134 protein-coding genes (2 of these 134 cut by a window edge) are annotated in these 112,574 nt (G+C 40.1%); 83 read left to right on the top strand and 51 right to left on the bottom strand.

Translation table 11 applies throughout. The features are described from left to right. On the bottom strand, positions 1-374 hold the beginning of the coding sequence (locus GWK08_RS09490) for a DUF819 family protein (RefSeq protein ID WP_163606747.1). 784 nt of this gene lie to the left of the window's left edge; only the first 374 of its 1,158 coding nucleotides appear in the window; it begins with the start codon at positions 372-374; the stop codon falls past the left edge of the window. Positions 375-519: 145 nt separating this feature from the next. On the opposite strand from GWK08_RS09490, the gene GWK08_RS09485 reads away from it, so the two are divergent. The 4 genes from GWK08_RS09485 (at position 520) to GWK08_RS09470 (ending at position 2,731) form a co-directional block, all read left to right on the top strand. Then, positions 520-1,356 (top strand): helix-turn-helix domain-containing protein, encoded by an 837-nt coding sequence (locus GWK08_RS09485; RefSeq protein WP_239524896.1) that lies wholly within the window; start codon positions 520-522, stop codon positions 1,354-1,356. 73 nt (positions 1,357-1,429) lie between these two features. Next, positions 1,430-1,840, top strand: coding sequence for a DUF1761 domain-containing protein (locus tag GWK08_RS09480; RefSeq protein ID WP_163606746.1), 411 nt, complete (start codon positions 1,430-1,432; stop codon positions 1,838-1,840). Positions 1,841-1,864: 24 nt separating this feature from the next. Beyond that, the gene (locus tag GWK08_RS09475; protein WP_163606745.1) at positions 1,865-2,398 is read left to right on the top strand and encodes a DUF5655 domain-containing protein; all 534 of its coding nucleotides are present in this window, start codon (positions 1,865-1,867) and stop codon (positions 2,396-2,398) included. 84 nt (positions 2,399-2,482) lie between these two features. Then, the gene (locus GWK08_RS09470) at positions 2,483-2,731 is read left to right on the top strand and encodes a hexameric tyrosine-coordinated heme protein (RefSeq protein ID WP_163606744.1); all 249 of its coding nucleotides are present in this window, start codon (positions 2,483-2,485) and stop codon (positions 2,729-2,731) included. Between the two features lie 53 nt (positions 2,732-2,784). Here GWK08_RS09470 and GWK08_RS09465 read toward each other — a convergent pair whose 3' ends face one another. Both GWK08_RS09465 and GWK08_RS09460 read right to left on the bottom strand, forming a co-directional pair. Then, positions 2,785-3,216, bottom strand: a complete 432-nt coding sequence (locus GWK08_RS09465) for a hypothetical protein (protein ID WP_163606743.1) — start codon at positions 3,214-3,216, stop codon at positions 2,785-2,787. Between the two features lie 132 nt (positions 3,217-3,348). Then, positions 3,349-3,684 (bottom strand): DUF4377 domain-containing protein, encoded by a 336-nt coding sequence (locus GWK08_RS09460; protein WP_163606741.1) that lies wholly within the window; start codon positions 3,682-3,684, stop codon positions 3,349-3,351. A gap of 136 nt (positions 3,685-3,820) precedes the next feature. Here GWK08_RS09460 and GWK08_RS09455 point away from each other — a divergent pair, with 136 nt between their 5' ends. From GWK08_RS09455 to GWK08_RS09435, 5 genes are all read left to right on the top strand, one after another. Further along, positions 3,821-4,138 (top strand): cupin domain-containing protein, encoded by a 318-nt coding sequence (locus tag GWK08_RS09455; protein WP_163606740.1) that lies wholly within the window; start codon positions 3,821-3,823, stop codon positions 4,136-4,138. Then, positions 4,138-4,923, top strand: a complete 786-nt coding sequence (locus GWK08_RS09450; RefSeq protein WP_163606739.1) for an SDR family oxidoreductase — start codon at positions 4,138-4,140, stop codon at positions 4,921-4,923. The genes GWK08_RS09455 and GWK08_RS09450 overlap by 1 nt, the downstream gene beginning before the upstream one ends. Positions 4,924-5,143: 220 nt before the next feature. Next, positions 5,144-5,593: a peptide-methionine (R)-S-oxide reductase MsrB gene (gene msrB, locus GWK08_RS09445; RefSeq protein ID WP_163606737.1), complete on the top strand. Its 450-nt coding sequence runs from the start codon at positions 5,144-5,146 to the stop codon at positions 5,591-5,593. Next, a complete protein-coding gene (msrA, locus tag GWK08_RS09440; protein ID WP_163606736.1) occupies positions 5,586-6,137 on the top strand; it encodes a peptide-methionine (S)-S-oxide reductase MsrA in 552 nt (183 codons plus the stop codon). Before msrB ends, msrA begins: the two co-directional genes overlap by 8 nt. Positions 6,138-6,142: 5 nt before the next feature. Continuing rightward, positions 6,143-6,400: a peptide methionine sulfoxide reductase gene (locus tag GWK08_RS09435; RefSeq protein ID WP_163606734.1), complete on the top strand. Its 258-nt coding sequence runs from the start codon at positions 6,143-6,145 to the stop codon at positions 6,398-6,400. Between the two features lie 566 nt (positions 6,401-6,966). Here GWK08_RS09435 and dsrP read toward each other — a convergent pair. From dsrP to GWK08_RS09390, 9 genes are all read right to left on the bottom strand, one after another. Continuing rightward, positions 6,967-8,190: a sulfate reduction electron transfer complex DsrMKJOP subunit DsrP gene (gene dsrP, locus GWK08_RS09430; protein WP_163606732.1), complete on the bottom strand. Its 1,224-nt coding sequence runs from the start codon at positions 8,188-8,190 to the stop codon at positions 6,967-6,969. Between the two features lie 24 nt (positions 8,191-8,214). After that, positions 8,215-9,279, bottom strand: coding sequence for a 4Fe-4S dicluster domain-containing protein (locus GWK08_RS09425; RefSeq protein ID WP_163606731.1), 1,065 nt, complete (start codon positions 9,277-9,279; stop codon positions 8,215-8,217). 21 nt (positions 9,280-9,300) lie between these two features. Then, complete coding sequence (locus GWK08_RS09420) at positions 9,301-9,939, bottom strand: multiheme c-type cytochrome (protein ID WP_163606730.1); 639 nt, start codon at positions 9,937-9,939, stop codon at positions 9,301-9,303. After that, complete coding sequence (locus tag GWK08_RS09415) at positions 9,926-10,612, bottom strand: nitrate reductase cytochrome c-type subunit (RefSeq protein WP_163606729.1); 687 nt, start codon at positions 10,610-10,612, stop codon at positions 9,926-9,928. Before GWK08_RS09415 ends, GWK08_RS09420 begins: the two co-directional genes overlap by 14 nt. 4 nt (positions 10,613-10,616) lie before the next feature. After that, positions 10,617-12,941, bottom strand: a complete 2,325-nt coding sequence (locus tag GWK08_RS09410) for a molybdopterin-dependent oxidoreductase (RefSeq protein WP_163606728.1) — start codon at positions 12,939-12,941, stop codon at positions 10,617-10,619. Positions 12,942-12,950: 9 nt separating this feature from the next. Beyond that, positions 12,951-13,184, bottom strand: a complete 234-nt coding sequence (locus GWK08_RS09405; protein WP_163606727.1) for a hypothetical protein — start codon at positions 13,182-13,184, stop codon at positions 12,951-12,953. Between the two features lie 227 nt (positions 13,185-13,411). After that, positions 13,412-14,131, bottom strand: coding sequence for an iron-sulfur cluster repair di-iron protein (gene ric / locus GWK08_RS09400; protein ID WP_163606726.1), 720 nt, complete (start codon positions 14,129-14,131; stop codon positions 13,412-13,414). A gap of 85 nt (positions 14,132-14,216) precedes the next feature. After that, positions 14,217-15,494, bottom strand: a complete 1,278-nt coding sequence (locus GWK08_RS09395; protein ID WP_163606725.1) for an acetyl-CoA hydrolase/transferase family protein — start codon at positions 15,492-15,494, stop codon at positions 14,217-14,219. Between the two features lie 14 nt (positions 15,495-15,508). Then, positions 15,509-16,768: an alginate export family protein gene (locus GWK08_RS09390; RefSeq protein WP_163606724.1), complete on the bottom strand. Its 1,260-nt coding sequence runs from the start codon at positions 16,766-16,768 to the stop codon at positions 15,509-15,511. 281 nt (positions 16,769-17,049) lie between these two features. Between GWK08_RS09390 and GWK08_RS09385 the strand changes: the two genes are divergently transcribed. From GWK08_RS09385 to GWK08_RS09355, 7 genes are all read left to right on the top strand, one after another. Then, positions 17,050-17,508 carry an MORN repeat-containing protein gene (locus GWK08_RS09385; RefSeq protein ID WP_163606723.1) on the top strand — a complete coding sequence of 153 codons (459 nt, stop codon included), beginning with the start codon at positions 17,050-17,052 and terminating at the stop codon, positions 17,506-17,508. Positions 17,509-17,691: 183 nt separating this feature from the next. Then, positions 17,692-19,008 (top strand): carboxypeptidase-like regulatory domain-containing protein, encoded by a 1,317-nt coding sequence (locus GWK08_RS09380; protein WP_163606721.1) that lies wholly within the window; start codon positions 17,692-17,694, stop codon positions 19,006-19,008. Between the two features lie 210 nt (positions 19,009-19,218). Continuing rightward, positions 19,219-19,563 (top strand): PadR family transcriptional regulator, encoded by a 345-nt coding sequence (locus GWK08_RS09375; RefSeq protein WP_163606719.1) that lies wholly within the window; start codon positions 19,219-19,221, stop codon positions 19,561-19,563. Continuing rightward, positions 19,560-20,282 (top strand): M23 family metallopeptidase, encoded by a 723-nt coding sequence (locus tag GWK08_RS09370; RefSeq protein WP_163606718.1) that lies wholly within the window; start codon positions 19,560-19,562, stop codon positions 20,280-20,282. Before GWK08_RS09375 ends, GWK08_RS09370 begins: the two co-directional genes overlap by 4 nt. Before the next feature lie 138 nt (positions 20,283-20,420). Continuing rightward, positions 20,421-21,245: a M23 family metallopeptidase gene (locus GWK08_RS09365; protein WP_239524895.1), complete on the top strand. Its 825-nt coding sequence runs from the start codon at positions 20,421-20,423 to the stop codon at positions 21,243-21,245. A gap of 141 nt (positions 21,246-21,386) precedes the next feature. Continuing rightward, positions 21,387-22,031 carry a hypothetical protein gene (locus GWK08_RS09360; RefSeq protein ID WP_163606716.1) on the top strand — a complete coding sequence of 215 codons (645 nt, stop codon included), beginning with the start codon at positions 21,387-21,389 and terminating at the stop codon, positions 22,029-22,031. Positions 22,032-22,252: 221 nt separating this feature from the next. Next, positions 22,253-22,837: an NAD(P)H-dependent oxidoreductase gene (locus tag GWK08_RS09355; protein WP_163606715.1), complete on the top strand. Its 585-nt coding sequence runs from the start codon at positions 22,253-22,255 to the stop codon at positions 22,835-22,837. A gap of 94 nt (positions 22,838-22,931) precedes the next feature. Here the strand turns inward: GWK08_RS09355 and GWK08_RS09350 are convergent, their stop codons facing one another. The 3 genes from GWK08_RS09350 to GWK08_RS09340 form a co-directional block, all read right to left on the bottom strand. Next, complete coding sequence (locus GWK08_RS09350; RefSeq protein WP_163606713.1) at positions 22,932-23,339, bottom strand: VOC family protein; 408 nt, start codon at positions 23,337-23,339, stop codon at positions 22,932-22,934. A gap of 70 nt (positions 23,340-23,409) precedes the next feature. Continuing rightward, the gene (locus GWK08_RS09345; RefSeq protein ID WP_163606712.1) at positions 23,410-23,826 is read right to left on the bottom strand and encodes a GNAT family N-acetyltransferase; all 417 of its coding nucleotides are present in this window, start codon (positions 23,824-23,826) and stop codon (positions 23,410-23,412) included. A gap of 26 nt (positions 23,827-23,852) precedes the next feature. Then, positions 23,853-24,674: a helix-turn-helix domain-containing protein gene (locus GWK08_RS09340; protein ID WP_163606710.1), complete on the bottom strand. Its 822-nt coding sequence runs from the start codon at positions 24,672-24,674 to the stop codon at positions 23,853-23,855. Positions 24,675-24,928: 254 nt separating this feature from the next. On the opposite strand from GWK08_RS09340, the gene GWK08_RS09335 reads away from it, so the two are divergent. Continuing rightward, a complete protein-coding gene (locus tag GWK08_RS09335) occupies positions 24,929-25,465 on the top strand; it encodes a phosphatase PAP2 family protein (protein WP_163606708.1) in 537 nt (178 codons plus the stop codon). 3 nt (positions 25,466-25,468) lie between these two features. Here the strand turns inward: GWK08_RS09335 and GWK08_RS09330 are convergent, their stop codons facing one another. Then, positions 25,469-26,857 carry an exonuclease domain-containing protein gene (locus tag GWK08_RS09330; protein ID WP_163606706.1) on the bottom strand — a complete coding sequence of 463 codons (1,389 nt, stop codon included), beginning with the start codon at positions 26,855-26,857 and terminating at the stop codon, positions 25,469-25,471. A gap of 193 nt (positions 26,858-27,050) precedes the next feature. On the opposite strand from GWK08_RS09330, the gene GWK08_RS09325 reads away from it, so the two are divergent. After that, complete coding sequence (locus GWK08_RS09325; RefSeq protein WP_163606705.1) at positions 27,051-27,929, top strand: DUF5694 domain-containing protein; 879 nt, start codon at positions 27,051-27,053, stop codon at positions 27,927-27,929. Between the two features lie 16 nt (positions 27,930-27,945). Here the strand turns inward: GWK08_RS09325 and GWK08_RS09320 are convergent, their stop codons facing one another. Further along, entirely contained in the window at positions 27,946-28,095 is a 150-nt protein-coding gene (locus GWK08_RS09320) for a helix-turn-helix domain-containing protein (RefSeq protein WP_317168153.1), read from the bottom strand. Positions 28,096-28,294: 199 nt separating this feature from the next. On the opposite strand from GWK08_RS09320, the gene GWK08_RS09315 reads away from it, so the two are divergent. The 3 genes from GWK08_RS09315 to GWK08_RS09305 are packed head-to-tail and all read left to right on the top strand — an operon-like array spanning position 28,295 to position 30,872. Next, positions 28,295-29,275: a TolB-like translocation protein gene (locus GWK08_RS09315; RefSeq protein ID WP_163606702.1), complete on the top strand. Its 981-nt coding sequence runs from the start codon at positions 28,295-28,297 to the stop codon at positions 29,273-29,275. Then, a complete protein-coding gene (gene cysE / locus GWK08_RS09310) occupies positions 29,265-30,008 on the top strand; it encodes a serine O-acetyltransferase (RefSeq protein WP_163606700.1) in 744 nt (247 codons plus the stop codon). The genes GWK08_RS09315 and cysE overlap by 11 nt, the downstream gene beginning before the upstream one ends. A 15-nt stretch (positions 30,009-30,023) precedes the next feature. Next, positions 30,024-30,872 carry a ChaN family lipoprotein gene (locus tag GWK08_RS09305; RefSeq protein ID WP_163606698.1) on the top strand — a complete coding sequence of 283 codons (849 nt, stop codon included), beginning with the start codon at positions 30,024-30,026 and terminating at the stop codon, positions 30,870-30,872. Here GWK08_RS09305 and GWK08_RS09300 read toward each other — a convergent pair. Both GWK08_RS09300 and GWK08_RS09295 read right to left on the bottom strand, forming a co-directional pair. Next, complete coding sequence (locus GWK08_RS09300) at positions 30,853-31,554, bottom strand: LytR/AlgR family response regulator transcription factor (RefSeq protein ID WP_163606697.1); 702 nt, start codon at positions 31,552-31,554, stop codon at positions 30,853-30,855. The two genes, GWK08_RS09305 and GWK08_RS09300, sit on opposite strands and share 20 nt — an antisense overlap. After that, a complete protein-coding gene (locus GWK08_RS09295) occupies positions 31,551-32,318 on the bottom strand; it encodes a sensor histidine kinase (protein ID WP_163606695.1) in 768 nt (255 codons plus the stop codon). The genes GWK08_RS09300 and GWK08_RS09295 overlap by 4 nt, the downstream gene beginning before the upstream one ends. Positions 32,319-32,527: 209 nt before the next feature. On the opposite strand from GWK08_RS09295, the gene GWK08_RS09290 reads away from it, so the two are divergent. From GWK08_RS09290 to GWK08_RS09255, 8 genes are all read left to right on the top strand, one after another. Beyond that, positions 32,528-34,102: a serine hydrolase domain-containing protein gene (locus GWK08_RS09290; protein ID WP_163606693.1), complete on the top strand. Its 1,575-nt coding sequence runs from the start codon at positions 32,528-32,530 to the stop codon at positions 34,100-34,102. A gap of 2 nt (positions 34,103-34,104) precedes the next feature. Beyond that, complete coding sequence (locus GWK08_RS09285; protein ID WP_163606691.1) at positions 34,105-34,974, top strand: alpha/beta hydrolase; 870 nt, start codon at positions 34,105-34,107, stop codon at positions 34,972-34,974. Between the two features lie 50 nt (positions 34,975-35,024). After that, on the top strand, positions 35,025-35,336 hold the full coding sequence (locus tag GWK08_RS09280; protein WP_317168146.1) for a DUF1272 domain-containing protein: 312 nt from the start codon (positions 35,025-35,027) through the stop codon (positions 35,334-35,336). 159 nt (positions 35,337-35,495) lie between these two features. Beyond that, on the top strand, positions 35,496-35,909 hold the full coding sequence (locus tag GWK08_RS09275) for an OsmC family protein (RefSeq protein WP_163606689.1): 414 nt from the start codon (positions 35,496-35,498) through the stop codon (positions 35,907-35,909). Positions 35,910-36,045: 136 nt separating this feature from the next. Next, positions 36,046-36,588: an RNA polymerase sigma factor gene (locus GWK08_RS09270; protein WP_163606687.1), complete on the top strand. Its 543-nt coding sequence runs from the start codon at positions 36,046-36,048 to the stop codon at positions 36,586-36,588. Further along, on the top strand, positions 36,576-37,139 hold the full coding sequence (locus GWK08_RS09265) for a YciI family protein (RefSeq protein ID WP_163606685.1): 564 nt from the start codon (positions 36,576-36,578) through the stop codon (positions 37,137-37,139). Before GWK08_RS09270 ends, GWK08_RS09265 begins: the two co-directional genes overlap by 13 nt. After that, positions 37,139-37,648 (top strand): DUF6265 family protein, encoded by a 510-nt coding sequence (locus GWK08_RS09260; protein ID WP_163606683.1) that lies wholly within the window; start codon positions 37,139-37,141, stop codon positions 37,646-37,648. The genes GWK08_RS09265 and GWK08_RS09260 overlap by 1 nt, the downstream gene beginning before the upstream one ends. 240 nt (positions 37,649-37,888) lie before the next feature. Further along, on the top strand, positions 37,889-38,332 hold the full coding sequence (locus tag GWK08_RS09255) for a cold-shock protein (protein ID WP_163606682.1): 444 nt from the start codon (positions 37,889-37,891) through the stop codon (positions 38,330-38,332). Here the strand turns inward: GWK08_RS09255 and GWK08_RS09250 are convergent, their stop codons facing one another. Both GWK08_RS09250 and GWK08_RS09245 read right to left on the bottom strand, forming a co-directional pair. Continuing rightward, the gene (locus tag GWK08_RS09250) at positions 38,333-39,028 is read right to left on the bottom strand and encodes a LytR/AlgR family response regulator transcription factor (RefSeq protein WP_163606680.1); all 696 of its coding nucleotides are present in this window, start codon (positions 39,026-39,028) and stop codon (positions 38,333-38,335) included. It lies immediately after the preceding gene. After that, positions 39,025-39,834, bottom strand: a complete 810-nt coding sequence (locus GWK08_RS09245; RefSeq protein WP_163606679.1) for a sensor histidine kinase — start codon at positions 39,832-39,834, stop codon at positions 39,025-39,027. The genes GWK08_RS09250 and GWK08_RS09245 overlap by 4 nt, the downstream gene beginning before the upstream one ends. A 213-nt stretch (positions 39,835-40,047) precedes the next feature. On the opposite strand from GWK08_RS09245, the gene GWK08_RS09240 reads away from it, so the two are divergent. From GWK08_RS09240 to GWK08_RS09230, 3 genes are read left to right on the top strand one after another with little or no spacing between them, the layout of a single operon-like run. Continuing rightward, positions 40,048-41,160: a serine hydrolase domain-containing protein gene (locus GWK08_RS09240; RefSeq protein ID WP_163606677.1), complete on the top strand. Its 1,113-nt coding sequence runs from the start codon at positions 40,048-40,050 to the stop codon at positions 41,158-41,160. Beyond that, complete coding sequence (locus GWK08_RS09235; RefSeq protein ID WP_163606675.1) at positions 41,161-42,069, top strand: M28 family metallopeptidase; 909 nt, start codon at positions 41,161-41,163, stop codon at positions 42,067-42,069. Next, complete coding sequence (locus GWK08_RS09230) at positions 42,053-42,415, top strand: hypothetical protein (protein WP_163606673.1); 363 nt, start codon at positions 42,053-42,055, stop codon at positions 42,413-42,415. Before GWK08_RS09235 ends, GWK08_RS09230 begins: the two co-directional genes overlap by 17 nt. Here the strand turns inward: GWK08_RS09230 and GWK08_RS09225 are convergent, their stop codons facing one another. Next, positions 42,416-43,555 carry a helix-turn-helix domain-containing protein gene (locus GWK08_RS09225; protein ID WP_163606672.1) on the bottom strand — a complete coding sequence of 380 codons (1,140 nt, stop codon included), beginning with the start codon at positions 43,553-43,555 and terminating at the stop codon, positions 42,416-42,418. A 101-nt stretch (positions 43,556-43,656) separates the two neighbouring features. Here GWK08_RS09225 and GWK08_RS09220 point away from each other — a divergent pair, with 101 nt between their 5' ends. Together GWK08_RS09220 and GWK08_RS09215 are read left to right on the top strand one after the other, a co-directional pair. Then, the gene (locus GWK08_RS09220; protein WP_163606670.1) at positions 43,657-44,016 is read left to right on the top strand and encodes a DoxX family protein; all 360 of its coding nucleotides are present in this window, start codon (positions 43,657-43,659) and stop codon (positions 44,014-44,016) included. Between the two features lie 55 nt (positions 44,017-44,071). Then, the gene (locus GWK08_RS09215) at positions 44,072-44,332 is read left to right on the top strand and encodes a DUF1456 family protein (RefSeq protein ID WP_163606669.1); all 261 of its coding nucleotides are present in this window, start codon (positions 44,072-44,074) and stop codon (positions 44,330-44,332) included. Between the two features lie 68 nt (positions 44,333-44,400). Here GWK08_RS09215 and GWK08_RS09210 read toward each other — a convergent pair whose 3' ends face one another. After that, complete coding sequence (locus GWK08_RS09210) at positions 44,401-46,140, bottom strand: M14 family metallopeptidase (protein ID WP_163606667.1); 1,740 nt, start codon at positions 46,138-46,140, stop codon at positions 44,401-44,403. Between the two features lie 10 nt (positions 46,141-46,150). After that, entirely contained in the window at positions 46,151-47,770 is a 1,620-nt protein-coding gene (locus GWK08_RS09205) for a M14 family metallopeptidase (protein WP_163606665.1), read from the bottom strand. A gap of 307 nt (positions 47,771-48,077) precedes the next feature. Between GWK08_RS09205 and GWK08_RS09200 the strand changes: the two genes are divergently transcribed. Genes GWK08_RS09200 through GWK08_RS09180 form a run of 5 tightly spaced genes read left to right on the top strand, consistent with a single transcriptional unit; the run spans position 48,078 to position 51,697 of the window. Beyond that, on the top strand, positions 48,078-48,608 hold the full coding sequence (locus tag GWK08_RS09200) for an RNA polymerase sigma factor (RefSeq protein WP_163606663.1): 531 nt from the start codon (positions 48,078-48,080) through the stop codon (positions 48,606-48,608). A 2-nt stretch (positions 48,609-48,610) separates the two neighbouring features. Next, a complete protein-coding gene (locus GWK08_RS09195; RefSeq protein WP_163607474.1) occupies positions 48,611-49,396 on the top strand; it encodes a HEAT repeat domain-containing protein in 786 nt (261 codons plus the stop codon). 28 nt (positions 49,397-49,424) lie between these two features. Continuing rightward, positions 49,425-50,207 carry a DUF4097 family beta strand repeat-containing protein gene (locus tag GWK08_RS09190; protein ID WP_163606661.1) on the top strand — a complete coding sequence of 261 codons (783 nt, stop codon included), beginning with the start codon at positions 49,425-49,427 and terminating at the stop codon, positions 50,205-50,207. Between the two features lie 18 nt (positions 50,208-50,225). Continuing rightward, positions 50,226-50,945 (top strand): DUF4097 family beta strand repeat-containing protein, encoded by a 720-nt coding sequence (locus GWK08_RS09185; RefSeq protein ID WP_163606659.1) that lies wholly within the window; start codon positions 50,226-50,228, stop codon positions 50,943-50,945. Further along, a complete protein-coding gene (locus GWK08_RS09180) occupies positions 50,942-51,697 on the top strand; it encodes a DUF2268 domain-containing putative Zn-dependent protease (RefSeq protein ID WP_163606658.1) in 756 nt (251 codons plus the stop codon). The genes GWK08_RS09185 and GWK08_RS09180 overlap by 4 nt, the downstream gene beginning before the upstream one ends. Before the next feature lie 64 nt (positions 51,698-51,761). Here the strand turns inward: GWK08_RS09180 and GWK08_RS09175 are convergent, their stop codons facing one another. Next, entirely contained in the window at positions 51,762-52,223 is a 462-nt protein-coding gene (locus tag GWK08_RS09175; RefSeq protein ID WP_163606657.1) for a nuclear transport factor 2 family protein, read from the bottom strand. Between the two features lie 300 nt (positions 52,224-52,523). On the opposite strand from GWK08_RS09175, the gene GWK08_RS09170 reads away from it, so the two are divergent. The 13 genes from GWK08_RS09170 to GWK08_RS19275 all read left to right on the top strand — a co-directional run bounded on the left by GWK08_RS09170 (position 52,524) and on the right by GWK08_RS19275 (position 62,143). Continuing rightward, the gene (locus GWK08_RS09170; RefSeq protein WP_163606656.1) at positions 52,524-53,177 is read left to right on the top strand and encodes a class I SAM-dependent methyltransferase; all 654 of its coding nucleotides are present in this window, start codon (positions 52,524-52,526) and stop codon (positions 53,175-53,177) included. Positions 53,178-53,229: 52 nt separating this feature from the next. Further along, positions 53,230-53,850: a dioxygenase family protein gene (locus GWK08_RS09165; protein WP_163606655.1), complete on the top strand. Its 621-nt coding sequence runs from the start codon at positions 53,230-53,232 to the stop codon at positions 53,848-53,850. 95 nt (positions 53,851-53,945) lie between these two features. Then, the gene (locus GWK08_RS09160) at positions 53,946-54,296 is read left to right on the top strand and encodes a hypothetical protein (protein WP_163606654.1); all 351 of its coding nucleotides are present in this window, start codon (positions 53,946-53,948) and stop codon (positions 54,294-54,296) included. Positions 54,297-54,369: 73 nt separating this feature from the next. Then, the gene (locus tag GWK08_RS09155; RefSeq protein WP_163606653.1) at positions 54,370-54,825 is read left to right on the top strand and encodes a hypothetical protein; all 456 of its coding nucleotides are present in this window, start codon (positions 54,370-54,372) and stop codon (positions 54,823-54,825) included. 140 nt (positions 54,826-54,965) lie between these two features. Next, complete coding sequence (locus GWK08_RS09150; protein ID WP_163606651.1) at positions 54,966-56,264, top strand: Zn-dependent hydrolase; 1,299 nt, start codon at positions 54,966-54,968, stop codon at positions 56,262-56,264. A 62-nt stretch (positions 56,265-56,326) separates the two neighbouring features. Next, positions 56,327-57,748 (top strand): pyridoxal phosphate-dependent decarboxylase family protein, encoded by a 1,422-nt coding sequence (locus GWK08_RS09145; RefSeq protein WP_163606650.1) that lies wholly within the window; start codon positions 56,327-56,329, stop codon positions 57,746-57,748. A 184-nt stretch (positions 57,749-57,932) separates the two neighbouring features. After that, a complete protein-coding gene (locus GWK08_RS09140; protein ID WP_163606648.1) occupies positions 57,933-58,460 on the top strand; it encodes a DUF4251 domain-containing protein in 528 nt (175 codons plus the stop codon). A gap of 96 nt (positions 58,461-58,556) precedes the next feature. Further along, positions 58,557-59,672 carry a serine hydrolase domain-containing protein gene (locus GWK08_RS09135; protein ID WP_163606646.1) on the top strand — a complete coding sequence of 372 codons (1,116 nt, stop codon included), beginning with the start codon at positions 58,557-58,559 and terminating at the stop codon, positions 59,670-59,672. 18 nt (positions 59,673-59,690) lie between these two features. Further along, entirely contained in the window at positions 59,691-60,017 is a 327-nt protein-coding gene (locus GWK08_RS09130) for a DUF6249 domain-containing protein (protein ID WP_163606645.1), read from the top strand. After that, the gene (locus GWK08_RS09125; protein WP_239524894.1) at positions 60,010-60,588 is read left to right on the top strand and encodes an RNA polymerase sigma factor; all 579 of its coding nucleotides are present in this window, start codon (positions 60,010-60,012) and stop codon (positions 60,586-60,588) included. Before GWK08_RS09130 ends, GWK08_RS09125 begins: the two co-directional genes overlap by 8 nt. Next, positions 60,585-60,920 (top strand): hypothetical protein, encoded by a 336-nt coding sequence (locus tag GWK08_RS09120; protein WP_163606643.1) that lies wholly within the window; start codon positions 60,585-60,587, stop codon positions 60,918-60,920. Before GWK08_RS09125 ends, GWK08_RS09120 begins: the two co-directional genes overlap by 4 nt. 84 nt (positions 60,921-61,004) lie before the next feature. After that, positions 61,005-61,853: a methylated-DNA--[protein]-cysteine S-methyltransferase gene (locus GWK08_RS09115; RefSeq protein ID WP_163606642.1), complete on the top strand. Its 849-nt coding sequence runs from the start codon at positions 61,005-61,007 to the stop codon at positions 61,851-61,853. Next, positions 61,787-62,143 carry an Ada metal-binding domain-containing protein gene (locus tag GWK08_RS19275; RefSeq protein WP_317168145.1) on the top strand — a complete coding sequence of 119 codons (357 nt, stop codon included), beginning with the start codon at positions 61,787-61,789 and terminating at the stop codon, positions 62,141-62,143. Before GWK08_RS09115 ends, GWK08_RS19275 begins: the two co-directional genes overlap by 67 nt. Here the strand turns inward: GWK08_RS19275 and GWK08_RS09105 are convergent. Beyond that, positions 62,082-62,513: a hypothetical protein gene (locus tag GWK08_RS09105; RefSeq protein WP_163606640.1), complete on the bottom strand. Its 432-nt coding sequence runs from the start codon at positions 62,511-62,513 to the stop codon at positions 62,082-62,084. The two genes, GWK08_RS19275 and GWK08_RS09105, sit on opposite strands and share 62 nt — an antisense overlap. Positions 62,514-62,627: 114 nt before the next feature. On the opposite strand from GWK08_RS09105, the gene GWK08_RS09100 reads away from it, so the two are divergent. From GWK08_RS09100 to GWK08_RS09090, 3 genes are read left to right on the top strand one after another with little or no spacing between them, the layout of a single operon-like run. Continuing rightward, the gene (locus GWK08_RS09100) at positions 62,628-63,704 is read left to right on the top strand and encodes a sensor histidine kinase (RefSeq protein WP_239524893.1); all 1,077 of its coding nucleotides are present in this window, start codon (positions 62,628-62,630) and stop codon (positions 63,702-63,704) included. Beyond that, positions 63,701-64,420 (top strand): LytR/AlgR family response regulator transcription factor, encoded by a 720-nt coding sequence (locus GWK08_RS09095; RefSeq protein WP_163606638.1) that lies wholly within the window; start codon positions 63,701-63,703, stop codon positions 64,418-64,420. The genes GWK08_RS09100 and GWK08_RS09095 overlap by 4 nt, the downstream gene beginning before the upstream one ends. A 26-nt stretch (positions 64,421-64,446) precedes the next feature. After that, on the top strand, positions 64,447-66,270 hold the full coding sequence (locus tag GWK08_RS09090) for a CocE/NonD family hydrolase (protein ID WP_239524892.1): 1,824 nt from the start codon (positions 64,447-64,449) through the stop codon (positions 66,268-66,270). 26 nt (positions 66,271-66,296) lie between these two features. On the opposite strand, the gene GWK08_RS09085 is transcribed toward GWK08_RS09090, so the two are convergent. Continuing rightward, entirely contained in the window at positions 66,297-67,559 is a 1,263-nt protein-coding gene (locus GWK08_RS09085) for a hypothetical protein (protein ID WP_163606636.1), read from the bottom strand. Positions 67,560-67,681: 122 nt separating this feature from the next. Between GWK08_RS09085 and GWK08_RS09080 the strand changes: the two genes are divergently transcribed. The 10 genes from GWK08_RS09080 (at position 67,682) to GWK08_RS09035 (ending at position 77,452) form a co-directional block, all read left to right on the top strand. Continuing rightward, positions 67,682-68,788, top strand: coding sequence for a hypothetical protein (locus GWK08_RS09080; protein WP_163606635.1), 1,107 nt, complete (start codon positions 67,682-67,684; stop codon positions 68,786-68,788). Positions 68,789-69,051: 263 nt separating this feature from the next. Next, entirely contained in the window at positions 69,052-69,423 is a 372-nt protein-coding gene (locus GWK08_RS09075) for a BlaI/MecI/CopY family transcriptional regulator (protein WP_163606633.1), read from the top strand. After that, positions 69,420-70,400 (top strand): M56 family metallopeptidase, encoded by a 981-nt coding sequence (locus GWK08_RS09070; protein ID WP_163606632.1) that lies wholly within the window; start codon positions 69,420-69,422, stop codon positions 70,398-70,400. Before GWK08_RS09075 ends, GWK08_RS09070 begins: the two co-directional genes overlap by 4 nt. A 46-nt stretch (positions 70,401-70,446) precedes the next feature. Beyond that, positions 70,447-70,974 carry a hypothetical protein gene (locus GWK08_RS09065; RefSeq protein WP_163606630.1) on the top strand — a complete coding sequence of 176 codons (528 nt, stop codon included), beginning with the start codon at positions 70,447-70,449 and terminating at the stop codon, positions 70,972-70,974. Between the two features lie 84 nt (positions 70,975-71,058). After that, positions 71,059-71,499, top strand: a complete 441-nt coding sequence (locus tag GWK08_RS09060) for an FxLYD domain-containing protein (protein WP_163606628.1) — start codon at positions 71,059-71,061, stop codon at positions 71,497-71,499. A gap of 192 nt (positions 71,500-71,691) precedes the next feature. Next, positions 71,692-72,513 (top strand): glycosyltransferase family 2 protein, encoded by an 822-nt coding sequence (locus GWK08_RS09055; RefSeq protein ID WP_163606626.1) that lies wholly within the window; start codon positions 71,692-71,694, stop codon positions 72,511-72,513. A gap of 81 nt (positions 72,514-72,594) precedes the next feature. Then, a complete protein-coding gene (locus GWK08_RS09050; protein ID WP_163606624.1) occupies positions 72,595-73,161 on the top strand; it encodes a hypothetical protein in 567 nt (188 codons plus the stop codon). 24 nt (positions 73,162-73,185) lie between these two features. Further along, the gene (locus GWK08_RS09045) at positions 73,186-74,298 is read left to right on the top strand and encodes a helix-turn-helix domain-containing protein (RefSeq protein WP_163606623.1); all 1,113 of its coding nucleotides are present in this window, start codon (positions 73,186-73,188) and stop codon (positions 74,296-74,298) included. A gap of 78 nt (positions 74,299-74,376) precedes the next feature. Further along, on the top strand, positions 74,377-75,444 hold the full coding sequence (locus GWK08_RS09040; RefSeq protein WP_163606621.1) for an alpha/beta hydrolase family protein: 1,068 nt from the start codon (positions 74,377-74,379) through the stop codon (positions 75,442-75,444). Positions 75,445-75,640: 196 nt separating this feature from the next. Next, positions 75,641-77,452 carry a hypothetical protein gene (locus GWK08_RS09035; protein ID WP_163606619.1) on the top strand — a complete coding sequence of 604 codons (1,812 nt, stop codon included), beginning with the start codon at positions 75,641-75,643 and terminating at the stop codon, positions 77,450-77,452. Between the two features lie 29 nt (positions 77,453-77,481). Here GWK08_RS09035 and GWK08_RS09030 read toward each other — a convergent pair whose 3' ends face one another. Beyond that, positions 77,482-77,760 carry a hypothetical protein gene (locus GWK08_RS09030; RefSeq protein WP_163606618.1) on the bottom strand — a complete coding sequence of 93 codons (279 nt, stop codon included), beginning with the start codon at positions 77,758-77,760 and terminating at the stop codon, positions 77,482-77,484. Between the two features lie 154 nt (positions 77,761-77,914). Between GWK08_RS09030 and GWK08_RS09025 the strand changes: the two genes are divergently transcribed. The 6 genes from GWK08_RS09025 to GWK08_RS09000 all read left to right on the top strand — a co-directional run bounded on the left by GWK08_RS09025 (position 77,915) and on the right by GWK08_RS09000 (position 83,855). Continuing rightward, positions 77,915-78,901, top strand: coding sequence for a bifunctional helix-turn-helix transcriptional regulator/GNAT family N-acetyltransferase (locus GWK08_RS09025; RefSeq protein WP_163606616.1), 987 nt, complete (start codon positions 77,915-77,917; stop codon positions 78,899-78,901). A 71-nt stretch (positions 78,902-78,972) separates the two neighbouring features. After that, the gene (locus GWK08_RS09020; protein WP_163606614.1) at positions 78,973-79,275 is read left to right on the top strand and encodes an ArsR/SmtB family transcription factor; all 303 of its coding nucleotides are present in this window, start codon (positions 78,973-78,975) and stop codon (positions 79,273-79,275) included. A 215-nt stretch (positions 79,276-79,490) separates the two neighbouring features. Then, positions 79,491-80,186 carry an aspartate/glutamate racemase family protein gene (locus GWK08_RS09015; protein ID WP_163606612.1) on the top strand — a complete coding sequence of 232 codons (696 nt, stop codon included), beginning with the start codon at positions 79,491-79,493 and terminating at the stop codon, positions 80,184-80,186. Between the two features lie 62 nt (positions 80,187-80,248). After that, on the top strand, positions 80,249-81,397 hold the full coding sequence (locus GWK08_RS09010; protein WP_239524891.1) for a D-TA family PLP-dependent enzyme: 1,149 nt from the start codon (positions 80,249-80,251) through the stop codon (positions 81,395-81,397). A gap of 494 nt (positions 81,398-81,891) precedes the next feature. Next, positions 81,892-82,242: a hypothetical protein gene (locus tag GWK08_RS09005; protein WP_163606611.1), complete on the top strand. Its 351-nt coding sequence runs from the start codon at positions 81,892-81,894 to the stop codon at positions 82,240-82,242. 11 nt (positions 82,243-82,253) lie between these two features. Beyond that, complete coding sequence (locus GWK08_RS09000) at positions 82,254-83,855, top strand: FAD-linked oxidase (protein ID WP_163606609.1); 1,602 nt, start codon at positions 82,254-82,256, stop codon at positions 83,853-83,855. A 163-nt stretch (positions 83,856-84,018) separates the two neighbouring features. Here GWK08_RS09000 and GWK08_RS08995 read toward each other — a convergent pair whose 3' ends face one another. Next, complete coding sequence (locus GWK08_RS08995; protein WP_163606607.1) at positions 84,019-84,318, bottom strand: GIY-YIG nuclease family protein; 300 nt, start codon at positions 84,316-84,318, stop codon at positions 84,019-84,021. Between the two features lie 700 nt (positions 84,319-85,018). Here GWK08_RS08995 and GWK08_RS08990 point away from each other — a divergent pair. The 4 genes from GWK08_RS08990 to GWK08_RS08975 all read left to right on the top strand — a co-directional run bounded on the left by GWK08_RS08990 (position 85,019) and on the right by GWK08_RS08975 (position 89,466). Beyond that, entirely contained in the window at positions 85,019-86,464 is a 1,446-nt protein-coding gene (locus GWK08_RS08990) for a hypothetical protein (RefSeq protein ID WP_163606606.1), read from the top strand. A 242-nt stretch (positions 86,465-86,706) separates the two neighbouring features. Beyond that, positions 86,707-87,705: a sensor histidine kinase gene (locus tag GWK08_RS19385; RefSeq protein WP_163606605.1), complete on the top strand. Its 999-nt coding sequence runs from the start codon at positions 86,707-86,709 to the stop codon at positions 87,703-87,705. Next, positions 87,702-88,733, top strand: a complete 1,032-nt coding sequence (locus GWK08_RS08980; protein WP_163606604.1) for a histidine kinase — start codon at positions 87,702-87,704, stop codon at positions 88,731-88,733. The genes GWK08_RS19385 and GWK08_RS08980 overlap by 4 nt, the downstream gene beginning before the upstream one ends. Next, on the top strand, positions 88,714-89,466 hold the full coding sequence (locus GWK08_RS08975; protein ID WP_163606603.1) for a LytR/AlgR family response regulator transcription factor: 753 nt from the start codon (positions 88,714-88,716) through the stop codon (positions 89,464-89,466). The genes GWK08_RS08980 and GWK08_RS08975 overlap by 20 nt, the downstream gene beginning before the upstream one ends. Here the strand turns inward: GWK08_RS08975 and GWK08_RS08970 are convergent. Together GWK08_RS08970 and GWK08_RS08965 are read right to left on the bottom strand one after the other, a co-directional pair. After that, positions 89,463-90,677 carry a multidrug effflux MFS transporter gene (locus GWK08_RS08970; RefSeq protein WP_163606602.1) on the bottom strand — a complete coding sequence of 405 codons (1,215 nt, stop codon included), beginning with the start codon at positions 90,675-90,677 and terminating at the stop codon, positions 89,463-89,465. The genes GWK08_RS08975 and GWK08_RS08970 overlap by 4 nt on opposite strands. A 35-nt stretch (positions 90,678-90,712) precedes the next feature. Continuing rightward, positions 90,713-90,901 carry a hypothetical protein gene (locus tag GWK08_RS08965; protein ID WP_163606601.1) on the bottom strand — a complete coding sequence of 63 codons (189 nt, stop codon included), beginning with the start codon at positions 90,899-90,901 and terminating at the stop codon, positions 90,713-90,715. A gap of 270 nt (positions 90,902-91,171) precedes the next feature. On the opposite strand from GWK08_RS08965, the gene GWK08_RS08960 reads away from it, so the two are divergent. After that, positions 91,172-91,564, top strand: coding sequence for a hypothetical protein (locus tag GWK08_RS08960; RefSeq protein ID WP_163606600.1), 393 nt, complete (start codon positions 91,172-91,174; stop codon positions 91,562-91,564). A 128-nt stretch (positions 91,565-91,692) separates the two neighbouring features. Then, positions 91,693-92,247 (top strand): LytR/AlgR family response regulator transcription factor, encoded by a 555-nt coding sequence (locus tag GWK08_RS08955; protein WP_163606599.1) that lies wholly within the window; start codon positions 91,693-91,695, stop codon positions 92,245-92,247. Positions 92,248-92,638: 391 nt separating this feature from the next. Here the strand turns inward: GWK08_RS08955 and GWK08_RS08950 are convergent, their stop codons facing one another. Next, positions 92,639-93,202, bottom strand: coding sequence for a hypothetical protein (locus tag GWK08_RS08950; RefSeq protein WP_163606598.1), 564 nt, complete (start codon positions 93,200-93,202; stop codon positions 92,639-92,641). A 718-nt stretch (positions 93,203-93,920) separates the two neighbouring features. Between GWK08_RS08950 and GWK08_RS08945 the strand changes: the two genes are divergently transcribed. The 4 genes from GWK08_RS08945 (at position 93,921) to GWK08_RS08930 (ending at position 95,889) form a co-directional block, all read left to right on the top strand. Further along, on the top strand, positions 93,921-94,196 hold the full coding sequence (locus GWK08_RS08945) for a hypothetical protein (protein ID WP_163606597.1): 276 nt from the start codon (positions 93,921-93,923) through the stop codon (positions 94,194-94,196). Next, complete coding sequence (locus GWK08_RS08940; protein WP_163606596.1) at positions 94,180-94,461, top strand: hypothetical protein; 282 nt, start codon at positions 94,180-94,182, stop codon at positions 94,459-94,461. Before GWK08_RS08945 ends, GWK08_RS08940 begins: the two co-directional genes overlap by 17 nt. Positions 94,462-94,595: 134 nt before the next feature. Then, entirely contained in the window at positions 94,596-94,811 is a 216-nt protein-coding gene (locus GWK08_RS08935; RefSeq protein ID WP_163606595.1) for a hypothetical protein, read from the top strand. Between the two features lie 634 nt (positions 94,812-95,445). Then, a complete protein-coding gene (locus GWK08_RS08930; RefSeq protein WP_163606594.1) occupies positions 95,446-95,889 on the top strand; it encodes a hypothetical protein in 444 nt (147 codons plus the stop codon). 149 nt (positions 95,890-96,038) lie between these two features. Here GWK08_RS08930 and GWK08_RS08925 read toward each other — a convergent pair whose 3' ends face one another. From GWK08_RS08925 to GWK08_RS08875, 11 genes are all read right to left on the bottom strand, one after another. Continuing rightward, positions 96,039-96,704, bottom strand: a complete 666-nt coding sequence (locus tag GWK08_RS08925; protein WP_163606593.1) for a hypothetical protein — start codon at positions 96,702-96,704, stop codon at positions 96,039-96,041. After that, complete coding sequence (locus GWK08_RS08920) at positions 96,704-97,114, bottom strand: 3TM-type holin (protein ID WP_163606592.1); 411 nt, start codon at positions 97,112-97,114, stop codon at positions 96,704-96,706. Before GWK08_RS08920 ends, GWK08_RS08925 begins: the two co-directional genes overlap by 1 nt. Positions 97,115-97,365: 251 nt before the next feature. Next, positions 97,366-97,881, bottom strand: coding sequence for a lysozyme (locus GWK08_RS08915; RefSeq protein ID WP_163606591.1), 516 nt, complete (start codon positions 97,879-97,881; stop codon positions 97,366-97,368). A gap of 297 nt (positions 97,882-98,178) precedes the next feature. Then, complete coding sequence (locus tag GWK08_RS08910; RefSeq protein WP_163606590.1) at positions 98,179-98,685, bottom strand: hypothetical protein; 507 nt, start codon at positions 98,683-98,685, stop codon at positions 98,179-98,181. Between the two features lie 349 nt (positions 98,686-99,034). Beyond that, the gene (locus GWK08_RS08905) at positions 99,035-99,331 is read right to left on the bottom strand and encodes a hypothetical protein (protein ID WP_163606589.1); all 297 of its coding nucleotides are present in this window, start codon (positions 99,329-99,331) and stop codon (positions 99,035-99,037) included. A 23-nt stretch (positions 99,332-99,354) separates the two neighbouring features. After that, on the bottom strand, positions 99,355-100,128 hold the full coding sequence (locus GWK08_RS08900; protein WP_163606588.1) for a hypothetical protein: 774 nt from the start codon (positions 100,126-100,128) through the stop codon (positions 99,355-99,357). A 27-nt stretch (positions 100,129-100,155) separates the two neighbouring features. Then, entirely contained in the window at positions 100,156-101,133 is a 978-nt protein-coding gene (locus GWK08_RS08895; RefSeq protein WP_163606587.1) for a hypothetical protein, read from the bottom strand. 383 nt (positions 101,134-101,516) lie between these two features. After that, entirely contained in the window at positions 101,517-103,466 is a 1,950-nt protein-coding gene (locus GWK08_RS08890) for a hypothetical protein (protein WP_163606586.1), read from the bottom strand. 198 nt (positions 103,467-103,664) lie between these two features. Then, positions 103,665-104,213, bottom strand: coding sequence for a hypothetical protein (locus GWK08_RS08885; protein ID WP_163606585.1), 549 nt, complete (start codon positions 104,211-104,213; stop codon positions 103,665-103,667). A gap of 307 nt (positions 104,214-104,520) precedes the next feature. Continuing rightward, complete coding sequence (locus tag GWK08_RS08880) at positions 104,521-105,288, bottom strand: hypothetical protein (RefSeq protein WP_163606584.1); 768 nt, start codon at positions 105,286-105,288, stop codon at positions 104,521-104,523. Between the two features lie 23 nt (positions 105,289-105,311). Continuing rightward, positions 105,312-105,818, bottom strand: coding sequence for a RusA family crossover junction endodeoxyribonuclease (locus GWK08_RS08875; RefSeq protein WP_163606583.1), 507 nt, complete (start codon positions 105,816-105,818; stop codon positions 105,312-105,314). A 264-nt stretch (positions 105,819-106,082) separates the two neighbouring features. On the opposite strand from GWK08_RS08875, the gene GWK08_RS08870 reads away from it, so the two are divergent. After that, positions 106,083-106,334, top strand: coding sequence for a hypothetical protein (locus GWK08_RS08870; RefSeq protein ID WP_163606582.1), 252 nt, complete (start codon positions 106,083-106,085; stop codon positions 106,332-106,334). Positions 106,335-106,376: 42 nt separating this feature from the next. Here the strand turns inward: GWK08_RS08870 and GWK08_RS08865 are convergent, their stop codons facing one another. Beyond that, positions 106,377-107,033 (bottom strand): hypothetical protein, encoded by a 657-nt coding sequence (locus GWK08_RS08865; RefSeq protein ID WP_163606581.1) that lies wholly within the window; start codon positions 107,031-107,033, stop codon positions 106,377-106,379. Then, positions 107,030-107,449 carry a hypothetical protein gene (locus tag GWK08_RS08860; RefSeq protein ID WP_163606580.1) on the bottom strand — a complete coding sequence of 140 codons (420 nt, stop codon included), beginning with the start codon at positions 107,447-107,449 and terminating at the stop codon, positions 107,030-107,032. Before GWK08_RS08860 ends, GWK08_RS08865 begins: the two co-directional genes overlap by 4 nt. 194 nt (positions 107,450-107,643) lie before the next feature. Between GWK08_RS08860 and GWK08_RS08855 the strand changes: the two genes are divergently transcribed. Further along, complete coding sequence (locus tag GWK08_RS08855) at positions 107,644-108,057, top strand: hypothetical protein (RefSeq protein ID WP_163606579.1); 414 nt, start codon at positions 107,644-107,646, stop codon at positions 108,055-108,057. Positions 108,058-108,541: 484 nt separating this feature from the next. Here GWK08_RS08855 and GWK08_RS08850 read toward each other — a convergent pair whose 3' ends face one another. From GWK08_RS08850 to GWK08_RS08825, 6 genes are all read right to left on the bottom strand, one after another. Continuing rightward, entirely contained in the window at positions 108,542-108,943 is a 402-nt protein-coding gene (locus GWK08_RS08850) for a hypothetical protein (protein WP_163606578.1), read from the bottom strand. Positions 108,944-108,948: 5 nt separating this feature from the next. Beyond that, entirely contained in the window at positions 108,949-109,389 is a 441-nt protein-coding gene (locus tag GWK08_RS08845; protein WP_163606577.1) for a M23 family metallopeptidase, read from the bottom strand. 300 nt (positions 109,390-109,689) lie between these two features. Further along, complete coding sequence (locus GWK08_RS08840; RefSeq protein ID WP_163606576.1) at positions 109,690-109,914, bottom strand: hypothetical protein; 225 nt, start codon at positions 109,912-109,914, stop codon at positions 109,690-109,692. A 163-nt stretch (positions 109,915-110,077) separates the two neighbouring features. Beyond that, a complete protein-coding gene (locus tag GWK08_RS08835) occupies positions 110,078-110,827 on the bottom strand; it encodes a hypothetical protein (protein WP_163606575.1) in 750 nt (249 codons plus the stop codon). A gap of 21 nt (positions 110,828-110,848) precedes the next feature. Further along, complete coding sequence (locus GWK08_RS08830; RefSeq protein ID WP_163606574.1) at positions 110,849-111,580, bottom strand: hypothetical protein; 732 nt, start codon at positions 111,578-111,580, stop codon at positions 110,849-110,851. Between the two features lie 42 nt (positions 111,581-111,622). Continuing rightward, positions 111,623-112,574: the 3' portion of a rolling circle replication-associated protein gene (locus tag GWK08_RS08825; RefSeq protein ID WP_163606573.1), read on the bottom strand. Its footprint extends 56 nt past the window's final position; the window shows 952 of its 1,008 coding nt (coding positions 57-1,008); the start codon falls outside the window, past its right edge; the stop codon is at positions 111,623-111,625.

Raw genomic sequence — 112,574 nt, 5'->3', positions numbered from 1 at the left:
GCATTATACACCCCGTCAAAATAACTGTTGTCCTTTACGATAAGTGTAGCTGCTAAAACACCCAGAACGGTCCCTAAACTCCCTAAGATAAAGGCAAAAAGGATAGGGAAGCCTACTTTTTTGAGCTGAGAAAGGTTGACATCCAGCAGCAGGAGGAAAAGTGCTCCTGGGGCTACATAACTGAATATACCATCGTATACAGGGTTAGAAGTAGTGGGGACCAGGCCTACATTGGCAAGGACCGCAGTTAAGATGATCACCATAAGGGCGATCCCGAACTTATTGAAAAAAGGTTTTTTTACTAACCACTCAGAAACAAAAAGGACAAAAGCGAGAACGGCAATCAGGTAAATTGCATTGGTAGTGAATTCCATAGAAATGAACGAGTTATTTTACTTAAGAGCTTTCAATTTAGCAATAAAATTGACAAGAGAGACTTCAGACCTGAACATTAACATAAGAGAAAAGACCTAAACTCCGGAAAAAATATTAGATTGCTGTAAATTAATTGATACCTGTATGATTTTCAGAATGCACAGTCCGGACAACTACCTGAAAGACTTTGTTGAGACCTTTATTTACTTTAAGGACTTCATGCCCGACCATTCTATAGAAAGAGTGATCCCTACCGGGCATATCTTTATTATTTTCGAGCTGGATGGCATGGAACGGAATACTTTCGACAATGATACCCTAAAACCTAACAATACATTCCGGAAGGTCTGGATCTCCGGGATGCACAAAAATTATATCTCCATTTCGGCCCATCAGAAATCGGAAATGTTCGTTATTCAGTTCAAGGCATCGGGAGCATATCCGTTTTTACACCTGCCTGTTCATGAGATCAATGAAAAGATCTTCCATGCAGAGGAATTATTAGGAGAAGAGATCCTGGAACTCAGGGAAGCCCTTGTCCGTTCCGAAAGCGAAGAGGAAAAATTTAGACTGGCTGAAGATTGGTTAAACAAACGCTTTGATAAGGAAAAAGAACCTCCCGGAGATATGCTTGATTTTATACATAAACTTCAGCAAAGATCTCAAACCGTATCCAACAATATAGCTGCCCTGATGGATGAGTATCCCTATACCAGAAAGCATCTGATAGACATGTTTAAACTATATGTGGGACTGACGCCTAAATACTATCACCGTATTTTAAGGTTTAATGAGATCCTGAAACAAATAGAAGAAAAGGAGAAGATCTCATGGGCACAGGTTTCGCTGGATTGTGGTTTTTCAGATCAGGCGCATTTTATTAAAGACTTCCGTCACTTTTCCGGTTTTAACCCCAAAGAGTTTATCGATGCGGGCTTTAACAATGAAGAAAAGAACTTTTTCCCCCTGGACAGGGAGTAGAGGTTAATTTTTTACAATACACGCTTTTGCCAATACGCTATTATTGTGCTATTAATCTTTAAAACGCACAATTATGGATCTAGCATCAGCATTTGAAAATATCAACTGGTTATCAGTTCTTGCAGCCGCCGTATCATCTTTTCTTTTGGGAGGTATCTGGTATGGCCCGCTTTTCGGAAGAGCCTGGATGAAGGAATTCGGATTTACCGAAGACGACCTTAAAAAAAGAAATATCCCTAAAACATTTGGCCTTTCTCTTATTCTGGCATTTATTGCGGCTTTTATCCTGGATATGTTCATAGGGTATGAAGCAGATCTAATGTTCGGAATGATGGCAGGTTTCTTTGCAGGCCTGGGTTGGGTTGCCACCTTTACCGGGATACAGTATTTATTTGAGATGAAATCTTTTAAAGCATTCTATATTAATGCGGGCTATAGTGTGATCTCCCTTATGTTGATGGGAATTATTCTCGGAGCCTGGTAATTACTTTATTTAAAATATCAAACGATGGAAAAAGGACTTTTAGAAAAAACTGGAAAATCCCTTGAGGAATGGATCAAGGTCGTTAAGGCCTCAAAAATTGAGAAACACGGCGAGATCGTTAAATTCCTGAAATCAGATCACGGTTTTACACATGGCTATGCAAATTTTGTTTCCTTAAAATCAAGAGAAGCAGATGCCGCTTCTTTTAATCCGGAAGACCTTGTAAATGCTCAATACACTAAAGGGAAAGAACATTTAAAAGCTGTATACGACCTGCTAATCGAAAAAATAAACACACTGGGCAGTGATATAGAGATCGTTCCTAAAAAAGCAAATGTGAGTGTCAGGAGAAAGCGGCAATTTGCCCTCATACAACCCAGTACAAAGGCCAGGATCGATCTCGGGTTAAAACTCAATGACAGTGAAACCGATGAGCGCCTTAAAGGTTCCGGAAGTTTTGGAAGTATGTGCTCCAACAAAATAGAGATCTTTGGAGCGGAAGAAGTAGATGATGAACTGTTGAAATACCTCCGGAGAGCCTATAATGATGCAGGCTGAATAAAATTTGGGGTGTGGTGACTTAAGTCACTGTTTATCAGTCGTAGGATGAATATTTTTGAGATAACAATTAAATAATCTGATATGTCTCAAGAATATAAACTCATTCCGAATAATTCCCTGATCACGGATACACCGGAGCAAGGGAGAGAATTAGCCATTAAAATGGCACGTCTGGTAGTAAAAGCAACGCAATCTGATGCTAAGATCAGGGAAAAATTAAGGCCCGTATATGCAGAAGATCCTTCTATGCTTCTGGATGTAGGCAAAGTAGTGGCTATTGAATTTCAAACCATCGCAGCAGCAAATAATTACTGGAATAAACCTTCATAACAAAAAAGCCCTGACAGAGATCGTCAGGGCTTTTAATTTGTTTATTATTCTTTTTAAGATAACCATCCTTTAGCTGTAGAACTCCTGGAAAAACGGATCAGGAAGATCCCGATAAGGATTACCAAGACAGGCATGATCAGACCTGTACCTCCAAATACTTCATAACCATTGGTCATGGCAAAATTATGAACGGTTTGTGCCAATGCGGCAATAAATGAAAGGATCAGCAGGGGAGTGGCCCACTTTTTCCTGATCAGCAATGCAATACAACCCAGCATACCTGCAAAGACAGCAATGGCAAAAGCTGCTGTTACCCAGGCAGGTGTATTGTTCATAAATTCTACTTGTTCCGGGGGTAGCAATTCAAGGGCTTCTTCGGTAATAAAAGCCTGGCCGATATAGGCCAGTACCCCCATCAGGTTCCACAGTAAACCAATGACACTGATGATCCAGAAAGACATTGGCGGTTTGTTAGTTTCAGACATAATTTTTACGGTTTAGGTTTGTACTAAAAGTTTAGATACTTCTTCAAAGCTAAAACAATGTAGTCAGAAACTCTTAAAAAAACAAATATCTGTGAACTAGCGAATTAGAAATCAGTTATCCTGTAACATGGTTTAAGGTGTCTCCTTAGAAATGATCCTGACCAGTTTGTATCTGGCCGAACTGGCATCCTGAGGAGGGTTATGGACTTCTGTTCTTTCCACGACTATCCTGTAGATAAAACCTTCTTCATACAGATTATCAAAACCCTCAATGGGGTCATAGAAAAAACTCCAGTCCGTACCCAGATTTTCGGTTTCCTGGATCTCATAGCACATTTGTTCTACAAAGCCCATACAACTTACCCTGGCCTCATTTACCCACAAGGTTTCAATATCGGTATCATCTTCAGAGCAGGCAGTGAGAACACAGCTGCATATGATGCAAAAGTAAAAGAGATTTTTTTTCATGATCTGTTTGCTTATTGAGTTACCTGATAGATACAGGAAAGAAAAAATGGTTGCGTAATATTTAACAAATTCACTGTTGTTTGACCTGTGTATTTTATGATATTTCAATTACATTTATAGAATAAACACCAGTACTATGATTTATCGTATTGAAGATATAGAAGCCAAAGAATTATTGCCCGGTTTTAGCGGGCGTTTTGTACATGGAGAGAATTCCACGCTTGCTTTCTGGGATATAAAGGAAGGAGCTGCCTTACCGGCCCATTCTCATCATCATGAACAGACCTCTCAGGTACTTGAAGGAAGGTTTGAACTCACTGTTAACGGTGAAAGCCGTATTTACGAACCCGGAACCGTTGTGGTGATCCCTTCCCATGCAGAACATTCCGGAAGAGCGCTGACCGATTGTAAAATACTGGACACTTTTTGCCCGGCAAGAGAGGAGTATAAGTAATGGAGATCTCGTTTAAAGACAAGAAAGCCCTTGTAGGAGGAAGCAGCAGGGGACTGGGAAAAGCTATTGCTGTACAATTGGCAAAAGCAGGAGCATCGGTATGCCTGATGGCAAGAAATGAGGACAAACTCAGAAAAGTAATTTCCGAACTGGATACCAGCCAGGGTCAGAAGCACCGGTATCTGGTGGCGGATTTTTCAGATCTCGAAGCTTTTAAAAAAATAATATCTGCCTTCTTTAAGGAGAATGCAGTAGATATCCTGGTAAATAATACCAACGGACCCAGTGCCGGAACTGTCTTTGACAAACAGGCTTCCGATTATCAGTCAGCATTCGATCTTCTCTTTCAGACCGTTCAGTATACGACGATGCTTGCCATTGAGCATATGCAAAAGCAGCAATTCGGAAGGATCATTAATGTTACTTCGGTAAGCGTGACCGAGCCTTTACAAAACCTGGTTTTATCAAATACAATAAGAACTGCATTGGTAAGCTGGGCCAAAACACTTTCCAAAGAACTCGCTAAAGATAATATCACGGTAAATAACATTCTTACCGGGTACTTTGATACCGAAAGACTGGATGAAATAAACAGGAAAGTAGCCGGAGAAAAAGGAGTGGACCTGGATCAGCTCAAAAAGCAGATGCAAATGCAGGTTCCTATGCAACGCTTTGGAAAGCCTGAGGAATACGGTTATCTGGTAGCATTTCTGGCATCCGAATACGCATCCTATATCACAGGTAGTAATATCCCTATAGACGGAGGGCTGCTCAAAGCCATTTGATCCCGTTTTTTAGGTTAAGTGGTTTTTTATTAGCATTTTATATCCATAGGCTATATAGATTTTAATTTCTTCAGTATCTTTAAAGTGGAATGCCTGGGTGAAATTGTAGTGAAATAAGGAAATAATGATCGGTATATTTTAGAAATTTTCTTCATTTCCTTCCGACTATTTATATACTCAAGACCTATATTCTAAACTTTAATTAACGAAAGGAGAAAGTATGATAAAGTGGAAAGATGTCATGCACTATGCGGTTAGCGGAAATCCAAGCCCGGATAAACGCGTCGCCAAAACAGAAGAAGAATGGAGGGCTCAGTTAAGCCCAGAACAATTCAGGATTACCAGACTTAAGGGAACCGAAAAACCTTTTTCCGGAGAATTATGCAGTATTTATGATGCTGGAAAATACAGCTGTATCTGTTGTGATACCGAGCTGTTCGATTCCAGTATAAAATATGAATCCAGTTCCGGATGGCCCAGTTTCACCCAACCCATAAAGCCCAATGTTATTAAGTATGAAAAGGACACTTCATATGGGATGATCAGGGTAGAGATCATGTGTAATGTATGTGATGCCCATCTCGGACATGTTTTTCCGGATGGCCCGGAACCCAGTGGACTACGTTTTTGTGTGAATTCCGAATCGATTAAAATTATAAACAATGAATAACAAAAATATAGAGACCGCCACTCTGGGTGGTGGATGCTTCTGGTGCGTAGAAGCGGTATTTCAGGAAATCAAGGGAGTAGAAACTATAGTATCGGGATATAGCGGAGGAAATGCTCCCGGGAAACCTACTTACAGGGAGGTTTGTTCAGGTTTGACCGGACATGCTGAAGTTATTCAGTTGACTTTTGATGCTGATACCATCTCTTTTAAGGATATCCTTACTGTTTTTATGACCAGTCACGACCCAACCACTCTTAACAGGCAGGGAGCGGACAGAGGAACCCAATACAGATCTGTTATTTACTATCACGATGAGAAGCAGAAGGAGGTCGCTGAAGAAGTTTTAAAAGAACTGGCTTCCTATTATCAGGATCCGATAGTAACTGAGTTGAGTCCGCTGGATATTTTCTATGAAGCTGAAGATTATCACCAGGACTACTACAGGAATAACCAGAGCCAGGGCTATTGCTCTGCTGTCATTACACCTAAGCTGAATAAGCTCAGACAAATGCACAGAGATAAACTCAAGGTTACCGTTAGCTGATTGCAATGTCTTTACTGGATAAGATAGAAGAACTTCGCGAAGGTTATAGCGAAGTGTTTTACAGAAATAAAAAATACGGGCTGAATAAAACGGTTTTCAACGGGGGAAGCAGTTATAAGATCTATGCTGAAGAACTTGCCGGGAACGATTTTATCAGCCTTAATTTTTATATCACATCCAAGGATCACCTCCTCAAACCCTGTGAAATGCCAAAGGAAAAGGTTATAGATTTTCTGATGAATTGTTCGCCTGTTAAAGGTTGAATGTTGGGTTTTAGATGTTTGATCTTTAAATCGATCAACCAATAACCAAATTCCAAATGAGTGAAACAAAATTTGTCAATTCGAGTGATCCCAGAGGGATTGTATCGAGAATCAAATTTTGTGTTTATTGGTATTTAACAGTTCTCGATACTTTTTCCTGCGGAAAAAACTCGAACTGACATTCTTTTCAATAACCAATGATCAATTACCAAATACCAGATCTGAGAAGTGAGATATTAGATCTGAGAAATGTTGAATGTTAAGTTTTGAATACTCAATTTCCAAATTTTCAAATCGAACAATCAATCTCAATACTCAATACTTTGTACTCAGTACTAACTACTCTACACCCCTAAGGTCCCCTCAAGGGGACAATACTATCAACCATCAACTAACAACCAAATCCCAAGCTCCAAATTCCATCTCTCGACTGCGCTCGAGGTGACAAAGCACCAATGATCAGATTTCAATTGCCAATATCTAAATGCTAACAACTAAAAACCAACAACCACCAACGTGCACCGAAACTTTAGTGAAGGTGTGACAACAAACAACTAAAAACCAATTCACTTCTTCCCTCTAAATCGTAATTCCCCCGATTCTATTTTGATTGAAGTCTTGGCAAGGATAGTAAAGATAAAAGCTCCCATTGCCCAGATGCCCAGCGTAACCCCGATCTCGATCCCGGTAGGGGTGTATTCGGCAATCTTACCCCAGGGGCCGGGAATAAAGCCAGGTACGATAAGACCAAAGCCTTTTTCTATCCAGATGGCGATAAACAATATTAAGCATGAAAAATAAAGGATATTCAGGTTGTTTCTCAGCTTGTGAAAGGTGAGGAGTACGGTAGCCAGGATATTTAACGGAATAGCGGTCCATATCCATGGTAACAGAGCGGTCTTTCCTTCCAGACCGAAGAAAAGATAATAGGCACTTTCACTGTGATGGGTAGGAGCATAGAATTCCTTGAACAATTCCGAAGCAAGCATGATCAGGTTGATCTGCGCCGCAACAGCCACTACCATTCCTATTTTTTTAATGGTCTTGTCTTCTATAACGAACTTGGTAAAGTTGCGGATAATAGCCAGAACAAGTATAATGAGCGCCGGACCTGCTGCAAAAGCGGATGCGAGGAAACGCGGACCCAAAAGCGCATTGTTCCAGAAAGGACGCGCCTGTAATCCCTGATAAAGAAATGCGGTTACCAGGTGAATTCCCACTGCCCAGAACACCGATATAAATACTCCCGGAATATAGATCTTGGGATTAGGTGTCTTTCCCTGATAATGCATCACCAGGATATAAAGAGGGATGGTAATATTAATGAACAGGTATCCGTTAAGGGCAATTACATCCCAGGTAAGCATGGAATTAGGGAAATTAAATACTCCTATACCGGGGATCATATGCCAGAGAACGGCAGGACCTCCCATATCTGCCACTACAAAAGCGAGGCACATCAATAAAGCGGCAACAGCAAGACCTTCCCCGATAAGCACAGCCTGTTTAAAATCGACGTCCTTCAAAACATAGGTCGGAAGCACCAGCATGACCGCGGCGGCGGCTACTCCCACCAGAAAGGTGAAATTCGAGATATAAAGCCCCCAGCTGACTCTGTCTGTCATTCCGGTAACACTAAGGCCATGTTCGATCTGTATGGAATAACAATACATCCCCACCAACATAATAAAGGTGAGAAAGGCCATCCAAATATGATAGTGTCTGGACCCGTGGGTCGTAACTCTTAAGCTGTCTTTTACTAAACTTCCAAAAACTTTAAAAAATGCCATAGGTGTAGTTTTCTCGTTGCGTGACTAATCCATAAAATACCAGAACTTGGGTTCGGTACCGAGGTCTTCTTTTAGTCTGAATACTTTTTTGTTTTCAAGGACCCATCTGATCTCACTTTCGGGGTCCAGGAGATTACCGAATATCCTTGCTCCGGTAGGGCAGGCCTCAACACAAGCAGGGTTTTTTCCTGCTCTGGAACGTTGAACGCAAAAAGTACATTTCTCCATAACTCCTTTTTTGCGCAGGCGGTTCCCCAGGTAATGCTGGTTTTTATTGATCTCTTCTTCAGGAACCTCCGGAGTCTTCCAGTTAAAACGACGTCCGTCGTAAGGACACGCAGCCATACAATAGCGGCAGCCGACACACCAGTCATAATCTATAACCACCAGGCCGTCCTCTTCTCTCCAGGTAGCCTGAACGGGGCACACATCCACACAGGGAGGGTTATCGCAGTGAAAACACTGGGTTCCCATATAAAAATGTCCTGCGGCAGGAACTTCGTGATAATAATTATCATCGGCTTCATTAAAATTAAAGCCTTTCCCGTCTTCCATTTCGTGAATACGGATATATTGCATCTGTGTACTTCGGTCCTGATTATTTTCCTCTACACAGGCGTTTACGCAATCCATATAACCCTGACATTTGGAAATATTAAAGGCATAACCGAACAATACATTCTCATTGGCATTGGTGGAGGACATGCTGATGGTTTTACCCGTGCGCAATTCGTAAGAGCGCACCAGACGGTTTACCGTTGCCTCTTTCTCCTCATCACTCATTAACTTGTAGTTTCCTTTAAACTGTTCTTCCCAGTCTATCTGCGCTTTTTCCTTAGATTCATCGCCACTGAACATACTACAGGAGGTACTTACAGCTCCGGCACCAATCATCAGGCTGGCAGTGAGCTTTTTAAAAGCGGTCCTCCTGCTCATCTGAACGTCAAATACCTGTTGGAATCCGTCTTTATGCTCTTGCGGTTTATTTTCTGAGGAACAACTCCCTTTCTCGTTTCCGCAGCCGCATTTCTGGCTGCTTTTCCCGGAACCGAGATTTAGAGAGAACCATTTTTTATTTTCTTTGCTCATACTGATAATATTTTAAGAATATTACTGACGTTCTTTTACCTTTTCCGTGTTATAGCGTGACGGCCATCTGCTTTCGAAATGTGGTTGATGCGGATTGTGGCAATTCACACAACTCATAGAGGCCCGGGGAGGCGTCCAGCTGTTAATGCGTTTCCCGTGAGCTCCGCCTTTCCAGTCTTCAAACTGTTTGGAGTGACACTGACTGCACAACAGATAACTGTTGTTAAAATCGATCTGATTACCTGTAAGGCTCTGCAGCTGATTCATATCGTTCCCGTTATGACAGGTAGCACAATTCATCGTATTTTCATTGGCGTGAGCCAGCTGTATATCCCAATGTGCCTTCTTTGTTCCTTCGGATTTTAATTCCTTTAATGAAGTGGAATGGCACTCAAGACAGGAATAAGAAGTAATAGCACTTTTGCGCTCAGGGATCAGGAAAGTATGCCCGCCTTCACTTATCTCTATCATTTTAAGACCTTCCAGGTGGTTTTCAAGGCCCATAATACTATCATGATGGTATTTTTTGCTCTCCGCTTCGATCTTATCGGTTATCGTATGATATTCATCCTTTTCATGCTTACACGAAAAGCTGATGATAAGAATAACCGAAATCAGCCAGAAGCTACTCTTGGAAATATAGATGTTATTGTTGCTCATTGTTCTTTCTTATAAAATGGCCTATATCCTGGATCTCTTTATCGTTTAGTACATGACATTGCCTGCAGTTAATACGTTCGGGGTGGGTAACCCTTATTTCTACCGGGGCGCTGGGCCCTGCGTGACAGGAAAGACAATTCTCCCTTAGTTGTAACTGATGGGGAATTACCGGCGGACTTCCTTCCATAGCGTTATTTACACCTACGGCCGGAGCATCCTTTTTCTCCCAGTTGGTTTCCTTAAAGAGATTGGAAGCATTCTCAGCTACATGACACTGCCTGCAATTGATCATATCCGGATGGGGGGTTACAGGAGCATAAGCACTGTATTTTTCTACAAATCCTCCATTCTGATGGCATTTAAGACATACTTTTCCTCCCATACTGATCTCACTCTCCACAGGATGCGGAATACTCGGCGGGGCACCGTGATAGGCCCTGTTGTCATAATAGGTCTCTAAGGTCCTGAAGTGATTTTCATCTACCGGAATATTGGCATATTCTGCCGCAAATTCAGATCGTTCAAAGACCCCGGCTTCCGAAGGAATGACAACTTCATTCTTCTCTATCGGAATATATGCTTCTTCCCTGGATGTTCTGTAGCTGTATCCCCAGATAATTATAAAGGCCAGCATGAGCAGGGAAAACAAAAGTATGATGGTGAGTCTTTTCATATGCTTATGCTTTTTCCACCTTCACGGCGCATTTCTTATAATCGGGCTCTTTGGAGATCGGACAGAAAGAATCCAGTGTAATATCATTGATAAGCATATTCTCATCAAAGAAAGGAACAAATACCTGTCCGGGTGTCGGAACACCTCTCTCATTTATCGAAGCAGGTAAGGTGATACTTCCTCTTCGGGTGGTGAGTTTTACCGGATCTCCTGTTCGTACCTGCATGCGTTTTGCATCTCCGGGATTCAGTTCTACATACGCATGTGGCATCGCCTTGTGCAATACGGGGATCCTTCGTGTCATGGAACCTGTATGCCAGTGTTCAACAACCCGTCCCGTATTAAGCCAGAATGGATAGTCCTTATCCGGTTCTTCGGCAGCAGGTTCATAAGGTCTTTGCCAGATGATCGCTTTTCCGTCGGGTTTACCGTAAAAATCGTAACCCTCTTTGGTACAGGCAGGATCGTATTTGGAGTGGAAACGCCATTTGGTAGGCTTTCCTTCCACATAAGGCCATTGCATTCCGGGCTCTTTTTTGAGAACTTCCAGGGGAGCCATATTGTGCTTTTTCCCCTCGTGATGCCTTCTGTATTCCGTATAGATCTCTTCTATATGGGTATCTTTATTATAATAGAATTGTTTTTCATAACCTAGGCGTTTGGCAACCTCCACGATCTGCCAGGTATCGCTCAATGCCTCTCCCGGTGGCTCTACCATTTGCTCGAAGTATTGGGTCCGTCTTTCCGAATTCCCGTACATTCCCTCTCTTTCTACCCACATAGCAGAGGGCAGGATCACATCGGCAATATCCGTAGTAGGAGTAGGGTATATATCAGAGACCACAATAAAACGTCCCTCTTTTTTGGTAGCATCCCTGTATCGCTTGAGCTTAGGCATCGTAACCATAGGATTGGTAACCTGTATCCACATAAAGCGAATATCTCCTCTGTCCAGAGCCCTGAACATCTCTACGGTATGGTAGGTGGGTTTTGGAGAAATATTCTCAGCAGGTACATCCCAGATCTTTGCAGCAAACTCCCGGTGTTCCTTATTCATAACCACCCCATGAGGCAATTTATGGGTCAGGGTACCTACTTCACGAACAGTTCCGCAGGCACTGGGTTGTCCCGTTAAAGAGAAAGGACTGTTCCCTGGTGTGGAGATCTTTCCTGTTAACAAATGTATATTGTAGATCAGGTTATTCATCCACGTACCTCTGGAATGCTGATTCGGCCCCATACACCAAAGCGACATTACCTTTTTATTCGGATCTCCGTAAAGAGCCGCCATATATTTGATGTCTTTGGCAGATACACCAGAGATCTTTTCTACTTTTTCCGGACTGTAATCCTCCAGGAATTTTTTATACGCCTTAAAATCGATCTTTTCAGGCTTATCGGTAAACTTGTATTTATCTTCAAGGCCATATCCCATATTGGTAAGCCCTTTATTAAAATTACAGTGATCTTCAACGAATGAAGTATTTACCCATCCGTTCTTTACAATCTCATAACAGATAGCGTTGGCAACGGCCAGGTCTGTTTGCGGCCTGAAGAGAATGGATTTGTCTGCAGCAGCACTGGTTCGGGTGGTCCGGGTAGCAAAATCGATGATCTTGACACCTCTCTTCATCCGCTGATCCAGCAGGCGCGAGAAAAGCACCGGGTGCATCTCCGCCATATTGTTACCCCAGAGAACAAAAACATTCGCATGATCTATATCTTCGTAACATCCCATAGGTTCATCCAGACCGAAAGAGGTAAGGAAACCGGTTACGGCGCTGGCCATACACAAACGTGCATTCGCTTCTACATTATTGGTTCCGATACATCCTTTAAATAATTTGGATGCCACATAGCCATCCGGGATGGTCCATTGTCCGGATCCGTAGATAGAAACCGCATCTTTCCCGTGTTCGCTAATGGTTTCTTTCATTTTGGAAGCTACCAGGTCGAGAGCCTCCTTCATGGAAGTTTCTACATAACGCCCGTTCTTTTTTACCAAAGGTTTGGTAAGACGGTCTTTCCCGTACATTGCCATTACCGAGTGGTAGCCTTTTACACAGCAAAGCCCTTTGTTGACAGGGGATTTAGGATCTCCTTTAACCGCAATAGCCTTCCCGTTCTCCGTACCGATAAGAACTCCGCATCCCACACCGCAGAAACGGCAAGGCGCTTTTTTCCAGCTTAAATTCTTTCCTTTAGGGAGTGCCTTTTCCTGATCTTCAGCAAAAAGGATCCCCGGAAACATACTGGCAGCTGCAGTCATAGCTGAAAGCATTGCCATTTTCTTTATAAAACTTCTTCTGTTAGTTAGTGATTGATACATAGCTTTTTCTTAATTGCGGGTTTCAAATCCAGATACCATCGAAAGCATTTGCAGGCTTTCTATAGCGTTTAATTTTTCTTGTAGAATATCTTCTTCCTTTCCATTGGAAGTTTCGGAAACCACGACAATCACGTCGTGATTCTCTGCCGGAACAACTTCACATTCTTCCATATTCTGGAGAACATTTAAGAGTTCCTGTCGCTTGCCTTTTACCGGATAGGCCAAATAACTTTTAATAGGCATGAGAGTTGGTTTTATATCGTAAAGAACTAACTTTTTAAAAAGAGAAAATATGACATTTGTCATATAAATATACAATAAATAAGGCGTTTTACAGAGGGGGTTTACGGCTTAATTATCAACATTTCAGAGACTTGTGGGTTTTACGTTCAAAAGCTATGGTTTTTCCGAAATAAAACGGCCCATCCTTTGGAGAACGGGCCGTCATCAAAAATCAAATCGAACAGGATCTATGCCAACGATGCTTCAAGATCCAATGCCTTGGGGTGTAAAATATTGTTTTCCAGATGTATATGCCTGTGAAGGTCATCTTCAAACTCCTGTAACTTGGAATACAAAGCCTTAAATGTGTTACAGGCTCCTTCCGGCGGAGTGTAATTATTGCTTAAAAGTGCTATCTGTTTAAAAATATCACCTGCATCCTCATGTTCGGTTTCCATCATCTGGATGGGATTGTTGACCGAACCGAATGGGGGAGGTGTTGTTTTAACTCCTTCCTTCTGCATAGCGAGAAGCTTTTTTATATACGGAAAAAGAATGATCTCTTCTTTCTGAAGGTGAGCTGCCAGCTCTCCGGCTACTTCCTTAAACAGACGGTTGATCTCTACCACTTCGGTATAATGGTGCCCGTGAACCTTGGCTACTCTGTCTGAATACTGAATGATCAGGGGAATCGATTCCTCCACATAGGTGTGATGTACATTGATGATATGGTCTATCAAAAAATCCAGATTCCAGTTGTTATAGTCATAGGCTCTGGAAACGTCCGCATCCACATTTAGTAATTCTTCTTCTATCAGCTTGTAATCGACTTCCTGTTTTTCACAGGCTTTTTTGATACTGATCCCGCCTCCACAGCAAAAATCTATTCCGTGTTTCTTAAATATGTGAGCGGTCTTAATGTTTTCGGATACAACTTCTGCAACCGTTTTATCTTCTATGGCGTTCATGCTATATTATTTTAGTTGTACTTTACTTTAAATTCCTGTACAAAGTTCAATGAACTTCCGGTCATTTTTTATGATCTGGATCATATCAGATCTTAAAACGCAGATAAGCTTCTTTTTCGAGTGCTTCCTGATGATCGGGATGCGCTATGGATATCAATGCCTTTGCACGTTGTTTCAGGCTTTTTCCGAAAAGATCCACGACTCCCTGTTCGGTTGCCACATAATGAACGTGCGCTCTGGTGGTCGTTACACCGGCCCCTTGTTTCAGATAAGGAGTGATCTTGGAAATACCCTTGGCTGTTATCGAAGGCATGGCGAAAATGGCTTTCCCGCCCTCCGAAAGTGAAGCAGCACGAATAAAGTCCATCTGACCTCCAACTCCCGAATATTGATAGGTGCCTATAGTATCTGCACATACCTGTCCGGTAAGATCTATTTCTATGGCACTGTTTATAGCCGTTACCTTTGGGTTGAGTTTGATCAGGGAAGTATCGTTGGTATAGGCTGCTTCCTTAAAGTGTATCAGGGGATTGTCGTCCATAAAGTCGTATAACTTCTTGGACCCCACAGCAAAGCAGGTAACCAGTTTTCCGGTTTTCAGTTCCTTTTCTTCTCCGGTAATCACACCATTCTCTACCAGAGGGAGGATACCGTCGGAGAACATTTCGGTATGTATCCCGAGACGTTTATGATTCCCCAGGTTATTTAGTACCGCATTCGGAATATTTCCTATTCCCATCTGCAGGGTTGCCCCGTCTTCTACGAGTTCTGCCACATACTTTCCTATCTGACTCTCAATAGGGGTCGGTAGGCCCTGTTCCGTTCGGTGAATAGGCCTGTTTACTTCTATAGCGTAGTCTATATTATCTATATGGATAATCCCGTCACCATGGGTCCTTGGGACCTGCGGATTGATCTGGGCAATAACCATTTTGGCTGTTTGAATTGCCGGTAAGGTGATATCTACCGAAGTTCCGAGGGAGCAATATCCGTGACGATCGGGCGGAGATACCTGTATAAAGGCAACATCCAGCGGAAGGATATTCCGCCTGAAAAGCCAATGGATCTCACTGAGGAAAATAGGGATATAATCTCCGTTGTTCTTATTCACCCCGTTCCTCACATTGCTACCTACAAAACAGCTGTTCAGCCTGAAAGCTTCACTGCAGGGAGCTTCCATATATTTTGCTTCTCCTTCGGTATGTGCCTGGATGATCTCTACATCCCTTAATTCTTTATATCTCAGGCAAAGTGCCTCAATCAATTCGTTCGGTGTCATTGCAGCTCCCTGAAAAAAGAGGCGATCTCCCGATTTAACGTGTGATACTGCAGTAGCAGGATCAATTATCTTAACATTGCTCATTAATTCTGTATAACTTATTTTTTAGTGTCGAAGAGGGTAGGTTTGATGATAAGCATCACCCAACCCCAGTTATTTGTGTTATTATCAAAGTTATTGCGGATTACCTCAAGTCCTTCCGAAGCAAACATATGAGAGTATCCGGCTTTGAGTATAACATCTTTATAGATCTTTCTGCTGTACACAATATCTACTTCCGTACCCAGTTGTTTGGAATCGTTTCCTGCAATGTCTGCAGCAGCAGAAAAATTGTGTACTACCAGACTGGTATCGGATCTCTCATCCCATTTTACCTTAACTCTGGCATAAAGGTCCAGTAAACCAACATTATTAATATGATTCCCTACATAGAAATAATCCATCAGCCCGTTAAACTTGTGGTTGGTTCCGTAAAAAGGATTAAAAGCGTCATTATTTCCACCGGAAGGGGCACCATTATCATTTCCGCTTATAAGTTCTACGCCCAATCCCGAGCTCCATTTGGAGTTGATATTGTAATTAGCATCCAGAGAAAGCAGATAAGCACTCAGGTCATTGTCATTAACATCGTTCCCGAACTGATAGAAAAGATTGGATTGTAGCTTCCAGCTATCCTTAGCATAAACCAGGTGGGTACCTACCGTCTGACTGTAGCGGGTGTCCGTATTATCTTCATCTGCAGGATCTACAAACTGAAGGCCATTGTTCAGGAAAAGAAAACTTCCGGAGAAATCTGCCCAGTCTTTATGCAACCATACATACTGAATGGCTTTATAGGTATTGGGAGTTGTCAGCACGTTTCCGGTCAATGCCTGTCCGCTCTGATTGAACCCGAACCCGACATCAAATCGGAAGCTATCTTTATTATATCTCAGAAGTGCCAGATCGTGGCTTCTTCCTTGTTGTGCCCAATCTACATTTCCAAAGATCCGGCTGTCGTCATAAATAACTTCCTGCCGCCCTAGTTTAACCGAAAAATTCGGATCCAGGAATAACTCGGCCCAGGCCTGGTGAAGTGAAAACCCGTTATTGTCTGCACTGTTCAATTGAGGCACATCTCCCCAAACCCTAACATCCTGAACACTTACAAACAGTTTTATATTTTCGAGGGCATATGCTGCATTAAGTCTTGTTCTTTGAGATATAAAAGCCGCCGGATCGGTATTATCGGGAAACAGATCCCCGAAACCGTGACGGTACTCAAAACGCGGACGCACATCCGCATCCAGTTTAAATTGTGCAAAAACCGAGTTTGCCGTTAGAACAAGCAGCAATAAAAAATATTGTTTTGTTTTCATGATCGTGATGTTTATAATTCCTTACAAAGTTTTCTAAAAAGCGGAGAAATTAAATATGACATTTATCATATTAGATCACTATCCGGTAGTAGTATACCGGGGATCAGGAGCGAGGGTTCCCTGTTTCCGGAAGCCATGTGAAGTTATGAATTGTATATTTATTTATCTAAAAACCAGTTAATTATTCGATGTTTGGCGAAATTTAATGTAATCTGTTTTGATCTGTTGCGACTAGAAATAAGAACAAATGAAAAATTGCTAACAACAAATATCTCAGACAGATGAAAAAAATCTTGTTATTACTTATTCTGATCGCAGCCGGACTTAATGGAGTTAAGGCGCAGGAAATAAGATATATTCCTGCCCAGAAAGTTAGAACTCTTCCCGACGGCTGGCATAAATTTGTTACCAACGGAGTGATCTTTGACGTAGAAGTGGCAAACGGAACTCTGGTTAAAGGTAATGTAAAATGGATCGACAACTCTTCCTACTCCGGAAGTTTCTCCAACAATCAGATCTCAGGAAGAGGAACGTATACCTGGGCCAATGGAGACAGGTATGAAGGCTCTTTTAAAAATAATGAGCGAAGCGGAAAAGGAACGATGTACTGGACTAACGGAACCAAATTCAGCGGGAAGTGGAAGTACGATAAGAAAAACGGAAAAGGAAAGCTCTGGGAAGCTGATGGAATGTTGAAAGAAGGAAAATGGGAAAATGATAAGATGATCGCGAAATCCTGATATTAACGATATAAAATATACTTGAAAACCTTCTTAACCGGAAGGTTTTTTTGTTTAACGACTATTCAAGTTGTTGGGCATGAATATTTTATGATAGATTTCATTTTGCCTTTAAATAAAATTCAGTATCTTTTAACTTATAATTTGGTTTGAAATGATGTTTATTCTAAAAAATTCTATGCCATGGAAAAGTCATATTTTACACCATTTGGGAAAACGCTTGTTTTTTCCCTTTTTCTGCTGATATTTTTGGGCTCTCACCAGAGAGTAGGAGCCTCCGACCTCATTCCTCCGTCTGTACAACAGGATTCTGTTCAGCATAAATCCTTTAAAGGGTATATTGAGGATAGCAGTTCCGGAAAATCACTGGTCTTTGCTACCCTTACGGTCGAAGGAACCAATATCAGTACCATTACCAATACCGAAGGGGAGTTCACTCTGAAAGTACCCCGGAATATGTTAAACAAAAACCTGGTGGTTTCCTTTCTGGGATATAAAAAGAAGATCATCCCGATTTCCGAGCTCAACGGAAAGAAGAACAGAATTGCGCTTGAAGCTTCTGTAATAGAACTTTCGGGAGTGAATGTTACCATGCCCAAGAGCGCAAAAGACCTGGTAAAAGATGTTTTTGATAACAGGGCCCGGAACTATTTGAAGGACCCGACCATCATGACCGCTTTTTACAGGGAAACCATTAAGAAAAGAAGAAGAAATGTCTCTCTGTCCGAAGCGGTAGTAAATATTTACAAGCAGGCCTATTCCGGAGCGGGAAGGGATGTCATGAAACTTTTTAAGGTACGTAAGAGTACTGATTACAGAAGGCTGGATACATTGGCACTTAAACTAAGGGGCGGACCTTTTAATCCGCTGTATGCCGATGTTATTAAGTATCCGGAATACATATTTACCGAAGATCTTATAGACGATTACGATTTTAGCTTTGGACCTTCCACCAGGATCAATGACAGATTGGTTTATATAGTTGAGTTTAAACAAAGGGGAGACATTGTGGAACCGAGGTTTTATGGAAGATTGTTTATCGATGCGGATACACATGCCCTTACCAGTGCGATATACAACCTGAATGTTGAGAACCAGCAGCTGGCAAGTCAGATATTTGTGAGGAAGAAGCCCAGGAACGTAACTGTATATCCAACAGAGGCAGCCTATAGGGTAGATTACCGGGAAAGAAACGGAAAATGGTATTACGGTTATAGTAATGTTCAGCTTTCCTTTAAGGTAAACTGGAAAAGCAAATTGTTTAATTCGATATATCATCTAACCAGTGAGATGGCGGTAACGGATTGGGAGCAAAATCTTACCGGTAAGGTCATAAGGCTTAGAGAACGGTTGCGTCCGTCTACTTTTATTACAGACGAAGCCGTTGGATTTTCAGATCCTGATTTCTGGGGAGAGTACAATGTGATCGAACCGGAGAAATCTATCGAATCTGCCATTAACAAGATAAGAAGGCAGCTCAGAAGAGCCAGGAATAATTAACCTTTTAATACATATATATAGATGAAATGCGCGGTTTTTGCCGCGCATTTTTTATTGTTAAAGTAATGTTATTTAAGAAATATAAAATACACTTTTCCTCTCTGTCTTCGTTACTGAGTTGTTCCTTTCTTGATTATCCTTTGTTAATAAGTGATAATAAATTTTATATATATAAGCTTTTTATATATAAGGAAATTATATATTTGCAACATGCAAACAAAAAAGGAATTTCTAAGTGGCACTTTAACCACGATCATTTTAAGCCTGCTTAAGGAGCAGGGAAAGATGTATGGTTATGAAATATGCCAGCTCACCAAGAAGCGTACAAACAATGAGATCGTCCTCACCATGGGGGCCATTTATCCTGCTTTACACAAGCTTGAGAAAAAAGGATATATCTGTTCTTCCAAGGCCGAATTTAATGGAAGGATGAGGAAATACTATTCTTTAAACCCGGAATCCAGCCCGGAAATAAAGGATCAGATCGAGAGCCTGCTTCATTTCTCCAATCACCTGATCTCTATTTTACAACCCGCAATAAATCCCAATAAATGATGAAGAATACGGCAGTACTTATATCCGAAACCTTGATCGGCAGGGGGATTTACGGCGATTTAAACCAGGAAATGACCGATCATTACCACAGTTTGCTGGAAGAGAAAATAGATAACGGAATAGCAGAAGATAAAGCTCTGGAACAGGTGTTTGATCAGATAAAAGCCGATGACCTGACAAGAATGAACAGAAAAATATTCTTTCTGAATCACAAGAACGTCTTTTTATCAAGTGCTCTTAGCCTGATAGGTGTTATCCTGGTCACTCTATGGGGAAGTACGCATCTGCAGGAAGAGAAACAAGTAGTGCAGGAAGAAGTAAAATACAACTGGCCCCTGGCCATGGCCAACGGCAACATCTCGGCAAAGTACGATCAGAAAAGACAGTTAAAAAGCGGGGCTTTAATAAGACATAAGGGAATAGATATAGCCGCAAATACAGGAACTCCGGTGCTTTCGCCTTATGATGCCATTGTATTGGAAACCGGAAACACCTCACGTAGGGGCAACTACATTATTTTAAAACACCACAACGGATATACTACCCGGTATTTTCACTTATCGGAAATCCTTGTAAAAATCAGAGAATCAGTCAATCAGAATACGGTAATCGGCAGGGTAGGGTCTACCGGAAAATCTTCCGGCCCGCATCTTCACTACGAAGTGATCAAAGACCGGGAACACCTCGATCCTGAAACTATTTCCGTAAAACTTCCATAAATACCTTTCAATAAAATTATGTTTACCAATTTAATTCAAATCAGATTTTTTTTAGTTACCATTTTATGCATTTTCTTCCTTAATACTGCACAGGCACAGGAAGATCCGGAATTTTTTAAACTTCGAAAAGTGCTTAGTATGAAAGCTAATAAGCTGAATGCATCTCTCAAATTGATCGAAGATCCGGAAGCGGAAGATTCCATTCAAAAGACAGATAGCATTTACGGGAAATACTGGGACACCCTGAAAATGAATCCATATAAATCCTATTCGCTTAAATATCCGTTCAATATTGATTTTGATACTATTCAATATGCATCACCCATCGATAAAAAGAAAGTGGTTACCTCCAGGTACGGATGGAGATGGGGGCGAGCTCATCGCGGAATAGATATCGATCTGGTTACGGGAGATGAAGTACGGGCCATGCTTGACGGAAAAGTGAGATTCGTCGGTTATAACGGAGGTCACGGAAGAACAGTGGTGGTTAGGCATGCAAACGGGCTGGAAACGGTATATGCACATCTTTCCAAATACAAGGTCAAAGTAAATGAAAACGTTAAGATGGGACAGGTTCTCGGAAAAGGAGGAACCACCGGAAATGCAAGGGGGAGTCACCTGCATCTTGAAGTCCGGTACAAAGGAGTAACGATCAATCCGGAATATCTTTTTGATTTTAATAAAGACAACAGTATCAGGGCGAAAGATATCTGGATTACCAGGAACAGAGTGAACCCGGTCAATCATGTTTCGACAAGAAAAAGTAAAATGCCTGTATACAATACACGCGAAGATGCCTTAAATGGTGTACAGAAGGAAAGAGTAGTGTATATCATAAGAAAGGGAGATACCCTCGGGAAAATTGCCAGAAGGCACCGATTAAGCATTACTCAGTTGTGCAGGATCAATTCTATCAGAAGAAATTCAATACTCAGAATAGGGCAACGTTTAATTATTAACTGATCGTCAATACTGGCATAATTTGTGTGGCTTAAAGCAGGAATATATTAGTGTTCTGATAAGCTTAACACAATTTATGTCTTTTTAACAGATATAATCAGTAATTTTAAACTTGTTAAAGATCGCTAATCATTATAATGTCATATGCTTAAAGGAAGAAAGATAGTATACGTACTTGTATTGGTTTTCGGATTTTATTTTCCGCACAATCTGTATTCTCAGGAAAACAAACCTAAGAAACCTCTTAAGATCAAAGCGGTTGAAAATAATCCGGATGCCAAAAAGAAGAGCCCTCTTTTGCTTCCTTCTGCTTCCAAAACAAAAGCTCCCAGTATTCTGGATAAGAAAAACGAGATCAATATGGCACGCCAGAGTAATCTTGTAAATCCGAGTACGATCTATGAAAAGAAATTCAACGAGAAAAACCCGATCAATAAAGACAGGTATTTTGGAGATCAGTATCTGGGAGATTTTAAAAGCAATGCCAAAAGTGCTAAGTTTCTTTTCAGGGACCATCAGGCTGTTGACGGCGATCGTATCAGGGTATTTGTTAACGGTATAATTTCCCAACCCAATATTTATTTGCAGGGACACTACAAAGGTTTTGACCTTCTTCTGGAACCCGGATTTAACAAAGTTGAATTTGAGGCCCTTAATCAGGGAGCTTCCGGTCCTAACACTGCAGAACTCAAGGTGATCGATGATAAAGGGAATGTGATCTCTTCTAAGATCTGGAATCTTTCCACCGGTTCGAAGGCAACTATTATTGTTGTAAAAGAGCTGGAATAAGCCCGTATTTCAATTTTCAGTTTTTTATTTTAAGCGGATAGATCTGCTCAATTCTTCATGATACAATATGCAAAAAGATACAATTCTTTGGGACTTTTTTGTATGCACGGCCTCACTTTTCATTTTGATCTTTGTGATATAATTCAGAGACGGGAAAACAAAACTAACTAACGATGTTTTGCGCCGATATTTCTGCTCTGATATGTTAATACCCATATGTTATGGAACGTAAAAAGATCTTAATTGTAATAGGGCACCCCGATAGAGAAAGTTTTAACTACGCCCTTTTGGAAGCTTACCGTAAAGGGGCGATGAGATCGGATGCTGAGATCAGGGAAATACATATTAGAGAACTGGAGTTTGATATTAATCTTAAATATGGTTACCGAAAACCAACAGTACTTGAACCCGATTTGATAAATGCCATGGAAAAAATAAAATGGGCAGATCATATCGTATGGATTTATCCTGTATGGTGGGGCGGAGTACCAGCTATTATGAAGGGCTTTCTGGACAGAGTTTTACTACCGGGATTTGCCTTTAAAAAAAGGAAGGATTCTGTCTGGTGGGACAGATTCTTGATCAGAAGGTCCTCACGGATCATTTGCACCCTCGATCAACCCTCCTGGTACTACCGCTTCATTTACGGGAGCCCGAGCCATAAGGCAATGAAAAGACTTACCCTGCAATTTGTAGGGATACGTCCCACCAGAATAACCACCATAGGTTCTCTTCGGCTCTCAAAGGAGTCGTATAGAAAGACCTGGCTGGAGAAGGTGGAAATGTTGGGCGAGAACAATTTATAGCGATGCAAAGCAGTCACCAACGGTTAGCCGCTATATTTTTTTTAGGTTAAATCAAGTAAAAGCCTTTTCCGCAGAAAAGGCTTTTATCGACGCATTATTTTTTACTACTGTTTCCTGTGTGACCCTCAGGCTGGGCGATCCACCATTGATTGCCCTGAGGGTCTTCTATTCCAGCTTCCTTAAAGCCATAACCCTGCAACACTGGTTCTGCTATTGATTTCCCCTTGTACTCCAGGGCTCTGTTGTAAACTTTATCAACATCACTCACAAAAACATAGAGCATATTGGTCCTTGCCGGCCATTCTTTCCGGGCTCTGCCCATCATAATGACCACATCTCCGATCCTGATCTCTGCATGCTGTACCTGGTCTTGTTTGTTTTTTACTTCCTCCAGCAGTTCACACTCAAAAATATTCAACAGAAAATGGAGCTGATCCTCCACACTGTCGATCATTAAATAAGGGCAAACCCTGCTGTAACCTGATGGTGCTATCGAATTCATACTGTTCTTTTATCGATTGATACCTCAAATTTAGTCAGGGGATAGAAAATAAAATTGAATAAAAACGACATTATCCTTTCTTGAAAAGCTTGAACATTCCGGGGCGGTCGTCAGCTCTTCTGGAATAGCCATAATTCTCGTAGAAGGCCTCAACTCCTTCAGCAGCCATAAGGCCTATAAAAGAATTATGCCGGGCGTGATCTTCGAGATAGACTTCTACCTGTTCCATGATCAGCTTTCCAATACCCATAGTACGATAGTCAGGATGAACAATAATGTCCTGGATATAAAAATAGATGGCTCCGTCTCCGATGATCCTTCCCATACCTATTGGGGTATCCGCATCAAATACACAGATCGAAAAAAGATCATTCTTAAGGGCTTTTTCAACGGTGTGATCGTCCAGTATTGGCCAGTTCGTTGTATTTCTTATACTCTGGTATTCTTCGGGTTTCAGTTTACGGATTTCAAAGTGATAGTTCTTCATTCTTTTAATTAAAATCAGTTCCTCTTTTACAGGCGAACAAAACTTCCGGCTGTTTCCTCCAGGCCTTTGAAATACAAACGGGGACTAATCCCCGAAAAGCTATTAAAATCCCTTATAAAATGAGATTGATCTGCATAACCTGAATCATAAGCCAGCTCTCCAAGTCTGGAATAACTATTCTGTTCATAGAGTTTTACTGCATACTTAAACCTGAGTATACGGGAAAAGAGTTTGGGCGAAAAACCGGTAGTGTTTTTAAATATGCGCTCCATTTGCCGGAAGGAATAACCAGAGTAATGACAAAGTCTGTCCATAGAAATATTACCGTTGTGCTCTATAAGTTTTTGTACCAGGGCATTTGCCACATCATTCCCGGTTGTTTTCTTTCTTTTTAATCTTCGCAGTAGAAAATTGCTAAGCGCTTTTAGTCTTTCCCTATTATTCGCGGCTTCAGCTATTATTTCTTCCATTCGTTTCCCCTCCGAACCTAAAAGAGTATCGATATCTATGGTGGTATTGGTGACTTCTGTTGCGGGGAGATCGAATATAAGATCAGTGGCTTTAGAATAAAAGTATACTCCGATAATGCCGAAAGAACCTTTACAGGTCATTAGTTCCGGCGTATTCATCTGCCCCTGATAATGACACAGTGGAGCAGGGGTGTAGATCCCATTCTTGTTTTTAGTATTGAATTTTTCACCTCTGAACTGAAATATCAGGCCCGGAAAATTATCTGCAAAAAGGCTGTAATCCATCACCTGGTCTGAAGCGGATTCGCATTCCAGGATCCAAAAGGACTTTACAATTCCCCTGAGTTCGGCCGGAGGGTTAAATTTCAAAAATATCATATCGGTGACTGGTAGTTTGTTTTAAAGATATGAAATTCACATCACATTAAAGTGTGAGGGTTTTGAATGATTTCTGTTGTTTTTTAACAGTATAAATGCTAAATCTTTATTTATTTAAGAGTTTAACAAAATAATTTCCTTTATTTACGTTTTAAATAAATAATGTCTTAAATGCTTGTCGAAAAAGCATTCTCCTGACATTTCACTTTCATCAATCAGAACAATAATAAGATTACAAACTGTCAATTTCATCTATGAATAAGAAATATATTATTGTTTTACTTACCCTGTTTATTTTTCAAAATTGCTTAAGTCAGAATAAAACGATCCAGGAAACCGGAGATGTTTTGCAGATCGTGTTACCGGCAACGGCTTTAGCCAGTACAATTATTACCAAGGACTTTAAAGGAACCTGGCAATTTACCAAAGCGTTTGCACTTAACAAACTGGTTACTTTCGGACTCAAAAGAGCCATAAATAAGGATCGTCCTGATATGACAGATCAGAATGCTTTTCCTTCGGGCCATACTTCAACTGCTTTTCAGGGAGCATCCTTTATCCAGCAACGATATGGCTGGAAATACGGGATCCCTGCCTATGTCCTGGCAGGTTTTACCGGTTACAGCCGGATCAATGCCGAAAGACATGATCTTCTGGATGTCTTTGCAGGTGCCCTGGTGGGGATCGGAAGTACCTATCTCTTTACGACGCCTTATCAGCGAGATCATATGGAACTGAGTTTTAGCAGTGGGGACGGGGCCTATATGATCGGATTCAGGTTTAAATTCTAACCCTTAGGACGGTACATAAATTTCCTTGTAGAATACTCTTTTATGATTATGGGATTTTGAGGTATAACTTCTCAGGATACGCTGAATATCCGGATTGTCTTTTTGTGGTTGAATATACGCCTCCAGATCATTTAAGGAATTGATCGCTATAGATTTATCGACAAAACCATATCCGGCATAAACCCCTTCTTTAATAAGAACAACAGCATCTTCATCGGGAGTTCGTCCGTCTTCCCTTATAAGGTAATTATCATGCCCTTTGTTTATATTGCTGATGGCAGTCAGTACCCTGGCATTATATTCTTCCGGACTTTCTTCCTCCCGGCATACTCCTTTACATCTTTTTATGGAATAGTGAGAACAACTGCTGACATTCTCCTGCAGATGACAGTATTTCGGGCACAGCTGAAAATCGGCGCAGAGTTCCTGCATAAAACTTCTGCATTCCCGCAGGCTAAAGAAGGTGATTAACGGATTGGGAATATTTTTAAGATTGTTAAAAGCCAGGTGTAAAATACCTTTTCTATCCTCATAAGAGAACAGACCATATTTTTTGGTAGGTCGCTTCTGACCTTCATTATAGAGCGGGAAATAATGCTTTATTGCTGCCGATTCCATCAGGAGAGCCAGGAGTTCGCTTCCCGAAAGCTCAAAATCTATATTGGCTATTTCCCGGCACATCCGCACCTCCTTATCAGAGCGGTCATAGAAATGCCCAAGCACTCTTTTTTTGATATTGATGGCCTTTCCCACATAGATGATCTTTCCGTTTGCATTTTTAAAATAATAGATCCCTGCTTCATCGGGCAGTTCGCTAACAACGGTTTTTGGCAGGAGGGGAGGAAGGGTTGCTTCCCGGGAGCGGGCATTCAGGAATTTTTTAAACACTAGTTCGGCTCCGTCCTTATTCAGTAATTTTTCAAAAAGAACAACTGTTGCCTGGGCATCGCCCCTGGCTCTGTGCCGGTCGTGGAGTGGGATTTGCAGTGCAGAACACAATTTCCCAAGGCTATAGGAATTATGGCCGGGAAAAAGTTTTCGCGACAGGCGTACAGTACATAGTTTTTTTCTGAGAAAGGAAATCCCCAGTCCTTCAAGTTCGTACTTAATGACATTATAATCGAAATTCACGCTATGTGCTACAAAAACAGCTCCCTCGGTCATATCCATGACCTTTTTTGCTATTTCCCTGAAGGTAGGGGCGTTTGCTACCATTTGATTATCAATCCCTGTCAGGGCGGTAATATAATAGGGAATTTCACTTTGCGGATTGACCAGGGAAGTAAATTCATCTACCACGGTAGTACCATTGTGCCTGAATATGGAGATCTCGGTAATTTTATTACCCTTTAAACCACTTCCTGTGGTCTCTATATCTACAATGGCATACATAAAACTGAATTTTTTTCCGGCTACTAAAGATAGTGAATTAAGCGCTTTGGCAATACCGGAGAGTATAAAATTATATTCCCGCCGGCAGTCTCATTTCATTACAATGAGATATGAAGAAAACACAAGTCTGTAACAATTCATTATCTATTCAATCTTTAAGAAAAACATAGTTGAACAATATAACATTAAGACCATGAGAACAAATTTTAAATTATTCAGCCTTATTTTCATTTTTGTTTCGGGCTTCCTGTTTGCTCAGGACACTGCAGTAGACTATGACAAACATTTTGCAGATGTAAAAAAATCCGAATTACTGCTTTTGGGCACCTTTCATTTTAAGGATGCCGGATTGGACGGTTATAAACCCAAATATGATGTGAATATCATGTCTGAGGAGAAACAGAAAGAACTGATGGTACTTCTGGAAGCAATTAAAAAATACGGTCCGACCAAGATAGCGGTAGAATACCGGAAATCCAGGCAGGGCAGGCTGGACTCCCTCTATAACGCTTATCTGGAAGGGAAATTCGAATTAAGGGCTAATGAGATCTATCAGGTGGGTTTCCGTCTCGGAAAGATGCTGGGACATAAAAAGATATATGCAGTCGATACCCGGGGAAAAGGACATTTTGAAAAGATGAGTGATGAAGAATACAAGCAAAAGGAAATGTACTTTATTCAAAAAGCCAAACCCGAAACCATCCAGAGGGAGCTCATGCTGGACAAAAAGTTTACCGAGATCTACGAAATTGAGGATCAGCTTAAGACCAAAATATCTCTTGTAGATTACTTTCTTCGTGAAAACGACCCGAAAATGTTTAAAAAGAGTCACGGGCACTATCTGATCGGGAATTTTAAAATGGGAGAGGGGAATGACTATTTCGGTCCGGATGCGGCGATGAGCTGGTATAACAGGAACATAAGGATCTTTCACAACCTTTTGGGCATTCAGGAGCCCGGAAAGGATAAGGTATTTCTATTGATCGGTGCGGGCCACCTTCCGATCCTGGATTTCCTGGCCGACAGTTCTCCCGATTTCAAAAAGAGGGAGTTCAAAGAATTTGTAAAATGATGGATGAATGATTATATCAGGGGTGATGTTCCAGTGATTTTAAATACTCATTGGGGGTCATCCCTTCTTTTTTTCTGAACACCCTGTAAAAAGTAGCTTTTGATTTAAACCCTGCTTCTTCTGCAATCCCCATTAAGCTATAAGAATTGTTTTCCGGTAGTTTGATTCATCCCATCATTACCATAAACGGAAGGCAGGATTTTGTGGATTTTGGAGGACGACTCCATGGAAAGTGGTTAAAACCCATAAAAAACGTCTCATATCATCTAATTGAGAATGCTGGACACAATGCCTGGATAGATCAACCGGAAAAAGTGCGTACTTTAGTGTATGAAAGTCTAAGATCAAAAAACAACAAACCTTAAATGAATAAACTGATCATTACAGGGCTCATCCTTATGAGCCTTGTTTCCTGTAAAAAGAAAACTGAGCCCGAAGAGCTTAAACTCAATATCGGGGATATGATAAACTATGAACCTGAAATGCTTGCCCCGGGAGTTATTTCCGGAGCTGCTTTTGAAGGTCATGCCAGTGTTAGCCCTGACGGGAAGGAGATATACTATTCGGTATATTCCAACGATCACGCTTATAGCACCATTGTGTATTCCGTCCGAACCGGAGGAAAATGGGAAGAGCCGCGTATTGCTCCATTCTCCGGAAAGTACAGGGACGGCTCTCCGGCATTATCTCCCGACGGTATGCGATTGTACTTTAGCTCTAACCGGCCTGTAAATGGCAAAGAACAAAATGCGAGCAACGATATATGGTACGTGAACCGTACAGGTACAGGATGGAGTGAAGCCATTCATTTAGATAATAGTATTAACACCCCTTATAACGAATTTTCACCCTCCGTAGACCGGGATGGGAACCTATATTTTTGCTCTAATCGCCCGGAGGGATACGGAGATATGGATGTGTATTATTCCGAGTATTACGAAGGAACCTATAAAAAGGCAGTTATTCTGAACGATTCTGTTAATTCTGTCTATCACGAAGGGAATGTTGGTGTATCTCCCGATGGTAATCAATTGTTTATTATGATCCAGCATAAGCCGGGAGATTACGGATATGACGATATCCACTATTCGAAAAAGATCGATGGGAAATGGAGCAAGGCGAAGAATATCGGTCCCAAGGTGAATACTTATACCTATGATTTTTCTCCGAAGATATCCCCGGACGGGAAAGTATTGTATTTTTCGAGCCGTATCAACAGGGATTTTAACCAGCCGGATTCCTTATATACCTATAGATCCTTCCTGCAATATCTGAACTCCCCCTTAAACGGTTTTGGGAATATCTTCAGGATAGAGCTCGATAAACTTGATCTTGATGATGAGTGAGGATATCTGGGGAGCTATTTGCACAGAGCTGGAAGAAAGTTCGGAAACGGTCGGTATTTCACTCAGGAATGCTTATGTAAAAGAGTGTAATAGTCTGGCAGAAGCTCTTATTTGCCTCTTGTCGGATAAATTATCGGATGATATTCTGAACAGGGATGCTCTTTATAAGATCCTGAATTCAATATTTAAAGGAAGATCGCAAAAGATGGCTTCTTTGTTCCGGAAAGACCTGTATACCTTTTACAACAGAGATTATGCCTGTAGGAATTATTCGGAAGTATTGTTCTTTTTCAGGGGATTTCAGGCACTGGAGGCTTACCGGTTTTCCCATGAATTATATAGATCGGGAGATAAGCTTACCGCAAAATGGTTACAGAACCGGATCTTTGAGAAATATGCGATGGATATTCACCCTGCAGCTGTCATCGGAAAGGGACTGGTCATAGATCACGGGATTGGGGTTGTGATAGGAGAGACCTGCAGGATAGAAGACAATGTGTTTATCTTTCACAATGTAACCCTGGGAGGTACCGGGAAGACCGGAGGTGACAGGCACCCCAAGATAAGCTCCAATGTAGTAATAGGGGCCGGTGCCAGCGTATTGGGAAATATTGTGATAGGGAAAAATGCCAATATAGCGGCCGGAGCAGTTGTTTTAAACGATGTGCCCGAAAATACCACCATGGTAGGTATTCCCGCCAGGCCAAAGGGACAGGCAAATAAAGTTCAATAAATAAAAACAGTAACATTGAAAGGAATTAGAATTTTCACCTTCCTGATCCTGGCAGGATTCTTCGTTCAGTCCTGTGATGATCATAAAAAAACAGAATTGATCCTTTTAGGGACCATTCATTCACCAACTCAAAACTTTAATTCGGATACTCTGTACAATATCCTGGTAAGGATCAAACCCGATGTCATACTTTATGAAGTGGACTCTTCTTTTTTTGATGATAATTTCCGGTTCAATCGCCCGTTAAAAAGCAATGAATTCCTGGCGGTAAGCGGATACAGGAGTAATTATCCGGTAGAAGTACGCCCTTACGATTTTACGGGGAGGAACGAATACCGTATTACAGTAGGATCCAGGCCCACCGATTCAAAAGCCCTGAAATTACTCGATAGCCTGTACCGACAAAAGTTACTCAAGGAGGAACATGAACGCATCTATTCGGATTATCAAAAACTTAATGAATCCCTTAATTCTCTGGTCTATATGCCGGTTCGGGAGTTTAATACTTCTTCAACCGACAGTTTAGCCGCATTACGTCAGTCCTTTCAATACGAACAACTTAAAAATATTATAAGTGAAACTCCTGAGTTTAGTGAAGCTTTTGCTGAAAAACCAAACGGAGAGCTAATAAGCTATGCAGAGGGCTATCGCCTGGCCTCAGATTTCTGGCATCTAAGGAACCGGACCATGGCTTCGAATATATCGAAAATGATAAGGGAATTTAAAGGGAAACGCCTGGTGGTTCTCAACGGATTCTTTCACAGGTATTACCTGAGGTCGGAGTTATCTCCAAAACAGGAAACAGACGACTTTATCATCAGGGAGTTTTACGAATTCGACGGGACTAATTCAGAAGATCGTTGATATTCTTCTTGTAGGATTGCCCGATGGGGATGGTTTTTCCTTCCAGTTTAAGCTGATTCCCTACGATACTCTTAATGTATGCCTTGTTTACGATATAGGAGCGATGTACTCTGATGAATTTTATTGCACTGAGTGTCTTTTCAAAATGAGATAAGGATTCGTGGATCAGGATGGTTTTGTTTTCCAGGTGTATCTTAACATAACCTCCATAACTCTCCATATAACGGATACTTTCCAGTTTTATATGATGGATCTCTTTATCGCCTTTTAGAAAGATACTGCTTTCTTCAGGAGTTTCACCTGATCGATCCTGCTGCTGCACCTTTACGGGTTTGTTCTGCGACAACACCTTGTTATATGCCTTTAAAAAACGTTCCAGGCTAAAAGGCTTCAGCAAATAATCAGACACAGGTAATTCATAACTCTCCAGAGCGTATTCGGAATAAGCCGATGTTATAACAATAGCAGGAGGATTGGAGAGGGTCCGTATAAAATCCAAACCTTTGAGCTTAGGCATCTTTATATCAAGGAAGATCAGGTCTACTTTTTCTTTATGAAGGAACTCAATGGCATCGATGGCACTGGTAAAACTTTTAACGATAGTCAATTTATCCAGTGTTTTGGCGTAATCCTCAATAATATGATGGGCCATAGGCTCATCGTCTATAATAATACATCTCATTTCAGATGGATTAAGAGTTGAAACTTATATTCATTCTTTTCCTTGTTAATCACCATTTCATAATCATTGCCATACAGCAACTGCAATCTTCTTTTAAGGTTTTTTAATCCGATACCCCCGGTTGTCTCTGTCTTATCTTCTTCTTCAAAATTATTGATCACTTCCACAAAAAGTTGCTGCTTTACGGTCGTCAGGTTTATGTTGATATAAGCGTCTTTTACAATTGAATCCACTCCGTGTTTAAAGGCGTTTTCCAGGGGAATGATCAACAGGAGAGGAGCAATTTGCAAATGATCCGACACCCCATTCTTGCTAAAGTTTATCTCTACTTTGTCCTGAAACCTGAGTTTTTGTAATTCTATATAATTCTCCAGGTACTTTATTTCTTCTTTGAGGGAAACTTCCTTTTCATTTCCCTTGTAGATCACATATCTCATGATCTCCGACAGTTTGAGGATCATCTCCGGAGCTTTTTCGGATTTACGATTAGAAAGAGCGTAAAGATTATTCAATGTATTAAAATAGAAATGAGGATCTACCTGGCTTTTTAGTAAGGAAAGCTCCGCCTGTGTATTGATTGCCTGTAATTGCGCTATTTTTTTCTTTTGGAATAACCATTGTATCAGGAAAACAAAACCAAAGACCACAAGAATAAGCAGGGATATATTTACCCTGAAATCTGCAGTATTCCCTACCATCATGGTAAATGCCAGCAAAAGCAGCATGAGTATGGGTGACCAATACGATCTTAAAAAAGCCTTCATCCGGTCAAAAATATTAAAAATACACGGGGCTCCCTTGCATATTTAACGAACAAGGGTAAAATTGAGTTGAACACCTCTTTTTTTGGCATGGATCCCATTTAATTTCATTTTTCGATCATCTGACCCGGTCAAAGCCTGCCTTGTAAAATATTTTTTCCGCCGGAATGGGAGGGTCATAGCTTTGGTTACAAATCATTAAAGAAACTAAAATGAAACACCTAAAGTACGCTCTCATACTTTTTATTGGGAGTATTTTTTACACAAACGCCCAAAGCCTGGATTCCCTGCTGAGTGAATATGCAGTTAACGGCAAAAAACACGGTATCCGGTCTAACTTTAACGGAGTGGTCCTGGTAGCCAAAGATGGAGAGATTGTATTTAACAAAGCATATGGCTATGCAGATATGGAAAAGAAAACCCCGTTAAAGACAGATAGTAAATTCCTGATCGGGTCTGTTACCAAACCTTTTGTAGCCTTTCTTGTCATGCAGCAGGTGCAAAAAGGAAAGATCGGGCTGGAACAGCCGATAACCGATTTCCTTCCGTACCTGGACAAGGAAAAAGGAAAACAGATCACCATTCACGGATTATTATCACATACTTCCGGTTTGGCGCATTACCCGGGTTTGATACCGTATATAAAAAGTCGCGCTTCTTTTTTTAATAAAGCTTTTAGCCCGGAAGAATACGCAATGCTGATCGATAAAACGGGTCTGGTAAATATTCCGGGGACTTCCTTTAATTACAGTAGCCTGGGATATGTCCTGCTGGGTGCAATTCTGGAAGAAGTTACAGGAAAGAGCTTTGCAGAACTTTTGGAAGAAAATATAGCTCAGCCCCTGGGGCTCAAAAACACGGGCTTTGCCGACAATGAATTCCTTTTAAATGAGATAACAAAAGACTACAGCCTGGAAAACGGGAAGTATTCGGAAGCAGAGGACAGGCATCAGAGTAATACCTATACGACAGGGGGAATGCATTCGAGTGCTAAAGATATTTTTAAGTGGACAGAAGCCCTGAAATCACATAAGCTCTTATCCCGCAGATATACTAAAATGATGCTCAGGCCCAATCTGAACGGATATGCTTATGGCTGGTTCAGGAATGAAACTGAAGTTTTCAGGTACAATCCCAATCAACCTTTTTACGGGCATAGCGGAAGAGTAAATGCCTATTCGGCCTATGTATCCCTTTACGACGACGGGACCACGATCATTGTTTTAAGCAATACAGTGCCTATCCAGCCTTATAAACTGGTTGATACAGTTCATAAGTTAAGCAGAGGCGAATCTCCGGACATAAAAACCAGGGTGATCTTGCCTAGTTTCCGGGACCTCGAACATTTTAAAGAAGAAGGAGGGATAGAGGGTATCAGGAAATACAGGGATATCCTAACTGCCAGGGCCGGTTTTCCGGTGTATCCGCCTTCCAGGTATCTGCAAAGGATGTTACAGCTGCATAAGGATAATTTACAGCCCATGGATGAGCTAATGGCAGATATGATCAAAGGGAATCCCCGGGCCGAAGAACTGATCAATAGGCTGGCATATAGTTATTTGAAAATAGATCGGAAAAAAGCGGAGTACTATTTCAAAAAGAATGTGGAAATGTTCCCCGAATCCGCCAATGCATGGGATAGTATGGGTGAATATTACGAAAAGACCGATCAGCTTCAAAAAGCACTAAAAGCATATAAACAAGCGGTGTTTCTTGCAGAAAAGCATCATTATTCCGGGCTTTCTGACTATAAAAAGAATTACAACACCCTCAATCAAAAACTATAAAGATGAAGGTTTATTTAAAAAAGATAGCGTTGCTGTTGGGAACAGTTGTTCTTTCTGTTCTGGCAACGGCACTGTTTATCGAATACAATTTCCAAAACAACAAATACGGTGAAGATGTTATTCAGGCTGAGATCTTTTCAAAATCCATGAATGAAAAACGGCCTTTTATTGTTCATTTGCCTAAAAACTATGACTCCGATACTTCAAGGAGGTATCCGGTAATGTATATTCTGGACGGAACTTCTCAGGATATACATACGGCCCATAAGATTGATATTCTCTCCGAGGCAAAGGTGTTTCCCGAAGCTATAGTGGTGGGAATCCCGAACACAAGCGGAAACCGTAGCAGGGATTTTACCCCTCATTATATGAAGATAGACCTGGAGGATGAAGACAGTAAAAGGGGGAATGGGAATAATTTCCTCCGATTCTTCGAAAAGGAATTGATCCCGTATATAGATGCCAATTACAGGACTTCGTCATTCAGATCGTTAAGCGGGAATTCGAGAGGTGGATTATTTGCACTTTATGCCATGCTTGAAAAACCAGGGCTTTTTAATGCCTATATGTGCTACAGTCCTGCATTCTGGAGGGAAGATAAGTTAATAGTTAACAGGGCAGAGGCCTTACTCAGGAAAGGAAGTAAAAAGAAAGTGTTTCTTTATATGAGCCTGGGATCTGAGGAGAACGAAAAAATGAAAAGGGGTTTCGTTGCCATGGAGAAAATGATAAACAGGAACAGGCCGGAAGGAATGAGCTTTTATATCGAGGTCACCCCAAAGTCTGACCACGGGAGTAATTCCTATAATTCCACGGTATCTGCCCTTGCCAAACTGGGATCTTTTATGAATATAATAGAAAACAGTAATTAAGTGGTCTTTTATTATTATCAGGTATCAGATCTGGTATATAAATATCATTAATGAACCTTATCTTTGATATTATGCTGGAAATAAGACCTTGTTGTGAACATTGCGGGAAAGATCTCCCAAATACAGCTACAGATGCAATGATCTGTAGCTTTGAATGTACCTATTGTGAAGAGTGCGCTACTACCGTTTTTGAAAATGTATGTCCTAATTGCGGAGGCGGTTTTCAGAAAAGGCCCGTTCGCCCTCAGGCTTATATAGAAAAATATCCTCCTTCAGAAAAGAAAGTATTCAAACCCAAGGATATTGAAAGCCTGCAGGAACACATCAATAAATACAGGGAGATCCCACCGGAAAAAAGATAAAGACAATTTCTGTGAACATACGGAAGCAATATCAAAAACCAGGAAAGGTTTTTCCCGGAGATTTAAGAATTAACATAAGGCTGTGAATACCCAATTGTAAAAAACACTATCTTAGAGGTACACTTAGATTTAATTCCAAAAACATTTAAAAAATAAGCTATGAGTACAGTTAAAATTATACTGGGGCAGGTATCGGAGACTGCCGTTCAGATACAAAACAGTGATTTTAAAGTTGTTGTGGATCGCCCGGAATCAAAGGGCGGAGGAGGCCTGGGATTAATGGGCGGACAATATATGCTGGCTGGAGTCGGCGGATGCTTTTGCAGTACCCTCTTTGCAGCAGCTCAGTCCCGGGATATACAAATAGAAGGCCTTAAAGTAGAGGTAAACGGAACTATTAGCGAAGAACTTCCCAAACGTTTTACCGATATCAGCCTGGATATTTCCTGTAGTAGTTGCAGTCAACCTTCAGAGTTTGAGAAATTACTGGCGATAGCCGAGAAAGGGTGTATTTCTGTAAACACCGTAAAGAACGGGATCAGCTTTAAGGTTAGAGAAACCAAAGAAGTTTAAAATAAAACATACATCTTGATATACGGGCCCTGACATTCATCGTCAGGGCTTATTTTTTGGAGTAATTCAAAAAAAATCTTCAGCCCATACAACCTTTTTGTAGCTTTAAAGCACTTATTAGTAAACAGCCTTTAAATTGAACAAAAAAGAGGATAAGCTTATTCAGGAATTTTTAAAGGACAGGAGTAGCAGCAATTTTCTAAACCTGTACAATCTTTATAATGGCTCACTTATGCGTCTGGCAATGTATTTTACCAGGAACAAAAGAGAGCTGGCAGAAGATATATTGCAGGAAAGTTGGATAACCGCTGTTAAAAAGCTCGACACCTTTAAGGGAACCTCTTCCTTTAAGACCTGGATGACCGGGATCCTGGTCAATAAGTACAGGGAGAGTAACCGGAAATTTAAAGAGGAGGTCCGTTTGGAGGTCATTCATCAACAGGAACAATATCATCCGTCAGACAACCTGGCCATCGACTTGAAAAATGCCATTTTTCAGTTACCGGACGGATACAGGGAAATACTCACCCTGTACGATATTGAAGGCTATAAACACAAGGAGATCGCTGCTGCACTCCGGATTTCAGAAGGAACCAGTAAGAGCCAGTTATTTCAGGCCAGGAAATCAATGCGCGCTTTACTAGAAGGATATAAAAAAAACAAGCAATGGAAGAGTTAAGACCGGAAGAGCTAAAAGCGATGGAACAACTTTCCAGGGAACGCTTTGATACCGAAAGGTTAGATAAAAGGATAATAGAAGCCCTCCACGAGGAAGGCTTGTTAACGGAAAAAACTAAAAAAATGAACACTAAAAAATATGTGCTGCAGATAGCAGCTTCAATCGCACTTTTAATTTTTGGATATTTTATCGGGAAGTACCAGACAGATACTGTTCCCGGCCAGGATTCGGCAATGAATAAATACGCATTGTTTCTCTATGAGAATGATGAATTTGCTGCCGAAGACATAGAAAAACTGGTAACCGAATACAGGAACTGGGCCATTGAACTCGGAGAACAGGGAAAACTGGAAGCTGCTGAGAAACTGGATGATTTTAATGATTACTGGCTAGGAAGCAACAGTGTTCAGAATACCACCAGTAAACTTACGGGATACTTTATTTTTTACGCCAAAGACTTTGAAGAGGCTAAGGAGATCGCTAAGACTCACCCGCATACTATTTATGGCGGTGGCCTTGACCTGAGGCCTATCGATAAAATTGAAGAATAATGAAAACAACCTTCTATTATATTACTGTTTTATTCATCACTCTTAATACTGCCTTTTGTCAGAATACAATGAGTCTCACAGAGGGGCAGCTTTCTCCAAAAGGCAGTTTAAGCGATATTTCATGGATTGAAGGCCATTGGCGAGGAGAGGCTTTTGACGGAATAACAGAAGAAATATGGTCGCCACCCCTGGGAAATTCGATGATGTGTGTTTTTAAGCTGCTGGTAAACGGGAAAGTATCTTTTTATGAAACTGTGATCATCCTTGAAGAAAAAGGAACTCTTATACTGAAGCTGAAGCATTTTGACAAAGATCTGAAGGGATGGGAGACAAAAGATGAAACCGTCGATTTTCCATTGGTAAAAGTTGACGGGAACAGGGTCTTTTTTGATGGTCTCACCTTCGAAAGGGTACATAAGGATGAGATCAATGTATATGTAGTGCTTTCTTCAAACGGGAAAGAAGAAGAAGTAACGTTCAATTATAAAAGGTACTCCGGTCACAAATAACTATCAAAATCTTTATTTTTCTAAGGATAAACTCCTGTTATTGAGTTTAGTATAAAAGAGCTGTGATTTAAGCCATTAATTGTTGTACCTTTACAGCACGGTATCGTATAAATAACTTCATGTAACTCCCGGATATAGCTTCTACCGGTTTTGTTTGAAAAAAGCAGTTCAGCTTTTATGTGTTTCTGCGAATTCCTCACCGTTTTTGAACGGTTTTTAGTTTATTTTAATTATTACTGAATGGCAAAATCCCAGCAAAGTTTTGGCAAAAAAGAAAGAGAAAAAAAACGCCAAAAAAAGAGAGAAGAAAAACAACTTAAAAAAGAGCAGCGAAAGGCTAATCCCAAAAGCAGCCTTGACGACATGATAGCCTATGTCGATGAATATGGCTTTGCTACAGATACTCCACCGGATCTGTCAAATAAAGAGGAGATCGATCCTTCTACCATTCAGCTGGGTGTTCCTAAAAGGGAAGAGGAAGAAGAAGATCCTGTTAAAAAAGGAAAAGTGGCCTTCTTTAATGATTCCAAGGGCTACGGTTTTATTCAGGAGCAGGAAACCGGAGAAAAATACTTTGTACACATTAATGGCACCCTCGAAGATATCAGGGAAAACGATAAGGTAAGCTTTGAACTGGAACAAGGCAAGAAAGGCCTGAACGCGGTTCGTGTAAAAAAGATCTGATCAGGAATACAACCTGTTTACATTAGCTCTGTAGGTTTGCCCTATGGGGATGGAATGATCTGCAATCTGGATCCTGTTTCCTTCTATAAGCTTTATTTTCGGAAGTGAAACCACAAAGGATTTATGTACCCTTATAAATATTTCTGTCGGAAGCAATTCCTCAAAATCGGAGATCTTCTGAAGTGTCAGGATCATCTCATCATGGAGGAATACCTTGCTGTAGTTGCCATGGGCCTCAATAAAGAGAATATCATCAAGGGAAACCTGATATTGCTTTTTATCTCCTTTGATAAAAATACGTTTGTTGAATGGATCCGGTGATTGAGCGGAAATTGAAAGGTTCTCTGCTTTGTTCAGGGCGGCCTTATTAATTGCTTTGAGGAAGCGCTCAAAGGAAAAGGGCTTTAAAAGATAATCACATACATCGAGTTCATAACCTTCCAGAGCAAATTCCTTATAGGCCGAAGTGACGATCACCCGTGGACTGTTCTGCAGGCTCCGAAGCATTTCAAAACCGGAAAGCCCCGGCATATTGATATCGAGGAAGAGAAGATCTGCAGTTTCCTTCTGAAGCAATTGCATCCCTTCAAAGGCATCATAACAATTTCCTGCCTTCTGCATCTGAGGCAACTTCCTGCAATAACCCTCAATAATTCGGTGCGCTATAGGTTCGTCATCTATAATGATATATCTCATTGTTCTAAGTCCAGAATTAAACCGGTTTTGTAAATATCGTCTTCCGTAAACACATTGAATTCATGCTTTTTAGGGTATATAAGCTCCAGTCTTCGTTTAAAGTTCCTGAGTCCTATTCCTGTACTGTCATTTTTGATATTGGGATCAAAATTGTTAGTCGTTTTAAAGTGTAATTTATGGTTTCGGACATAGAGTTTTATATCGATAAAGGCATTATCCCTTAATTTCTCTATTCCGTGCTTAAATGCATTCTCCACTAATATAATCAATAAAAGAGGTGCCAGAAAATAGGTATTCTCTTTATCGGTCTCTACCTCAAAATCGATCTTTACATTCTTCTGATAACGTATTTTATGGATCTCTATATACTGCTCCAGGTATGCAATCTCATCCGCCAGGGAAACCTTGGATTTTTCTCCCTCATAAATGGTATAACGCATAATGTCTGAGAGCTTGAGGATCACTTCCGGTGCTTTTTCCGATTTCTCCACTACAAGCCCGTAAAGGTTATTCAGGGTATTAAAGAAGAAATGAGGATCTATCTTATTTTTTAATATAGCCAGTTCGGCTTCTGTCTGTTTGTTTTTAAGCAGACGGTACTCCTTCCAGACAGAAAATAACCAGGAAAAGACCACATAGGCCAGGCTAAGTATAAAAATGATCTGAAATACCAGGAAATAGATATCATAAACGGCTGATTCGGACTGTTCTCCCAGCATCTTAAACCTGGTCATGCCGTAAAAGGACAAGAGAAGAAGAACAGAGGGGATAATAAGGCGATAATTTTTCCTGATAAAATTGATCATAACTCAAAAATACGTTTTTGAATAGGCAGACAAAACTAATTTGACAAACAATACCACTTAAATGTCCAACATGGGTGTTTTAATGACGAATCGGGGTTTGGCCTGATTTTAATGCTTTCTGCAAGTCATTTAAGGGTATTGATCATAAAAATTATAAGAAGGTGGATAAGGAGGATAGGTTTGCTGTATCATTTAACCTAAAACCGATTTGATATGAAAAATTATATCTTGTGTTTTTGTTTGATACTTAGTGTATCCGGAATAGCACAAAATACTGATTCAGTCTCAGAATTCGCAGAATCCCTGGATCGGGAACTACCAAAAAGACTGGCAGAAAAGAACGTTCCCGGGATGGCCATTGCTGTCATGCATAAGGGAAAGATCATCTATAAAAGGGGTATAGGCCTGGCAAACGTCAGTATCCGGGAAAGGGTAACTCCCGAAACCGGTTTTAATATCGGTTCTATCTCCAAACTGTTTACCGCCTGGGGCGTGATGAAATTGGTACAGCAAGGGAAGATAGTACTCGATGCTCCCGTAGAAAACTATTTAAGCCGATGGAAACTTCCTGCGGGGAAATTCGATAGTAAAAAGGTAACGGTAGCTTCGCTTTTAAGCCATACGGGCGGGATCTCGGTTCACGGTTACCCCGGATTTCCTCCGGAAATGGAACTGCCCAGCCTGGAAGAGTCTCTGAACGGGGTGAACGGCCCGGTACGCGCCAATGAAAAGGTAGAGATCATTCTGGAACCACAAACCAAACTCAAATATTCAGGTGGTGGTTACACCATTCTTCAGTTGATGATAGAAGAAGTGAGCGGGATGCCGTTTAGCACTTATATGAAAAGAGAGGTCTTCAGGCCCCTGAAAATGAGAAATACCAGCTTTGTTCTGAGTAAAGGGATATTAAAGAAATCTTCCTTGCCCTATGATGAAAAAGGAGAAGAGATCTACCTGGAACGCTTTACAGCACAGGCTGCAGCCGGACTCCATACCAACCTGGAAGACCTCCTGACTTTCGTTAAAGCTAATTTTCACGGCAGTGAGGTATTGTCCAGAAAGGTGATCGACAAAATGCGGGAGCCTCTCCCAATAACCAAAGGTTTCTACGGACTCGGATATCTTCATTATTCGTTCGGAGGGATTGACCTTCACGGGCATACAGGTTCTAATACGGGTTGGGAATCGGCTTTATTGCTGGATTTTAAGACCAGTAGCGGAATAATTATGCTCAGTAATGGTTCGGAAGGAGAAGATGTGTTGAAAGGGACACTCAGGCAATGGGTAAAGTGGAGATCTGCATTAAAAACAGAGAAAACAAAATAGATGAGATCGATTTTAATATTCATTAGCTGTTGCGTATCCTTTGGCTTGTCCGCTCAGCATACGACTGAAGTAGAAGCCCTTCAAAAAGATATGCTTGCCAGGCTTACAGGGCAAAAAGAACTCTTTGCAGGGAAAAATATCTATTTACATCAACGAAGTAAGTCTTTCGAAAGGGAATTAAGCGCCACTTTCTTATTCGAGTCCCTGCTGAGGAGCGGTTTGAAGAGTGGGAAACACCATTACCGGAAGTCTAATAAATATATTTTTCTGGACCTTATTTTTAAGCCGGTAAAGGGCGTTAATGTGTACGGTATCCTGCCTGCAACGGTTCCGACTGAGGAATACGTGATCTTTGGAGCTCACTACGATTCGGAACCGGGAAGCCCCGGAGCTATTGATAATGCTACGGGAGTAGCTTTGAATTATGCGGTGATCCGCCAATTGTCGAAGCTTAAAGAACGTAAAGTCAATTTTATGGTGGTATTCTTCGATCAGGAAGAAGATGATGAGATAGGTAGCAGGGAATTTGCCAAAAAACTGAAGGAGGATGGAAAGATAGTGCATTCAGTACACACTTCCGATCTGGTAGGCTGGGATGAGAACGGGAACAGGGCGGTAGAACTGCAATCGCCGGCACCATTCCTGGAAAAACTGTACCGGACGGAAGCTGCTGCTCTGGGTATTCCGGTCCATATCACCAAAGGAGCTTCTTCAGACAATCGTTCCTTTCTGGCGGAAGGCTTTCCAACCATAGCGATTTCCGAAGAATTCTTTAAAGATGACAGCACTCCATATATCCATACAGCAGAAGATACATATAGCACAGTAGATTTTGGATATCTGGCTTCCGTAACGGAACTGGTATACCGTGTAATGAAAAAAATAGCCGCAGATGAGAACAGAGAATAAGTATCATTATTTACTGTATATAAGCTTTATACCGATCGTTATAAATGGATTTATATACCTGATAATAGGAAGCTTCTTTCCCTTGCTGGTAGCTCTGATCCTTACGCTTACGCTGATGTATTCGGTTAATGATAATCTGAAATGGAAGTTCCGGGCGGTAAAATACTGGGGAATACTACTTCTTCTCTACAGCCTGCTCAGGATCTGCTTATCGGTATTGATCCTGATAGACGGTTCCGGTGTAGAGGCCTATATCAAAGATCAGCTGAATAGCTGGTTTCATATACAGACCTTATTTTTCCTGATCTGCGGATGGGTACTTGTAAAAAAGAGAAGGATGCTCTGATCATTCAGGCTTCTTCAGAACAGAATTATGATATTCTTTAGGACTGCATTGCATTTTCTTTTTAAACGCCCTGTTAAAAGTGCTTTTGCTGTTAAAACCCGAATCATAAGCCAGGCCGGTAAGCGTAGTATTCTTGAGATATCCGTTCCGGATCTTTTCCAGGGCGAAATCGATGCGGTGCCCGTTGATGAAATTAAAAAAGTTCTGTTGGTATTCCTGATTGATAAGCTGTGAAACGATATAGGGCTGTGTATCCATTCCGGATGCGAGCTGATGCAAATTGAGTTCCGGGTCGAGATATATCTTCTCCTCCCGGATCAGTCGCTGGAGCTTTTCTTTAAGCTCACCGGAAGCTGAATCAGACAGGGGAGAGGTTTTATACTTTTGCTCTTCTTCATAGATCCCTGATACGATCTCAGGCTGTTTCCACATTCTAATTATAATACTCAGGATAAGTACAGCTGTAAGGCTTAAAAAAAGAAAATCGGCTGTATTGTTGATCTCGTAATACCCTCCGGAAACGATCAGCAGATACATTGCAATGATCAGGGCAGCAAAGGAAGAACATATCCATAAAAGCTGCTTCATCCATTTTAAATTGATCCGTGTCTGGGAAGAATAATATCGTTTTAGTCCCTTTTCATACCTGGCTATCAGTTTCTTTGAATATATAAGATAGCTGAGCAAATGGATCAGCTGAAGGCAGACAAAAGTGACGAAGAAGATCTTTAGCAGCAGTATATTATTAACCTCCTTTATTTCTGTCCTGTAAAAAAACAAGCCCAGCATAAACAAAGTAGTCAGTACCGCCGGTAAAAAGTGTTTCCATACCCGGCTGAACGGAGTTTTTTGTCCGGTCAGGTTTTTAATATGCAGGTAAACGGCAGGCCCGATAAGATAAAGCACTCCCTGAGAAATAAAATACAGAAAGGGTTGTAACCTGGGAAAGGTTTCAGAATAGACCGATTGCCTTAATACGAGAACTGCCAGAACCGCTATAAGCAGCGCCAAGTATTTGTTAGCGGACAAATTCCCTCGTTTATTCACCAGCAGAAAGTAAGCCCATACAATACCCAGCAATCCGCAGAAAAGCAAAATAGTCTGACCGCTTAACGGGGTTTTCTGAAGCAAATAGATCATTTTTTATGTGTCAGTTTATAAAGTGATAGCAATACCAGGTCGTCAGCATATAAATTTAGACAAACTAATCACAAAAAATAAGTATTTATAAAATTTAGCTTATGAAGAACAAGGTTAAAAAAGTAGTTACGTGGGTTTTACAGATCCTTCTGGGATTGGAATTTATTCTTGCAGGACAGGCCAAGTTTACACGGCCGGATGTTTGGGCCCGGGAGTTCAGGGACTGGGGATATCCCGATAATGTACATTATATAATCGGGGGACTGGAACTGATAGGTGCGGTTCTGATCTTCTTCCCGAAATTCGCTTCCAAAGCAGCACTCGGACTCGGTATTATAATGTTGGGAGCTGCTGTTACTCATCTGCTGCATCAGGAATGGAGCAGGGTAGTAGTTACCCTCATTCTTACCGGCTTGCTGAGTCTGGTTTATTTCCTGAGGAAGGGAAATACTGCCGATTAGAAGGGAAAAGCGCTAATTGTTCTTTTTTCCATTCGAAAATATCTAGTTTTGCAGCATGGGATTAACAAACAACGATATTTTTAAAAAACTCAGGGTAGCGCATAAGCTACGTGATGAAGACATTGTAAATATCTGTGCCTTGGCAGATTTTAAAGTGTCTAAAAGTGAGATCAATGCATTTTTCAGAAATGAAAAGCATCCGAAATATATGGAATGCGGAGATCAGATGCTCCGGAATTTCCTCAACGGACTCATTATCCATCTCCGGGGGCCAATGCCCCAAAAGGACGGAGGTGCCAAAGAAAAGAAAGGATAAACTTCAGACCATACAAAAACGGGAGCACATGAAAAACTCCCGTTTAGGTCAGAAAGATTGGAATTTAGTTAAAGAGATTTTCTGATCAAACCTCCTTTAGCACTGTCAATAGTGACAGTGAGTTTTCCCCCTCCTTTAACGATCCAGCGCACTTTAACTACACTGTTTCCGGGGATATTGTTAACTCTTATCTTTTCAGGATTTACTTTCTGCTCGGTGGTCACGTTAAAATCTTCGTTATTAACGATCATTCCGGCAACGACTTTTCCTCCTGAAAGCGAGATATAGTCTGGTCTTTCAATTTTGTATTTAAGGTCCTGACTGGCATGCGTAGGCATTAACCTGTCATTCTTAATAACCGCTGTAATTTCCCTTAATCCGCCACCCAGCGACTTCTCTTTAATGTCACTTACAGACAGGTGTGGCATATGATAGGCGTGATAGAAGGTAAATACCATGTTTCTATGCGCCTCTTCTTCCAGTAAAAAGCCGGGAGTTGCTCTTCCGACATTCTTCTGAAAGCCTCCGATCTCTATTTCTCCGTAGGTAGGGTGATCATATTTCTTCCAATTGGTAAAACCATCGCCTAACAACAGATCCTTATTGGCTTTGTAAACCTGATCCCGTCCGCCATTCGCCTTTTTATAGTAGGCAAAAGCAGTAAAGATCTCATTGGTAAAGGTATAGATCCCGCGAGATCCGTAGAACCAATCGAGCTCTCCTCCAAATACGGAATAAAGATCTTTATAAACCGTCAGGTAGCGGTATCCGGGTAGTATTTCTTCTCCTTTTTTCCCAATGGCATCGTAAATACGAACATCGGCTCTGTTATAGGTAGCCACATCTTCCTGTGCTCCGGGTCCTCTGAGGATCATTCCTCCCGAATTGTGAAAACTCTGAGCTCCGGCTATATTCGGATGTTTAAGGACAAAATCGGCTACAGCACGGGTTTCCGGTGCCGAAAAAGGATATTTATAAGCTCCTCTCTGGATATAATCGGGTTGCCATTTCCATCCCCAATCCCTGTTGGGGTCGTAGTAACCGGGTCTGTCTTCATTTACCCTTCCGTCGCCATCATTATCCAAACCTTCTGAACCCAGAAACTCATAACGCTGAGCAGTAACTACATCGTCAGGACCGATCTGTATCATTCTCCTTGGGTCACGGGGATCGATGATCATATTCCCGTTAGGATTTTTTCTTCTCATTGTAGTGATGGACCCGTCGCCATCAAGATCGTCAAAACCATCTTCATCAAAAAGCCCGTCGCTATCGTCATCCAGAGCAATCAGACCTGCCCTTGGACTATGAGGTGTATTGGCTTCCTTCATATAGTGGTTACGTGCATCAGGATTAATGGTAGGGACGATATAGAATGTCCTGTCCTTCAGCATTTCCCTGATATACTCGACATCTGCAAAGCTCTCTGTTAAATACCATGCGGTATAAATACATATTTCCCCTCCCTGGATCTCATTGGAGTGGATATTTCCGTCTACATAAAAAGCCGGTTTTCTATCGGCATCTCCCACCGAATAATCGGTAATAGCCAGCATCCATATATCTCTTCCTTCAGTAGACTTTCCGATCGATTGCCTTTTAACCAGGTTGGGGTAAGCGTCTGCTATCTTTTTGCCCAATGCCGCCAGGCCTTCTGCCGTGTAGTATTTATTGAAAGATATCTTTACTTTAGGGTTGTGGGGTGAACCTGCTGCCCTGAACACATCGTTTGAGCTTTGCCCTAAGATAACAAAGGGACATAGGAGGTAAAGAACGAGGGCTGCGGTTATATATTTAAATGATTTCATCTTTTTCGGATTAAAGCTTGATGGTTAATTTTTCGGTTCCTGCCTGGGGAGCTCCGGCCTGAAGCTCAACATTTCCTTTGCCTTTGATCAGCCAGCTCAGGTGAATGGTCCCGTCTTCTTTTACAACATCTATCAACTGGCGTTTCTGACCGGATATGATTTCCTGGCCTCTTGCCATATTAAGGACAACGTTTATTTTCCTCAACCACCTGGATCGTGTTCCCATTTCCGTATGGGTAGGGATAAGTCCCTGGTTGTACAGATCCACACTGATCCTGGTTAATCCGGAACCTACGTCTTCTGTTTTGAGGTTCTTAAGGCTTAAGGAAGGTTGCATTTTTGCTATCTCCAGTACAAAATCGGTATGTTTCTTTGCAATATCATCTACCATTGCGTAGGGAGGATTCAGCATTTTAAAAGGAACGATCCCACCGACTTCCACTTTTTGATTCGGGAAATCCGGGTGCTGTATCTCTTTCCATTCAACAAACACATCCTGTATTCCTTCTTTCTCAGCCCACTTTAAGAAGTTGAGCTTAGGATTTTTAGTAGCCTTGTTTAAAGAATCTCCTTTAAACTCGGGCACCCACCATCCCGGTGTACTCATGGCCAGTTTCCCGAAGTGAAAATAAGACCATTCAAAAAAGCCTCCGCCTTTAGCAATGGATCCGGGAGCATTTTTAGGAGGGACGATCTTATTATATGTATCCGAAAGGAACTTGTTTAAAGCCTCGTCCTTCTTTAGAACACTGGTCACCACTCGTTTTTTGGCATTGGCAGCATTGTACTTAAGAGGTTTGGACAGGTTATTAGCCGGTCCGAAGCTAAGTACTCCGTAGATATTCCATCGCTCATACAGGAAGTCCAGTAACGCTCTGTTCTCTTTTTCGGAAACAGGATGTTCTCCTGCTCCGGGAGTGAAATACGGGAATTTATAGGTCAGGTTTTTATTGAAGATGACACCACCTTCACCGTCTTCATTAAATTTTCCGTCCTTATCGTTATCTATTCCTTCGGTAAACACTTTGTGCGTTCCGTTTTCTCCTTTTTTGGTGTTGGCCTTAACCATAACCCTGTTATCTTCGGAGAACATCTTATAATCCCCTGTAGGATCTTCAACACGGATAAGGGTTATCAGCTTGTCGTTGTTCAGGTCTTCAAAACCGTCTTCATTTACTGTACCGTCTCTGTCATCATCTGTTTTGCGGGCATTTCCCTTGCGCTCGTACTTCAATTGTCTGAAGTATTGTTCCGTAGCATCAGGGCTCATATTAGGGAAAATGTAAAAAGTAGTGTTCTTCAGAACATCCTTATGCTCATTTAAAATGTTCTCTGCCAGTTTTAGCGACAGTTCCACACTTAAAAGGCGGTTTCCTTCCAGGCCTCCAACGATCGCCAATGCAGGTTTGTCGTCGGCCGGACCGTCAGAAAGGGTTAGTGCCCAAATATTCTTGTTACCGGTAGTGGTAGCCAGAGATTTCAGGGAAGCGTTGGCTCCGTGCCTTGAAGCAAGGGTCCGGAGAGCGCTGTTAACCTGATCTGTATTTCGGTATTCCTGTTGGGAAAATAAGGTAAACTGACCTGACAGGGCGAAGTATCCGGCCAGGAGGAGTAAAAATCTCAATTTCATGTTTTAGCTTAAGTTAGTTTTCGAGGGCTGAAGGTACTATTTATATAGACAGATTGTTCCAATATTAAGTTTTTTTTAAGAAAGCGGAGCGTGTTAAAAAAGAAGGCGGACAAAATTGTGCCCGGAACAGGAGTGACTCTCTCTAAACAGCTGAAAATAAAGAGATGAAAGCTGTGTTTTTTTGTATATTTTTAAGCAGATTCAATTGATGGAGTACTGATAAGGTCAAAAAAATTAATTTTTTTTCGGCTGTTTTGTAACGCTTTTGAATTTTAAGACTATATACTATTAAAACCTGCCAAAAGAATTGAAAACGCTAAGTGATGAAGATCTGATGCATGAGGTTTCCAGGGGTAATCTGGACACCATGAGCTTTCTGTTTGAAAGGTACCATATGCGTGTTTTTAATTTTTTGTACAAAATGTGCGGCGACAGGGATTTAAGCGAAGATCTTACACAGGATGTTTTTTATAAGGTGATAAAGTATAAGGATTCCTATAACGGAGGTAAATTTTCCTCCTGGGTGTATACCATAGCCAGAAACGGACTTTCCAATTACTATCGCACCAGGAAGGAAGACAACAGTAAGCTGGAGGAAGTCATGTATAAGCTGGGAGAGGAGTACATTGAAGAAGAAAGCGGGGAGGAGATAGCTCATCTCCACAGAATGATCAACAAACTAAAGCCTAACGATAAGGAACTCCTGGTACTGAATAAGCTACAGGGCATCAGATACGAGGAATTGGCCGAAATAACCGGAAATACTGCCGGAGCGGTTAAAGTAAAGGTGCACAGGGCAGTTAAAAAATTAAAAGAATTTTATTTTCAAAAAATATAAAAATGGATTGTAAAGAGATAGAAAAATACCTGATAAGCTATGCAGAAGGAGTTCTTGATACATCCTTAAGCACAGAGATAGAGAAGCATTTGACTTCCTGTGAATCCTGTCGCAAAGAACTCCAGGAGATCGAATTCCTGTTTGAGTTATTACAAAAGGATAAGGAGATTGAGCCCTCGGAAAAACTTCGTAGTGGTTTCTATCAGATGCTGGAGCGTGAAAAGCAGGAGCAATCCGCTGTTATTCCCCTGCAAAGGGAAAAGAGTTTTAGCTGGAAACCCCTGATGAGGATCGCAGCTACTATTGCACTGATCATTTCAGGTTATTATTTCGGAAAATATCAGCAAAACAAACTGGGACAGGAACAATTAGCCACTCTGAACACTGAAAAACAGGAAGTAGAAAAGACCATGATGCTGGCGCTGTTGGAAAATGAATCTGCCAGCAAACGTGTTCAGGGAGTAAATTATATAGAAGAAATCTCGGATGCCAATACCGAGATCATCCAGGCATTGATCAAGCGTATGGATTATGATGAAAATATCAACGTACGTCTGGCAGCTGTGGAAGCACTGGGGAATTTCTCAGATTCTGAGCTGGCACGTAAGGCCTTGATCAATTCACTGGAATATCAGGAAGTAGCGGAAGTACAGATCGCTATCATACAGATTTTGGGTAATTTCAAAGAGCAGCGCGCAATTAAACCCATGGAAAAGCTCTTGGAAAAGGAAGACGTTCCACCCTTTGTAAAAGATCAGATACGACTGCAACTCCCTAATTTGGCTTAAGTTAATTATGAATCAAAAAACAAACATTATGAAACGTGCAATTATAGCATTGATCTTTTCCATGTGCATGGTATTTGCCCAGGCACAGGACAGCGATAATAAGGTGGAATACACCCATTCCTTACAGGGAGTGAGCTGGGTAAAAATAAGTTCCTCAGCTACCGTAACTGTAAAAACCCATAACAGCAGTGAGATCCTTATAAGAAGCAAGAAGCCGGAAAAAAGACCGGATAAAGCCAGAGGCCTTAAGGCTATCTATGCTGCCGGAGATGATAACACCGGAATTGCTTTCTATGTACAAAAGGAGGGAAGCGACCTGATCGTTAAGAACCTTAAGAATGGAAATCGCGGGAAAGTAGAGATCTTCCTGCCTAAAGGTCAGAATGTATCCGTCATGAGTACCGGTCTGGGGCATATCAATATTAGTGGTTTCAGTTCGGAGATCGAAGCTAATTCGGGTAGTGTGGGAAGGTTAAGCATTAAAGATGTTACCGGTCCTATTACAGCTACTTCCTCTACGGGGGATATTGAGGTGATCTTTAGTAGTGTAAATCAATCTTCACCTATTTCCATTACCACTTCTACTGCCGATGTGGATGTTACCATGCCTGCAAATACCAGGGCAGATCTGAAAATGACTTCCAGTATGGGAGATATCTATACCAATTTTGATATAGATCTTCCCAAAACCGATAAAGACGGTCTTAAGCGTCTGGCAGGAGGGCAGAAAGCAGTCGGTAAAATCAATAACGGGGGCGTACAGATCAGCCTGCGTTCTTCAACAGGAGATATCTATCTGAGAAAAAAGTAATCTAAAAAAACACGACAAATGAAAAATATGATAATAGCGATCGCATTTTGCGTGATCGCCTGGACGGCCAATGCCCAGAAAGTAGTAGAAAGAACCTTCAATGCGGGCGGAAAGACAGAATTGAAACTCAATGCCAAATTCGGAGATAATATAAAACTGGAGAGCTGGGATAAAAATGAAGTTTACATTAAGGCAACCGCCAGCCTTAATGAAGGAGAAGACGACGATTACTTTAATCTTGACATAGACGAGAGCAGCTCGATCATTGAAATTGAAGAGGATTACGGTAATTTCTTCGAGGAGCAAAAGAAGAAATACAAAAAGAAGGATAAGGACGGGAAAACCATCTATGAATACAATACCAAAATGGATATTGAGTATGTGGTGTATGTACCCAGGAATATGAGAGTTAAACTAAAAAGTATTTCCGGTTCTACTGTGGTTGAAAAGTATACCGGAGATCTTACTGTGGATTTCATCAGCGGGGATATTGAAATTAAGCAATACAACGGGAACCTGAATATTAAGACCATAAGCGGGGACATTGATGTGTATATCGACAGGGCTTATTGTGTAGCTGAAACCTTTTCCGGGACTATCTACTCCGACGAGAGAATGAGCTTTACAGCAGATAAGAGAAGAAGCTTCGGGCAAAAAGTAAAAGGAACCATAGGAAGCAGTGACAAAACGCTTAAACTTAACTCCCATAGCGGGAATATTTATCTCAGAAAGCAGTGAAACTAATAAAATACCTTTTTGTCGGGCTGGTTTTATCCCTTGCAGCATGCATGGGATCAGCCTCCGACAAAGCCAAAAATGCTGTTGAAGAAGAAAAGACTAGCTCACTTACCATTAATTTTGATGATGAGAGTCAGGGTTTTAGCGAAAAAGAAAAAGAGCTTATTTCTGCCAGGGCAGGAAAGGTCGAACAGGAACTTAGGGAACTCTTAAGTGAATTACCGCAAAAAGTGGAACTTCACTTTGTAAAAGTAGACAGGGACCTTAGAGTTGTGGGGGGAATATCCGGACGGGCTGAAAACCCAGAGAGAATAGTGATTGAGATCTCGGCAATTTATCCGAACGGAACAATTGCAGCGATCAATAAATCCCTTGCCGGTACACTTTATCATGAGTTTCACCACCTGAACAGGGGTTGGACTATAGAGGGAAATAAATTTGGCCCCGGAATAGCAATAGCTGTTATTAACGAAGGACTGGCGTGTATCTTTTCGGAAGAGTATACGGGTGATATCAACGAAGCAGATATCTATCCGGAAAACGTTAACGAATGGGCACTGGAGATTCTGGAACTGTCTGTAAATGCTAATTACGGTCACTGGATGTTTGATCATCCCGATGGTAGGCAGGCCATTGGGTATAAAACCGGCCGGTATATTATACATCAAGCCCTTAAGAATACAGGGAAGAGCATACTTGAGCTAAGTGAATACAGCCCTGATAAAATATGGGAATTGGCTAAGGTGAAATAAACCAATATAGTGATGATTTCTGTTTAATGTAAAAGAAAACGCCCTCTGGAAGGGCGTTTCTTGTTTAATAATCTTTAGCTGAATATTTCGGAGGTGACTGCCAGAGAACATTAACGATCATCCATTTTCCGTCCTCCTTCATAAGGTTCATATAATCGATCCCCCATACGGCTGTTACCTTGGCAATAGCCGTTTTATCGGATACCTCAAAGATCTCCACTTCTCTCGGAGAAGATTCATCTGCCCGGCTTCCGTCTTTGTTCCATTTCTCTGCAAGAGCGATAAGCTTATCGAAAGGCATTTCCAGTTGTTTGGAATATTCCCCTCTTTCCTTGTTCATATAAAATCCCGTTTTGCGCAGGCTTTTGTGAACACTGCGATGAGCAAGAGAAGTATCGGCCTTGTAAAAAGTGTCTATATAATCATAACAGGCAGCCTTAACGGCCTCTATATCCGCCTTTTTGTCCTGGGCAGATAGTGTTGTTGCTAATAAAAAAATAAAGCTGAGTAAAAGTGTATTTTTCATGGTTTCAGTTGTTTATACCAATAAAGTTATCTTAAATTTTGAGCAAAGGGATTAAAATATTGTTAATGTTTTAACTATTTAACACTTCATGCTCCTGTTTGATCAACTGAATTTTTCGAGCAAAAACTGTTTAAACTGAGAGCCTATGGGGAGTTTATTTTCTCCAATACGGACATACTCAGAATTCACTTCATCTGCATGGTAGCATTTTAGCCCCGAGCTGTTCGGTAAAACAAAATATTGAGATTATTTTAACTATAACAAAACTTCCATGCCCCTAAATTTTAATAACTTAGGAGTATGGAAAAGCTTTTTAAACCAGTATTGCTCTTTGTTTTCATTCTTTCCCCGCTTTGGGGAATTGCTCAGTATTCCGAATACGAATGGAAAGAAAGAGACAGCTGGATGGATGTAGCCGGTATTATGGAACTGGCGGGCATAGAGAAGGGGACGGCGGTGGCCGATATCGGTTGTCATGAAGGCTATCTAAGCATACATCTGGCCCGAAAAGTGGGAGAGAGCGGTAAGGTATACGCAGTAGATGTAAGACAGGACAGGCTGGATAAACTAAAAGAGAACCTCAAAGAGCGAAACCTTAAAAATGTAAAGGTGATCCTTGGCGATTACGATAATCCCAAATTAAAAGAGAACTCTCTGGATGCGGTTGTTATTATGGATACCTACCATGAGATGAGAGATTATATGGAGATCCTCAAACACGTAAAAAAAGCTCTTAAACCGGATGGGAGGATACTTATCCTGGAGAAATTCAAGCATTATACACGAAATAAAAGCCGGGAGCATCAGACGGATGCTCACACCCTGGCGTCCAAATATGTAAAGAAAGAGCTGGAAGACAGCGGATTTAAAATAACCAAAGAAGTTAAGGATTTCGGAAAATGGAACAATGAGTCAGATAAAACTATCTGGATATTGGTGGGAGTGAAAGCCTGAAACCAAGGGATGTTCATTAAAATGCATACTTATAACAATCTAACTATTTATCATGAGACATCTTCTCTTTTTGATATCGTCTCTCCTTATTATTTGCTCCTGCAATTCTCAATCTTCAGGAAAGGCCAAAGTAGGAGGGCCTTGCGAAGGTTGCGAGGCAGTACATGAATACGGAGATATGAAACTGGCATCTGTAGATACACTACCGGGATATCACACCAACACCCCTAAAATGAAAATAAGCGGAACCGTTTTTAAAAAGGATGGAAAGACACCCGCAGAAAATGTGATCCTCTATATCTATCACACCAATCGTAAAGGGATCTATGAGACCCGCGGAGACGAAAAAGGCTGGGCAAGAAGGCACGGATATATCCAGGGATGGGTAAAAACCGGTCCGGACGGGAAATACACCTTTTACACCTTCCGGCCTGCAGCTTATCCGAACGGAAGGGAGGCTGAGCACGTTCATATTGTGGTCAAGGAGCCAGGTAAAAATGAATATTATCTCGACAGTTATGTTTTCGACGACGACCCATTACTGAGTAAGGATAGAAGAAAAAGACTAAAGGAAAGGGGAGGTTCAGGCCTTATCTGGTTAAAACAACAGGGAAATCTTTTAATTGCTGACCGGGATCTTATTCTGGGTAAAAATATCCCAAACTACAAATAGCTGTTTGTTAGATATATAGTTGCCAGAGCCAAATATATTTATAAATTTGCAGGGCCTGAAATAAAAAACAGGTTGGATTGTTAACTCTGATACATATGTGTCTTCCGTCCCTCAAACACAATTTAACTAAAGTAATACTTTCGATATTATTTCTTATTCTCTTATTTAACAAGGGGATAGCAAATTCTATTGAAACAGATTACTCTTCCTCAGAAGTTATTTCCCTACCGGACGAGAACGGAACTCAGGAATTCAATCTTATAGAGTATACATTCGAAGAAGCAGAGCCGGAAAGCGAAGAAGATCCTTCAGTTCATCTGAAGCCGTTAAGAACTTCCGAATGCAACAGCGGGAATACCGCTGTAAATCAAAACCTGGAAAACAGCCCTTCCCCTTCAAAAAATCGGTTTTACATTATTTATTGTTGCTTAAAGGTCTATCCGTAGATACTATTTCAAACTAGACATCCCTTTATCTTTTTGACTTAATCAGTTTTTATAAGTTGAAATAATATCTAATATGAAATCCTTTATACATAAATATAAATACATCATTATTGGTGCAGTAATTTCTATAACCGGTTACCTCTACAGCCTGAAAAATAATATCAACCTAACCGACCTGGCTCATAAATACCTTCACTTTATTGAAAAATACGAAGTAGACCTTGCTTTTTGGGTATTAATACTTGTTTTCTTTGTTTTCCTTAACCTGATGAGTTTACAAAAGAAAAACAGCTTTGCGGAAAAACGCAAAATATACCTCTCCATGCTCTACGCCAGTAATCATATCCTCAGGAATCTGCTGAACCAGATCCAGATCATACGTATTGAGGCAGGGGAAGACCTTAATTTCGACAGGGAAACCCTTAAGATGTTTGATGAAAGCGTGGAAGAAGCGGAACTGCTGATCTCCAGGCTCTCTGAAGTAAAAAACATTGACGAAGACACTATACATGAATCGATCAAAGCTTAAATACCGATCGGTATGTGATTGGAATTCCCCGTTTTCAGTGATAGAAGAAAGGGAGTTTCCGTAATAAACTAAGAGCTTCACTCTTAAATGCTTATAAAAGTGTATTTTAGTAGTACTTATCAACTATAAATACACTTTTTATGTTTTCAAGATTTTTTCTGGCACTCGCATTCCTTTCATTTAGCTGGTGCCAGGCGTTTCAGGATAATTCTCCAAAGGTAAATCAGCAAAGGCTGGAAGCGACCATTTTTGAACTGGCAAAGTTCGGACGGAATGAAACCGGAGGAACGAGCAGGGTAGCCTTTAGTCAGGCCGATCTGGAAGGCAGGAAATACGTGATCGAATTGATGAAAAAAACCGGACTGGAGGTAAGCGTAGACTTTGCAGGGAATATTATCGGCAGAAGAAAAGGGAAAGACCCTTCCAAAAAACCCATTGCTTTCGGATCTCATATAGATACGGTTCCTGACGGAGGGAATTACGATGGTTGCGTTGGATCTATGAGTGCTATTGAAGTTATGCAGACCCTCTTTGATAACGGGATTGAGACCGATCATCCCCTGGAACTGATCATCTTTTCCAACGAAGAAGGCGGACTTATGGGAAGTCGTGCTCTTGCCGGGAAATTAGGAGAGGATGCGTTAAGGGTTGTCAACAGTACAGGTTTTACAATGAGAGAAGGGATCAGTATCCTGGGAGGCGATCCTGCCCGTCTTAAAGAAGTGGAAAGAAAAAAAGGCGATCTGGCTGCTTTCCTCGAGTTGCATATAGAACAGGGAGGTATCCTCGATCAGGAAAAGATACAGATTGGTGTGGTAGAAGGTATAGTGGGGATCAACTGGTGGGATGTAGAGATCGATGGCTTTGCCAATCATGCGGGAACAACTCCTATGAATATGCGTCGGGATGCACTTTTAGCTGCTTCGGAATTTGTTATTGCCGTTAATGAAGTAGTAAACAGTTTTGAAGGAAGTCACGTAGGGACCGTAGGGCGAATTAAAGCCTTTCCGGGAGCTCCGAATGTTATTCCCGGGAAAGTGGTATTAAGTCTTGAAATAAGGGATCTGTCGTCGGAAAAGATCGCAAAGGTATTCGAAGGGATCAAGTCAAGAGCCGAAAAGATCGCTAAAGCCTCGGGAACTACCATATCCTTTAATGCTCTTGATGCCACCGGAGAGCCCGCTCTGACCGATAGCTTTATAAAAAGTAAAATAGCTCAGTCTGCAAAGGAACTGGGACTTTCTTTTAAGAATATGCCAAGTGGAGCAGGTCACGATGCCCAGGACATGGCTGTACTGACTCCTACGGGAATGATCTTTGTTCCGAGTAAAGGAGGTATAAGTCATTCTCCCAAAGAATTCACTTCTGCCGAAGATATGGCAAACGGCGCTAATGTCTTGTTACGCACGGTCCTTACTTTAGACAGGGAACTGAAATAATTAATGAGGGTTTATCTTCAAAAAATCTCCTTAGATTTGTTTTGAAAACTAGACTACAATAAATGGATACCAAAGAATTTAGGGAACAGGCACATAAAATGGTGGACTGGATGGCTGATTATCTTGAAAATATAGAACAGTATCCGGTTAAAAGCGGCGTAAAACCACGCGAAATATACGATCAGATAGAGATGCTCCCACCATCGGAAGCACAGGCAATGGAGCAGATATTCGGCGATTTTGAAGAGAAAATAATTCCGGGGATAACACATTGGCAACATCCTAATTTTCATGCTTACTTTCCTGGAAACAACAGTTATCCTTCGGTTTTGGCCGAAATGCTTACCTCTACCATCGGAGCACAGTGTATGATCTGGGATACTTCTCCGGCTGCTGCCGAGCTGGAAGAGAAGATGATGGAATGGCTTAGACATTTACTGGGATTACCGGCTAACTGGACCGGAGTTATACAGGATTCCGCTTCTTCAGCTACCCTGGCTTCTATTCTTACGGCAAGAGAAAAGTATTCGGAAGGAGATATAAATACCAAAGGTTTTGAAGGATATACCAATTTCAGGATCTATTGCTCTGAAGAAACACACTCTTCGATTGATAAGGCCGTGAAAATTGCAGGGATAGGAATAAACAACCTGGTAAAGATCGGAACAGATGCAGAAATGGCCATGCAGCCGGAATTGCTCAGGGAAGCAATAAAACAGGATATAGAAAAAGGGTATAAACCTTTATGTGTTGTAGCCACCCTGGGAACCACGGGTACTACGGCTATTGATCCGCTGGAAGCCATTGCAGGGATCTGTAGGGAGCATGGCGTTTGGCTGCATATCGATGCCGCTTATGCCGGTACCGCCCTTGCTCTGGAAGAATACCGGTGGATGATAAAGGGAATTGAACATGCAGATAGTTTTGTGTTTAACCCGCATAAATGGATGTTTACCAACTTCGATTGCTCTGCGTATTATGTAAAAGACAAACAGGCTTTACTGAATACTTTTGAGATCCTTCCTGAATATCTCAGAACCAAAGTAGATCAACAGGTAAATAACTACAGGGACTGGGGAATACCTTTGGGAAGAAGGTTCCGTGCCCTTAAATTGTGGTTTGTCATGAGATCTTACGGGGTTTCGGGTATCCGAAGCCGTCTCAGAGAGCATCTGACAATTACAAAGCAACTGGCCTCTAAAATGACGGAGCATCCGGCTTTTGAATTATTGGCGCCTGTAAATTTCAACATGCTATGTTTTCGCCATAAACCGGAAGGAATGCCGGAAGAAGAGTTGGATACTCATAATGAGGAACTACTTCAACTCCTCAATAATTCGGGAAAAGTTTATATGACACATACCAGGATAAAAGGCAATTACGCTTTGAGAATGGCTATCGGACAGACCTATGTTCAGCAAAAGCATATAGATAATGCCTGGGAGTTGATCCAAAAAACGGCTTTTTCGTTAAAAACGGTTTAAAGTCTTTACGGCTAATACATTAAACATTGTTTTATAGTATCTTTATGCTGAGTTAAATAGGACATTCAGGACTTTTTAGTTAAAGTTTCCATAAAGGGTGTTAATGGAATAATCTTTGTTGTAAAAATGAAGGATTATATTGTTATGATCCTGTTTAATTCCTGAGTATTTAAATGATCACATCATGAAAAAGTTTATCATATTACTACTGTTCTCGGCTTTTATGATCAATACAGCCGATGCTCAGTCCAGAGCGGAGAGAAAAAAGTTAAAAGCTGAAAAGGCAGATGCCGAATATGCTCAGATGAAAGAGCTCGTAAACTCAGGGGCCTTTGTCTTTGAAGCACAATGGGCCACTCCACTGGGCAGCTCAAGGATCAATCTGCTGGCTAATCCGAATCACCTTAAAATAAGAGATGGAGAGGCCGATACGTTCTTTCCGTATTTCGGCTTTATACGCACTGGGGGTAGTAGTTACAACAGAAACGGGGGAGGAATCGAATTCCGAGGAGAACCCGTTAAATATACTACCGAGTTCAATGATAAAAAACGAGCTATCATCTTAAAGCTTAGTGCTAAGAATGATGCGGAACTCTACGACGTTATTCTTACGATTAACAGGAGCGGTACAGCTACAGCTTCGGTTAACAGCAGCTTTAGGAGTAGTATCTTCTACGAAGGCTTTGTAAAAGAGCTGGAAGACACGGAATAAACCGTTCTTAAAACTTTTTGTAACCTTTAATTTTTGCGTGTTGTCCAATAACTGTGAATTCACCACAGATATTATGAACGCAAAAATTAAAGAGTAATGAATACATTAAAGTTTTATACCTGTCACATATATTTTCTGATCACTTTTTTATCGGGAACAACTGTTTTGTCAGCTCAGACAAACGGTTCGTACATCTCTACGGCCGATGGAAAAAGTATCCGGGTCTCCGATCTTAATTCATATATTAAGAAAAGCATGGATTCCCTGCAATTACCCGGACTTTCCATCGCTATCATTAATAAAGCGGAGATCGTTTATCACAACAGTTTTGGGCTGAGTAACCTCAAAACCAAAGAGAAGATAGACGATCAAAGTATTTTTGAAGCCGCTTCACTTTCAAAACCACTATTCGCATACTTCGCATTAAGAATGGCAGATAAGGGGCTCTTAGATCTGGATAAACCCCTTTATGAATACCTTCCGCATCCGGCAATAACCGAAGAATCTCAGGAAGATTACAAACTTATAACTGCCAGAATGGTGCTGAGTCACAGTACCGGCTTTCCCAACTGGAGTAACGGAAACAAAATTAAACTGAGTTTTGTACCGGGAAACGGTTTTTCCTATTCGGGAGAGGCTTATCAATACCTGGCAGCCATCATCGGGCAATTAAACGGTGTGGGCTGGCAGGAAGATCTGAATGATCTGTTCCTAAAGGAAGTTACTCTTCCCCTCGGTATGGAGCACACATCTTTTGTCTGGAATGATTATTTTAAAACGCATAAGGCATTCGGTCACGATAATGAAAATACTCCTACGGATAACGGAACCGGAGGATGGAACGGGAAAACCTTCGGAGCTGCCTACAGCGCACATTCACAGGCAGCCGATTATGCAAAGTTCCTTATAGCCATGCTTAGGGAGGAAGGGCTTAAAAAGAGTACATTTACTGAAATGCTCAAAGAGCATAATAGGTTTGACAAAGACAGTAAGATCCGGAAAGAGACTGGTCAGAGCGGATGGAGCCTGGGCTTTGCAATAAAACCTACTTCAGAAGGAAAAATGTATTTGCACACAGGGAATAACCGGGATTTCCAGGCCTACTGTGCGATCATTCCGGAAAAGGAATACGGACTCGTGCTGTTTACCAATTCGGGAAAAATGCTGGCTTTTGTAAAAAGCCTGGGGAATTTACTGGGAGAACAATTTTAAAAACTAAAAACACAAGATATGGATACAACCGAAGGTTTAGTCATGGGAATAGGCGTATTCGGCGGGGCAGTACTTATTGTATATATCCTGGCCAGATATACTTACCTGATAAAAAAAGCCATGATAGAAAAAGGAATAACTACAGAAGCTTCCGGAAACAAATACAAATACCTCGATCTTGGGTGTATTATTCTGGGGCTCGGGATGGGCTTAGGGGTTTCATCTGTTTTTACTACGATGAGTTTGTCGGAAGATACAGCCGATTTGCTTATCTGGGCCACCATATTACTGTTTAGCGGTTTCGGACTGCTGGCGGCGCATTTTGTTCGCAGGAAGTTTGAGTAAAGATCGCTTACATAATGACGATCTGTTAATAGACAGGGTCAGGGACGGGGATATGCATGCTTTTCGCCTTTTGGTTGAAAAGTACAAGGATATATCCCTTTCCCTGGCTTGTTCAATTCTCAAAGACCGGGATAAAGCCGAGGATGTCCTGCAGGATGCCTTTGTTAAGGTATATCGGAAACTAAATAGCTTTCGTGGAACTTCAGCTTTTGCAACCTGGTTATATCGTATAGTGGTAAACACTGCTTACAATGCGCTAAAGAAGGAAAAAAGACAAGCCTTTATCAGGGAGACGGAAGTAGATCTCCCGGAAACAAAAGAGCCTGAAAAATACGAAGACCTCAAAAGGGAGGAACAGCAGAAATATATCAATATGGCCATGGATAAGCTTAAAGCTGATGAGGCCCTGGTATTGAGACTGTATTATTTATGCGACCTCAACAGTAAGGAAATAAGAAAAATAACGGGTTTTAGTAATTCCAAAATAAAAGTCGACCTGCATAGAGGCAGAAACAATCTGTACAGGCAATTGGAAAGAATACTCGGAACAGAAATAAAGGATCTATTATGAACGAAAAGGAAATCAAAAAGATAGTGCAAAAGGCCAAAGTGGAGACTTCGGCAGATTTTACAGATACTCTTATAGATCGGATAGGAGAGGAAGCACTAAACAAAAAACCGTCTTTTACAGGAACTTTTATTATCGGTTTTAGCCTGTGTTGTCTTGCTTTTGCGGGAATGGTTTATTTGTTGGTTATAATGAGCGATATTGATATGGTGTTGTTTTCTTTTAAGGGAGTTAAGACTTCAGTTTCTCCGACTCTTATTTGTTTATTGATATTATCTCTCTTCGGATTGAATTATCTTATGTATTTAAAGAATGAATACCGTAAATTGCAATAAGTTTCCGTTTTGTAAAAGTCCGCAAGTTTCGGGTTTCAGAGCCCGGGCATAGCCTCTACATTTGCCTTATAAAATGTAAATATCATGGAAGAGCAACATCAGATCAATTACGATCGTATTTCAAAGGCTATCTCCTATATACAGGACAATTTTAAAGATCAACCCGACCTGAATGAGGTAGCAGAAGAACTGAATTTGAGTCCTTTTCACTTTCAAAGACTGTTTAAGGACTGGGCCGGAGTGAGTCCCAAGAAATTCCTTCAGTATACCAGTGTCAGCTATGCAAAGCAGCTCCTGAAAGAAGAGCAGGCATCATTATTCGATACGGCTTTTAAAACAGGTTTATCGGGAACAGGACGATTGCACGATCTCTTCATCAACATAGAAGGGATGACTCCCGGCGAATTCAAGAACGGAGGAGAAAAACTGGCTATCAATTACAGCTTTGCTGAGAGTCCCTTCGGAGATATGATGGTAGCTTCAACAACTAAGGGTATTTGTCATATGTCCTTTATTCAAGGCAGGCAACATGCTTTCTCCGGATTGCAAAGTCAGTTCCCCAATGCGAAATTTACCCAGAAAGTCGATCTTATTCAGCAAAACGCCCTGTATATCTTTACACAGGACTGGAAAAAACTACAGGAGGTAAAGCTACACTTAAAAGGAACAGATTTTCAGTTAAAGGTATGTGAAGCCCTGCTGAAAGTACCCTTCGGAGGCCTGTCTACCTATGGAAATATTGCAAAGGAGATCCAAAGTCCGAAGGCATCCAGGGCGGTAGGTACCGCTATCGGAAGTAATCCGGTTGCCTTCCTGATCCCTTGTCACCGGGTAATCCAATCCGGAGGGAATATTGGGAATTATATGTGGGGAACTCCGCGGAAAACAGCTATTATAGGGTGGGAAGCTGCCAGGACACAGGAAGAGCAGTGATAGATCATAACGACCTAAGTGCTGCGGAGCTCAGGCAACTGATCCGAAACGGGCATATCCTTCTGGGAGGCAATAAAAAATTAAAGATCTACGGAAACCTGCACTGCAAGTCCGGGAAACGAATGAAAACTGCAAACAGGGTTTTCTTCAGTTCGGTGGCTGAAGCCCGGAAACAAGGATATCGCCCATGCGGGCATTGTATGAGAGATGCTTATAAGGAATGGAAAGTCAACCGCGTCTTAAGGCCTGCATCGCCCCGGAATTTAACTGAAAGTCCAGATAGGAAATAAAGGAACGTATTTTTCCGTCCGGGAACAAACGACTTATTTCGGGCAAATGCTTCACGGTATCCTGATAATAGTTCCGCAGGGGTTCGTTTCCTGCATTAAGTCCTAATTCCCTGCACCAGTCCAGGTAGTCTGTAGAATCTTCCAGAGCCTCCAGTTCCCTTAACACCAATACTGCATTGACAAGCTTGTTGCAAAGTTTCAGATCGTTGTATTCGTCCTCTATCTGTAAATGATAATTCTTATTGTTCAGCCGGAGGTTGATCGTTGTCAGATCCTTATGAATAAAGATTTCGGGGAGGATCTCTGTTTCCAAAACATAGCGTTCCGTAAAATTTTTCAAAGCCTGGATTTCCGGATAATCGGTATTCATACACTAAAAGTAATGAAATAGTAGGTATCTGTCGGTTTTTACGTTTATTTCCATAAAATCACGTTCCTGTACTTTTTCTTTTGAGAATAGTGAGTATTTTGTTGCTTTGTTCTCATGATGCACAAAGAAAAGCCCATAAAAAAAGATTATGTTTCCCTTTACTGGAAATGCCAGTTGGCAGGATGGGGTGTAGTTTCTGTTTACTGGGCCTACGTTGCTTACTTCAGGGTAGATTACCCTCTTTTTGCCACAATACTTAATTATATCCTCGATGTAGTTCTTGGAATAGGGATCACACATGTTTACAGGGAGGCTTTAAAGGGAAGTGGTTGGTTCCGGCAAAGACTTGGCAGTATGATCCTGAAAATGGCCCTCTCTATCCTGATCCTTGCCGTATCCTTTATGCTGATCATGAACATAAAATGGTATTTCTTCTGGAAATACGCCAAGGAAGCAGATGTTATCTTTTTCAATTCACTCTGGGTCTGGGACCCGGTCTTTATTACCGGTTTAAGGCTGATGTCTATCTGGGTGCTCGCATATCACCTGTACCACTATTATCAGCGGGAGATCAGGACAACCCGGGAAAATGCAGAATTATCCCTTATTGCCAAACAGGCACAACTGGATAATCTGTCGGCTCAGCTTAATCCGCACTTCCTGTTTAACTCATTGAATTCTGTAAAATCCCTTATCATCGAGGACCCGCAGAAAGCCAGGAGAGCCGTCGATCTGTTATCCGATTTGCTTCGGACTTCCATTTACGATAAAGGCCAGGAGCTGACAAGCATTAAGGAAGAGCTCTTATTGGTTCAGGATTATGTGGAATTGGAAAAACTGAGGTTTGAAGAGCGATTACATACAGAGTTCCATATAAGTGACGATGTAAAAGATGTAAAAATACCGCCCCTGAGCATTCAGCTTTTAATTGAGAATGCCATTAAACACGGAGTGGATAAATCTAAAAACGGCGGAACGATAATTCTATCCGCAGAAAAAAAAGAAAAAAACATCCGTATTGAAGTACAGAGCCCGGGACAGATCCACAATTCCCATAAGACAGGACTGGGGTTAAAGAATTTGCAAAGAAGGCTTAAGCTTCAGTATAAGGACAAAGCATCCTTTAATTTAAAGGATTCGGAAGAAAATAAGGTAATTGCCACTTTAATGATCCCAACTCAAAGAAAATGAAAACGTACAAAACCATAATTATAGATGACGAGAGGCTCGCAAGAGAAGAGGTAAAGAGATCTTTATCTTCATTTCCGGAATTCGAAGTAGTCGGGGAAGCAGCAGATGCCGATAGTGCCATTCACCTGATCCGGGAGGAGGGCCCTGATCTTATCTTCCTGGATATCCATATGCCCGAAAAGTCCGGTTTTGATATGCTGGAAGAGCTTACCACGGTTCCAGAAGTGGTTTTTACGACGGCTTATGATCAGTATGCGGTAAAGGCGTTTGAAGTAAATGCTCTGGATTATTTGGTAAAACCACTTAGAGAAGAACGCTTTGCAAAAACCATCGATAAAGTAAGGCAGGAGCTGGCGGAGAAAGAAAATACCAATCAGTCTTTTTTGTTGGATCAAAAGATATTTATCAAAGACGGGGAGCATTGTTATTTTATTCCCCTATCACAAATACGATTGATCGAATCCCTAGATAATTACGCGCGATTGTACTTCGGAGAGCACAAGGCCATGATTAAAAGATCGCTCAATATACTGGAGGAAAAACTGGATCCACAGGCCTTTTTCAGGATCAACAGGAGCCAGATCATCAACACTCAATACATAGAACAAATACACCCTTATTTTAAGAACAAACTGCAGATCGTTCTGAGTACCGGTGAAACCCTGGAGGTTTCAAGTCGACAATCCGTAAAATTCAGGAACAGGAACAGTTTGTAAAACATTTAAAAACATCAGAAAACATTATGAAAAAATATAAATTCACCCGTAAGAACGGAAGTGATATGAGATACCTGTTTATTATTGCAATCACTTCTTTATTGCTCTCATGTAAGTCAGAGCAACAGCAATATCACTTCAGGACATTGACCGAAGACGGTAAGAGTTATGAGATCCTGGACAGTGTCCTGATAAAAACACGTGACGGAGCACAAATAGCAGCTATGGTTGTAAAACCGGGAGAGATTAAAGAACCGGGAACGAGCATTCTCTTCCATACGGTGTACGCCAGGCATGACGATATAAAAAGAGCTAAAAAAGCAGCCGATAAAGGATATATCGGGATAGTAAGTTATACCAGAGGAAAGGCTTGGAGTCCGGACGATCCCATACCTTACGAGCACGAAGCTAACGATACTTATGACGTTATTGACTGGATAAGCCGGCAAAAATGGAGCGATAAAAGAGTAGGGATGTACGGTGGGAGCTATGTTGGTTTTACACAATGGGCCGCTGCCAAAAAACTACATCCGGCTTTAAAGACCATTGTTCCTTCCGTATCGGCCGCTCCCGGAATAGCAGAACCTACAGAGAACGGAGTATACGTGAATTTTCATTATCCCTGGTTTCACTATGTTATGGAAGATAAATACCTGGCAGATTCCCTCTACAGTGACTGGCAGCGGTGGAATAACCTCTATTTAGAGTGGTATAAAAAAGGAACTTCCTATCGTTCCCTGGATAGCCTTGACGGATTCCCGAACAGAGAGTTCAATAAAAAACTGGATCACCCTGTATATGACAATTACTGGCAGGATATGATGCCCTATAAAGAAGATTTTGCACAGATTGATATTCCTGTACTCACTACCACCGGTTATTATGACGGAGGGCAGATAGGGGCGATGTATTACCTGAAGGAACATATGAAATATAATAAAAATGCCAATCACTACCTGCTTATAGGACCTTACACGCACTTCGGAGCCCAGTCTGTACCGGATAAGGAGATCGGGAATTACACTATCGATCCGGTGGCGCAAATCAATATTACGGAGACGATCTTCCAATGGTTTGATCACATTTTTAAAGACGCATCCAGGCCTGAGCTTTTAAAGGATAAGATCAATTACCAGGTCATGGGCACCAACAGCTGGGGGCATGCATCTTCATTAAAGGAAATGAACAATGATACGTTACGTTTTTATCTTAATGACAAAGTTTCGGGAGAGCTATTTGAATCCACTTTTTCAGGAAAGCAGCAGCATTTATCCCTGAGCAGGCAAAAGGAAGAAAAACGATCGTATGCAGAGCAGGAAGTAGACCTGGCGGACAGGAGGGATGGAAAGCAGAATAATTATTTCAGTCCCTTTGTGATCAATGAAACCCTGACGCTTGGGAATGGTATCTCCTATGTTACGGAAGCATTTGAAGAAGAGTTTGAGATGAACGGTTCTTATCTGGGAGAATTAAAATTAAGCATTAACAAGAGAGACCTCGATTGTTCTATGGTATTGTATGAACAAACCCCGGAAGGTAAGTTCTTTAAGTTAACACTGGCATATGTAGGAAGGGCCAGCCTTGCAAAAGACAAAAGCAAAAGACAATTGCTAACTCCCGGAGAGATTAGCAGTATACCTCTTGGTAATGTAAGGATGAGCAGCAAGAAGATCGGTAAGGGCAGCAGACTGGTGCTGGTATTGAATGTAAACAAGCATCCGCATGCACAGATCAATTACGGAAGCGGAAAGGACGTAAGCGATGAGACCATTGCTGATGCAAAGACGCCGCTAAAAATAAAATGGTATAACGATAGTTTTATAGAGATCCCGATCAGAAGAAAACAATAATCAATGGCAGCCCGAAAGGGCTGTTTTTATTTAAAATCCTCATTTATGATCACTTCTCCCGTAGATCCGTCGGTAATATTCAGGTAGCTAACTTCTCCTGCACCCAGGAAGCGGTAGCGGATCCCTGCAAATTTGCCCAGAGATTCATTGTATGAAGTTGAGTAGATTTCCTCTCCGTCTATACTGATGCTTATTTTTTTATCCTTTATACGGATCATAATATCCCTGTAATCCGAAAGATCTGTTCCAAAGGCAGAAAGATCGTTCTCTTTTCCGTTCAGATAAACATCATTGAGTAACAATCCGATATCTGAAACACATCCGGGGATAGAGAAGGGAATGACCATTGCTCCTTTACTCCCCAGGATATAAAATCTTGTGTTCTGGCAAACCGCCCATTTCTCCCTGTAAAGGTTGCGGAAAGCTGTTTTGATAAGGATGTCATCTCCCTGTATTTCACCCATATCCTCTACATAATGAATGGAAGACACCAAAGGTTCTTCACTGGCTGCCACTTCATTGATGGCTTCCTCCGGGATGGAAAGTCCGTTTTTTGAAAGTTCATCACCGCTTAGATATTTGGGAATGGGTTTGTAATCTATGGTAGCCATCCAGCCATCCGATTTTATATAGAGGTCGTGTTCTTTCAGAATATTGCCATCAGCCATAAGCTTGGCTCTGAAATATCCCGGATAATAATAGATCCCCGTTGCCTGGGTTTGTGTGTTTTTTATACTGATGGTTTTGGTAGGATCCCAGAACTGCTGAATTAAAATACTGTCCGATCGTAATTCCGCTATATTAAAATCGAATACCACTGAGTTGGGCATTCCCTTTGCAATAGGTCGGCTGCTGAATTCAATTTTTGAAAGATCTATCTCTTCAACCGGATTTCTCCCTATTCCAGTCATGGAGTAAAAGGATATAAAGACCAGGGTCATAATAGCCGCAGAAATGGTAATAATTCCCAGGTTAGGGCTTATTTTACGCTCTATCCACGAAGGGCCTTTTGTTTCGGCCTGATTCTTAAAATCCCTCCAGTTTCTGTAACCGGCAAAACCTGCCAGGGTATTTAAAGTACTTATACTCGGGGCGCTTTTATAATTAACCCTTCCCCAGACACGCTTCAGGGTCGTAGGACTTAAAAGGACATGTGTTTCCTCCTGTATACGTTCACTCAATTCGATAAACACATCATTATGCCATTGAGAAGAAGGACCCCAATTGAGTTTTTCTTCTATTTGAAGCAGACACTTCTGCACTGACCTGTATTCCGGATACACACTCATAATCTCTTACAAAATTCATCAAAAAATATGAGCTGAACAAGATTGAATCGATTTGAACCAACTTGTCATAGTCTTGTTTACTACAAAGCGGAACTTTGAATAAAATCAAAAAACAAAACATTATGAAGAGGCTTATACTATTGCTTTTATTAAGCATGCTATTTATTCAAAATAACAATTCACAAAACATCATTCCTCTCGATACCACTCACTGGCAGATAACCTCCAGGTCCTATATATTCGAAAATTTAAAGGGAAAAGATGCTATCTATATGAGGGGAGGGCTGGCAGTCCTGAAGGACAGTACATTTTTAAACGGCACCATCGAATTTGACGTATACCTGACCGAAAGAAGGGGTTTTCCCGGAATCCGATTCAGAGCGGTAGACCAGGGAAATATGGAATCTTTTTATATCAGGGCTCATCTTCCTGGAAAACCCGATGCCAATCAGGCGGCCCCGGTTATTAACGGGATTACTCCATGGCAATTCTATTTCGGGCCCAAATATTCTTTTCCTTATGAATATAAATACAACGACTGGACCCATATAAAACTGGTGATCAACGGGGATAAAGCTCAGATCTATATGGATTATGCCGAAAAACCCAACTTCTCCTGGAAACTGGTACACCCGCCAAAGGAAGGGGCCATTGCGATAGGCGGAGGCGGACTGGCCCCGATGCACTATGCCAATTTTAAAATAGATAAAAGTAAGACCGAGATCATAGATTTTAAGGAAGGGAAAAGAGAACCCATAGAAGGGATCATTCCGGAATGGGAAGTCTCCGATATTTTTGAAGAAAAACTTCTTGACGATCCTAATAAATTAAGACCGGTGATCAATTCCAGGACATGGGGCAGAAAAATACAGGTAGAAGAGGGCGTTGCAGCCAATATTGCCAGAGTGGCAAACATACTTGCAAGCGGGTCCGCCAATACCGTTTTTGCCCGGATACAAATACAATCTGACAGGAACCAGATAAAGCTTTTTGAGTTTGGTTACAGCGACAGGGTAGTAGCTATCCTGAATGGAGAAGCTATCTATAGAGGAAATAACAGATGGCAATCCAGGGATTACCGTTATCTGGGGACCATCGGTTTGTTCGATGCTGTTTATCTGAACCTGAAAAAAGGAAATAACACTCTGTTACTCGCTGTTTCAGAGGATTTCGGGGGCTGGTTGGTAACTGGTAAGTTTCCCGATAATAAAGGGATCAGGATAAAATAAGTTTTTCCTGTGTTTTTTAAATTTGTTTGTAACCCCGGTCACCAGGCCGGGGTTTTGGTTTAGTACTAAGTCAGGAATCTAAAAGTTAAAAATACTGTCGATCCTGATTTTTTTTTTGCACCACACACAAACCCTTTAGTACAAGTGCTTTAGTTGTAGTTTCTATATTAACTTTTCACATAATCATTTGTTAAAATTCCGTTCTATGTTTGTAGAATAGTAAAAATCGTTCTATGTTTGTAGAACATTTTAATTAACACAAAATGCAGTTATCTCAAACCGAAGAAAAATTAATGCACTTCCTCTGGAAACGGAATAGAGCATATATGAAAGATCTGATAAGCGATTTCCCTCCGCCAAAACCCGCCAAGACCACAGTGGCAACACTGTTAAAGAGAATGGTGGAAAAAGGTTTTGTCGGATATGACCAGAGCGGTAACGCCAGAGAATATTATCCGTTAGTCAAAAAAAAGGAGTATTCTTCCAATCGCGTTAACGGCTTGATAAAAAGCTTTTTTAATAACTCAGCAGCTCAGTTGGCTTCCTTTTGTACCACGGAGAATAATTTGTCTACCTCCGAACTGGAAGCATTAAAAAAGATCATCGATGAACAAATTGAAAAGAGAAAAAAATGATCGCATACCTAATAAAATCCATAATATGCCTGACTTTGCTCTTTGCCTTTTACCGTTTATTTCTGGAAAAGGAAAAAGTGCATCAGTTTAACAGGTTTTACCTGATCGGGATCCTGTTATTCTCACTTGCCGTACCCAAGTATATTATTTATGTAGAGCCATCGATGGTTTCTCCCATTAATACTTTGTCCGACGCCACGGCAAATTCATTTCAGATTGCAGATTATCTTAATTATGTGATCGGTATTTACCTCTTAGGTGTTATCGTACTCCTGTTCAGGTTTCTCCGGAATGTTGCGGTAATTTCAAAAAGGATAAAGGAAAACCCTAAAATAAGGAGTGGAAGTGCCACTATTGTATTGCTGGGTGAAGAAGTACTGCCACATACATTCCTGAATTATATTTTTATCAACCGGGATGATTTTGAGGCGGAGAAAATTGAAGAAGAATTGTTTACGCACGAATTGACGCATGTAAAGGAAAGGCATACGCTGGATATTCTGTTTGTAGAACTGTTTCAGATCGTCTTCTGGTTTAATCCCATCTTGATTTTCCTAAAACGATCCGTCCGCCTTAACCATGAATTCATTGCCGATGATACGGTGATCAACTCACATAAAAATATTCCGGAATATCAGCACATACTGCTGGATATAGCCAGCTGGGGCAATAATAACAGCTTGTCCAGCAATATAAACTATTCCCTTACCAAAAAGCGCTTTAATATGATGGCCAGAAAAAGCTCCCGCCTGACCAGAGCCATCTTAAAGATCTCTGTCATTCCATTGCTTACGGTTTTTGTGTTCCTGTTTGCCGATGTTGTTATCGGGCAGGAAAATCACGAAGAAGGCCATGACAATAAAAAGGCTGAGATCAGAAAAGAATCTTCAGGTGATCCGGAAAGATCAGAAGGGGAACACCGCGAAGGAGAGGAGCATAAAGAAGGTGAAAGGGATGAAATAAACCACAAAGATTAAGGGTACCCGCCAAAAGGAAATTATTCATTAACATAAAACGATTAAAATGTCTAAAAAATTCAACAAAACTGGATTTTCAGGGAGAGTATTGCCTGTACTTATCGCTATGAGCTTTACATTCCTGTATTGTGAAAACACTGATGCTCAGGAAAAAAGAGAAAAAGAGCATACAGAACAAAGAGGAGAACACCGCCGGGATAGAGGAGAGAGCAGAGAAGGGGAAGAAGACGGAACCCAATTGCGCCTAAACGAAACTTACAAGGTTTCCAAACGCGGAGTACGCTTAATATTGAGCTATGACAAAAAGAGCAATTCCTTTCTTGGAAGTGTTGAAAATGTAAGCCGGAAGCTTATCAAAAAGGTGAGGGTGGAAGTGCACCTGTCTAACGGAACAGAACTCGGTCCTACTATTCCTGTAGATCTCAAGCCAAAAATGAAAAAGGAAATTGTCTTAAAAGCTACCAAAGCCTCTTTTAAAACCTGGTCGACTCATGCAGAGATTGGAAATTCCGAACACGGTCATGGCCATGGTAAGGGCGAACATGACGGAAAAGAGAGCAAAGAACATCAATAATTAATTTATACAAAACCCGAGAAGAGCCATGAAGAGAAATTACGCAGTTATCAATTTTTTATTATTCATTAAATCTTAATTATTATGAAAAAAACGTTTTTAATTTTTACTGTGTTATTAGCAATGAGTTTGAGTTTTTCTTCCTGTTCCAAGGATGATGTGGGAGAAGGAAACGGCCTGGGAGAACAGGCTGAAGCCGGTCATAATGAAGGCCCTGGTTCCGGGGAAGAATCCGGTACTCAGCTCGGACTGAACGAAACTTTTGATATGGTCCGGAATGGTGTCAGGTTAATTATGTCTTATAACTCCCAAAACCAGACTTTTGAGGGGACTATAGAAAACACCACTAACAGTACCATTTCTCAGGTAAGGGTTGAAGTCCATCTGTCCAATGGCGTGGAACTCGGGCCTACTACTCCGGTTAATCTTGCTCCCGGAGAGATCCAAAATGTTTCCTTGTCCGCATCCGGGCAGAACTTTAACAGATGGTCTCCGCACGCAGAAACCGGCAACTCAGGATCTTGATCCGCCTTTTATACACGCTTTGATATTTAAAAATCGGGGCATTTAGCCCCGGTTTTCTATCTGAGGAAGCCAAAGCTTTCAACAGATAAATTCCTATACCGATCGTAAATACGGTAAGCTATTCTATTGTCTTTTTCGAATGGTCAAACCGTATCATTTTCTCCATAAATAATTCAAAAGTTGCGTACAAGCATGGATCACAATCCTAAAATATCCGTTGTCATAAGCACATACAATTCTGAAGAATGGCTAACCAAAGTAATCTGGGGCTATGAAGCTCAGGAATTCAGGGAATTTGAACTGATCATTGCGGATGACGGCTCCGGCAATGCCACAAGAAAATGTATTACAGATCTACAGGCTAAGGTAAACTTTCCGGTAATTCATGTCTGGCAGGAAGACCATGGTTTTCAGAAATGCAGGATCCTCAACAGAGCCCTTATGGTATGCAGCGCCGACTATATAGTTATGAGTGACGGCGATTGTATTCCGAGAGCAGATTTTCTCCTGGAGCATTTCAGGAAAAGGAAAAAAGGGTATTTCTTATCCGGAGGTTGTTTTAGATTACCTCTATGTCTTTCCGAAACAATCACAAAAACAGAAATAATTTCAGGAAAATGTTTTGATATTAAATGGCTCAGCAATAAGGGGCTGCCTTCTTCTTTCAAAAACAACAAACTAAGTGCAACCGGTCTTAAATCCCGGCTTCTGAATACTATTACCACGACCAAAGCCAGTTGGAACGGGCATAATTCTTCCGGTTGGAAAAAAGATATCCTGGCGGTAAACGGATTCGACGAACGTATGCAATATGGAGGAGAGGACAGAGAATTAGGAGACAGGCTGGCCAATTACGGTTTAAGATCAAGACAGATCAGATATAGTGCTATATGTCTTCACCTGGAACATTCCCGTCCGTATAAAACCCCTGAAGCCATAAAACAAAACCGGCTTATAAGAAAACAGACCAAAGAGAACAGAGCCGTCTGGACTCCTTATGGAATTGAGAAATAACGCAGCTGTTCTTCTCTTTCTTTCCTGTATCCATTATCCGGAATAATCCTTAACTTCGGGTTTCTTATAAAATCCGGTTAAATGAACAAATTTATTACCCTTGCCTTAATATTTATATGTTGCTCTTCTTCTTTTTCACAGGATAAAAATGCAGCCAGGGAATTCTGGAACTCCCTGCAAAAGTTATGCGGAAAATCATATGAAGGATATCTCGAATTGCCAAAAGAGGATGCGCAATTCGGTGGAAAAAAATTAGTAATGCATGTCCGTTCATGTAGCGATACTGTTATTAAGATCCCGTTCTTTGTCGGAGATGACAAATCCAGGACCTGGGTATTGAGTTACAAGGATAATCGCATCAGCCTGAAACACGACCACCGTCATAAAGACGGTTCGGAAGATAAGATCACGCAGTACGGAGGTACAGCCAGTAATTCAGGGCAGGCAGGGATACAGATCTTCCCGGCAGACGCTGAAACAGCAGCTTTAATACCTGCAGCTGCCGCCAATGTCTGGTGGATCACTGTTGATGACACCCGTTTTACTTATAACCTTCGTCGCCTGGGAACCGACAGGGTGTTTAAAGTGGTGATGGACCTCACTAAAACCGTTGAAAATCCGGGTGCTCCATGGGGATGGAAAGAATAAAGTGATAAGCTTAAGAGGAAACTGATGAAAGACATTTGGTTTATAATATTCAGTATCGGGATCGCTCAGGGCCTCTTTCTGATCATCTCCCTTTTACTGCTTAAAGAAAAGCGAAAACTGTCTATCAGGTTATTGCTGTTACTCATTTTATGCACCATTCTATTGCTAAGCAGGGAATGGTTAACCTTATTGATCCCCTTAGAAAGGGTCATTTTTATTTTTCGTACGGTGGAGACGCTTCCGCTGCTTATCGGGCCTTTGTTCTGGATGTATATTGTATCTATTATCAACCCCGATTTTAAGATCACTAAAAAACAGTTGTTTCATTTTCTTCCCTTTGCTTTTTTCCTGCTGCTTTTCCTGCCTTTCTACCTGCAATCCAATGAATACAAACTCCAGTACCTGGAGGAATGGGACAATAATCCCCTCCCTTTGGGTTTTGTGATTCTGGGATGGTTTAAGGGACTTCATGCATTGACTTATCTGATTGCCAGCTGGTATTGCCTCAGAAGATATCATAAAAACAATCCGGAAAGGGTTAAAAACCGTTTTAATACGGGGCTTCTCTATAAGCTGATCATTTTCCAGGTGATCTTTGTCAGCATTATTCATTTTGTCCTGGCCCTGGAGTTCAATGAAACCCCTTTACCTATAGAACCCGACCATGTAGCTGCCTTACTGGTTACTTTTTCTTTCTTTATCTACGCTTTTGCCATTGTAATATTTCCTCAGACGGTAGTTCCCGAAGATGAAAACGAGCTCAAAAAAAGCAGGTATCAGGCATCATCACTTCAATCTGAGGAGAAACAGGAAATACTGGAGAAACTAAAAAAGAGTCTCGAAGAAGACAAGGCCTATCTGAATCCCAACCTGACCATAGGAGAGCTTTCTGCAGAAATAGGGGTTAATTCTAATCGTTTGTCTCAGGTGATCAATGAACTCCTCGGGAAAAGCTTTATACAGCTTATCAACGAATATCGCATTAATGAAGTAAAAGAAAACATAAGCAATACAAGCAAGACTTTATACGGAATTGCCCTCGACAGCGGGTTTAACAGCAAATCTGCCTTTAACCGTAGTTTTAAGGAAGTAACGGGGATGACACCTTCCGAATACAAAAAATCCCTGGAAAAATAAGTATCGATATACACATCAGGTCGATCAGGATACGATCTGAGGGTTTCTTTGTGATTCATTCATCAAAATTCATCAATCATGAAAAGAATCAAAAGAATTTTTACATCCAGATTATTTCTGATCCCTTTTGTTCTGATCCTCGCGGTAACCGTATTTATGAAGATCAGGATTGCCTATGATGCAAAACCGGAATATGTTAGTTTTAAGAGTAAGGACATTACCCTGAAAGGTATTATCCTAAAACCGGAAGGCCCGGGACCACATCCCGCGATACTGATCCTTCACGGTTCGGGCGGAAGTTACCAGACCTATGACAAATGGTACAACAGGTTCCACGCCAACGAATTGCTCAGTCGCGGTTTTGCGGTAATGTCCTATACAAAACGGGGATCCGGGAAGCACGATATAGATTATAAATACGTAACATATGAGGATCTTATGGAAGATGCACTTACTGCAGTGGATTTCCTCCGCCGTCAGCCGGGGATAGATCCCGACCATATCGGTTTGTTAGGTGTAAGTGAGTCCGGATGGTTTACTCCGGAAATGGCATCAAAAAGAAACTGTATAAAATTTATAATCAACCGGGTGGGACCACCATTTTCGATGAACGAAACTACTTTGTTTGAAGTGCGAAATGATGCCCTGGCCGAAGGGCTGACCGAAAAGGAAATAGAAGATGAACTCATTCCGTTGGTAAAACGGATAAGGCAGTTTTATATAGATGTGGCACAAGATCCGTCTATGGCTAACGGACCCGAACGGGATGCGATCAACGCTCGTTATAAGGAGGTCCGTGAACGAAAGGGCTTCAGGGAATTCTTTGGTCCGCAACTGCAGGAATACGATCCTGATCTGTATGCGGTACGTGCTGCCAAATACTCCTATGATCCGCAGCCTTTCCTGGAAGAGATCGATATTCCCATGTTGTACCTCTACGGAGGCAAGGATATTAATGTCCCTACGGAGGCCAGTGTAAAGTACCTGGAACGTTTAAGAGCAGAAATGGGCAAGGATATTACTTTCAGGGTCTTTCCCGATGCCGGGCACTATATGTATCGCTGGAAAGCATTTCCGGTAGAAGGCTTTTATCAGAAGGGCTATCTCGACCTTATCGGAGATTGGGCGGAAATGCAGTTAAAGTAATGTATCGAATTACAAACAGTGTTCTCGGTAAATGAAAGAATCTTTGCTGTTTCATCATTAGGCATTCTTTAATTATAAGTCCGAAAATAATGATTTAAGAAGTGTTTTATTCTCAGTACTTTGTACTTAATACTCACTGTCTAAATCTTGAATCTCATATATTTAACGTATCTTAGAAGGAGCCAAACACCTAATAATGAATAAAGTATATCTCCTTTTAATCCTCTTTGCCATCAGTTGCACACCCGATAAGAACAGGGAAGAGGACATTGCGGAAGCAGAACCGGGTAATACGTTAATTATAGATCCGTCCACCAGGATCGTTTACGACAAACTGAATTTCGGTAACGGATATAACAGTGCTACGGGCCGGGAATATCTTGGGGTCCTTAAATATGAGAACGTTGAGAAATCGACCGAAATTGTTGCGGGAGCACAGGGGAATTCGGGTTATATTACCATGGAGATCCTGGAAAGAAAGGAAGATCTTAAGAATTCTCTCGATATTACTCTGGGCATGGAGCTGGACTTTAAGATCTATGGGGTAAGTTCCGATAATACCCTGAGGGGCCGGGTATATAAGGAAACCGAATTCAATGATTTTAGCCAGAATGCCGTGATCAAGGCCCAGTATACCAATGAGCCTATAGTGATATTAAATCCTGAGGTAAAAGAAAGACTGGTAGCACTTGCCAAAAGGAATCCGGACGAGTTTATGCGTACTTGCGGAGATATGTTCGTCAGTAAGGTCTATACCGGAGGAAAATTATATGCGCTTTTCAGCCTTCATCAAAGGGATACTCAGGAGAAAGAACAGAATGAGTTGTTTTTTGAAAGCGTAAATACCTATATGGGTAATAAATTTTCGGCCAGTGTGGACAGCAGGGCCATCCAGCAAAGTCACAGCAGCACTAAAAACATAAATACCACCGTGTTTACCCAGGGCGGGGGAAAGACTCCCAACGAAGCAAGCCTGGATAGTTTTATAGCTTATGCCAATGCTTTTAAAGAAGAAGTAAGTGCAGATCAGCGGGCAACTGTTCTCTATGTTGAGCTTACGCCTTACGAGGCCATTGCTGGTTTTCCCAGAATAGATTTCAGTAAAATAAGAGTGGTCCAGAATACTTTCCTGGAACGAGGGTTTCACATTTACAATTCATTGGACGAATCTATGTCGAATGCCCTTTTTGTAAAAGAAAAATCCCAGTATTTTGATGAAAAGGACGTCCATGCAGCCGATTCTATCCTGGTGAATCTACCGGACAGAATTACCAGCATACGGGATATGATACAGTCGTGCCGGGCCGATTTTGATAATTGTGAACTGGATAGCCTGAATGCATTTTCGGATGTTGAAATATTTGCCCCTGAGATCGATTTTCCCGAACTGGACGGGATCACCACCGAGCTTTCTATCGATCCTTCGGAAGATTATATAGTGGTTAGCGAAAATACGGCAGATGGAAAGATTCTCAATATTGAAGGCCGGTTGGAAAGCAGGGCAGGAGTCAATAAAAGAGCAAGTTGCAAAGCGGTAAGCTTTAACAGCGAAAGGAACTTTTATACTTCTACTAAAAGATTCCTCCGGAAAAAGATAGATTATTATAAATACTCGGAGCGTCCTTATTATAAAATTCGGTACCGGGCAACGGAAACCGGGCAGGTATTAAAGGAGTTCAGATGGGACGGAACCCCGGTTAAGACAGAGAAAAATGTAATTGTAGAAGTAAAACTGGTAAATCCCAATGCTATTCTCCAGGTGAAGGAAGGACGGAAGTGGAAAAATATAGGAAAGAAAAAGGAAGGGGAACTCGGTTATACAAGAAGTCCGCGATATACACAAATACGTTCCTGTGAAAACATCAGGCCCTTTGCGGTCATTTCTAAACCGGATGCGCAACCCAAACAGGCAGGTCCCTTAACAGCCGGGAATACCGGAACCATTAACAAACAGTATCCCGAATTAAAACCCAAGGGTAATTATATGTCCTATGAATTTAAAAATTAGGAAAAAGCAGTTATAAATTTTTACTGCAACTACGGGAACAGATCCAGGCTTTTGCAATATCTGATGGCATATTCCCGCCCCATAGCAATGTATTTGGTGCGAATGTATTCATTCTGAAGCCTGATCTTCTCGTTCAGGTTTTCATGCATACTGCGTTTTTCAATTTCCTTATTCACCATATTAAGCATTTCGTTTACTGCTTTATTGGCCTGATACTCAGAGCTGACAAAGAAATCATCCCTGATCTTTTTTCTGAATAGCCGGTAATGCTTGCGCAAAGCATTCTGGCAAATACTTTCGTAACTCATTTTAATCGTAGTTGGAGGGTTACTTAAAGATAATCATTTTAAAGGTTAAAAAATACAGGTGTTTAGGATCAGCTTTGGTTTTACAGGTAAAATCACAAAACTTGTAACTGGTTACATATTTTATTATATTTGTGTAACCAGCTACATAATTAAAATGAAGAACGATTTTATAAACGAGCTAGGGCATATAGGTTTCACCGCCCGGATGAAAAGGATAAGCGATCTGCTTCTGTACAGTGCAATTGACCACTATAAACAATCCGGCCTGGGGATAGAACCCAACTGGCACCTGATCTTTTTAATACTGAAAGAAGAAAAAGCCCTCACGGTAACAGAGATTGCAGCGCGTTTGCGGTTTTCTCATCCGGCTATCATCAAGATTGTCAGGAAGATGGAAGAGGAGGGGTTTTTAGAGCGTTCTACGGATGCTTCGGACAGCAGGAAACAACTCATCAGTTTATCCAAAAAGGCGATCAGGAAAATGCCTGTATTCGAAAAAGAATGGTCCGATATAGAAATTGTAATAAAGGAATTGATAAGCGATGATTTTCTGGCAGATCTGGATCGTCTGGAGCAGAAGCTCGGTGAAAAGAATTTTTCCGAAAGATACAGGCAGGCACATCCCGCATACGAAGTAAGGAATGCAAAACCGGAGGAGTTTGAGGAGATCGGAGCTCTGATGGTAAGGGTATATTCCCAACTGGAAGGTTTCCCAAATGCTTCAGATCAACCCGAATACTATCGTATGCTGGCACAGATAGGAGAGCTTACCAAAAAGCCGGAGACCGAACTCCTGGTTGCTGTTTCCCCTCAGGGCAAAATAGACGGGGCTGTGGTGTATTTCAGCGATATGAAGTATTACGGTTCGGGAGGAACAGCTACCAAAGAAAAAAATGCTTCCGGATTCAGGCTGCTGGCGGTAGATCACGATGCCAGGGGAAGGGGAGTAGGTAAACTCCTCAGCAGGGAATGCATCAGAAGATCCACAGAAAAGAAACATCAGCAAATGGTCATTCACAGTACCAAAGCAATGAAAATTGCCTGGAAAATGTATGAGAAACTGGGCTTTAAAAGATCGGAGGATCTCGATTTTATGCAGGAGAAGCTCCCTGTTTTTGGCTTCAGGCTGCAATTACAATAGAATTGATGCTGTAGAAACTCCGTCATTTCGATAATTCTCGATATGTAAATATTTATTTGTACCTTTGACAAATGGATATTGTAGAGATCAGCAAGGTTTTATCAAATAAAACAAGAGTTAATATCTTAAAATGGCTGAGGGAACCTGAGAAACACTTCCCTCCACATGTGGATATTGAAGGTTTTGACGACGGCGTTTGCGTAGGTTATATCCAGGATAAAACAGGCTTGTCCCAGTCTACTATCTCCACCTATCTATCCGGAATGCAGAAGGCGCAGCTTATTATTCCGACCAGGCACGGCAAATGGACGTACTACAGAAGAAATGAAAGGGTGATCAGTGCGTATATTAACGCCCTTAGTAAGGATCTGTAGCTTTTTTTTAATACAACATATCTATAATTACCGATATGTAGATATAATTATCAACTTAAAACAAAATATCATGGAATGTACAGTAGATTGCAATTGCATATGCGACACTGCTTCGCATACAGAACACAAAAGTTTAACAAGACGGTTTTCTCAATGGTTGCAGAACTTCAACCTGCCGGGAGCAGAAAATATGTCGAAAATAAAATAGGAGAACAATGAAAACGATCGGACTGATAGGAGGGATGAGCTGGGAATCCTCCAAAATGTACTATGAATTTATCAATAAGAGGATACAGGAACTTCTCGGCGATTCATATTCCGGAAAGAGCATTATGATAACCGTTAATTTTGCGGAGATCGAGAAACTTACTTTTGCCGGTAACTGGCAGGGGATAGGAGAGATCGTTAAGGAAGCCGCACAAAACCTGGAGAAAGCGGGGGCGGATATGATCCTCCTATGTACCAATGCTATTCATTTGGTAAGCAATGCCATCAGCGATAATACCAGTGTTCCTTTTCTTCATATTGCGGATGTTACTGCTCAGGAGATTAATAAAAAAGGTTTAAAAAAAGTAGGGCTTCTGGGAACCAGCTTTGTAATGGAAGAAGAATTTTATAAAAACCGTATTTCTGAAAAACATGGGATTGAAGTGATCGTTCCGGAAGCTCCGGACAGAGAGGTTGTTCACCGTATGGTCTATGATGAACTGGTAAAAGGCATATTTACCGAAACTTCCAAACAGGAATGTCTCAGGATCATCAACCTGCTTAAGGCGCAGGGTGCAGAAGGCATTATTATGGGATGTACCGAATTGCCTATCCTGCTTCCCGGATCGGAAATGGACATTCCTTCTTTCGACACCAGTAAGATACATGCCTATGTCGCAGTAGATATGGCGCTAAAAGCTTAAAACAACAGCAGTGCAAATTATTATTGCTTAAATCTGTCATACAAAGCATTTAAATAATATTTTTGAATTCCGCTCTGCCGGAAAACATCCTTAAAACAATGCTTATGACCTGGTATGCGATTGAAAATATTGAAGAGATCGATTCTCCCTCCGTGCTTTTGTACGAAGATCGCCTGATGTACAACCTGCAAAAGATGCTCGATATGGTAAAAGGCGATAGTTCCCGTCTGATGCCACATGTCAAGACCAATAAGATGCCGGAAGTGATAAGGCGGATGGTCTCTATGGGAATAAAGAATTTTAAGGCATCTACCATAGCTGAAGCGGAGATCGCCGCAGAGCAGGGAGCAGACAGTGTGTTGATCGCTCATCAGTTGGTAGGCCCTAAAATAAATCGCCTGGGAAACCTTATTAAACAATTCCCCAAGACTTCATTCTATACCATTGCCGATAATCCGGCCTCTCTGGAAAAACTCAATGAGGAAGCTGTAGATAGAGGGATCGTAATAGGTGTTTTTATAGATATAAACAACGGAATGAACCGTTCGGGAATAGAACCGGGGCCGGGACTGGAAAAACTGGTTGCATTAATGCCTCATTATCCTTCCGTACAGTTTAAAGGATTTCACGTATATGACGGCCATCTGCGGGATACCGATTTTAAACAGCGTAAGCATAAGGTAGAAGACGGTTTTAAGGATGTGTACGGCTATTTTGAAAAACTGAAAACAAATAAGACAGATATTAGGCTTATCTGCGGAGGAACTCCTTCCTTTACTTCTCATTTAACGGAAAATGATCGTATCTGCAGCCCGGGTACCTGTTTATTCTGGGACTGGGGCTATGGTGAAAAACTACAGGAACAGGAGTTTAAACATGCAGCCCTGTTACTTTGCCGGGTCATCTCCAAACCTACGGCCGGTATTGTGACCATCGACCTGGGGCATAAGGCAGTTGCAGCAGAGAATCCAATAGACAAACGGGTTAAATTCCTTAACCTGGATAACTACAAGCTACGTTCCCAAAGTGAAGAACACGGCGTACTGGAAGTCGAAGACTGGGATAGCATACGGGTAGGGGATGTGTTCTACGGAATTCCCTATCATATATGTCCGACCATCAATCTCTATGATGAAGTTTCCGTGATTCGTGACGGTGAAAAAGTAACCGACTGGGAAGTAACCGCCAGAAGAAGGAGGATTAGGGTTTAGGTTGCAATGAGCAATGAGTAATGAGTAATTAACGTTGAGATGCCATTTGTTTAGGTTATTACGAGGAGTGAAACGACGAAGTAATCTTTAATATCATAATGAGATCACTTCGCTATGCTCGCGATGACGTCTCACCCTCAATACTAACTATTAGCCATTAGCTGGAGATATATTTCAACATTTTCCTCATTGTCAATCCAAAATCATAACTCGTTTATCTCTCACTACTCAATACTCTGTACTCAATACTAACCACCAACCACAACCCCCTAACAGTCAGGTGGTTTTAACGTATAAAACCGGTATTTACATCGAATTTAGCTGAAACTTCTTGGGCAAAGCCTGAAAAAGCCGTAAATTATGGCTAAGTATTGCTGAATCAGCACAATAACTTTCCCCCTTTGGTAATACGACAGCCCTTATTCGATTAAAAAAACAACTCGTTCTCTGACCGAAGAATATGCCTGTGGTCTTAATTCTTTAACTAAATACTCATGAGACCAATAAGTAAACGTTTTTGGAGATTTCCAGGGCTTCTGCTGCTAACGGTACTTCTGCATTCCTGCTATTCTGCAGTTCTTACCAGCACTCATGGCGAGCCCATGCCGGAAATCAATGATCGGGAAGATTTCTTCCGCGATAAGATGGTTATAGAATATGATACAGTGGTCAAGGCCGGAGTGGCTATCGACTATTCTATTATCCCTGTACAGCGCAAACGCTGCGAAACAGGTAAACTGCATTCGGTGGAATTCAGGAATACTTTCGGGGGTGTATTGCTCTATCTGGTAACCTTTGGTTCCAAACGAAAAGTTTCTATCAAGTATGTGTGTGTTCAACCCTAAAATCATATATCATGGCAGAAACAGTAACACATCCGAAGACGGAGTGGACCACCATTCACAAAAACGGTCCGTGGAAACTTAAAAGGCTCCACATTACTACCAATGAAGGAAGTACCCATTTACCGTCTGCAACGGGCAGATATAAGGACACGGCTAATGAGATCAGAAGGCTTATTGGCGAAGCACGGGATCAGGGAGAAGGTTTCAGGGCCTTTGGTTCCCGATGGTCGATGTCGCAGGTAGCCCATCATCCGGACAGTATGCATTACAACCGTTATATGAACCTGCATATTCCGGTAAGCGGAACGGATATCCATCAGAACTCCCCCTATGAAGAGGAAAACCTCTTTTTCTTTCAATGCGGAACCACCATAAAACGTATTTCCCAGGTGCTGGAAGCTCATGGAAAGTCGCTAAAAACCAGCGGCGCCAGTAACGGGCAAACCCTGGCGGGGTGCATGTCGACCGGGGTACACGGCTCGGCCATCGATGTAGGTTCGGTACAGGATTATGTAGTGGGTATCAACCTGATCACAGGACCGAATCCTGACGATAATGTTTACCTGGAACGGCATAGCAAACCGGCCTTATCCGATAGTTTCGCACAAAAGATCAATGCAAGAGTCATTCGCAATGACGAACTCTTTAACGCAGCCCTGGTGAGTATGGGAGGTTTTGGGTTTATTCACGGGATCGCCATAGAGGCTGAAGATCGCTTTTTACTACAGCGATATGTCAAGAAGATCGATAAGGAAATAGCCCTGGAACTGGCAGAGACTATGGATTTCAGGAACTCTCCTTTTAAAATAGATGAGGAGACCGGGCCGGATGGCAAAGGCTTAAAGCCTTATCATTATAAGATCTTTTTTAATCCCTATAATGACGAAAAGAAGTATGTGGTAGAGCTTATGTATAAAAAGCCCTATACCGTACCCTATGAAGATCCTTTTAATACGATTGAGAATTCTATCTACACCGATCTTATTTATTTGCTGATCAAGATCAGTGAGAAATGGCCCAGGACCATTCCGTTCTTTATCAAACGACTGGAGAAGAACATCCTTCCGGAAGTAAATGAAAAGAGCCTGGGAACCCTTTATGAAACCTTTTGGGATGCACAGTACAAAGGACCGGCCTTTGCGTTTTCGGTTGGGATCGATCACAAAGATTCAACTAAAGCGCTGGAAGTGCTGTCTAAAATGACCAGTGAAGAAGGTCCTATTCCGGGCATCTTTGCCATGCGTTTTATTAAGAGGAGTGAGGCTACACTTTCCTTTGCCAGGTTCCCGGTTACCTGTATGCTGGAAATTGACGGGGTACAGTGGAAAAAGAGCAAAAAGCTTATGAGCCAGAAGGAATACGGAAGGCGTATGATTGAAGTCCTTCAGCAGAATAATATTCCCTTCACCCTGCATTGGGGAAAGAACTCCGACTGGAGCTTCCCGGGGCTGGTGGATCATATGTTTGGAGAAGATGCCAAAAAGTGGAAAGCATACCGCAACAGCCTGCTGTCTCCCGAAATGGCTACTGTTTTCTCCAACGACTTTTTAATCGATACCGGACTTGACGAGGCCCTGCCTCCCGATCCTGGCTTGATTGTGTCTTTGGGTTAATTTGTAGGATCGCTCTATTATGTTTGCAATGACATTCCTTAAGGTCATTACGAGGAGTGAAACGACGAAGTAATCTTTTTAATAATATGAAGGGATCGCTTCGTTATACCCGCAATGATATTCGTTTTGTGTATTACGAGGAGCAAAGCGACGAAGTAATCTTTCAACTAAAATAGAATAGCCATCCATCGGAAAGGTCATTCCATTCGGGGTTTATAGAATTTATCAACTGCTCCTTTTTCCGTCTGCTACCAGCTTTGATCTGTTTCTCTCTGGCTATTGCAGCTCTCATATTACTGTGTTCTTCAAAATATACCAGTTTATTGCAGTTATATCTTGAAGAGAAACTTTTATATGCTTTGACTTTATGCTGATAAATCCTTTTTGTAAGATTTGAAGTAACTCCCGTATATAGTACAGTATTGTTTTTATTAGTGATTATATAGATGTGGTATTTTCTCACAATTGTAATATTAATAAAAATATAGATATTATCACTTAAGTAATGTGACGGAGGGATTGCTTCACTTCGTTCGCAATGATTGTTTCCTCATATCCTTACGAGGAGTGAAGTGACGAAATAGTCTTTTCAATTACATGGTGGGATCGCTTCGCTACGCTCGCGATGACTTCCCTTTTAATATTAATACCATCAACAAACAACCATCAACCCATGTACTCCATAGCCTTGGCGTAGGAGAAACAACAAACAACTAAATCTCAAATCCCAACTTCTCGACGAGCCTGTATCGAGCGTAGTCGAGATGCTCGAAGTGACATTCTTCTCACTACTCATCCCGATAGCTATCGGGACTTTGTACTTAATACTAACCACCAACTAAAAACACACCCCTAAGGTCCCCTCAAGGGGACAATACTAACAACAACCAACTAACAACCAGGTTCCACCTCTCGACGAGCCTGTATCGAGCGTAGTCGAGATACTCGAGATGACAAATCAAACAATCAATCTCAATACTCATTACTTTGTACTCAATACTAACAACAAACAACCACCAACCACCAACCATCAACCAACAACTAAAAACCAACCCCACGTACAATTCACTACATAAGTCGTACAATTCAATACATTTCATTTTATAAGATGGTAAAGGCATTGCATCTTTGCTGTGTAATAAAAAATCAAAAAACGAACAATCATGAGCCAACTATCGAGAATTATTGTAACTACTGCAATTAAACTTACCCTTGCGCTTTTCCTGATCTCATCAACAGGAGTAGAGGCGCAGGTTTCTTATAATGTACACCGCAGTAACGGAAAAACAACCATTAAAGTAAAAGACGGACTTACCAAAAACTTCTCTATCGAATATGAAGGCGAGATCACCCTGTCTGACGACGACAAGGATGTGGTAGCCATTTCGGACGGAGGTTTTCTGGAGATCAGGAAATCGGCATTCGGAAGCAGACGCCGTATCCTTATCGAAGCCGATGGGAACAGACTGATCAAAAAATACTATGTAGGTTCTTCAGACAAAGGATTTGAGCCTGAAGGAAGAAAATGGCTGGCGGAGATACTGCCCGAGATTGTGAGAACGACTACCATTGCTGCTAAACAGCGTGTAAACCGTTTTTATAATCAGGGCGGTGCAAATGCGGTACTGAGAGAAGTAGGTAATATTGACAGCAATTACGTAAAAGCTCACTATATCCAGCTTCTGTTGGATAAGAACCTGAGTAACCGGGAAATGGTTTCCGTATTGGATCAGGCAGGAGAAGAAGTAAAATCAGATCATTACCTGGCTAAGATCCTTAAGCACGATCAAAGGAAGTTCTTTGCTTCCAACGAGGTGACTTCCGCCTATATCAGAGCCGCGAGTAATATCAACTCCGACCACTATCAGTCCGAAGTACTTAAATCGGCTATTAACGATGCTAAACTATCAGACGATCAGATCACCAAACTATTTGAGGTCACCAAAACCATTAATTCCGATCATTACAAGTCGCAGGTACTTAAGGTAATGATGAAAGAGCGTACCCTTAACAGCAACAATATGAACCTGTTGCTTCAGACTTCGGGAAGGATCAAGTCTGATCATTACAAGAGCGGGGTACTTATCAAAGCGCTTGCCTTACCAAACCTTTCGGATGCTAATTACAAAACCCTGATCGGAACTCTGGATGATATTCAATCCGATCATTATACTACTCAGGTATTAAATAAATTACTGGATAAGAAACTGGACAGCGGTACGTTGAGTGATCTATTGCAGTTGGCCGGAACTACAGTAGATTCCGATCACTATATGTCCGGTACTTTAAAAAGGGTCATCAAACAGCAGGACCTTAAAGGAAACAACCTCGATGTCTTGCTCAGAGCCCTCAGTACGGTGAGATCAGATCATCATGCTTCAGAAGTACTGAAAGCACTTGCAAAGGAAAACCTAACCGACGGCCAGATGATCAAGATCTTTCAGGCGGCCTCCAGTATCAGATCCGACCACTATCTGTCGCAAGCCTTAGTATCATATGCTTCCAAAGTAAGAAGTGCTGGAAGCAGTGTAAAGGATGCCTACAGAAGTGCGTGTAAGAGTATTTCGTCCGACACTTACTACGGAAGAGCTGTAAAGGCCATAGATTAAAAAACAACCAATAAATAGCCTGAACCGGGATGCTGAACATTTCCGATTCGATTTGAGAATTGGAAATGTTCATACCATCCGAAATCTTTTCCCCCGAGCGTAAAAAACAAAAGATTATCAGAATCTGTTAGAGATTGATGTTGCTATCGCTTCCTCCCGCCGCTTTAATTATTTTATTTTAAAGTATTAATGTTTATTTTGGTGGGATGGAGCTTAGCTTTAACCATATAGATCAGCCAAAAGTGAAAAAACATCTTATCATTGTTTTTACGGGTTGCATTTTAGGGATCCTCAGTTACCTCTTTATGGAATTCATAGAAGAGCGTAATGTCACAGAACTCCTGTTGTCGGGACTCCTGGGCATTTTTATTGCCTATAGTGCGACTGCACTTTCCAACCTTCTTAACAAAGCCATCCCGTGGAAAAAACATACCGGTCTCCGTTTACTGGGCGGTATTATTTCGCTTACGGGAATTGCTTTTTTACTGGGGCTAACAGGCATTTACCTGTTTGTTTACCTGAGAGGGGGCGGGGAGAACTTTTGGGAGCATCAGAATGAGATCGTCCTTAAACTGGCTATCCTTCTGTTCTTTATCTCCCTGATCTACAATGTGGTTTATTTTGCTTTGCATTCCTATTATCAGTATGCCAAAGGCCAGCTCATGGAGCTAAAACTGGAACGCAAGCAAACCGAATTGCAGTTAGCTGCTTTAAAATCGCAATTGAGTCCGCATTTTCTGTTCAACAGCATAAATACGGTATCATCTCTCTTGTTTAAAGATATAAAGAAGGCGGAACGTTTTATCCGGGAACTGGCACATTCTTATCGGTATACATTAAACGTATATGAAGACCGGCTGGTCTCAGTAGAGGAAGAGCTCACCTTTGTGAATTCCTACGCTTATCTGCTTAAGACCCGTTTCGGTAATCATATGGTTCTCGATATTGAATTAGCAGGGAATGTGCTAAATACCCGGGTTCCGCCTTTAACATTACAAATGCTGGTGGAAAACGCCGTAAAGCACAACCAGATGTCGTCCGGTCAGAAATTGAATATCAGTATCAATTCCGACGGCAGGCGTATCAGCGTTAGCAACAATAAGACCATCAGCCCGAACAGGGTGGAATCTTTTAAAATAGGCCTGAACAATATTGCCTCCCGTTACCGTTTGCTGGCGGAAAAAGAAATAGAGATCATTAACGACGAGGAATTCAGTGTGCATTTACCTATTATAGAATGAACAAACTCTTTATACATAATCCCCTGTTCAGGATCCTGAGCCCCCTATGCAGTGGGATATTGGTGTATCTGCTTATTTTGCTGATCAATAACAATGTAGGGCAATTAAAGGAAGAATTCCTGGGGCAGGAACTTTATGTATGTATTGGCCTGGCCTATCTTATCCAGGAATATTCCCGTCTTTCGCTTTTCTTTTTTGAACGCATCAAACAACCGAGATCCTTTGCCTTAAAGATCGTATTACAGGCCCTGCTTTCGGTAATCGTTTGTATCAGTCTGGTATCGGTAGACATGTATGCCTATTTTAAATGGGTGCTGGGTTTTACCCCAAGCTTTTCCGAATTAGCTGTCTTTAATATCATCTTTTCGATCTTTACCCTGATCTATTTTATCCTCTATCTGAGTCATCAGTTCCTCTATAAGACGAATACTCAGAAAATGGAGCAGGAATTGCAGGCCAGGGATGCGGTAGAGAAGGATTTCCATCAGTTTAAAAGAGGGATCAACCCGACGCTCTTATTTGAAAGCCTGGAATCGCTTATTGTCCTGATGAAAAAGGATAAGGATGCTGCGGAATTGCTCGTAGACCATTTTTCGGCAGTATATCGTTATATTCTTTCTAAAAAGACCAGGGAACTGCTACCTTTGGGTGAAGAATTAAAGATCCTGAATGAGTTTCTCCTTTTGTTCGGTCATTTGCCGTACCGGAAGCTGAGAATGGGTAAAATAGCGGTGATGGATACGCTTATAGTACCTGGAGCCGTGCTTTTTTCCATCGAACAGATCATCCGAAGCACAATCGCCTCCGAAACCGAGCTGGTACTGGAGTTAAAGGAAGAAGAAGATCATTTTTTACTCTGCTATGAACCCCAGGAGAAGATCGTTTACAGCCTGGATGATGATAAACTGAAAGAACTGGCAGATACCTATCGGTATTATACTGAGAAAGAGGTAGGAGTAGGGGAGGCAGATCCTCTTAAATATATCAGAATACCCAAACTAAAAATAGATGAAGGTAGTAATCATTGAAGATGAACCGCTGGCAGCCGAAAAGCTGGAGCGATATCTGTTAAAATACGATGAGAATATAGAAGTGATCGGCAGATTTTCCTCTATAGACGAGAGTGTAAGCTGGATCCCTGAGCATCAGGAAGAAGTGGAACTCTTTTTTATGGATGTACAGCTGATCGACGGGCTGAGCTTTGAGATCTTTAATGAGATAAAGGTGGAAAAACCCGTGATCTTTACGACTGCTTTCGACGAATTTGCCATCGATGCCTTTAAGGTAAACAGTATAGACTATCTTCTAAAGCCGGTAACTTTTACCGATCTCTCCAAAGCCTTAAAAAAACTGCAGGCCATGCGTTCCCAACTGGGCGGGAATATGCAGGAGGCTGTAAAAAAGATCTCCGGCAAAGCCTATAAAAACCGTTTTCTGGTGCGACTTGGAAATCACCTGAACTCTGTAAAGACCGAGGACATCGACTTTTTCTATGCCGAAGGACGGGATGCCTACCTGGTAAACAGCAGCGGAAAGAAGTATATGATAGAATACAAGCTGGAATCTCTGGAGGAGCTACTGGATCCCAAAAGTTTTTTCAGGGTCAACCGCAGTTTTATTGTGCATATCAATGCCATTGAAGATGTACTGGTTTATTCTAACAGGCGCCTGAAACTGGTACTTAAGGCTAAAACGGATAAAGATGTGGTCGTAAGCCGGGAAAAAGTAGGTGTTTTTAAAGACTGGTTTGAAGGAAATTAAGCTTCTCCTTTTAAAACTACTTTTCTTTGATCCCATTTCAGATAGAGGAGGATCAGGATTGAGATACTCGCACAACTCAGAAAACCAATAAAAAGCGGAAGGGCGCTATCGGTTACAAAGGCTCCGATATACGTACTGATGGGTACCGCCATAAGTGTGGAAACAAAACCGGTAATCGCCGCTGCAATACCTGCAATATGCCCGACAGGCTGCATGGCCATGGCCCTCAGGTTCCCAAAAATAAAGCCGATAGCAAAGAACTGCAAAGCAAAAAAGCTCAGGAGGACCCATACCGGCGGATTGGGTGCATTGTGATACAGTAAAATATAAAGGAGAGAGATCCCGAAAAAAGCGTAAATAGAGGTGGAGATGATCTTTTGCATCCCGTATTTCAGTACGAGGGTCCCGTTTAAAAAGGTGGCCGTCCCGATGGAAATAGCCAGGAGGGCAAAGATATAGGGGAATTTATCTTCCATCTCGTACTGTACCTCAAAAATATGCTGGGAAGTACTGAGATATACGAGGAAGGACCCCACAATAAAACCTGAGATCAGGGTAAAGGCTATGGTGATCTTGTATTTGATCAATTCCTTAAAACCATTGGTAAAGATACGGGCGGTAAACTTTTCCCGCCGTTCCGGCACAAGGGTTTCCGGTTGTCGTTTCCAGAACCAGAACGATACCAAAACACTAAAAAAGAGCTGTACATAAAAGATAGCCTGCCAGCTGTAGCGGTCCAGGATAAATTTCCCGACAGCAGGAGCCACGATGGGTACGAGAATAAAGACTACGGTAACAAACGAAACGATCCGGGCCATATAATCGCCGCTATAGGTATCGCGTATCATGGCAATACTGATGGTACGCGGGGCAGATAGCCCGATTCCCTGGAGGATACGTCCGGCAACCATGGTGGTAAGGTTATCGGAAAGCACGCAGATGATACTGGCAATAATAAAAAGGGCAAATCCCATATATACCACAGGTTTTCTTCCGAGACTGTCGGATACGGGGCCGAAAATAAGCGGACCGACACCCAGGCCGAGAAAGATCATGGTAATAAGCAACTGATTATCGCTGGTATTGGTTGTGGCTATGGAAACACCAATAATATCGAGTGCAGGCAGCAGGGCATCAATAGCCAGGGCTACAATCGACATTAAGGATGCCATTAAAGCGATAAACTCAAACTGGGAAAGCTTTTTTTGCATTGGGCAAATGTAGGTTAAAAAATCAGCATTTCCTTTTAAACTACTTTTAAATAGGTAAAGAGTTCGTATACCAGGAATGCAGGCCATACAAAGGCTTTAAGCAAACCGAGGAGTCCGGCCCAAAAACTTCCGGCCAGCTGAAGGTAATATACGGCAGCACCGATAACGCCAAGGCCATAGATAGCATTGGAGCTTTTATACTTAGTGGTTTTGGTTGTTGTCATCACAAAAGGTTTTAGGTTAAACCTAAAGATACTGACTATTATAAAAAGGGGCTATGATAATTATCAGGAGTAGGAGTTAGCGGTTGTTTAAATCTGTCTTAATTTTATTATATCTTTTTAGCAGCACTTCATATTTCTCCTTTTTTGCTATTCACGTTATTTTTTGTTCAACTTGTGACATTTATTTGATTAAATGGTTGTTTATCAAATAGTTTTGAAATGTAAATCGATTTATATAAACATTAGATAATTGTATTAAAATTAAAAGTCATGAAAAGTTTAAAACAAGATTTTATTATTTCAGAATTAGATAAAGAGTTTGTTAAGGAATACAAAGGAGAATCAAATTATTTAGATATCATTGATCCTGAAGACACATCGTTAGGTTTATGTTGGAAATTCCAATATCTCCATGTTTGTATTGAAAAAGTAACTCCTACAAAAGTTATGCTAGTCATTAAATTACTAGGCGTTAATATTGGGAGGTTTGTACTTACTAAAAAAAATACAACTATAAAAATAAAAGAAAACATTGGAGGAGATTTTGCTAGAGTGGAGGTCGAAATTAGTGCCAACTTTCAGAAGAGAGAAATTAGAGCTAAAGGGAGAATGTGTAAACTTTTTGTATGTCACAACTTTGAACAAAGAATCCTCAAGTGGTAAACAATGTTAGAAAAGAGGAATTTGGTGTAATAATTCAAATTCCTCTTCAAATCCATACTCATCAGATAAATCATTAAATTGCAAATAGATATCATCAATAAATTAGTAAGTCTTTAAATTACTTATTAATGAAAGGAAAAATAATCTATATCACCTTCTTTTATCAATTGTTGTTCTACGAAGTATACTCAAAACAGAACACTAAATTTGAACACGAAACATTTACTTCGGCCGCTAGGATTCTTTCATTACAACGTACAATCTTGAATTTAGCTTTGCTATTAATTGTTTTGGGAGGGTTGTTTTATTGGTATAGAGAAAAAAGTTTGCGTTTACAAAAGGAAAAAAGTGAAGCCTTGGAAAGAATGGATGCTCTGAAAAAAAGGGTGATTAAAAATCATATTGTTTTAAAGGATAAAACTAAATTATACTTATCAGATTTAGTGTATATTAAAGCAGATGGTCATTATCTTAATATATTTATTTCAAACAACAAGAAACATTTTGTTAGATATAAACTAAGTAAAATTATGGAAGATCTTCCACCTAATTTTATTCAGTGCCATAAATCATATATAGTTAATTTAAATTATATCAAACGCATAAATTCGAAGACCGTTTTTCTCAATAATAATCGAACTGTACCGCTTTCACGGTCTTTCAAAAACGATTTTTTTATTTAAGTATAGAATAATAGGTGGAAGTTAGAATAGAATTTAACCTATTTTACATAATATAAATTATAGTGCAAATGATGTTTTAAAAAAAAGACCTTTATTGGGCCTTCTTTTAGGTTTTATAAGTTAACTATCTTAATATCCTTATTCTCAAAGAATCTCATGTAGTCGGAATGATTCTCCGCTTTACAATAGACAACCCAATCCTTATCCTTTTCTTTCAAGTAAAGTGCCTCTATCGTTGGAAGAAGATCCTGAACAAAAGGATATATATCATCTTTGAAATCGATAAACTTAGTTTTCGGTAAATAAATAGCGAAGATAAATTCGTAGTTTTTTAATATATGAGCCATATAATTATATTGTTTAATTATTAGTGTTGTGTTTAAGACTTATGTTATATCAAGATATCAGAATTATCCAAGGTAGATATTTTTGAACGCTGTTCCGAAATGACAATGCCGGCAACTCTAATGATATTCTGTTCTTCCTGTAGTAAGTTTTGGTCTAAATTTCTCAATTCCTCTTCTGTTAAATCATCTCCTTCTCCTTCTACAATCTGCCTACTTTGTCTTGTTAAAATAGCAAAAACGTTCGAAAAAAATCCGGAAAGTTCAGTTCTATTAGGATCATCGGCATCGAACATTAATAGTACTAAGGATGTTTTAGCATTTAATTCGGATATCAAAATACGCAACTCTGTAGAAGTTGCGGATTCACCAACACGCAATGATAGCCTAATATTTCTATACAAAGACGAAATTTCAGATATAAGTTCTCTAAAACGATTAACCCATTCTTGCCTTTTATCTGCTATATGTACTTTTCGATCTCTTATCGAATTAATATAATTCGTATAAGCGACAACTCCTGCAAGTACGAAAGTAGCAAATGGGAGCCAATTCGTTTTAAAAAAAAGATTATAAAAAAAATTGTACCAATCAGAGTCAGAAATCACCATAATATCTTAATTATTATTAGTTATATAAAACTCTACAAAACATGTAGATTTTCTCGTTACAAAATTTCAATGAACAATTAATTTTTAGCTAATCTAAGCTAAATAATTTTCTTACGCAAGTGTTTTGAATTTAACATTTCTTTAACGCAGTTTTAACAACTTAAGCTTTTTACAAGCTAAATTGCTGATATACAATATAAATAGGCATTCATAAGAGTCCGTAATACGGACTGCGGGTACACATAGTTATAGGCTCGTGTACCAAAAAATACTTCCTGCTTCGCAGTGCCTTAATCCTCTCTAAAATTTAAATCCGGTAAACGCCCAGGCTTCACCTTGCGGCCTATTTTCTGTAGCGTCTGCCCTGCCCTTTTCCTATGAGCAAAGGTGCGGGGCTGAGACCATGCGGTAAATGTTGGCGGCATAAAGCCGCTACGCTATTTATACACCTTCCCTTTCCCTTCAATGGCCTCTATCACCCCGCTATACCAAGCTCACGAAAAGGACATGCCATACAGCTCTAAAAGAAGCAAGGAAAAACCGAGCTACCTGTATTGAAATTTTGGATTAAGGCGAAACGAAAGAACGCCGCCAGATAAAAAAAGCAAGGTTTTTTCTCAAAGGCTCAAAAGCCTTTTCTCAGGCGCCTGTTGTTGTAGGACAACACCTACGTTCTTTGACATTCTGTAAACCTATTGTTTAACCACAAAACAAACATATGAACACAACATTATCGAAACCAAAATTAAGTCCTAGAGAGAAGTTCTTTCTCGGAACAAAATTCGTGGTGAAGAGCGAAGAAGCTAAGCTCCTCTACTCTACTTACTACGATTCAGATTATAGAATGATCTATGACAATGGTATAGTAAAAGCCGCTGTTACAGAGATCACAAAAGAAAGCTTTAAAGCATACGGCTACATACTAGGCCGAAGATTCGATTATCAAATAAAATTTAGCGAACTCAAATTCATAGACGATGACTGGAATACTTGAAACACTCGATAACATGAATACTATCGAAATAATACAAATAATATCGGGCTTTGCCGCAGGAGTATTGATATACGTAATGATCTTTTGGCAAATCAAAGACTACCGTTGGAGCAAAAAAATGCAGCAAAAAGCAACGGAGTATTTGACCCAAGATCAGGAGGTAATGAGCGAAATTAAAGGTGAATGCCATCACGTATGGCATTTCAATCCTAAAGACGAAACATTCACCTGTAAAAACTGTAAAAAAGTAATCACATGCGAATAACAGAGAAACAATACAAAACGGCTAGAAAGGTCGGTATTTACATTTTCATGTTTATCGTCTTAGCAGCGCTTCAATTGCTACTAGCAATTATCGAAAATCCTGAAATCACCAAATCTCTAAACTAAATGTGAGCTATGAGTATGGTAACAGATATTAACCGTGAATTCCTTATCAAATATTGGTTCACGGAAGACGACAAAGAAACCCGTCTCATCGGGGCGGGTCAATACATCAAGCTCGTTGGAGCAAAAAAGCAAATAAGCCATTTTAAGAGGGTTTTGACAGGCGGTTTGAAAGACTACAGCTTTCAACCCAAAAAAGGGCTTAGAGTCAAATTTATAGGAAGGTAATTTTATGAATATACTAATAAGAGATGTAGAACAAGAATACATCCATATTCTTGAAAACGTGCAAAAGCGCATTGAATGGATAAACACCGGAACAAAAGCAACTCTTCACTGCATAAAACAATACAGTACGCTTGTTACACGGTGTCGAGAGCAACAGGAAAGAATCGATAATCTCGAAAGGGAATTGCACCAAATAACGCAATTACTAAGAGAAAAAGTAGAAATCGATCAAGCAATCAAAAAATATTTTGATAACGAAAGTTAACCAGGTATTCCCGGATCTCGTAGCAAAAAGATAACAAAATCAGCTGGAGATCCTTTTTTCCTGGAACGAAAATGATAACAAAAAAAAGTGGTCCTAAAAAAAATGATATCAAAATCATTCTCCCGGAAAAAGATCTGCAGGAAAAATTGATAACAAAATTTTTCTGCAGGAATCCGGATCCGGAGCCGGCCGAAAAAATAATGATAACAAAATGAAAAAAACAGAAATCATAAATCTAGACAACGAAACCCAATTGAGAAAAGAAGTGTCAATTGACAAATTTGCACTGCTAAGTAGATTAATAAGGAAAAAGAGGTCATTCGCAAACCGAATAGCTTGGCAGATATCACGATTTAAATGTAGATTCTAATGCAAAAAATAAAAGAAAGAATCCGACAACGGATTAAAGAAATACAAAAGGAAATAAAAGAGGCTCATAAAACTTGTAGCGAAAGTAAATACTATTTATACGAGTATAAGCTTAGAAAAGTAGCTTTACTGAACTTTTACAAATTTTTAAACTGCCTCCCCTACTTTGAACTTAAAGACGTTTATAGCGTCTTAAATTCATATCAAGACGAATACCGTGCAAACTGGAAGTTTGTAGGCGATATGCCAGTAAAAAAACCATACATCGAAAACGATATTGATTTGAAAATATGGGAAGAAGAAATATTAATCGAAATCATGAAACTAAAACGTTTTATTAATGGAGAACAACAAGAAGAACAAACAAAACTCGAATTTGTTTCAGGTACAGAAGCAGCTTACACAACAAGAAAAGGCGGCCATCAAACAAATAAAGGAAATTGAAGGCATTAAAACCAATAGTCAATTACTAGAAATATTAATAGAAAACTATTATGAAAATATAGGATTAAAAACTATGGTTATGATACAAAAAAAGGCGCTATCCCATCGAGGGTAGCGCCTTTTGCTATTAATCTAATCAACTAACCGAATTATAAGGTTAAAGCTCTCAAAAAGATTCCAACATAAGCCTGATCCAAATTAGCAGCTTCCGATGTGTTATTAACCCAATGGACAGGGAAAGCACCAGGGTTAAAATGTAAAACCCAAATTGCTTCATCATTAGAAAGCAACCTGTATTTGAAACCTGCTCTTAGGAATCCTGCATCCCAAGCACCCGTTGTTGCATCTGTAGCAATAACATTAGTTTCTATGGGTGCAACGGTATTTACATCATCCTCAGGATTGAATCTTTCTACCTTAATTTCATATGATGTTCCAGTAATAGGATTATCCGTATCATCGGTAAAAAATCCATTAACCGCATGAAACACCAACGCGGGTATAATTGGAACCCTTGACGTTATTTCAAAGCCTACAAATTGAGCGGTTTCATCCGGTATGTTTTGCGGAAGTGTAGCAAAAAGTACCGTATCTCTTGGCTCCACAGTCAAAGGTTGATAATCCCTTTTTATATCGTCAAAAATCAACACAGTTGTTTGCTTATTGAAATAACCAAAATACAGCGTTGCTGCATCTGGAACAATAGAATTAAAAGAATTAGTGTCTTTTATAACAGGTTTAAGTTCGTCAATCTGAGCCTTCGGATAGCGTTCCTTTAACGCTTCCATCAAGTTATGAGAAGTACCTACTATCATTATTTTTTACGTTTAAATTCAACATTATTTAAAACATCTTTTGCAATCTTTTCGGCTGATCTACCAACAACATAACCACCTATTCCAAGCCGCAAAAGCTCCCAAAAGTCGGGCTCTAAAGTCGCATTCGGAAGGCCGAAAGCAACTGCAATAAATTTCGCATAAATCACTATAAAACCGAAAGCCAACATAAGTATAGGTCGCCAAGATTTTTGCAACCAATTACCCCTAGCCTCTTCTTTTATGATTTCTGCCTGATGATCTAAAAGCCTATTTGATTGAAACAAAATAACTTCCAGTATTTTATTCTTAGCCAGTTGGCGTTCTTCATCATTAGTGAAGATATCATCTATTACACCGCCAATAGCCTTAAAAAGATCACCAGTTAACCAACTGAATACTTTTTTCATTTATTCTTTGATTTTCGTTTGTTATACGATACATACATAAGCCGAATATTGTAAACAACAATTGACACATAGGATATAATTTCAACTACGTTATCAGTTGGAAGCCACGCAATCGGCAACAGTATCAAATTATGAAGATTACACCTTAAAAAAGTCATACAAATACAAATTAAAAAAGGCCTCTAACTATCACTTTAGAGACCTTTCAATTAATGAACTATTAAGAATTAATGATTCCTAACCTTTAAAGATCATGTAGGCAATGATTGCCCACAACAAGAGCAGACCGCCTTTTTTTTTTGAGGGTCTTCATATGTTTGAATAAACATATCTTTAGTATACCAATAAGACTCGAATTCACGCCTCTTAGTAAGACCCGGCAGAACTACCTTCTCTCCTTTCACCGTTGCTTTATTCCACCTTAAAAATTCCTTGGCTGCTGCTTCATGATCTTCTTCATTCACTCTTTTCAAAAGAGTAGAATTTTTTAAAGCACCTGAACCAACATTAAAAGAGAAACTTACCAATGCATCAAACATGCTTTGAGTAATTGGAACCTTTACATAACTGCTTACATAGCCCTCAAACTCTGCTACATCTTCTTTTAAAAGCTGTTCAGCCTGTTCCTTGGTAACTAAATGCGCCCAAGTAACATTTTTTGTATGACCGTAACCAATAGTTAAGACCCCAGGAGGGTCTAAATACGGTTCGGCTCTAAAACCTTCATGCTCTTTGATCTTATCGATCATAGCTTGTGATGTCTTCATACCGTAATATTTTTATATTTCATTATCATACTTAAAAAATCGGGTTTACCTTCCTTAACCTTTGGCTTTGGTGCAAAAAGTGCAAAGATTGCATACACCGTAATAAAAGGGATGGCAACAATGATGATCGGTGCAAGCACCAAGGCCAAAAGGAATAAGAAAATTATTAACTTTACCGACATAACTTAAAATTTTGGATTATGTATTACTTAGCAATGGGAATGCCTCAAATCATAATAATTGCGACCATATCAATAGTTATGATTGTTGGATTAGTCACAATTATTAACTTCTTTACTAAGAAGGGAAAAAGGAAGCACTAAACTCAATATCTACCTCACTTAAGACATTGGCCACTTTTTTACGCAAAGCACGATCACTGAACGGCCAAACACCATGTTCATTTAATTCAGCATCTAACCATTGAGTAAGATTATAATGATACACGGGATCAGTCTCCTTTAATATTGGAACACCATCCGGACTACCAAAACCATTATAAGGTTTAACGCCAAACTGATTATAAATTAATATATAATCATGACCATTTATATGGTCAAAAATATCCTCAATAGCACTTTCTTTTGTGCCGTTATGACGCATAGATTCAAATAAATCATTCGCATATTTTTTAGCTGTAGAATTAGTTATTGTAGTTTTACTATAATCTACAGGCCTAGTTTGAGGTAAGTCCGGCCTTTTTTTTCTGAAAAATTGCCACCAAACAAAAAAGGCTATCCAAATAAACCAGGGTATACCAGCGAGACCCTTGCCAATTCCTTTTGCAGCTCTCGCATATCTCATAATCGTTTAATTAAAATTCCTACTATAGTCTTTTTATTCATAGAATCAGTAAGACCTTCAATTTTATTATCCTTCGCAAGCTTTAAAAGCTTCGATTTTGTCAAAGAAAAAAGACGCTTGTACTGCGCCTTTTTCACAACTCCTAAGAAACGAACATCTGTCATTTTAATACCTCCTTCCTCTTCTTTTTCCTCTTCGACGTCTATAAGACGATCCGCTTCTTATAACAACCACTTTAGGCGTGGTTTTTCGCCTTCTTCTCCTTCTCCGTCTTGGTTTAGGAGCTAATCCAATGGCTTGAGCCAATGGATCATTTTTCAACATATTTCCTAACATGATTTACTTTGTTTTAATGTTCGTCGTCTCCTCCGAACTGTTTACTAATAAGGCTTTCTAAGTACTCATGATTAGTATATTTCATCGCATTATATTTGAGAATCATATAAATAATCGGTGAGGCTAAATAAAACCACTTGTTTTTAAAGATTTTAGCATACTGCGCCTTTACTTTTTCCTTACTTTCAGGAGAAGCTGTTGTATGCCAATCTTTAAGCTCTTCAAATGTGCGTTCCATATCAAACTCAGAATCAAACGCCCATGAGAAAAGTTCGGCATAAAGCCGTTGAATCATTAATATTAAATTCATTTGATTTAATTTTAAAAGTTATACTACTTCTTTAAAAGACCAAGAAGCAAAAGAATAAGCCACCAAGGAAAAGACTTCTTTTTTGGCTGATCAGGATTAGGGCCATAAACATCAGGCGTATCCGATATTGTTGGTGTATTAAACTGCTGCATTCCCTTAGTTGGAATAGAATCACTAGCAGAAAGTGTCTTAACATAAGAGAGTTGCGGTACATTTATCGAACCTCTATATTTACCAACATTATCATGAATCTGCGTTGATGTTATACGGGTCTCTACTCTAGTACTCTGAAGCTTTTGCTTAAAAGCACTTACATACTGGTTCATCAAAGAGGTGTTAAGCTCTACAAACTTATCAATGCCTCTTTTGGTGCAGTCCTTAGGCTTTCCTGAAGCTTGATAAGTAACCTGCTCTATATAACTATTCGCATACGCTATAAGCATACGGTTAGCCTGATCAATAGATCGCTTATCTATAATACTAACTGCATTAAATTGGCTGTCAAAAGTCGCCTTTAACTTATTATGCTCTTTTACAGCTTTATCAGGGTTCCATGAAGCACCGATACAATCGAAACTGCCACCGGGCAAAAGTCCGCCTACAAAACTACCGACGGTGCCTACAAGGTCTAAACCGCCGGTTACGTTTTGAAGAAAGCCACCGGAACCACTTGTACCACCATTAAGTGGTGGTAACGTTAAACTAGTGTCAATAATAGGGGCAGGAATAAGAGTGTCAGAATATGACAAATCCAATCCTGCACCCGTCAAACTATTGACGGTGGTTACTGGGTACATAAATTATAGAATTTTAAAAAGGTTTTTCTACCTGTTTTTCTGTTGGAAACTGGCTTCAACCTCAGGGTTAGACAATGCTTTTCGCTGGTTTGCCATATTGTGCTTTTCTTGCTTCTCAGCAAGTTTCCTCAATATGGATGCTGTAACTACAGAATAACAAACTATCAGCTTTCTGTCCGGTAAAGCATTATCATGATTCAAATTGATAGTTACATCATGTAAAGGAACATTTGACTGTAACAGACAAAGAGCATCACGATAGTAATTCGGATCAGGCTCTACTGAACCATAGAAGCTATTTACAAAATCCGGAGTTTCCAGTCTTGTATTATGCTTATCCGAATCAATAGCCACTTCATCGATATCAAACGGTAGAGAATGGATTGTTTCATCCGTAGAAGGAATATAGACAATCTTGGTTACGTTTTGGCCGAGATCGATAGTATGATCTTTTCTGGTATTCTCCAGATCGATAACAACAATCTCAGGTGAAAATCGCTGCAAGCCGATACCCTCGATAGAATCTACCTCTACATAGGCATTGGTGTTATCCAATGTGCTATTAGGCTTTGTCACATTAGCCAAGGCATCAAATTCAAATTCAACTTTTATACGTTTACCTCTTCCGAGATTGTAAACGGTTCCAAAATCAAATTTGAAAGCGTAAGAAATCTGCTGAGCGTTGTTTTCGTTCTCACGATAACCATAAGCAGTAAGACGCTCTAAGCGCAGCCTATCACTTGCGAAGTGATAATCAAGAAATTCCTTAAACGTTCCATTAAAAATCACATGGGCTTTGTTATCACCCTGATATACAGCGATATTAAGACGATTTTTTTCAAAAACGCTATAATCCAAAGCTGCGTGACCATCTCCGTTTTCCGCCTTATCAAAAACGGCATTAAGTGCCGTATCCGTAGTAACATACTTAAAGTTTATACCGGATACATTCTCGTTGTCAAAAGTTACTGTTTTCTTTTGACCAAATAAAATAGTCTCTTTCATTATCCATTAGTATTTGATGGGTTAGACTCAAACCAAGAAGCAATACTTGGTATATTTTTTCTTATCCAGTCCTTTATCTTGTCCTGATACTTGACTGAAATGAACCCGACAACAAGAATTGTCAGGATGGGAAGTTTTTTTAAAAAACTCATCTGATAAAATTTTTAAAAATTAAACATGAAAATTGCCCGTCCGAGCAATAAGGATAGGTAAATAATATAAGATGTGTTTTAAGCCGAAATGTAAAATCAATTGATTTAAAATGAATTTTAACATTTTTGATAACAAAAACTTCTGCCTGGTTAAAGATCCCTGAGAAAGAATGTTAACAAAAGCCAGTTGGAGATCCTTTCTCCAGGATAAAAAATGATAACAAAAAGAGTTTAACGCTTAAAAACATCCTTAGAAAGCACAGAAGTATCAGGAGAAAACAACAATTTACCGTAGTCCTTAATAGTATAAAAGTTGTCGTAATAAGTGGAAAAATCAGTTTTAATTATGTAGTGATTAAACTTTGATTTTACAGTCTGCTTATAAATATCGAACATTTTCAAATCCTTTAAAAGCTGGTAATAAGCACTCTTTGAAAATCCCATTTCATGTCGTATCGTCTCCAACGATTTACCCTTGTTCATATTATCTAAAACAAGCTTGAAACGATGCTTATTTAACTTAGAAAGGCCATACTTTCTTTTATTAGTATGAGTGAGTTTTTTATGAGCATTTTCGCCCCACTGTCTATTATAATTAAGTATTTTATTATCGACGTGACTATTATAACTATCAATAGCATCTAATACAGTTTCAACCTTTTTAAAGTCCTTTACTTGAAAATACTCAATTTCCTCCTTAAACATTTTAACGAGCGTTTCCATTAATTGATTTGTAACAGTTGCGTCGTCATACTCCTTAATCTTATAATGTCTATTTAAAGTAAAGCCTTTATAATCATGGAAAACGCTCTCATGTCTTAGCAACTCATCATCTGACTTAAAATAAAAACGGTGCTTCTTATGTAATGACTTATCAATAGCAACGTGAATTTCAAACTGTTTTTTATCTAATCTGTATGCATGTTTAATCTGTTCGGCCTTCAATTTATTGCCTCTTGACAACTCTCTATTATATCGATGAACATTTCTATAAATAGTTTTATGCCTATTCCAATGATTACAAGTCTTTCTGAAAACGCTACGCTTATAAATAGTAGATATATAACGCTTTGTGAAATTCATTTCATAGCGCAAAACCTTATCCGCCTGATCTATCAGAAAGGTTAATTTAAAGGGCAAATAACCATCAACCTCTTTCGTAAATTTCTTATTTTCTTTAAGCTTTAAATAACTCTCGTAATACTTAACCAATTTATCATATACATTTCCGTTTTGCCTTGCAAAATCCTTTTCAAAATGTGCTTTAAAGCAAGTTGAAAGCTTGGGTAAAAGATCCTGCTTATTCTCTTCCAAAAACTTTAGGTTCTCGCCTAAAAGGCGTTTAAAATCGCTTTTATTATCTCTTCCCTTCGGCCTTAAAAACTCTTCACCTTTGTGATATATCTTAAAATAAAAACCGTTGTCACTATGACGATAATTAAACGATGTCTTATAATCTGAATGAACCTTTGAATTTTTACGAACGCGAGAATTATAAAACTTCTTCTGAGCCTCTAATTTATCTAACGCCATAGCCTGAGAGGGAAAAAATTGATTATAACAAAAATCAATACGAAGTAACTCCACATCAGCGATATTAAAATTCTGAATACTCGGCATACTCAAATAATATGTGAGATCGTCGAAAAACCTATAAATAAATTGAACAATACGAGGAAGTAAATTTTGTGTTTGACGGTTCCACATCCGCCAACCGAAAGGATTTCGCATAAACTCTTGACTATGCACATTAGGCACAAATTGACCTATATTGTGACCGTACAAATACTTCGGTACGGATAAACTAAATATAAGCGCGTCCTTACTGATTGACTCAGACCAACGAACACGATAATCGGCACTTGTAATATTTAATTTTCCTCTCGTATTTAAATAATACGAATTTAATGTATCGTCCTTTTGAATAATCCGCATTTCCCTAGAAACATATGCATGCGTGTTTCTGGTTTCCGATTCAAACATATCAGCTGTAGGAGACTGCTTAACACCTTCTTTCCTCACCTTAAAATCACGCTCAATATACTTACCTTCCATTTCCATAAGACGAAGATATAAGAGGCGGTTAAAATCGCTATAATATGAATAGCCATCTGTCCCAGGCTGTAAATCTATTTTTTTAGTTGATACATTATTGAGTTGAAACTCTAATGTATCTAACATACGCTTTGGAATAAATGACGATACTTACAGTACAATAAAAATGAATTTAAAACGGGGTTGCCCATACCATCATAATCAATATGGTGTTTTGTAAAACGCTGGTAAAGGTTTTCCATAAGATCAATACAATCCGTGTCTAATGAACGGAGTGACAAAATATGGTCAATCTGAGACCTTACTAAGTCCTTAGCTAGCCCCCTATTCATTTACCTTAGAATTTACAAGAGTTATAACTTTAGTTCTTTTCTTGTGGTCGGCCGTTAGGTCAAGTCTATGTCTTTCCAATTCAAAGACCTGTTCTAAACTCTCATGATGCTTTATAAGAGCGGTAACCTTTTGTTTTAAGTTAGCAATCTTATATTTAAAAGAAAATTCCTTTAACGCCTGTAAACAGGTCATTTGTGAATCAAAACAAGAAGTAATATTCCGAAAGACAAAAGCATTCTGATTTCCTCTACTAAATGTTTTAAAAATGTAATCAAAACGATCTTTGAAATTGTTTAGTTCGTACTGAACAATTCTTTGAGTAGAAGAATCAAATTGCATATAATAATCCCAATAGATAGACTCTATTTGAGACTGATTTTGAGCAAGTAAATAAACATTATCTTTAATTACCGCTTTGTAGGTAGACAAATACCTTTCTAGTTTCTTTTTGTTTTTGCTTATTAAGCGATCTCCGAAACCGAGATACAATTCATACTTTCTTTGTTTAGAAAAAGAAAGCTCAAACTTAATGTTTTTCATTCGGTAGTTACGATTTAGGAAAAATCATAACGAAAAATACTACTATTTTGTTAGGAAATATAAGTTAATTATATTATAAATGTTTGTGGTTTTAATTACACCTAACACCACATATTATGCTGAATTAATTCAAAAAATAACTTTTTTCTAATAAAAAAAGGAAATTTTAGGACTTTTTGCCCAAAAATCAGATAAATAACTGATTTATAATTATGTAGGAATTCACATACTATAAATTATAATACACAATTCTAAATCAAAGATACACAAATACTCGAAATGACCAAATTTACTTACATAACAAAAACTACCGTTGCCTTTCTCTATATATCCTTCTAGATATTTTTTTACCGAATTCAGTCAAGCTAAAATAAAATGAGTTATTAGGTTGCTCAAAAATATCGTTAATAATAAAATAATTAACTTTTTTATCATCCACATTATACTTAACTATGTCAACTTTAGAAACCGATATTTCTGATAAAATGTCAAAAGTCCTAAGCAAAGAACTATCTCTTAATATAGTTTGAACGATTAAGTCCTCATCTTGATCCATAAAACTCATTTTTGTAATAAGTCCCTTAGTACTATCCTTATCATCTCCGTCATCATCATTTGTTCCAGAATCAACTAATAATTCTAATTGTTTTATTCTAAGATCCTTATTATCAATAAGTTTTTGATATCCTTCTTCCATTGATCTCATAGACTCCCTTAATTCCATTGACTGCTCAACTGTCAATTGCTGCAACTTCTGTATTTCACTTCTTTTATCAACTTTCCATTTATTAAATTTTAAGGCAGCCCAATAAGCCCCATTAGCTAAAAAAGGAATTAAGGTAACCAAAGCAATAGTAGACAAAAAAGGATATAATAGAATGTCACACCAGTTTAAAAAATTATCTGATATATATGTTATCTTGTCTCCGTGAATTTTATCCTCACTTACAAAAATAGTTAGGTATATTATTTTCCAATTCCATACAGACCAAGAAAATATATAGGCCCCATAAAAAGGACTAACCAGCCGTTCATTGATCACTTTATTGATCGAATTTTTAATATCGCTTATCACAGACAAAAAATTAAAACTTCCTATTAGACTTCAGAAAAAAGAGAAATATCTCCTATAAACCCTTTATTTTTAGGTGAGAGCTCGGTAATACCAATTAAGATACTATTCATCCCCTTATCATTAACATGTTTATAACAGATTAAACCCGTTACCTGGGAATCATCTTCAAATAAAAGTCCCTTAAGGCTATCCAAAACACATTTTGCCAAATTATCTACATCAACTTCGTAAAACCTTCTTTTATTACAACTAATCGATAACACTACTTCTATCTCTTTTGGTTTTTCAAAAAAAAAGCTTTCGTACTTATTAGTTATAATATCTTCCATTACTTTATTAAAACTCTCCACAGCATCAGAGACCGGTTTTTTTACATAAATATTATCCAAAACTGTATCATTTTCTTCATCATATACAACACCTTCTAACGGCTTGAATTTATCTTGCTTAGTCGGAACCTTACTTCCGTAAAAACCAAATAACAAATTAAGTTTAGGATTTTGCTTATAAGTTTTATCTGTTTGAGTCATCAAAAGAATTTTAAAATAAATGTAATGCAAAATACTTAAATCATAAAATAACCACAAGGTTTAAATGAAATTGACTACGAAGATGTAGCCAATACCTTGTGTTATATTTTAAGATGATTCAAGAAAAAAAACAGCAAAAATTTATTTCAAATCACGTGCTACATTCGAGGCATACTTTGGTGTTTCCCAAAGTAGCCAAAAGAAAGTCGGGCGCCGACAGCGAAAAAAAAAAAAACGCACTATCTTTAATGAAAATAATAGAATATGACTAAAAAAGAAGCACTTAGGAAGATAGATCAAAAATTTGATGAAATATTAGAGGAAACGGACAAGCTCTCAATTAAAAAAACAGGAACATACTTCGACGAACATAGCAGTAATATGAATAAAGCACATAAAGCAACTGAAAGAATTATGGAGGTATTAGAAACGTATGGTAAAAATCTAAGCTCTGAAGAACTAAAATCGAAAGGTGGCGAATTAGCTAATAAAGCATTTCATAGATATGTAAAATAAAAAAGAGTCTCCGTTTGAGACTCTTTAGAACTCAATAATCAACTAAAACAGATTAACCTTAAACTTTATACCATCGTAATGTTCATTTAGAACATTTGCTTCCTGTACCCCATTAACCCAATGTTCCGGGAAGGCTCCTGCATTAAGAATTGCGCCGTACCATAAAGCGCCCTGATCCGGAGGGAGAATCTGATACTTAAAGTTTCCAGGAATCTCTCCGAAATCAAAACTTCCATCATTTCCGGTATTTAATGTAGTAACATGGATGGGGTCATCATTATTGACATCCGCAGCAGTGTCAAACTGCTTAAGAACCAAAACAATTGACTGTGCAATAGGCTGGTCATTGCTTTCAAGAGTCACAGTACCGTTAAGTCTATATTCAACCGGAAGTTGTGTTTCATTATCAGTACTAGAGTCCGCTACAAATTCCAAACGGACACCATTAAAAACCAACCCGTCCGCATGGGAATCAATATGAGAAAATAAATGATTAATTCCCTTTGATGCGTTAAATGATTTCTCATTATGGTTCAGAACCGAATCGAAATTGAAAGAACCATAATACAAAACTCTATTCTGCTTATCAAGAAGATTAGTGAAATCTGTAATAATCACAGGTTTAAACCCGGAAAGATCACCGCCAAACTCAGAAGAAATTGCTTCTTCTATATCACATAAACAACTAACTATATTCATAATAATTTGTTTTTATTTTCAATTTTAGAGCCAAAGAAAAAAGAAAGAATACGAGCACCAGAAACGATATACAGGAAGTCAACTCCCCTATCTATAAATCTTTGATTAGATTCCGGGAACTCAATAAAGAAAGGTAAAAAGGTAACCAGAACAGCAGACCCCAAAAGAACAATTGTTAAATAGTAAACAAACCTTTTGGAAAATCTATCCGCCTGTTTAAGAGCTTCAATCTGCATTTTTCGCGCATCCTGCAAGTCTTTGACTTCCATTTCGTATTGTTTCATAGCAATGGAAGCCATTTCCTTTTGGAACTCTCTTAATTTAGCTTCCCTCCCTTTGAAAATTTGAGCCACCTCCTTCCCTATCTCGGAAGAACCAAATAAACCTGTAACAGCTTTTAATATTTTGTCAAACATTATTTCTTGTTTTTTAGTTTTTTAATTTGATAGACATTAACAGCAATAGCAGTCACTAAAACAACCAACTGCAATAAATCCTTACATTCAGAAAGGGAAACCCATAGAGCAAGAAAATTCATAAAATTAGACTTGAGTATTAACATTAATTTCGTCATTTTTGTTTTTATTAATTCCTTTAAAAACCATTGAGAATGAAAAAAATAAGTGTGTTATTATTAGTAATAATGTGTTTATTTAGCTGCGCTGAAAAAACCGAAGCTGAAAAAAAAGCAGAAAAAATTGCTTTTGAAATCGAGACCAGTCAAAAATACCCAAGTACCTTTTTGGAAGTAGAAGGCACTTACAGAAAACGCATCTTACATGATGGCTATGAAATAAATATGGATATAAAAAACACAAGCGAATACACGGATTATAAGGACATAGAAATACAGGTATCCTATATATCAAAAACCAACACAACAATAAAAACAGAACTTACAACCATATATGAGGTACTAAAGAAAAACAGCACCATTAAATCGACAATAAAACCTAAGTTCGAGCATCCGGATGTAAAAACCTTAAATATTAGAGCAACAGGAGCAACTCCTATCTTCAACTAAATGGATCAAATCCATCCGAAAACATAGAAGTTAGCTTACGCTGTTCCTTCTGATTCAATTCGCTTTCCAACCATTGCCGTAAAGAAGCAGGACTACCATACTTTATAATAAAGTCATCTGGTCTATGCTCTCCTGACCATCTAACATATCTAGGTTCCCCAAACATTTCAGAAATAAGAAAAAAATCATTCTTATTTAACCCTTTAAATACCTGATAGATAGAATCCTCATCCGTAAAAAACGGCCTCCTCATTGCATCGAAAAGTATACTCGCTTTATGTAATGCAACCTGAGAAGATATAGTAGTCCTTGATAAATCAGGAGGGACTGGAATCGGAGGCGACCCAATAGAAGTAACCAGACCTAGTAATCTCCTAGCAAAAAGCGTAAAAAAAATGAGCAAAAAAAGCATTGTACTTCCCCACTTTTTCACAACACTATTTTTATTAAAGGATTTGAATAACACGTGAACAACCAATTAAAATTACAATAAACGCCTATCATCAAAAACCGAAACAATACCCTCTCGGAAACCAACTAAACCCTGATCTTCGACAGTTGCACCGCCACCACCACAATTTGTACAAGTAGAGGATTTCTTAACGGGAGTTAAACTAACCCCACTTAAATCAATAACCGGAGTTCTCTCAATACCTATTCCCTTGGGAATTTCTACCGGAATCTTAACTTCTTCCGTTTTCACAGGAATAATCCTCGGAACTTCTGAGGGAGCAATCCCCACAATACCATCGACAACACCATCAACGATATTTGGTTTAAGTTTTTCACTTTTCTTCCGGTAATAGAAACAACCAAGAAGAAACACTATAAGGCCACCAACTATATAACATAGCCACCATAACATTTTATTAGATTTCTTTTTCATCAGAATCAAACTTTTATTGAATTAAAATACTCTGTAGGATCCACTAACTTTCCATCAATGTAAAGCTCAAAATGAACATGAACCGTAATATCCCCCCCATGTCGCCTTCTAACATCATCCGAGATCGCAAAAGGCTCTCCTTTCTTAAAAGAGTCCCCCACATCATGCAAAGGATTTAAGTAAAAGACCTTTGCAGAATATTTGGAATACTCCCCCATTCCCCGAACTTCAAACAGCCGGAAAGAAGGATCATCAGAATACGGATAACCATAACGAACGATCTTACAGTCAAAAGGAGCTTTAATCACCTGTAAAGGAGAAGTAATAAAGTCAATGCCTCTATGCGTATGATCCCCGCGTGATGCACCAAAATGACCACACCCTTTCGGATCACAATTACGAATCAAACCCGTATCATTGAGAGGATAAAACTTCTTAGTATCCATAAACAACAGTATCATTAATAAAATTAGAACAAACACTTAAACACGACTCTTTTTTGGAGAAAGGGAACGATACAATAAATAGAACGCCACCAACAATAGAAGAATAAACCTCCAAAAAGCAAAATCCTCCCTAATCTTCTGTATTAACCTGCTTATCATTTTCCCAAATTTCTTTTATATCCAAATCGATTTGTTTTAAAGCTTTAGAAACACATGCTACCGTTTTACTGATTTTCTCAATGGTATCAGCAAACGATAGCAGGAATCTAATTTTCTTTATGATCTCCATAATTCAAGAGGCTAGATTTTCACCTTTCTGGTATTACCACCCCCTCCGTTGTTACGGTTAACTTTTGTGAGAGAAACATAGCCCTCAATACCCTCTTTGTTAGATTTACTAACTTCCACCTTCCAAAGCCCGGTATGAGTTTCCAAATACCCTTTTGGGTAACCACTTCCCTTTTTGTCTTTCAGCGAAACAATAATCTTATCATTACCGAATCTGTCTTTTGTCATGTAAGCCATAACTTTACTTTTTTAAATTAAAAATTGAACTACTTTTTTCCTGTAAAAACCGATTTTGCATACGGCCAAACTAACTTGATTACAACAGTAACCACAATCAGAACCTGAACAGTTGTTTTCCACCCGAAAACATTAACAGGCTTTGCTAAATATTCTTTTATTTTCATAATAGACTTTTACGTTTACGTTTAAACACTTTTTTATACAGCCAATAAAGGCCAGTACCCGCAACAGCGAAAACCAATATCCCGGAAGAAGAAAGACGGTTTAAAGCTCCGGAACGAACCGGGTTTAAAGAATCCGGGATGATCTTATCAATGACAGATTCCCGTTGTCCTCTATAGATAAATTGAGGAACACTAACCTCGCCCCTATATTTCCCGACACTATCAACCAAATCAATATTAGTTTCCGAGTAATCAATACGGAGATCAGAGAACACACTTTTTGCAGCAGAAACATACTCCCGGAGGCTGGTATTCATAAGAGAGACATAAAGATCAATTCCCCTCTTTGTACAATCCTTTGGAGCACCCGATCTTTGGTAAGTAACCTGTTCCAAATAGACCATTGCAAAATCCTTTAGAAAGGAATTAACTTTTGAAACAAGATCGGAACCCTGACCATCGATCAAAGAGAAGCGAGAATTGTACTGCAACAAATAGTTTTCATGTTCAGATTGCGCACGACTCTCACTCCATGAAGCACCAATACAATCAAATCTCCCATCAGGAATTAATCCTTTGAAAAGACCCCCTATAGAGGGAAGTAAACCAGTAACAAGCCCCCCGAAACTACCGCCTTTCGTTGTGGGGGTAACAGAACCACCGGCAGAAGCCCCCACAACATTCGATTGTGGGGTACTGCCGCCACCTACAGCAGAAATCAAACCTAAAGCACTCAAAAAAGGCATAGAAATACGATTTAAAGATTATTACCTATAGTTCACCATGAAGTACTCAAAGTCTGAGGCATCAGCATGATGAACCGTTATGTTATCCAATTGATCAATTGGAAAAGATTTATGAAGAAGACCAATCGTCTGAATTTCCTGAAACCCATTAGTCATAATTGTTATGGCCTGAGTATCACTAAATAGCTGCATCTGCTCCTGAGAATATTCAACTTTTCGTTGAATTGGCGTACCATCCTGAGCGAAACCATCCGTTACCACATGAGTTAACTTATCCGGGAAACCATTCGGAAAGAATAAAAGATCAACCCCTCTTACATCTTCCTGTTTTTCAGAAAGTGTACTTCTTACTTCCGCCCTAGTAACAGTCAAAGGAGTACCCAACTTGCTATTATCAAGATTGTAGAAAGTAGTAGTACGATTGTTCAGGGATTTTAAACTAATCCTGTACTTTCGCTTTTCACTAAATGGAAGAACACCATTTAAAGCAAATAATAAGTACATAGATTCAAATGCAGTATCATCTGCATTAACCGCCACAATTGCGTGGTTCGGGTCAATGGCTTGCATCAAAGCGACCAATTGTTCAGCACTTTGTTCTCTTATGATATTTCTATCACTGGAACCGTCACTAACAAGGTCAACCTTAATCAAAGCACCTTTAGCAATATTGGTGATGATAACACCCTGAGCAGGGTCTTCCAGATCGAAGAAACCACTACCAACGCCAGTAAACTTTTTTAACTCAGACATAACTTTGTTCTATTAATTAAATTTCAACAGAACAATATTACGTCAGTCCATATACAGAGCATTCGCAATGTGCGAAAATCGCATTTCAGTTTGCAAACCTATAGTGTTTACAGAGATTTCGGGAACAACTTTTTTAACAGAGGTTCTAATTTCTTCCGCTTTTTCCTTTGCAAGTTCCAAATATTTATCAACTGTAGATTTATAGTAAAGCCGGACGGCCTGCCAACAGGAATAAGCTTCATTCCTTAATTTTTGAAACACCTTTCCTATCCATACTTTAATATAATCACTGGGAATATCGAGTTGTTTAAAGGTGTCATAATCAAGCAGCTTACACATATCATAAAAGGCATCTCCATTGTATACCGTCGGATAATCAATCTTCTTAAGTTCATTAGAAGCACCCCAAATGGCTCCTATAATTGGCCTTTTATCTTCCTCTATTTTAGTTAGGTACTTAGTAATATAGGAAGAAACATCCCTTTTATTCTTAAGGCTTTTAATCTCTGTAGAAGGTGGGTTCTCCCCTTCCTTTATATAACCCATTTTTAATTGCTGATTGTTCCAGTGAAGTCTTATGTATTCATGGTGTATGAATTTATCAAATAGTACATGAAAGTGGATATTCCCGTTCTTTTGGGCTTCCGCTCTCCACATATAAAAGCGGACACTTTTAGATTTTCTCATAAGCTCTATGAATCTAACCAGGTGCTTTCTGATAAATGTATCATTGTGCTTCTGAGGATTGGATAAGGTAAGAGTGCAGAATGATAAATACGATTGTTCAGAGACTTTCTTTTTATGATTAAAATTAATACTCACGTAATTAACCATGTTTTCTACACACTTTCTCACGGTTTTGGCCTGTTTAGTGCTTAGAGTTCCGAGTTTCTTTAAAGTTACTCCCTGATCTTCCAAGACCTTTGAATACTGATAATGATTATATCTAATCTCATCTACGTATTGTTCAATGGATTGACCTTGTTTTGGCTGA

Origin of the sequence: Leptobacterium flavescens, from assembly GCF_010671605.1 — a bacterium.
In the GTDB taxonomy this organism is placed as follows: domain Bacteria; phylum Bacteroidota; class Bacteroidia; order Flavobacteriales; family Flavobacteriaceae; genus Leptobacterium; species Leptobacterium flavescens.
The sequence above is the reverse complement of the archived record's forward strand: the minus strand, read 5'-3'. Positions and strand labels throughout refer to the sequence as shown.

Coding starts and splice junctions, on each gene's coding strand:
- GWK08_RS09425 (WP_163606731.1), bottom strand. CDS start 9,279: ATGAGCAAAGAAAATAAAAAATGGTTCTCTCTAAATCTCGGTTCCGGG.
- GWK08_RS09090 (WP_239524892.1), top strand. CDS start 64,447: ATGAAAAAATATAAATTCACCCGTAAGAACGGAAGTGATATGAGATAC.
- cysE (WP_163606700.1), top strand. CDS start 29,265: ATGATGAGTGAGGATATCTGGGGAGCTATTTGCACAGAGCTGGAAGAA.
- GWK08_RS08915 (WP_163606591.1), bottom strand. CDS start 97,881: ATGAAGACATCACAAGCTATGATCGATAAGATCAAAGAGCATGAAGGT.
- GWK08_RS09245 (WP_163606679.1), bottom strand. CDS start 39,834: ATGATCAATTTTATCAGGAAAAATTATCGCCTTATTATCCCCTCTGTT.
- GWK08_RS09070 (WP_163606632.1), top strand. CDS start 69,420: ATGATCGCATACCTAATAAAATCCATAATATGCCTGACTTTGCTCTTT.
- GWK08_RS09130 (WP_163606645.1), top strand. CDS start 59,691: ATGGATACAACCGAAGGTTTAGTCATGGGAATAGGCGTATTCGGCGGG.
- GWK08_RS09105 (WP_163606640.1), bottom strand. CDS start 62,513: ATGAATACCGATTATCCGGAAATCCAGGCTTTGAAAAATTTTACGGAA.
- GWK08_RS09225 (WP_163606672.1), bottom strand. CDS start 43,555: ATGATCTATTTGCTTCAGAAAACCCCGTTAAGCGGTCAGACTATTTTG.
- GWK08_RS08940 (WP_163606596.1), top strand. CDS start 94,180: ATGACTGGAATACTTGAAACACTCGATAACATGAATACTATCGAAATA.
- dsrP (WP_163606732.1), bottom strand. CDS start 8,190: ATGGCATTTTTTAAAGTTTTTGGAAGTTTAGTAAAAGACAGCTTAAGA.
- GWK08_RS09035 (WP_163606619.1), top strand. CDS start 75,641: ATGAATAAAGTATATCTCCTTTTAATCCTCTTTGCCATCAGTTGCACA.
- GWK08_RS09250 (WP_163606680.1), bottom strand. CDS start 39,028: ATGAGATATATCATTATAGATGACGAACCTATAGCGCACCGAATTATT.
- GWK08_RS08925 (WP_163606593.1), bottom strand. CDS start 96,704: ATGATAGTAGGTACTTCTCATAACTTGATGGAAGCGTTAAAGGAACGC.
- GWK08_RS08945 (WP_163606597.1), top strand. CDS start 93,921: ATGAACACAACATTATCGAAACCAAAATTAAGTCCTAGAGAGAAGTTC.
- GWK08_RS09140 (WP_163606648.1), top strand. CDS start 57,933: ATGAAAAAGTTTATCATATTACTACTGTTCTCGGCTTTTATGATCAAT.
- GWK08_RS09240 (WP_163606677.1), top strand. CDS start 40,048: ATGAAAAATTATATCTTGTGTTTTTGTTTGATACTTAGTGTATCCGGA.
- GWK08_RS09050 (WP_163606624.1), top strand. CDS start 72,595: ATGAACAAATTTATTACCCTTGCCTTAATATTTATATGTTGCTCTTCT.
- GWK08_RS09340 (WP_163606710.1), bottom strand. CDS start 24,674: ATGATATTTTTGAAATTTAACCCTCCGGCCGAACTCAGGGGAATTGTA.
- GWK08_RS08860 (WP_163606580.1), bottom strand. CDS start 107,449: ATGTTTGACAAAATATTAAAAGCTGTTACAGGTTTATTTGGTTCTTCC.
- GWK08_RS08910 (WP_163606590.1), bottom strand. CDS start 98,685: ATGAGATATGCGAGAGCTGCAAAAGGAATTGGCAAGGGTCTCGCTGGT.
- GWK08_RS09335 (WP_163606708.1), top strand. CDS start 24,929: ATGAATAAGAAATATATTATTGTTTTACTTACCCTGTTTATTTTTCAA.
- GWK08_RS09195 (WP_163607474.1), top strand. CDS start 48,611: ATGGATTGTAAAGAGATAGAAAAATACCTGATAAGCTATGCAGAAGGA.
- GWK08_RS08855 (WP_163606579.1), top strand. CDS start 107,644: ATGAAAAAAATAAGTGTGTTATTATTAGTAATAATGTGTTTATTTAGC.
- GWK08_RS09175 (WP_163606657.1), bottom strand. CDS start 52,223: ATGAAAAATACACTTTTACTCAGCTTTATTTTTTTATTAGCAACAACA.
- GWK08_RS09160 (WP_163606654.1), top strand. CDS start 53,946: ATGTGTCTTCCGTCCCTCAAACACAATTTAACTAAAGTAATACTTTCG.
- GWK08_RS09080 (WP_163606635.1), top strand. CDS start 67,682: ATGAAGAGGCTTATACTATTGCTTTTATTAAGCATGCTATTTATTCAA.
- GWK08_RS08920 (WP_163606592.1), bottom strand. CDS start 97,114: ATGAAAAAAGTATTCAGTTGGTTAACTGGTGATCTTTTTAAGGCTATT.
- GWK08_RS09265 (WP_163606685.1), top strand. CDS start 36,576: ATGGAAGAGTTAAGACCGGAAGAGCTAAAAGCGATGGAACAACTTTCC.
- GWK08_RS09275 (WP_163606689.1), top strand. CDS start 35,496: ATGAGTACAGTTAAAATTATACTGGGGCAGGTATCGGAGACTGCCGTT.
- GWK08_RS08970 (WP_163606602.1), bottom strand. CDS start 90,677: ATGCAAAAAAAGCTTTCCCAGTTTGAGTTTATCGCTTTAATGGCATCC.
- GWK08_RS09475 (WP_163606745.1), top strand. CDS start 1,865: ATGGAAAAAGGACTTTTAGAAAAAACTGGAAAATCCCTTGAGGAATGG.
- GWK08_RS09005 (WP_163606611.1), top strand. CDS start 81,892: ATGAGACCAATAAGTAAACGTTTTTGGAGATTTCCAGGGCTTCTGCTG.
- GWK08_RS09145 (WP_163606650.1), top strand. CDS start 56,327: ATGGATACCAAAGAATTTAGGGAACAGGCACATAAAATGGTGGACTGG.
- GWK08_RS09395 (WP_163606725.1), bottom strand. CDS start 15,494: ATGAGCAATGTTAAGATAATTGATCCTGCTACTGCAGTATCACACGTT.
- GWK08_RS09055 (WP_163606626.1), top strand. CDS start 71,692: ATGGATCACAATCCTAAAATATCCGTTGTCATAAGCACATACAATTCT.
- GWK08_RS09485 (WP_239524896.1), top strand. CDS start 520: ATGATTTTCAGAATGCACAGTCCGGACAACTACCTGAAAGACTTTGTT.
- GWK08_RS09210 (WP_163606667.1), bottom strand. CDS start 46,140: ATGAAATCATTTAAATATATAACCGCAGCCCTCGTTCTTTACCTCCTA.
- GWK08_RS09165 (WP_163606655.1), top strand. CDS start 53,230: ATGAGACATCTTCTCTTTTTGATATCGTCTCTCCTTATTATTTGCTCC.
- GWK08_RS09365 (WP_239524895.1), top strand. CDS start 20,421: ATGAAAGCTAATAAGCTGAATGCATCTCTCAAATTGATCGAAGATCCG.
- GWK08_RS09420 (WP_163606730.1), bottom strand. CDS start 9,939: ATGAGCAACAATAACATCTATATTTCCAAGAGTAGCTTCTGGCTGATT.
- GWK08_RS09085 (WP_163606636.1), bottom strand. CDS start 67,559: ATGAGTGTGTATCCGGAATACAGGTCAGTGCAGAAGTGTCTGCTTCAA.
- GWK08_RS09030 (WP_163606618.1), bottom strand. CDS start 77,760: ATGAGTTACGAAAGTATTTGCCAGAATGCTTTGCGCAAGCATTACCGG.
- GWK08_RS09410 (WP_163606728.1), bottom strand. CDS start 12,941: ATGTATCAATCACTAACTAACAGAAGAAGTTTTATAAAGAAAATGGCA.
- GWK08_RS09290 (WP_163606693.1), top strand. CDS start 32,528: ATGAAACACCTAAAGTACGCTCTCATACTTTTTATTGGGAGTATTTTT.
- GWK08_RS09330 (WP_163606706.1), bottom strand. CDS start 26,857: ATGTATGCCATTGTAGATATAGAGACCACAGGAAGTGGTTTAAAGGGT.
- GWK08_RS09380 (WP_163606721.1), top strand. CDS start 17,692: ATGGAAAAGTCATATTTTACACCATTTGGGAAAACGCTTGTTTTTTCC.
- GWK08_RS09450 (WP_163606739.1), top strand. CDS start 4,138: ATGGAGATCTCGTTTAAAGACAAGAAAGCCCTTGTAGGAGGAAGCAGC.
- GWK08_RS09260 (WP_163606683.1), top strand. CDS start 37,139: ATGAAAACAACCTTCTATTATATTACTGTTTTATTCATCACTCTTAAT.
- GWK08_RS09300 (WP_163606697.1), bottom strand. CDS start 31,554: ATGAGATGTATTATTATAGACGATGAGCCTATGGCCCATCATATTATT.
- GWK08_RS09435 (WP_163606734.1), top strand. CDS start 6,143: ATGTCTTTACTGGATAAGATAGAAGAACTTCGCGAAGGTTATAGCGAA.
- GWK08_RS08990 (WP_163606606.1), top strand. CDS start 85,019: ATGAGCCAACTATCGAGAATTATTGTAACTACTGCAATTAAACTTACC.
- GWK08_RS08975 (WP_163606603.1), top strand. CDS start 88,714: ATGAAGGTAGTAATCATTGAAGATGAACCGCTGGCAGCCGAAAAGCTG.
- GWK08_RS09480 (WP_163606746.1), top strand. CDS start 1,430: ATGGATCTAGCATCAGCATTTGAAAATATCAACTGGTTATCAGTTCTT.
- GWK08_RS09190 (WP_163606661.1), top strand. CDS start 49,425: ATGAAACGTGCAATTATAGCATTGATCTTTTCCATGTGCATGGTATTT.
- GWK08_RS09385 (WP_163606723.1), top strand. CDS start 17,050: ATGAAAAAAATCTTGTTATTACTTATTCTGATCGCAGCCGGACTTAAT.
- GWK08_RS08845 (WP_163606577.1), bottom strand. CDS start 109,389: ATGGATACTAAGAAGTTTTATCCTCTCAATGATACGGGTTTGATTCGT.
- GWK08_RS09220 (WP_163606670.1), top strand. CDS start 43,657: ATGAAGAACAAGGTTAAAAAAGTAGTTACGTGGGTTTTACAGATCCTT.
- GWK08_RS08870 (WP_163606582.1), top strand. CDS start 106,083: ATGACTAAAAAAGAAGCACTTAGGAAGATAGATCAAAAATTTGATGAA.
- GWK08_RS09465 (WP_163606743.1), bottom strand. CDS start 3,216: ATGTCTGAAACTAACAAACCGCCAATGTCTTTCTGGATCATCAGTGTC.
- GWK08_RS09460 (WP_163606741.1), bottom strand. CDS start 3,684: ATGAAAAAAAATCTCTTTTACTTTTGCATCATATGCAGCTGTGTTCTC.
- GWK08_RS09020 (WP_163606614.1), top strand. CDS start 78,973: ATGGATATTGTAGAGATCAGCAAGGTTTTATCAAATAAAACAAGAGTT.
- GWK08_RS08905 (WP_163606589.1), bottom strand. CDS start 99,331: ATGAATTTAATATTAATGATTCAACGGCTTTATGCCGAACTTTTCTCA.
- GWK08_RS08830 (WP_163606574.1), bottom strand. CDS start 111,580: ATGTCTGAGTTAAAAAAGTTTACTGGCGTTGGTAGTGGTTTCTTCGAT.
- GWK08_RS08865 (WP_163606581.1), bottom strand. CDS start 107,033: ATGAATATAGTTAGTTGTTTATGTGATATAGAAGAAGCAATTTCTTCT.
- ric (WP_163606726.1), bottom strand. CDS start 14,131: ATGAACGCCATAGAAGATAAAACGGTTGCAGAAGTTGTATCCGAAAAC.
- GWK08_RS09325 (WP_163606705.1), top strand. CDS start 27,051: ATGAGAACAAATTTTAAATTATTCAGCCTTATTTTCATTTTTGTTTCG.
- GWK08_RS09235 (WP_163606675.1), top strand. CDS start 41,161: ATGAGATCGATTTTAATATTCATTAGCTGTTGCGTATCCTTTGGCTTG.
- GWK08_RS08875 (WP_163606583.1), bottom strand. CDS start 105,818: ATGACTCAAACAGATAAAACTTATAAGCAAAATCCTAAACTTAATTTG.
- GWK08_RS08835 (WP_163606575.1), bottom strand. CDS start 110,827: ATGCCTTTTTTGAGTGCTTTAGGTTTGATTTCTGCTGTAGGTGGCGGC.
- GWK08_RS08950 (WP_163606598.1), bottom strand. CDS start 93,202: ATGGTGATTTCTGACTCTGATTGGTACAATTTTTTTTATAATCTTTTT.
- GWK08_RS09045 (WP_163606623.1), top strand. CDS start 73,186: ATGAAAGACATTTGGTTTATAATATTCAGTATCGGGATCGCTCAGGGC.
- GWK08_RS08955 (WP_163606599.1), top strand. CDS start 91,693: ATGAAAGGAAAAATAATCTATATCACCTTCTTTTATCAATTGTTGTTC.
- GWK08_RS09000 (WP_163606609.1), top strand. CDS start 82,254: ATGGCAGAAACAGTAACACATCCGAAGACGGAGTGGACCACCATTCAC.
- GWK08_RS09315 (WP_163606702.1), top strand. CDS start 28,295: ATGAATAAACTGATCATTACAGGGCTCATCCTTATGAGCCTTGTTTCC.
- GWK08_RS09120 (WP_163606643.1), top strand. CDS start 60,585: ATGAACGAAAAGGAAATCAAAAAGATAGTGCAAAAGGCCAAAGTGGAG.
- GWK08_RS09470 (WP_163606744.1), top strand. CDS start 2,483: ATGTCTCAAGAATATAAACTCATTCCGAATAATTCCCTGATCACGGAT.
- GWK08_RS09095 (WP_163606638.1), top strand. CDS start 63,701: ATGAAAACGTACAAAACCATAATTATAGATGACGAGAGGCTCGCAAGA.
- GWK08_RS09345 (WP_163606712.1), bottom strand. CDS start 23,826: ATGAAGAACTATCACTTTGAAATCCGTAAACTGAAACCCGAAGAATAC.
- GWK08_RS09100 (WP_239524893.1), top strand. CDS start 62,628: ATGATGCACAAAGAAAAGCCCATAAAAAAAGATTATGTTTCCCTTTAC.
- GWK08_RS09170 (WP_163606656.1), top strand. CDS start 52,524: ATGGAAAAGCTTTTTAAACCAGTATTGCTCTTTGTTTTCATTCTTTCC.
- GWK08_RS09185 (WP_163606659.1), top strand. CDS start 50,226: ATGAAAAATATGATAATAGCGATCGCATTTTGCGTGATCGCCTGGACG.
- GWK08_RS09455 (WP_163606740.1), top strand. CDS start 3,821: ATGATTTATCGTATTGAAGATATAGAAGCCAAAGAATTATTGCCCGGT.
- GWK08_RS08840 (WP_163606576.1), bottom strand. CDS start 109,914: ATGGCTTACATGACAAAAGACAGATTCGGTAATGATAAGATTATTGTT.
- GWK08_RS09295 (WP_163606695.1), bottom strand. CDS start 32,318: ATGAAGGCTTTTTTAAGATCGTATTGGTCACCCATACTCATGCTGCTT.
- msrA (WP_163606736.1), top strand. CDS start 5,586: ATGAATAACAAAAATATAGAGACCGCCACTCTGGGTGGTGGATGCTTC.
- GWK08_RS09015 (WP_163606612.1), top strand. CDS start 79,491: ATGAAAACGATCGGACTGATAGGAGGGATGAGCTGGGAATCCTCCAAA.
- msrB (WP_163606737.1), top strand. CDS start 5,144: ATGATAAAGTGGAAAGATGTCATGCACTATGCGGTTAGCGGAAATCCA.
- GWK08_RS09150 (WP_163606651.1), top strand. CDS start 54,966: ATGTTTTCAAGATTTTTTCTGGCACTCGCATTCCTTTCATTTAGCTGG.
- GWK08_RS09025 (WP_163606616.1), top strand. CDS start 77,915: ATGAAGAACGATTTTATAAACGAGCTAGGGCATATAGGTTTCACCGCC.
- GWK08_RS08935 (WP_163606595.1), top strand. CDS start 94,596: ATGAGTATGGTAACAGATATTAACCGTGAATTCCTTATCAAATATTGG.
- GWK08_RS09360 (WP_163606716.1), top strand. CDS start 21,387: ATGCTTAAAGGAAGAAAGATAGTATACGTACTTGTATTGGTTTTCGGA.
- GWK08_RS08965 (WP_163606601.1), bottom strand. CDS start 90,901: ATGACAACAACCAAAACCACTAAGTATAAAAGCTCCAATGCTATCTAT.
- GWK08_RS09230 (WP_163606673.1), top strand. CDS start 42,053: ATGAGAACAGAGAATAAGTATCATTATTTACTGTATATAAGCTTTATA.
- GWK08_RS09155 (WP_163606653.1), top strand. CDS start 54,370: ATGAAATCCTTTATACATAAATATAAATACATCATTATTGGTGCAGTA.
- GWK08_RS09390 (WP_163606724.1), bottom strand. CDS start 16,768: ATGAAAACAAAACAATATTTTTTATTGCTGCTTGTTCTAACGGCAAAC.
- GWK08_RS09375 (WP_163606719.1), top strand. CDS start 19,219: ATGCAAACAAAAAAGGAATTTCTAAGTGGCACTTTAACCACGATCATT.
- GWK08_RS08850 (WP_163606578.1), bottom strand. CDS start 108,943: ATGAAAAAGAAATCTAATAAAATGTTATGGTGGCTATGTTATATAGTT.
- GWK08_RS09215 (WP_163606669.1), top strand. CDS start 44,072: ATGGGATTAACAAACAACGATATTTTTAAAAAACTCAGGGTAGCGCAT.
- GWK08_RS09355 (WP_163606715.1), top strand. CDS start 22,253: ATGGAACGTAAAAAGATCTTAATTGTAATAGGGCACCCCGATAGAGAA.
- GWK08_RS09205 (WP_163606665.1), bottom strand. CDS start 47,770: ATGAAATTGAGATTTTTACTCCTCCTGGCCGGATACTTCGCCCTGTCA.
- GWK08_RS09415 (WP_163606729.1), bottom strand. CDS start 10,612: ATGAAAAGACTCACCATCATACTTTTGTTTTCCCTGCTCATGCTGGCC.
- GWK08_RS08895 (WP_163606587.1), bottom strand. CDS start 101,133: ATGAAAGAGACTATTTTATTTGGTCAAAAGAAAACAGTAACTTTTGAC.
- GWK08_RS09040 (WP_163606621.1), top strand. CDS start 74,377: ATGAAAAGAATCAAAAGAATTTTTACATCCAGATTATTTCTGATCCCT.
- GWK08_RS09065 (WP_163606630.1), top strand. CDS start 70,447: ATGTCTAAAAAATTCAACAAAACTGGATTTTCAGGGAGAGTATTGCCT.
- GWK08_RS09115 (WP_163606642.1), top strand. CDS start 61,005: ATGGAAGAGCAACATCAGATCAATTACGATCGTATTTCAAAGGCTATC.
- GWK08_RS09135 (WP_163606646.1), top strand. CDS start 58,557: ATGAATACATTAAAGTTTTATACCTGTCACATATATTTTCTGATCACT.
- GWK08_RS08960 (WP_163606600.1), top strand. CDS start 91,172: ATGAAAAGTTTAAAACAAGATTTTATTATTTCAGAATTAGATAAAGAG.
- GWK08_RS08930 (WP_163606594.1), top strand. CDS start 95,446: ATGCAAAAAATAAAAGAAAGAATCCGACAACGGATTAAAGAAATACAA.
- GWK08_RS09370 (WP_163606718.1), top strand. CDS start 19,560: ATGATGAAGAATACGGCAGTACTTATATCCGAAACCTTGATCGGCAGG.
- GWK08_RS08885 (WP_163606585.1), bottom strand. CDS start 104,213: ATGAAAAACATTAAGTTTGAGCTTTCTTTTTCTAAACAAAGAAAGTAT.
- GWK08_RS09350 (WP_163606713.1), bottom strand. CDS start 23,339: ATGAATTCGATAGCACCATCAGGTTACAGCAGGGTTTGCCCTTATTTA.
- GWK08_RS09255 (WP_163606682.1), top strand. CDS start 37,889: ATGGCAAAATCCCAGCAAAGTTTTGGCAAAAAAGAAAGAGAAAAAAAA.
- GWK08_RS08890 (WP_163606586.1), bottom strand. CDS start 103,466: ATGTTAGATACATTAGAGTTTCAACTCAATAATGTATCAACTAAAAAA.
- GWK08_RS08980 (WP_163606604.1), top strand. CDS start 87,702: ATGAACAAACTCTTTATACATAATCCCCTGTTCAGGATCCTGAGCCCC.
- GWK08_RS09285 (WP_163606691.1), top strand. CDS start 34,105: ATGAAGGTTTATTTAAAAAAGATAGCGTTGCTGTTGGGAACAGTTGTT.
- GWK08_RS08900 (WP_163606588.1), bottom strand. CDS start 100,128: ATGTACCCAGTAACCACCGTCAATAGTTTGACGGGTGCAGGATTGGAT.
- GWK08_RS09060 (WP_163606628.1), top strand. CDS start 71,059: ATGAAAAAAACGTTTTTAATTTTTACTGTGTTATTAGCAATGAGTTTG.
- GWK08_RS09280 (WP_317168146.1), top strand. CDS start 35,025: ATGAACCTTATCTTTGATATTATGCTGGAAATAAGACCTTGTTGTGAA.
- GWK08_RS09405 (WP_163606727.1), bottom strand. CDS start 13,184: ATGCCTATTAAAAGTTATTTGGCCTATCCGGTAAAAGGCAAGCGACAG.
- GWK08_RS09075 (WP_163606633.1), top strand. CDS start 69,052: ATGCAGTTATCTCAAACCGAAGAAAAATTAATGCACTTCCTCTGGAAA.